This window comes from Allohahella marinimesophila (genome assembly GCF_039538005.1).
Classification (GTDB): domain Bacteria; phylum Pseudomonadota; class Gammaproteobacteria; order Pseudomonadales; family Oleiphilaceae; genus Allohahella; species Allohahella marinimesophila.
On record NZ_BAABBO010000021.1, the window covers coordinates 1 to 103,158 of the forward strand.

The window sequence follows — 103,158 nt, forward strand, 5'->3', positions numbered from 1 at the left end:
TCTACTGTATCGGGGGCTTGCCATCAAATAGCTGTTGTTACTCTTACTGTAACTATGACGCTCGCAAGGAAAATTAATAAATCGTCCCCACTGGATGATACCGCTCGTTTTCATCGGGCCAACTAGTCTTTTCCTGCACTCTGCCTGGGAAATGTGGCAGGTCCCTGTTATAAGGCCATGGCCCCAGCTGACCATGCCACCGCGATCCGGATCGGCACCCAGGCAACCTTTTGGGATGCCAATATTGTAGTCACTGCCTATCTCATAGCAGCGATACGCGTACGCTACATCGGCTGGATGCAAGCCCCATCATCGAAACCACTATTTTTTTGCCTGGCAGCCGGGCTGCTTATAACCGTCTTATTTGAAAATCTGGCGACCGAAGTATTACAGCGATGGACATACAACGAACAGATGCCAACGCTCCCACTGTTAGGCGCCGGGCTACTGCCATTGGCCCAGTGGGTCGTGGTGCCCGCGCTTAGCCTCTACGCAACCGGGCTGATGTATTTTGGCTTACTACCAATGCGAGGACATGCGCTTTCAGGGCAGCATAGCGCCTGAACCAGTTAGGCTAATTGTTATCTAAGCTTCGCGCTCGTCGGGCACCTTGTCGCTTCATGCTTCAGCAAGCCCATGACTTTTCCACAGGTAGTAACCCACTGGTATCAACAGCAGTGCCAGAATGACAGCAGAGATCATGCCGCCGACCATTGGCGCAGCAATGCGTCCCATGACTTCTGAGCCTGTGCCAGTGCCAATCATGATAGGCACCAGTCCCCCGATAATGGCGGCCGCCGTCATCATTACAGGCCGCACCCGCATTCCGGCACCCTGAAGCACCGCGCGGCGAAGAGTTTCCCGCCTGGGCGCCAGCCCCTTCTCTTCACAGGTCTGCAGCATCTGCTCATAGGATTGGTTGAGGTAAACCAGCATGATGACACCAATCTCCACGGCCACACCGGCCAGTGCAATGAAGCCGACACCTACAGCAACCGAAAAGTTGTAGCCCAGCAGATACATCAACCAGATGGCACCGATCATGGCGAACGGCAGTGTGCCCATAATAATCGCTACTTCCCCGAAGCGGCGGAAGTTCAGGAACAGCAGGATCACAATGATGGCCAGCGTCAACGGCACCACAAAGGTCAGCTTTTCCTTGGCACGCAGCATGTATTCATACTGGCCGGACCAGTTAAGCGAGTAGCCCGCCGGCAGATCCAGCTCCTCGCTCACGATGGCCATCGCCTGCTCCACGTAAGTGCCAACATCAACGCCCTCAATATCCACAAAGGTCCAGCCATTCAGGCGCGCATTTTCGCTCTTGATAGCCGGCGGGCCATCTTCCACCCGAATATCGGCTACATCCGTCAGGGCAATCCGCTGTCCTGATGCCGTCACGATGGGGAGTTGCTCCAGTTTTTCAGGGGAATCCCGGTAATCTTCCGGATAACGGAGATTGATCGGGTAACGCTCGAGCCCTTCAGTGGTTCTCGATACGTTGATGCCACCAATCGCCGAGGCCACCACCTGCTGCACATCCGCGATGTTGAGCCCATATCGAGCTGCACGTTCCCGATCGATATCCACTTTGATATACCGCCCCCCGGCGACGCGCTCGGCGTAGACGGATGCCGTTCCGGGTATGTCGACCATGACTTCCTCAAGACGCTTGCCGATCTTCTGGATAACGGCAAGATCAGGACCTGCCACCTTAATACCAACCGGGGTTTTTATACCCGTTGCCAGCATATCGATGCGCGTGATGATCGGCATCACCCAAGCATTGGTCACCCCTGGGAAGCGGATCAGGGCATCAAGCTCCTGTTTAAGCTTCTCGGTGGTCATGCCTTCTCGCCACTGATCCCTTGGCTTTAGCTGAATAAACGTCTCGATCATCGTCAATGGCGCGGGGTCGGTTGCGGTCTCCGCCCGCCCAACCTTGCCGAACACGGTTTTGACTTCGGGCACGGTAGCAATCAACTTGTCCGTCTGCTGCAGCAGTTGTCGGGCCTTACCGATGGAGATGCCCGGATAGGTAGTTGGCATATACATCAGATCGCCTTCATCCAGCGGAGGGATGAACTCACTCCCGATTTTTGTAGCTGGCCACAGGCCAACAACCAGTGTCAGCAGAGCGGCCAGAACTGTCGTTTTTGGGAATTGGAGCACCAGTTTCAGAGCGGGCATATAGGCACCGACCAGCAGTCGGTTCACGGGATTCTTGTGCTCCGGTAGCACCTTGCCGCGAATGAAATATCCCATTAGCACCGGCACCAGTGTTACCGCCAGGGCGGCACTGGCGGCCATGGCATAGGTCTTGGTAAACGCCAGAGGCGCGAACATGCGCCCTTCCTGCGCTTCCAGGGCAAACACCGGCAGAAAACTGACAGTGATGATCAAGAGCGAGAAAAATAGCGCCGGCCCGACTTCCGAGGCCGACCGGGCGACCACCTCCCATCGATTCTCCGGCGTAAGCGGCGTTCGCTCCATGTGCTTGTGCATGTTCTCGATCATCACGATGGCGCCATCGATCATGGCGCCGATTGCAATGGCAATACCCCCGAGCGACATGATGTTGGCGTTGAGGCCCTGCCAGTGCATGACGGTAAACGCGGTCAGGATGCCCACGGGCAGGCTGAGAATCGCCACCAGCGACGAGCGGACATGGAACAGGAAGACCATACACACCAGGCCCACCACCAGAAACTCTTCAAGCAGTTTGAATCCGAGGTTATTAACCGCCCGCTCGATCAGGCCGGACCGATCGTATACCGTGACCACTTCCACGCCTTCGGGCAGGCTAGACTTCAGCTTCTCCAGCTTGGCCTTCACGCCGTTAATGGTTTTTTGGGCATTTTCACCGAAGCGCATGACCACAATGCCGCCGACGACTTCCCCTTCACCGTTCAGTTCGGCGATACCCCGCCGCATCTGCGGCCCGACCTCAACACGGGCCACATCTTTCAGGAGGATGGGCGTCCCATTCACATCAAGACCCAGCGGAATCGATAACAGGTGGTCCTGGGACTGGATATAACCGGTAGTGCTGACCATGTATTCCGCTTCGGCCATCTCGATAACCGATGCGCCCACTTCCTGGTTTCCGCTCTTGATAGCGTTCTGGATGTGCGCTAGAGGAATACCCAGTGCGCGAATCTTTTCCGGATTAACCTTGACCTGATACTGCTTCACCATGCCGCCAAGCGCAGCCACCTCAGACACACCGGGCACCGTTTGCAGCTCGTATTTCAGGAACCAGTCCTGCAGGCTGCGCAACTGGCTAAGATCGTTGTTCCCGGTACGGTCAACCAGTGCGTACAGGTAAACCCAGCCAACCCCGGTGGCGTCCGGCCCCAGTTGAGGCCGGGCCGAGTCAGGCAGATTGGGCGCCACCTGGGACAGGTACTCCAGCACCCGGGAGCGGGCCCAGTACATATCGGTATCTTCATCAAAAATGACATAGACGAAGGAGTCACCGAAGAACGAGTAGCCCCTGACCGTTTTCGCACCGGGCACTGAGAGCATGGCCGTGGTCAGCGGATAGGTCACTTGGTCTTCCACCACCTGTGGCGCTTGACCCGGGAAGTTGGTTTTGATGATGACCTGTACATCGGAGAGGTCCGGCAGGGCATCCACCGGCGTTTTCTGCAGCGAGTATAACCCCAGGCCAGTAAGCAGCGCCGAGGCCAGCAACACCAGAAAACGATTACGGATGGACCAATTAATAATGGAGGCAATCATCACTGGTCTCCATCCTGGCTCATGTTACTGTGATCCATTGCCTCATGATTCATTGATTCTGGCGCGGCCATCCGTTGAAAATCCGAGGTCTTGCTGGATTCCGAATCGATCAGGAACTGGGCGGACGTCACCACCGTATCACCGGGCAAAATGCCGTCGAGAACTTCCGCATATTGGTCCCCGACGCGCCCCAAGGTCACGTTGACGGACTTGAATGCGCCCTCTTCCAGCGCCAGCACGACACGATCACTCTGGCCAGTGCGCACGACGGATTCCCGGGGCACCAGTATTCGCCGTTCGCCCTGGCCCGGCTGAATGTTCAGCCGGGTGAACATGCCCGGCAGCAAGGTGCGATCAGTATTGTCAAAACGCATCCTGATCTGCGCTGTTCGGGTTTTGGGGCTAACCTCGGGGTATACATAATTCACCTCCCCGGTCCACTGGCGGCCGGGCATGTAGTCCAGGGTCATCCCCACCGGGTTGCCTACTTCAAGTTCTGGAAACTGGCTCTCAAAGACCTCCCCAATCACCCAGACCTCGTCGAGCGCAGCGATCGACAAAATCCGGTCTCCAGGCTTAACGAACATACCCTCTCTCACCCCGAGGTTCGAGATCACTCCGGAGCCTGGCGCATAGACGGTCACCGTCCTCTGTACTTTGCGGGTCTTCCGCAGCTGAAGGATCAGATTGGCCGGAACCTTCAATGACACTAGCCTCTCCTCGGAGGCATCGATCAGGCGCCGATTTCCCCGGTTCAGGGCCAGTAGCAACTCCTCCTGAGCGTTCACCAGTGTGGGCGAGTACAGGGTATAGAGCGGCTTGCCTTGCTCGACAGGCTCGCCTTCTGCCTTGACATAGAGTGCCTCTATCCACCCTTCAACACGCGGGTGGACATGCACCATCTCGTCTTCGTTGTACTGAACGTAACCCACGGTGGCAATGTCGTTCGGCAGGCGTCCCTGAATCACCTTGTCCGTGCGGACGCCCAGGTTATTCACAATATTCGGCGAAATGCGGACTGTTCCGGGCGCAGCGTCTGCGGATCCGCCCTGCTCATAAACCGGAATCAGATCCATGCCCATCGGCGATTTGCCCGGCTTGTCACTTTTGAAATTGGGGTCCATCGGTGCCACCCAGTACAGCGGCTCCTTTGATTCGGTGCCGGCAATCTCGGTGACTGGTGCGGTTATGGATTCAGAGGTCAGCCACCAGGCTGCCCCCGCTCCGCCGATGCTGCCGAGCAACACAAAGCCGATCGGGCGAATGAAATTAGCCATAGGGGTCAATCCTGATAACGAGTTACTGGAACGGAAGATATGTCAGAGGCATCAGCGGTGAGGTAGCGGAAACTCGCCAGATTACGCGCCCGCTCGGCCATCATCTGTATCAGCTCAATATTGGCATTGAGTTCTGCGATCCGTGCGCGCACGGCCTCGGCGAAGTCGCCGTCGTCGTTGTTGTAGGCTGTCAGGGCTGCGCTGGCCTGCTCTTCCATTTGCGGCAGCAGAGTCTGCTGATAGAGCGCTATGCGGTCATCCAGCAGTACTATTCGGGCCGTGGCAGCACGGGCTTTGGCCTGTAGCGACCGAATCTGCAGAAAGCGCTCTGTCTTCGCTGCTTCCAACCGAGCGGCCGCCGCATTCAACTTTCGATCCTGCCGGTTACCGGTAAAGATCGGCAGATCAAAACCGATGCCCACGGAGAACAGATCGGCTCTGTTCTGCCCGTTCGGCGCCCGATCACGATACCCGTATTGTGCCGAGACCGACCACTCCGGCTTATAGGCCTGTCGAGCCAGGTCCACATCCACGGCCTGAGCATCAATCAACTGGTCGGTAACACGGACTAAAGGATGGTGGATCAACGCATCCGCAGTGGTTTCAATCCGGTCTGCCGGCAATGCTTTCAACAGTGCAGGGGGCAATTCTTCACTGACCGGAAGCTGAGCCCGGTTCGCACCGACCCATTCTCCGAGAGTCTCCTGACTGGATGCCAGCTGCAACTTCATGGCCGTCAACCGATCCTCCAGGCGTGTCAATTCCAGGGAAGCACGAATGACATCCTGCTGCCTTGAGCCCATGGTGGCGGAGGTATACCCCACCTCGGCGACGTCGACCAATTGCTCAAAAAGCCCTCGGTTGTCTTCAATCAGCCGGATGCTCTGCTGGGATCGCCACACATCAAGCCAGAGAAGGGTCACCGTTTCCGCCACTTGCGCGCGCCGATTCTCCCGACGAAAGGGCTGCACCTCGGCCATCTTGACTTTCTTGTCCCGCGATAACTGGAGACTGTTGCCACGCGGGAAACGCTGGGTAAGCCCAATGGTGGCCTGAGTCATCGCCTCCTGCCCGGTATCAAAGGTGTCCGTGGGCAGATTTGCCGCGCCAATGGACACACGGGGATCGGGAAGCGCCCCCTCGGCGATGGATTCCTCCAGCAAAGCGTCCTGCGTCAGGGCACTCTGGCGAAGCCAGGGATCGTTCTCGATGGCGGTATCAATCACGTTCGGTAATTCGAGCCTTGGCGCTGCCAAACCGGGCAGACTGATTAAAACCAGGACGGCTAACAAGGCCAGATTTATAACGCGAGGAAGGAAGGACAACTTGAAATCTCCACTGAAAGCATTTCAGAAAGCCCATCCTATGACCCTAAACTGAACCCGAGCTGAAATTAATTACAAGAAACGGATATTGGGATCTGACTCAGATATATTTTTAAATCTGATGACATCAAAATATTGGTCGGCAGCACTTCGAGCGCACTGGCAAATGCAGGCTCGGACAGCGCGGCGTGTCGACGCCAAGGAACAGCCAACATTAGCCTGAGTCAACGTAGGCACATCTTCGAATCTGCGTTATCAATCATTGGATTTCAGGCTGGAGCTACTGACAAACGCCCGCCATTGGTCTAAACGGGGGATAAACATGGGCACCTTTTGCTGATACTGCCGATAGGCTTCACCAAATTCATCCAGCACTTGCCGCTCTTCCTTTCTCGCCAGCATAACGTAGATGAATACAATCACGGGAAAGAGCCCCACGGAAAACAAGGTGGGCCAATGCACCACGCCCTCGCCAAACAACGCAATAAATAGTCCTGTGTACTGGGGATGTCTGACATAGCGGTAAAGGCCATCGGTCACCAGCGTATTTTGCTGGCGTGCGCGGTGCACCTGTCGCCAGCCCTGGAAAAAGATACCAATACCGAGGAGCACCGGTGCATAGCCCAGAATCATGGAAATTATCATTCCCGTCTCGCCCAATCCCAATAACGTGGACCAGAGGCTGGCATTGAGATCATACCGATCAAGACCAAAGAACCTGGAAAGGAGATAGATGGTCAAAGGAAACCCGTACATTTCAGCATATAAGGCGATGATAAACGCCTGCACTACTCCGGCACCGGTCCACTCATGCCAGGATTTGGGTGCGAGATAGCGATATAAAAACCAGGAAATCACCACGATCATGATGATCGCGAGTGCCCAGGCGCCTGAGTGTGCAATTGTTGGTTCCAATATTAATCTCCTGTTTGCTCGATATTGTCAGGCCTGGGCCAGGAGGGGAAAATCCGTACCGTTCAGAGATCGTCCATGCGATTCTCCGTGTATGACATGGCTCTCCCCAGTGACTTGGAAGCTCAGGGCTTCGGCCCAAGTTTGACCACCCTCAAACGCAACGCGTTCACAATCACGCTGACCGAGGACAGCGACATCGCGGCCGCCGCAAAGATTGGGGACAACAGTATGCCGAAAAACGGATACAAGACCCCTGCTGCAATGGGAATGCCAGCGGCGTTGTATATGAAGGCGAAAAACAGGTTCTGCCGGATATTGCGCATGGTCGCCAGAGACAATCGCCGCGCTTCCACAATACCCATCAGGTCGCCTCGCAGCAGAGTAATGCCGGCACTTTCAATGGCCACATCGGTCCCGGTACCCATGGCCACACCCACATCTGCAGTTGCCAGGGCAGGTGCATCGTTAACGCCGTCGCCAGCCATGACCACAATGCGGCCTTCGTCTTTCAGGCGTTGAATAATTCTGCCTTTGTCTTCCGGCAGGACTTCCGCTTCAACTTCATCAATATGCAATTTGCGGGCAACCGCCTCCGCAGACGTGCGATTATCTCCAGTCAGCATGACTACCCGGATGCCGTCTTTCTGCAGGGCTGAAATGGCGGCTTCAGTGGTTTCCTTTATCGGATCGGCGATGGCAAGCAGTCCGGCCACTTTGCCACCGACGGCTGCGAAAATCACGGTGGCGCCGTCCTTGCGGAGCTGGTCGGCTTCGTCGTCAAAGCCTGCCGTATCGACGCCTTCAGCTTCCATCAACAAGCGGTTACCCAGCAGCACCCGCTGGCCATCAATCGTGCCAGTCACGCCTTTGCCGTTGGGGGAGTCAAAGTCTTCAGCATCCGGTAGCTTCAGCTTCATGGCCTTGGCTTTGTCAAGAATGGCGTGGGCCAGTGGGTGCTCACTGCCTTTCTCCAGACCGCCAGCAAATCGCATCAGTGCTTCTTCACTGAACCCCTCTGCGGGAACGAGTTTGGTTACCTGGGGTTTGCCTTCGGTCAGTGTGCCGGTTTTATCGACCACCACAGTGTCCACCTTCTCCATACGCTCCAGGGCTTCGGCATCACGGATCAATACGCCGTTTTGGGCACCCCGACCGACACCGACCATAATCGACATGGGTGTTGCCAGACCCAGCGCACAAGGGCAGGCGATTATCAGCACACTCACGGCAGCGATCAGGCCGAATGCCATGGGCGGTGTCGGCCCGAAGAATGACCAGGCAATGAAGGCGATAATGGCGATTACGATCACGGCCGGCACAAAGTAACCCGCAACTTTGTCAGCCAGGCCCTGGATGGGTGCGCGGCTACGCTGGGCGCTGGCCACCATCTGCACAATCTGGGACAGCATGGTATCCCGGCCTACCTTATCGGCCCGCATGATAAAACTGCCTTGCTGGTTGATGCTGCCGCCGATCACCTGGTCGCCGATTTTCTTGCTGACTGCCAGAGGCTCACCGGTCACCATGGACTCATCGACATTGGATCTGCCCTCGAGAATCTCGCCGTCCAGCGGCACCTTGTCTCCCGGGCGTACCCGCAGGCGATCGCCGACCTTGACCTGATCCAGGGAGACATCGGCCTCACCACCCGCCTCGTCCAGCTTCCGCGCCGTCGCCGGAGCCAGATCCAGCAAGGCCTTGATGGCGCCGGAGGTTTTCTCTCGGGCTCGCAGTTCAAGCACCTGCCCGAGCAACACCAGTACCACAATGACCGCCGCTGCTTCGAAATACACCGCCACCGAGCCGTCATCCTGCCGGAAGGCTCCCGGGAAGATCTCAGGCGCGAATGTCGCAATCAGGCTGTAGATCAACGCCACACCGGTACCGATGGAGATCAGGGTGAACATATTCAGGTTACGGCTGAGCACGGATTTCCAGCCTCGAACAAAGAATGGCCAGCCACACCAGACCACCACTGGCGTTGCCAGTATCAGCTGAATCCAATTGGACACCTGCGGGGCCACGATGTGATCGAGCCCGGTCAGGTGCCCGCCCATTTCAAGCCCAAAGACGGGCAAGGTCAGAACCAGGCCGATCCAGAATCGGCGGGTCATATCCATGAGCTCTGCGGAGGGCTCGTCAGTCAGGCTCACCTCTTCCGGTTCCAGCGCCATACCGCAAATGGGGCAGTCCCCGGGGCCCTGCTGGCGAATCTCCGGATGCATGGGACAAGTGTACATGGTGCCCGCCGCTACAGGCTCTGCCCGCTTCTGCGCCTCACCGAGGTACTGTTCCGGGTTCTCGTCAAAGCGGGACTGGCAGCGTGACGAGCAGAAATACCAGGTTTTACCACCGTGTTGGCTGCGGTGCTCCGCCAAGTGCGGATCTACCGTCATGCCGCAGACCGGATCTTTGACGGTGGGCTCGCCAGAAACTTCATGGGTGTGATGATCGTGGTGATGATGCTCAGGCATTGTGATCTCCCGTCTTGTCTGCCGGCCAGTCCGCAAACGCAATGACATACAGTAGAATGAGGTTGACGAGTGGAAACAGTATCAGGACCCCCATCCACCCCGGGTACCCCGTACGCTGGCAAACACGCCAGGCCGGGATGACGACTGCGATGGCAATCACCAGCATCCACAGCCAGTGCCCTGCCCACATGGTGTTACCAAACATGTTATTTCCCATCATAGTATGAATCTCCGTTTGGATGGCTGGTCTCAGTGGTGTTGATGGGTCTGGGCGTGCGCCCCCTCGGGCGGCTCAATCCCGCCTGTTCTCTTCAGAAATATTTGCTCCACAATCGCGATCACAATCATGGTGACGACAGCGACGCCAATCACAAAGGGATCGGTGTTCAATTTGGCCCAGACAAAGCCTCCGAGGACGAGCAAATCCAGCAAGATGGCGGTGACTGGCACCCAGGCTTTTGCCTTTACGTCTTCGCGCAGGTAGCGAATTACACCCCAATGAATAGCAATATCCATAATCAGGTAAAACACAATGCCCAGTGCTGCAATCCGCGAAAGGTCGAAGAATGCTGTGAGGATAACGCCCAGGACCACCGTGTAAACCAACGTGTGCTTCTGGATGCTCCCTGACATGCCGAAGTGACTATGGGGGACCAGCTTCATTTCAGTCAGCATCGCCAGCATTCTGGAGACGGCAAAAATGCTGGCCAGAATGCCACCGGCGGTGGCCATCATGGCAATGGCGACCGTGAACCATAGGCCATATTCCCCCAGCGCCGGTCGCGCAGCCGCCGCCAGAGAGTAGTTCCTCGTCTCGATAATTTCAGCCAGTGACAGGTTGCTGGCAACGGCAAAACCGACCAGGGTATAGATTACAACGCAGGCCGCGATGGAAATCACGATGGCACGCCCCACATTGCGATGAGGGTCTTTCACTTCGGAGCCACTGTTGGTAATGGTTGTGAAGCCCTTGAAGGCCAGTATTCCCAATGCCGTTGCACCCAGGAAGTTACCAACGGTTCCAACTTCTCCCCGGTTTGAAAAGTCGACTGAAAGGCTGTCGGCGATCCACACGCCCGCAAGCCCAAAAATGAGAATGCCGCCGATTTTCAGAATACCGATAAAAGAGGCGATGCCCTGAATCAGGCGGTTGCTACGCAAATTGACCAGGAAGGCCGCCACAATGAGCGACACCCCGAGAATAGGCACCATAAGACCACTGTCATCACCACCGAAAAGCTGCATGGTGTACGAGCCGAAGGTGCGGGCCAGAAAACTTTGAGCGATCACCATGGAAAAGTACATCAGCAAGGCATTGAACGCCGTTGGTAAGCGGTTTCCATAAGCCTTGTGCAGGTACATGCCAATACCCCCGGCCGAGGGGTACGCGTTGGAGATTTTAACGTAGGAATAGGCGCTGAAACTGACAACTACGGCTGCGGCCAGGAACGCCAGTGGGAACAGTAGGCCTGTCATTTGCGCCATTTGCCCGGTCAGCGCAAAGATGCCAGCGCCAATCATGACACCAGTGCCCAGCATGACGGTTCCTGCCAAGGTGAGACTGCCTTCCTGATAGCGGGTGGTTCTATCTTGCTCCTTGCTCACTCAACCTCCTGTTACTTTTTCATGGACGGTCTGGTCCCTCGGGTGTGTCGAACCGAACACCGGGCTTACCTGAAGTTGACTTCGCCGTACATCCCCGCTTGATAGTGACCCGGCACGTTACAGGCAAATTCTATGTTGCCCTTCTCGGTAAACTTCCAGACTATCTCCTGGCTTTGGCCCGGTTCCAGCAATACGCTGTTGGGATCGTCATGCTTCATGGAATGACCGTTGCCCATATTCATTTTCATCATGTCGTGATTGAGCTTGCCGCCCTGGATAACACCATGCTCGACCATCATCATCATTTTCTTCTGATGACCCGTGTGCATGACAGGGGTGCCAATATTGAATTCGTGAACCAGGTCGCCCTTGTTCTTCACCACAAATCGCACCGTTTCTCCAAGCTTTACTTCAATGGCCTCTGGCTCGTAATAGTTGTCATGCATCTCAACAGTAATAGATCGAATACCCTCTGAAGTCTTACCAGGCTCGCCATTAGATGCGCCATTTCCGTGTCCGCCTCCATGGTTCCCCGCCGCAAAAGCTGTTGCAGATATCGATATCGCTGCAGCTACAACCAAAAATCTTGATGCATTCATCCCGTATTTTCCTGTGAAATAATGTGTGCGTAAACGGCAGTAGGTTCGCTCTGAAAATTGAGCAATACCAGGAATCTATTGCTACCATCGCGCACCAACCTGAATTCATTCTGAAAATGTTGGACTATTTTCCCTTCAGGCTGAATTCAGGTTGATCAGGGACACTGGTACGTTGTGTAAGCTCCGAAAAGGACAGATCAATGCGTTTACTGCTCGTTGAAGATGACCGTTTACTGGCTGACGGGCTGACTAGCCAGCTTGAGAAAGCAGGTTTCAGCATCGATACAGCCTATACCGCCAGAGAAGCGGTGATTTTGGGAGAGCAGGAAGACTATCGCGCAGTTGTTCTGGACCTGGGCTTACCCGATGGCAATGGTCTGGACGTGTTGAGGAAGTGGCGAATGAACAATGTCAGCTTTCCAGTATTGATTCTGACCGCAAGGGGTAACTGGCAGGATAAAGTGAATGGCCTGAAGGCCGGGGCAGACGATTACCTGGCCAAACCTTTTCAGACAGAAGAATTGATCGCCCGCCTCAACGCCATCGTGCGTCGAAGCGAAGGCAGGAACCATTCTCTGGTGAAGGCTGGCCGCTTTGAGTTGGACGAGAATCGCCAGAGCCTGAAACTGGATGATGGCACAGAACACACCCTGACCGGCACTGAGTTCCGTCTGCTGCGCTGCCTGATGAGTCGTCCCGGTCGTGTCTTTTCCAAGGAGCAGCTGATGGAGCAACTCTACAGCCTGAACGACAACCCAAGTGAAAACGTCATTGAGGCTTACATTCGCAGGCTACGGAAGCTGGTGGGCAGTGAAACTATCTCAACACGGCGCGGGCAGGGGTATCTGTTCAATGAGGTTGTTTAGACGGCCGACCTCAGTAAAGGGAACTTTGCTTGCCCTGTTACTGCCCGCAGGCATTGGCCTGATGGCCCTTGCGTGGCTGGCACATGGTTTGTTGCTGGACCGGATGGCACGGGAATTCGTCGAGGCCCGGCTTAAGGAAGAAGTCGCATTTCTTGAACACCAGATTCGCGATTCCGACGGTAAACTGGATACCCTGCAGACCGGTGACTACTTCCAGGAGGTCTTTCATCACGCTTTCGCCATACACTCACTTTCCCAAACAATCATTTCACCGGAGCCCTGGGCGCCCTTGTTGATGCCCTTGATTGAGTACGGCCAGGACGGCACCCTGCGGGTGCACAACTCAGAAACGCCGAATGCACCTTTGGAGATCCTCGCCTATCGAACATCGTTTCGGATAAACGAGATGCCTATCGTCGTTATCGTTTCCGAAGACCTCGGTGCATTGAAACAAAGCCAGGCCGAGTTGCATGCCTGGACGGCGATCGTTTCCATTTTATTGGTTACGCTTCTTGTAGTCGTGATCTGGTTTGGTATTAGCCTATCCCTGAGTCCCGTTGTAACCATCAAATCAGCTTTAAGGCGCTTGCAGGATGGCGAGATTTCACGCATTGAGGTACAGGCACCCGATGAATTTCGCCCGTTAGTCCAGCAGCTGAACCAGCTACTCAATGCTCTGGAGCAGCGGCTGGAACGCTCACGAATTGCCCTGGCAAATTTGTCCCATAGCGTCAAAAGCCCTATAGCCGCAGTGCGACAGATATTGGCGGACAGTGACCGCGAGCTCACCAGCGACCTCAGAAACCACATGAGAGCTCGGCTAGACGATATTGACAGACACCTTGAAGCAGAAATACGCCGAAGCCGGTTTGCCGGCCCACAGGTTGGGAAGAGCGCATATCCTGTTAAGCAGGCACGGGACCTGCTCTGGATGCTGGGACGCTTGTATCCGGAAAAATCTTTTGAACTGGCGAGCTCATTGCCCGATGAAAGTCGCTGGCTGGTTGAAGAGCATGATCTCAACGAAATCATGGGAAACCTGATCGATAACGCCGGAAAATGGTCGACGCAATGGGTTGAGCTGTCATTGGAGCAAGGCGGTGGTGTGATGCGAATAAGGGTGACCGATGATGGGCCTGGTGTTGACGAGCAAGAACTGGGGAATCTTGGTCAAAGGGGCTTGAGACTCGACGAACAAACGCCTGGTCACGGACTTGGTCTTGCGATCGTGAGGGATATGGTGGCTCGTTACGGGGGACGTACCAGCTTTTCAAAAGAGCCGAAGGGAGGGTTAAGAGTGACGGTCGAATTGCCCGAAAAGCTCAGCGGTTCCAGCGCTGACTCACAATAGAAATCAACTCTCTTAATGTCCCGTCAGTCAACCACGCCCCCAGTGGAGCGAGGCACCCGTGAAAACCTCAGCTCTTATTTTTTGCCTCGTCCCAATCTGCCGGACTCACGTAATTGCGGTCCTCTCCTTCTGAATTGCCATGAAAGCGCAGAAAGAGGCGCTCGAGAACGAAGATGGCAATGACACCCCCTGCAGCCCAATAGAGCACATAGATGTCCTGCTGCCATTTCAGCCAGATAAATGCGCCCAACACCACGAGATCGAGGATTATCGCGCTTATCATGACCCAGCCCTTGGCGTCGATATCGCTGCGCAAGTAGCGGAACACGCCCCAGTGCAAGGCGATATCCATGATGAGGTAAAAAATGGCGCCTAGTGACGCGATCCTGCTGAGATCAAAGAACACCGTCAGCAGTGCGGCTATGACACAGACATACACTAGCATATGGGTCTGAATGTGGCCGCTCATACCCAGATGCCGGTGCGGAATGATCTCCATCTTCGTAAGCATCGCCATCATTCGGGACACCGCGAAAATACTCGCCAGGATGCCTGAGGCTGTCGCAATGATGGCGACACCAACAGTGAACCAGACGCCGTACTTGCCAAAGGCAGGACGTGAAGCCTCAGCGAGGGCGTAATCCTTGGCTTGTACGATCTCAGGAATGGTGAGGGTGGAACCTACGGCCCACCCAACGAGCAGGTAAACGACAAGACAGAGTGTCAGGGAAATGATGATCGCCCGGCCGACATTTTTCTTCGGATCAGTCAACTCACCGCCACTGTTGGTGATAGTGGTGAAGCCCTTGTATGCAAGAATGCCCAGCGCTACAGCAGCTACAAAACCAAGCATTCCGCCAGCAGCCCCTTCGCTATTGGCAACACTGCTAGCTGGTTGGAAGGCAAATCCGGCCATGTAGAGCGTTGCTGCTGCAAATACGAGGATGCCGCCCACCTTGAGCGCAGCAGCCACCATAGAAATCCGGCTGATAAGCTTGTTATTGGCCACATTTACAGCAAACGCCGCTGCGATGAGGATAACGCCGAGGATAGGTACCCAGTTTGAATCTTTGTTACCACCAAAGACCTGCATGGTATAGGTGCCAAAGGTGCGGGCGACCAGGCTTTCGTTAATGATCATGGAGAAGACCATGAGCAGCGCACAGGCGCCTGTCATCACACTACGACCATAGGCCTTGTTGAGAAACATGCCGATGCCACCGGCAGACGGATAGGCATTCGCCATCTTGACGTAACTGTAAGCGCTAAAACCGCTGATGATAGCTGCAACCAGAAACGCTAGTGGAAAAAGCGGGCCGGCCATTTCGGCCACCTGCCCTGTCAAAGCAAAAATGCCAGCGCCAATCATGACGCCTGTGCCCATGGCGACAGCGCCGGCCAAAGACAGGCTACCGGATTGGTATGGGTCGCTCATGCGTAGTTCCCTGAGCAGAGAAGATCAGAAGAGACGGGTTAGTTTGACCCGTCTGGCGTGAAGTTTTACGCAGCCATCTTGCGGCATTCCTGGGCGCATCGTTTACAGGCTTCCGCACACTTCTGACAGTGCTCAGCGTCGTGGTGTTCGCATTCCGCGGCGCAGGCTTCGCAGATTTCGGCGCAAACCCGGCAGAGGTGACCGACATGCTCACTGCCCCGCGCCATTGCTGCCGCCGTCGTTGCACAGATGTCTGCGCAGTCGATGTCCGTCGCGATACACTTTGCCATCATCTTGACATCGTCTTCCTGCAGGCAGGCAGATGCGCAAAAATTGCAGGCCTCAAAGCAGTCGAGGCAGGCCTTGATACAGTCTTTGTATTTATCGGTGTGGGACATGATCTTTTCCTTGTTTGCTTCAGAGGAGGATCAGTTGCATGTAAGGTAGCAACCAATCAGCTTGAGAAAACTGCAGTTGCCTTTCCCTCGGTCGGTGGTACGGCAGGCCCACATTGCCAGATCTTCGGCATGCACTTGATGTGGATCAATAGATCCACCAGGGGGACACCATAAGATAAGGATGTACCTTGGAAAGGTGCCGTCTAAAGGAAGAAGCCACCATGAATGAAGCCGCCAGAATCAACGCGCCAGTCACCACTACCCTCATCGTCCCAGGCATGGGCTCTGACCACTGTGCGGGGCTCGTTTCCGAGTCCATCCGGCGCTTGCCGGGTGTGGACAGCGTACAAACGAATATTGCCGCGCACAGGGTTACCGTAGCATCTCAAAGCGTACCACCGGAGAGCATTCGAAGAGCCGTCGAGCGGGCGGGCTACGAAGTCGACTCGGTGGATACCGGCTCTACGTCTGACTCGGAGCTGCAGTCTGAGGAGCGATATTTTAAACAGGCAGAAAAGCGGCTATGGATTGCTGGTGTTCCAACCACGATCATCATGCTCATCATGGCGCCACACATGTTTTGGCAGCCCATCCCTGGTTATCTGGCCATAGTTGCCATTCTCGCCTTTCCGGTCGTCTTCTTATTTGGGGGCTGGGCCACGCACAAGTCAGCCTGGCGCTCGCTTACCAACCGTACGGCGAACATGGATGTCCTTATTTCCATTGGCAGTCTGCCGCCTTACTTTATCGGGCTGGTTGGCTTTATCTATCCGATGACCTCTTTTATCGAAATGGCTGCGACCATCATGACCTTCCACATGCTTGGCCGGTATCTGGAAACCAAAGCCAAAGGACGCGCTTCACAGGCCATCAAGCGACTGTTGAAGATGGGTGCAAAAACGGCCCGCGTGGAACGCGATGGTGAAGAGCTTGAAATCGCGGTCGCGGATCTCACCGTGGGGGACGTGATGATCGTACGTCCGGGTGACAAGATACCGACTGACGGCGAAGTCATTGAAGGCGTTAGCCACGTCGATGAATCCATTGCCACCGGTGAGTCTGTTCCTGTCGAAAAGACCGTCGGCGCGACCGTACTTGGCGCAACGGTTAACAAGGAAGGACGCCTCAAGGTGCGGGCGCAGCGTGTGGGATCTGACACCTTTCTGTCACAAGTCATACGCCTTGTGGAGCAGGCCCAGGGTTCCAAGGTACCCATACAGGAATTCGCCGATAGAGTAACGGGCCGATTTGTTCCAGCCGTTATTGTCATCGCCCTTGCCAGCTTTTTTTCCTGGCTGCTCCTGGGCGACGTTCTTCGTCCAATCCTGTTTTGGGGGGCAAGTTTCCTGCCTTGGGTAGATCCCACTGTATCAACACCAGTGGCCGCGATACTGGCTGGCGTGGCGGTACTGGTTATTGCCTGTCCTTGCGCTCTAGGCTTGGCTACACCGACAGCACTCATGGTTGGTTCTGGACTTGGCGCAGAACGTGGTGTGTTGATTCGGTCTGGTGAAGCCATTCAGACGCTGAAAGACATCAAGGTGGTTGTGCTGGACAAGACGGGAACAATTACGCGTGGCCAACCGATATTGACCGAAGTCGTCGCTGCGGCCGGCCAGGAGGAAGACTGGGTTCTGCAGCTGGCGGCAGCGGTTGAGAATGCATCAGAGCATCCACTGGCGAAAGCAGTCGTAGACGGTGCCAGAAATAAGGGATTGCCAGTTGCGGAGGTTACGGAATTTCGTTCTGTCACTGCGAGGGGCGTCGAGGGCATCGTAGACGGTCGCAAGATCCTGATCGGTAACCGGCGCTTACTGAGTGAATCCGGCATAGCCGTCGAAGCGCTGGATGAGGCTCTGGACCTGCTTGAAAGCAAAGGTCGAACGGCAGTGTTGATAGCCGAAGATGACAGGGCTATCGGCATTGTCGCGGTGGCAGATGCTGTCAAACCCGATTCGAAGTCAGCTATAGCAGCAATGCACTCGCTCGGCCTTCATGTGGTGATGATCACAGGCGACAACGAACGAGCCGCCAAAGCTGTAGCGGCTGAAGTCGGACTGGACCAGGTGATGGCCGGTATCCTACCTGAAGGTAAAGTGGATGCGGTGCGCGAGCTGCAGCGGATTTACGGGCAGCATGTCGCCATGGTCGGCGATGGCATCAATGATGCGCCGGCTCTGAAACAGGCAAACGTTGGTATCGCCATCGGTGCCGGTGCCGACGTCGCGATCGAAGCTGCCGAGGTCACGCTGGTCAGTGGAGAGCTGTCCAAAGTCGTCGAGGCGATCAACCTTTCTCGCGCCACGTTCCGAAAGATCGTGCAGAACCTGTTTTGGGCCTGGGCGTACAACCTGGCCGCGATCCCAGTGGCAGCGCTCGGCCTACTGCACCCGATGATCGGTGTAGTGGCGATGACCGCAAGTTCACTTTCAGTTATCGGCAACTCGATTCTCTTGAAGCGGGCAAAAATTGGCGAAGACCAGCGAGGCGCACAGTCATGAACACCAGGTTCTGGTTTTCAAAACAAGGTTTAGGCGCGGCAGCGCTCATCATCTTCACCAGCTACTTTCTATTGATGGAGCATAGAGCGCATCTGTTCCAGGCCCTCCCTTTCCTGATCATCTTGCTGTGCCCGTTAATGCACATGTTCATGCACTCGGGCCACGGCAATCACAGCCATACCACCGACAGCTCAGACGACGGCGAGCAAGCAGCGTTTCAGCGCGGACTGGACGCCGGGCGTCGCGAAGCTGGAGCGGTTGACAAGACAGGAGGCAATGATCATGCAAGGTGAATCGTCATATGGTCTCTGGACGCTGGTAATTCTGAATTCAGCTATTTTCATTTTTTTCGCCTTCAGTTTCGTGAAACCCAAAACGCGAACCGACTGGCGGAGCCTGGGTGCGTTCTCCGGCTTCATTATCGCGCTCTTTACTGAAATGTACGGCTTTCCGCTCACCATCTATTTTCTTTCCGGATGGCTGGCGGAGCAATATCCGGGCATCGATTTCCTTTCCCATGAAAGCGGGCATCTTCTGGATACCTTGCTTGGGCTCGAGGGCGATGCACATTTCAGTATTCTCCATATCGCGAGCAACGCACTCATCATAATGGGATTCTTTATCCTGTCATCCTCGTGGGCTGTTCTTCACAAAGCTCAGCAAGCTGGCGCCATGGCCAGCGACGGCTGGTACGCCCGATGCAGGCATCCACAGTACCTTGCGTTTATTATCATCATGTTCGGGTTTCTCTTGCAGTGGCCGACAATACCGACCCTTGTCATGTTCCCGATTCTGGTAGTCGTGTATGTCAGGCTGGCGCGAACTGAGGAGAAGAAAGCGCTGGCCGAGTTTGGCGAGCAGTACAGACAGTATCAGCGCAAAACGCCAGCGTTTATTCCCAGGCTCAGCCAACCTTCCATGCAGGCCGGATCGACGTGATAGGGGTCTTAAATTCAACTTCAGCGGGGTATAGCCAATGACTCGAAAAGAGCATCGCCTGGGCGTTTCAGAAGAAAACCTTGTGGGACGCCATTTAAAGCTCGAAAGCTGGGAGGAGGACGCGCTGAAACTGGCTATGGCAGAAATCGATGCCATGTTGGGCATCGATGCGATCTCTTTTGACCGTGATTCAGATACGCTCCACCTGGCTTACGACGCAGCGCGTCTCTGCCTGGAGAGCCTCGAAACCATCCTTGAAAAACATCAGTTGGTGGTGAGTCATGACTGGTGGACACAATTCAAAGAGGGTTACTACCGGTTCGTCGACGAGAACATTGCTGACAACGCCAAACACGCCCCTTGGAGCTGCCACCAGATACCGCCGCCCGTTCGCAAAAAGTAACGACGTACGACGGAGGTAAAATGCCGATCGAGACAAGCAAGCTTAGCAGCTCCATCGCAGCGCGTCATGCTACGCAACCAAGGATTGACAATGGATCGCCCCCACTGGTCAGTACCTCTCGCCCTTGTTTGGGTATCCAGTTTTTTTCTGCATTTTGCCTGGGAAATGTGGCAGGTCGTCTTCTATGAAGGCATGGCTACAGCTAGTCATGCCGCCGCAATCTGGATCTGCACCAAGGCCACTTTTGGTGATGCCAATATTGCGCTCGCCGCCTATCTAGCGGCAGCGTTGAGCGTATGCTCCATCGACTGGGTGAGGACGCCCACAGGAACGCCGCTGTTTTTCTACCTGGCGGCGGGACTGCTCATCACGGTCTTATTCGAATACCTGGCAACCGAAGTGTTAGGACGATGGGAATACAACGAACAGATGCCAACGCTGCCATTGTTAGGCACCGGGCTGCTACCGCTGGCTCAGTGGATAGTGGTGCCTCTGGTCAGCCTCTACGCAACGCGGCTGATGTATTTCGGTTTTCTGCCAATGCGTGAATACGCCGCCAACAAGCCAGCGTAGCATCTGAGTTAGGGGGGCAGCATGATGAGCGGTATGATGGAAAATAACTACATGTACAGAACGGGAGTTGGTATAACGCACGTACAAGGGGCATGAGGCCAGCCAACTTCTTTCGCAACGGCCCTTCATTTGGCGGGTATCACCCCCGCGAGCCGTCGGAGCTTTACCAAACGAAACATGACAGGAGACCTGCTTATAAACAAGCAGTTGTTACCACCTTACGATTACTCCGACCTCCGCGCAGTCTTTGTCAACACGACTTTAAAACCTTCGCCCGCCGATTCGCATACTCAGACATCGATGGACGTATCCCAGCACATTATGAATGGGTCAAGACGATCGTGAGGATCAGCCCAACAGCGAGGTATACCAACAGGGTCGACCAATGCCAAGATTTTGCGACCCAGAACCAGTCTTTAGCGCAGTACACGGCGAGCGCATAGGCGCCAAAGGCAATGTTGGCGTCGCCGATGGTCGCGCGTGTGCATAGCCACACCACATCCCAGTGGCTTGGGCTCAGATACCTGCGTTGTGATTAAGAGTGCTAGCCAATCCCAATCATGGTCCGCGACCAATCATCGCTGGCAATACAGGTAAACCAAGTCATGAATGATGCAATTAGCCACTCCGGAGCCTGGGGCCTCACACTGATCGTGATTGTTCTGATTTCCTGGTTCTTTTACCGCTATTTCGCGCCGAAGAACTGGCGTGAATGGGCCGACGCCGGCGTGGTTCAGGCTTTGATTATCGCGCTACTCGGTGAGGGCGTGGTGCATTGGCCAACGCTATTCTCGATCGGTCTTTTCCCTGTGATTGTGCTCGTGTACACATGGTTGGCTCGACGCGAGGAACAGCATATGCTCGAAGAGTTTGGCGATAACTACCTTGCCTACAAGCACCAGGTTCCGATGTTCATTCCCCGCTGGGGAAGCTGGCGTCAACTCGCCGCCGCCTCACGAGACAGTGGCGATAGCAACCCGGCGTAAAGCTATTACGCATACAACCCGCCCGGCGTTGAAATCGATAGACACGCTATTGCTTCGCTCACACTTGAGTCGCGTCACTGGTTTGCGAAACGTGACTGAGCACTTCGTCGAAAAGCGATATCTTCGTTTCAGAGCCGGCACAGTGGACGCACCAATCCAGGCTAATTTGTTGATCGTATCCCAGCTGTTCCGCAAGGGAGATTGCGACGGTTATTGGAAATGCAGTTGAAGGAGGCTTCGATGCCCATGGATACTCAGACTAAGAAGGCCGCTCTGTACCGGATGGTTATGCCCAAACATACCTGCCCTTATGGACTCAAGTCCAAGGACTTGCTGGAGCGAGAGGGTTTTGAGGTTGAGGATCACCACCTGGAGACCCGCGAGCAGACCGATGCCTTCATGCGCGAGCATGACGTCAAAACCACGCCGCAGACTTTCATTGGTGATGAGCGGATCGGTGGCTACGATGACCTTCAGGTCTACTTTGGCAAGAAGGACCCGGAGGCGGAAGACACAACCTATCAGCCGATTATCGCGCTTTTTTCGGTCGCGGCATTGCTTGCGCTCGCTTTCGCCTGGGTCGCGCTGCCATCGGTCTTCGCATGGCAGACACTAGGTTGGTTCATCTCGATCTCCATGGTCCTGCTGGGTTTACAGAAGTTGAAGGACATCGAGAGCTTCTCGACCATGTTCCTGAACTACGATCTGTTGGCGAAGCGCTGGGTGCGCTATGGCTATGTCTATCCGTTCGTAGAGACGGGCGCGGGCCTGCTGATGACGGCGATGGTCCTACCGTGGCTGTCGATCCCCGGTGCGTTTCTCATCGGTACGGTGGGCGCGGTGTCGGTTTTCAAAGCTGTTTATGTCGACAAGCGCGAGCTGAAGTGTGCTTGTGTCGGCGGCGACAGTAACGTTCCACTGGGCTTCGTCTCGTTGACTGAAAACCTCATGATGGTCGCCATGGCGGTGGTGATGGCCATCGTGATCTTCACTCAATGAGGCTTGTTCGACTGCGGCGCGGCCGTCCAAATCGGGGCAGGCAGTGATTGCAGCCATTGCGCTGTCGGCGATACTGATCGCCGTCGTCACTGCAATGCATATTGGCGCGCTGCGGTTTGCGTCACAGTTCGTGACGCCGTCCCGCCATCCAGGACAATGCGTTGCGGTCGCGGTCGCCGCAATCGTGCTTGCCCACACCGCCGAGGCGTTGCTCTATGCGGCCGGCTTCTGGCTTGCCGTGCATGACGTACAGATCGGCGACCTCGTGTCGCCTCCATCTGGCAACGGCAGACCCCTCACTTTTATGGACTACTTTTACTTCTTGCTGGTCAATTACACGACGCTTGGGCGGGGTGACCTCATGCCCGACGGCCACCTTCGATTCATGACCGCGATGGAGGCCTTTCACGGTTTCCTGCTGATCACGGCATCCGGAACCTTCATCTTACAGATCATGGGTGGCAAAAACCCTTCGCAAGCTAGGGGCTGTCGACGTTTGCATGTTCCCTGGCCTGTGCAGGACCATCATTGCCAATCAGAGCACAGCGGTCTCCCCAACGTTCCGCTGCGCGATTGCAGCCCTCCCAGGTATCGACAAAATTCCTGTCGCTGACGCTTTTCGCGACGATGCCATAAGTCAGGCCTTCAGCACGGCCTCCCTGAATTGTCAGGACCGTAGCCAGCAATACAAGCGTTAGCATGACTGCATGACTGCATGACTGCATACTTTTTCATATGACGGTGAATCCAGGTTCAGTGGCAGGAGAATTTTACATACTAGCCCCCGGCAGCAAGCAGAGCGATGTCTGTAGCCTTCAACTGAATAGCATCCGCCAAGCGCGCGGTGGCTAAATCGTTCAGGCGTATCATGACCCGCTCGTCTCATGCTCCCGTATCGATTGTGATCAGTTCTATTCAATCAGCAAGATACATCGCACCGATTCAAAACACTCAAAATGGACTTTGCCATGAAATTTCTGCCGCCAATCATATCACTTTAACTCGTACTGGCTGGCTGCAGTTCGACAGCGACCCAGCCTCAGCCCCTTTCCACTGAAGAAACGGCTACCATTGAAAAGGCATATCCCGAAGCGGATCCGGTATTAGGGGAAAAACTATATCCCAATGAGGCGCTTTTAGCCCATCAAACAGCAAACCTTACCGAAGATATAATACGCGATCGTTACACCAACGGGGATGCCCGGCGTGATGTTCACCCTAAAGCTCACGGCTGCTTGAAAGCAGAGTTCGAAATGTTGGACGATCTGCCGAAGTCATTGAGCCAGGGCGTGTTTCAATCGGGTAAATCCTATCCCGCGTGGGTGCGTTTCTCTAATGGCAACCCTGATCCTGGTCGCCCGGACATCAAGGGGGACGCCAGGGGTATGGCGATAAAGCTGCTGTCCTCGCCGGCTGAGGCCGATTGGCAAAGCGCAGCGCAAACGACAATGCAGGATTTTATCCTCATTAGTCACCCCGTCTTTTTCGCAAAGGCACCTGAAACTTATGTGGGTGTGCATCGACATCTATCGTCTGATGGATTCTGGACGATATTGGCCATTCCCTTCCATTTGGGGCTGAAAGGCTCGCTTATTGCGCTGGAGATGACCGATAAACAAATTGCCAACCCCTTATATACCCGATATTGGTCAGAAGTTCCTTTTCAACTTGGCAAGGGACAGAACCGGAAAGCGGTGAAATATTCAACCCGTCCTTGTACCGCCAGGGCGAATGAGCCTCCCGATGACTCTGAGCCGGGCGATGATTATCTTCGCGAGGCAATGAAGACCACCCTTGATCAAAGTGCGAGCTGCATGGAGTTTCTGGTCCAGCTTCGAGCAGGCGACGAAATGAGTGTCGAAAATTCAATGATCGAATGGAAAGAAGAGCAGGCCCCTTTTATTCCGGTGGCGCGCATACACTTTCCCAAACAAACCTTCGATACATTTGCTCAAAATACATTCTGCGAGAACGTCGCTTTCAACCCCTGGAACAGCTTGCCCGAACATGAGCCGCTAGGCGCCATGAACAGAATGCGCAAAGTGATCTACGAACGAACAAGCAAAGTCCGACGGGAAATGAACTCGGTGGTTCCGGCCCAATAGTGGGGCCGTACTTTTCAAGCGTGTCTGGCCGCTACAACTCTCGATGGGCCTTGGCATCCAGCTCAGAGCTGCGGTAGGCCAGGGGTACCGAGCAGGTGGCCTTCAACAGCTGCTCTGCATTTGCCCGCGTAACGTGCGTATACACCGGCTGGCCAGTTGCAGTACAGGTAGTGACCGCAATCTGGGGTATAGGCTGAGCCCGCCTCTCCGTCAGTCGAGAGGGGTGACGCGTCAAAGTAGGGATTTATCAGGAAACTGCTCTGATCGGTGCGAAAGCTGTCGATGATGAGCGCCCATGGGCTACGAGCAGTGACCATGAGCAGATCTTGAACACTTGGGCCCGGCACCTTGAGCGCCGGGGTAGCGTGGAAACGAATTGTGAAGCCGAGTACATCAGGCAGATGATTTTGCTCTGTTCTCCACAGGCCTGCAGACAGTCTGACCAAGGCCTTTCCAGACAGACGTCTTGCAAGGTTCTAATAATTCCTCACGCCTGGCGCAGGCTCCACACGCGCCGTAAAATAAATCCCTCGTGGGTGGAAAAATCCGTCCTGGCGAAGCAGGCTGCAAAGGCCAAACAGCGGGGAAACGAGCGCTCCTGTCCAGAAGCCTAGAAATTCTCCTATGCCGCGGGGTTCTGGGAAGGCAGTGTCACCGTGTCCTGTTGCTGCTTTTGGCTAGGGTGTCCGACGTACTGGAAGACGGTGTCGATGAGCAACCGCTAGCCACAGCGATTGTGCAGCAGACACAATATATCGCGATGATAGTTGGTGGCCGTTCTTGCATCCTTGCATCTTTTTACTATGGTGCACATTCGTCTCACTGTGGTGCACGCCATTATCGGTGGATCGCTAAAGTGATCCAGACAGCCTGTCACTGCACAGCTGACGGCATCGCAATCACCTGGGGCTAGCTCACTGCCGATCATTCATCCTCTAACCTGTCTTCACCATGCCCGTTTTCTATCTTGCCTAGCGGGTAGTGACGCGCCGGCGCGAAAATCTCAAGAGGGCGAGTGCACCTGCCAGCAGGCCTAGAGTTGCAGGCACGGGTACTTCGTTGGCGCCGCCGGGAATGGGCGGGTTAAAGTCGACACCGTACTCGGACTGAAGCTGGTCGCGCATTTTCAAGACGCCTTCGGTTTGCGCTTCGACAATGTTTGCGCAGTAGCTGAGCAAGTCACTGTGGACAGCGTGGTCGAGGCATTCCAACGAGCGACTGATTGCGCTGATGTGGTGTAAAGAGAAGCCCATGAGAAATTCGATGTCAAAGGGCGCGCCTGCTTCTGCCGCCTCCAGGGAATCAATGAGCACTTGCCCAGACGGTGGCACGTCGAGAGCCGCCGTGTAGCCATACCACTGGTCAAGAAACCCTTGGCCAATCACTATTTCCTCTCGTTGTGCAGCATTACTGGTCACAGCAATATCTGACACGACAGGATCAGTGGACTTGGCGGGAGTGGAGGGATAACTAGGCGGGTTGCCGGGATAAGGATCACTTTCAGTAGGCCCTACGGTATCGGTGCCAACGGCAAGTTCGGTGGGCCTTAAGCCAGAATAGTGGTGGTCGAGAATGAATTCTAGATAGTTCTTTTCGAATTCGCCTGCGGGGCCAGGAATAATAGCTGTCGCGTGTGAAAAGCTCGCCACGCTGGAGAGCGCCCCCACGGCAGCGATCTGTCCAACGGTAAAGCGCAAGCGCTGGGTGGCTGACAAAAGATTTCGATTAAACATATGAACTCCTTGGATGACTCGTTCAGAGGAAAATGACAGGAAACACAGCTAGGTGCAGTGACTATCAACCTAAGCTGTTGTTAACTACGGTTCAGTGTTTTCGAAGGCCCACTTCCGCGAAGATCTAACTAGTGCCCATCCAGAAACATGCATTTTCGGCTAGTTCAGCTTGTCTCTGGATATGGGGCACTTTGCTGAGTATTCTCAGAGCCTGTCGATACGCAGCTTATCCCGGGAAGCAGTACCGCCATCCACAAGGCTTTTTGTAAATACCTGATGCGCCTGCGCCAATGTTTCTGGCTTGATGCTGCGAATCGTCGACTGCAGCCAGGACCGGCTGGGCGACAGGTGAGCTGGCAAGCGGGCGAACGTTCGGTAGGTCACCGAGTCCGACAAATGGAAGGCCAGCTGTTCATAGCTCAAACGCAGTTGTTGCCTCAAGAGCAGGCAGCGCAAGACACTTTCTGCGCTGAGGCCGGTTCGTCCCACGGCGGCTACTGAGGTATCGATTAGATCTGCCGCTATCAGCTCCAGAATCTCCGGGTGCCTGTCCAGGATCTCCGATAGCTTCCGGAGTCTGACGCCATACTCGTGATTTGAGTACTGTTCAAATATACTGGTCTGAGCATTGCGGATCTTTCGCATGCTGGATCCTCCTGGTTGTTTGGTGGCTGTTTTTGGTTCGCACTTAAAACATACCAAATCCAAGAGGATTCTTTTATATTTTCTCAGAATATTCCATGAAAAATCAGCTGCTTATTGGTTTCTGGATGGGCACTAGCTAATCAACTGTTCTGTGGCGCAGTCTGGTGCCAGGCTCAAACCGCTGTAGCCGAGCCCTTATTCCTTACCCGCCGTCTGCTGACGATACTGTTGAGCATCAAGCTCAGGCAAAGTCTGCAAAAAGGCAACGAGGTCCCAAAGCTGATTGTCATCAAAAGTGAGACCAAGCGCAGGCATGCCTGACATTTTGATACCGTGCTTGATGATCCAGAACAGGTTGGCTGGGGCGTGATGCTCAATGTGCTCCTTCAGCCGCGGTGGCTGCGGTTTCATCCCGACGTGTATGGCAGTAGGGTCGACACCAGGCCCTAGATGACAGCCAGCGCAGATGCGGGCATACATCTGAGCTCCACGGTCTATCCTGGCGCTCGATTCGAGATTATCGGGCGCTACGATATCGTCATCACGAACGGCGATCGAGCGAGCCATTGTGGTATTAAGAAGCCAGCGCGTGACGCCGAAGTGCGGCTCGTCTGCGGCCACGTTGTAGAGGCCAGAGTAGGCGAAGCCGACGATACCGATCACAACGACTATGAGCAGTCCGAGAATTGCCTTGATTGCAGTCATTCGTTCCTCTGCTTCGAAACCGTATTGCCTCAGCAGATACGGCCTTCGCTCAATGGTGGATGAAGACGGCACATATACTTCAGAACCAGAAGCGCAGACCGGCAACAGCCGCCGTCTTGCTCGTATCCTCACCTGCTTTTTCGAGCATGTTTTTGGTAGAGCCAACGTTCTGCTCCCACTCGACGCCGATATAGGGCGCAAAACGCCGTATGATCTCATAGCCCATACGTAGGCCGAGTTCGAAGCCATTGACGCCTGAGCCAATGTTGTAAGCCTCTACGGTCTGCAAGGCGAGCGAAGTTTCGAATCGTGGCTGCAGATAGAGCCGCTGGGTCAGCCGCATGCTGTACTCCACTTCGACGATGGCAGATACATCGCCATCGTCGCTGATGTAGGCTGTGGCATCAACTTCGAACCAGTAAGGCGCAAGCCCCTGCACACCAAAGGCCAGAAAATCGCGATCAGCCTTGCTGGGAATGAAATCGTGTCGCAGGCCTGCCTGCAGATCCCAGAAACTGGCAATGTTGCGACCATAGAGGAGTTCCAGTTCAGCCTCCTCGACACCACCCTTCTCGGTATCGGCAGTGCCTTCGCTTTCGATATACAGCTTGTTGTAATCTTCACCGACCCAGCCGGTGAGATCCCAGAGCGCCATATCAGGCCCATCCTTAAAACGGTGCTCGAAGCGGTCGAAGACGAGCGTTGCGAAGATGCCATCGTCTTGGACCGGCAGGGTTCCGAAATTACCAGCCGCTTTGCCAGGCTCATCCACAGCCATCTTACGAATGGCCTTGCCCTCAGGCGGTGGCGCTGGTGTATCGTCATAGTCCTCCGGTAGCGGCGCCGTGATCGCCGCGTTGGGTACCTCTCCTGTTCGCTCGTCAGCCCACACGGCATGAGTGGCGAAGGTAGCCAAAGGGAGAACCGCGAAAATTGCAGCTGTCCAGTTTTTCATCATGATTCTCCTTTATGCCACACGCATGACCTGAAACATCCCTGCCTCCAGGTGATACAGAAGATGGCAGTGAAAGGCCCAGTCGCCCTTTTCGATCGGCGTTATCCTGACTGCCAGTTTCTCTCCGGGCTTTACCAACACAGTGTGCTTGAACGGAATCTCGTCATTGCTGCCGCCATTTTCAAGCTGCATCCACATACCGTGGAGGTGAATCGGGTGCTCCATCATGGTGTGATTCACCATCCATAGGCGCAATCGCTCGTTATGTTTGAAAAGATAGGGCCCATCGTGCTCGCTGAATTTCTTGCCATCAAAGGAGAACATGTAGCGTTCCATGTTCGCGGTAATATTGATGGTCATTTCACGATCTATCTCAGCCTTATAGGGCTGTGGGGCTGCTGATCTCAGATCCTTGTACGTCAGTACCTTCCAGCCATCGTCACCGAGACCGATGCCAGGCTCACCGAGGCGATCCTGTGGATTGGAGATGACCATAGCGACATTGGTATTGCTCTTGTCTGGCTTGAAAGGTGTGGGACCGTTTGGTCCTGGCACGGCGGTGTCACCCTCTTTCATACCTTTCATGCTGGGCATTTTCTTCATGCCACCTTTCTTCATCTCCTTTTTGCCATCCGGGCCGTCCCACTCATCCCCAGGCTGCATGTCATCCATCATGCCCATGCCAATATCAGCCAGATCCCGCACCGGCCTTGGCCGCAGCGCCGGAACCGCTGCCGTCATGTTGGCTTCCGGGGCCAGTGTACCGCGGGCGAAGCCACTACGATCGAGTGACTCAGCGAAGATGGTGAATGCCTGTTCGGCGGTTGGACGGACGAGCACATCGTAGGTCTCGGCCACACCAATTCTGAACTCATGAAACTCGACTGGCTTGACTGGCTTACCGTCGACCATGACCACAGTCATGTCGAGTCCCGGGATCCGCACATCAAAGGTGCTCATCGCGGAGGCGTTGATGAATCGGAGGCGAATTGTCTCTCCGGGCTCGAACAGACCAGTCCAGTTCATATCGGGCGAGTTGCCGTTCATGAGATAGGTGTAAGCATGACCCGTCACATCCGCCAGATCGACAGGCATCATGCGCATCTTGCCCCAGGCCGCGCGGTCTGCAATTGCGTCGCCCAGGCCTTTGCGGCTGACTTCGTCGAAGAAGTCGCCTACTGTACGGCGCTGAAAATTGTAGTAATCGCCAGCAAGATTGATGTTGCGGAAGATAGTTTCAGGATCCTCGAAAGCCCAGTCGGAGAGCACGACTACGTGGTCACGCTGATACTTGAACGGCTCCGGCTCTCTGGGCTCGATGATCAGAGGACCATACATGCCGGTCTGTTCCTGGAACCGGCTGTGGCTGTGATACCAATAGGTTCCTGCCTGCTTGAGACGGTACTTGTAGTGATAGGTATCCCCGGGAGGAATACCTTTGAAGTTGATGCCGGGCACCCCATCCATTGGGAAGGGCACGAGAATGCCATGCCAGTGAATCGAGCTGTCATCATCGAGCTCATTGGTCACATTGAGATTGATGAAGTCACCCTCCCGCAGTCTGATTAACGGCGCTGGCACAGTGCCGTTAATGGCAGTAGCCCTGGACTGCCGGCCGTCAATCGTGAGCGGCGCATAGCCCACCGTGAGATCATACCTATCCTTGATCTCATGTGTGGCCAGCCCCTGCGCAGCAGTGGCAGCCCAGGCAGGCAAAGGCAGAACGCTGTTGATGCCGGTGAGAAAAAAACCAGCCCCCGCCATTCTGAGCAGCTCCCGGCGATGAGGGTCTGCGAGCGATGATCGTCGATTCACTGTTGGTACCCTCCTATCCTCAGTTTGCTGCTTTGATTTCAGTTACCGTCATCTTGCCGCTCTTGTCGACGACCTTGAACTCCACCTTGTCGCCAGCTTCCAGCTCGCTCAGATCGACACTGTCTTCAGTCTGAAAAACCATGGTCATCGGCGGCATACCCAGGTTCTTGATAGGGCCGTGCTTGATGGTGAGGGTTCGAGCTTCGGTATCCACCTTACGGAGGGTTCCCTTGGTCATGGCGTCGGCATGCTTGTCTTTCATCATGCCGTCCATTTTGCCCATGTCGCCTTCCATCATCTTGCCGTCTTCCATCATCATACCGCCATCCTTCTTCATGGCTTTGTCATGGCCGTGACCTGAATCGGCGACTGCGAAAGTGTTTGCCAGTGAAACTGTCAGAAGTGCGCTTGCCAATACAAAATGCTTGATAGTCATTGCTGATGTCCTTTCGTTGAATCGATCTGAATGATTTATTTTACTTCGACGGTGACTGTACCGACCATGCCGGCCTGATAATGGCCTGCGATCAAACAGGCGAAATCGAATTCGCCAGGCTTGTTGAAGGTCCAGTTTACCTCTCGAGTTTCTCCCGGGGGTACGTGAGCCATATAGGGTTCGCTGTGCTCCATGCCTGGAAATTTCACCATCAACGCAGCATGCTCCTCGAGAGTCTCTTTGGTGCCGAGCACGAATTCGTGCATGATGGCGCCGTCGTTCTTGAGTTTGAAAGTCACTGTATCTCCTTCCTGGACGGTGACCGTGGATGGCGAGAAACGCATGTTATCGGACAGCGCCATCGTGATCGTCTTGTCGCTCTTGCCCGGATCAGCAGCCATACCCCAGATCTGTTGGGTCTTGTCGACAGGTCCACTGGCTTCAGCCTTGTGCTTGTCGCCGTGGGCCGCTACCAATGAGCTTCCTAACACCAAATAAAGCGGCGCCGCATACTTCAACTGACCAATCATACTTTTAAACATGACTTACTCCCTTTTCACTACATTGGTTTACTTTTAGTGTTCATGGCTACTTGAAGCGGCACCCGGTTTTCGTGCCTTAACCTCAATGTCTTTTGACGGTTTGTGGACTGGGCTCATCGCAGATGCACCTGCGTCGTTTGACCGACTAGCCACAGGCACCTCCCCCTCAAACTCATAGGCCACCGTACCCTTGGGATGATCGTAAAAGCCTGGATCGCTGTAATCCCCTCTCGCCTGATTCTTGCGAACCTTGACCATGCTGAACATGCCGCCCATCTCCACAGAGCCGAACTGCCCTTCCCCGGTCATCATTCGCGCAGTATTTTCTGGAATCGGCATATCCATCTCAGCCATATCCGCCATGCCGCGCTCACCCATGACCATATAATCCGGAATCAGCTGGGTAATCTTTTTCGTCAGGCCGGTGTGATCGACACCAATAAGCGTAGGCACATCGTGACCCATGGCGTTCATGGTGTGATGGCTCTTGTGGCAGTGAAACGCCCAATCGCCTTCCTCATCGGCCAGGAATTCGATCTGCCGCATCTGCCCGACGGCTACGTCGGCGGTGACTTCTGGCCAGCGCGAGCCCTTCGGTGTTGGCCCGCCATCGGTGCCAGTGACCTCGAATTCATGACCGTGCAGATGCATTGGGTGATTGGTCATGGTGAGGTTACCGACGCGGATGCGCACCCGGTCGTTATGACGCACGTTGAGTGAATCGATGCCTGGAAAGATTCGGCTGTTCCACGACCACAGATTGAAGTCGAGCATGGTCATGATCTTCGGCGTATAACTGCCAGGATCGATGTCATAGGCATTGAGCATGATGCAGAAGTCTCGATCGACCGGATCGATGAGCGGATGATTGCCCTTTGGATGGGTTACCCAGAAGCCCATCATGCCCATGGCCATCTGTGTCATTTCGTCGGCGTGTGGGTGGTACATGAAGGTACCAGGCCGTCTGGCCATGAATTCATAGACAAAGGTCTTGCCGGCGGGAATGGCTGGCTGCGTCAGCCCTGTCACCCCATCCATACCGTTTGGCAGGCGCTGGCCGTGCCAATGCACACTGGTATGCTCCGGCAGACGATTCGTCACGAATATGCGCACCCGGTCGCCTTCAACTACTTCGATGGTTGGACCTGGCGACTGGCCGTTGTACCCCCAGAGATGCGCCTTGAAACCGGGCGTCATTTCACGTACCACGGGCTCGGCGACGAGGTGAAATTCCTTCACGCCGTTCTTCATGCGCCAGGGCAGTGTCCAGCTATTGAGCGTGACGACCGGATTGTAAGGCCGTCCTGTTTCAGGAACGAGCGGTGGCATGGTATCGGTACTGGTCTGAATCACAGGCTCAGGCAATGCCGACATGGCGACCCTGCTGACGCCTGCGGCAGCGACCATACCGCCAGTCATGCTGGCAAATTTCAGAAAGTCTCGTCGTTGTGCCGCTGCGGCGGCCAGTTGACGCTGATCAGTGACCTTCATCGTCACCTCCGGAAGCATTGGGTTGATCGGAAAGAGATGAAGCGGCACCCATTGATACGCCAGCGCGCGCCGACTTCAGGCCCGCCTCGGCCATCCAGAAGGCCTGATTCGCGTTGATTGCCGAAACCACCGCGGCGACGTGACTTCGGTAATCTGCCAATAATTCGAAGACACCGATAATCATGCCGTTATAGCGCAGTACTGATTCATCCATGATTTTCTGTCGCAGCGGAATCACATTGGTGCGGTAGTGCAGCGCAATATCGTAGGCGCTACGATAGGTCGAATACTGCTCTCGAAGTTCGGAGCTGACCGTACGCAGCGTGAGCTCGAGATTATTTGCCGCAGCCAGAGTCCTGGCATTCATGGCTTCCCTGGCCATCCCGCCCCAGTTGAACAGCGGCAGGGTCAATTCGAACTCGTAGCCCCAGGCGGACTCGCGCCCTTCGTCTCCGAAGGCAGTCTCACGAATGGCACCCACCTCGATGTCGGTAAAGCTGGTCAATAGTGTGAAGCCCTGAGCTTCTGCGGCGGCTTCAAACTCCGCTTTAGCCATTTGCACATCGAGCCGTTCTTCGACCGCCATGGTGCCTATGGCCTCGGCATTGACCGGCGCGTCAGGTATTTTCGGTAGCCTGTCTGGTAATTTCAGAGCGCCATACTGCTTTTCTGTAAGACCCAGGACTTGCACCAGTGATTCGCGGGCACGCAGTGCCTCATGCCGGGCGTTTGCCAGCGACGTCGCAGCATCAGAATAAAACACCTGCTGACGGGCTCGCGCTAGTTCACTGAAGTTACCGGCGGCTTTCATACGCTGGGCCAGTTCGGCACTTGCCTCACCGCTTTGATACACCTGCTCGGCATACCCGAGACGCTCACGCGCACCCACGGCCTGTACCCATGCCTGACGAACAGCAGTGACTTCTCCGATGACTGTCGAAGTCAATCCAAGCTGAGCGGCTGCCAGGGCCTGTTGGGCACGGTCGTAGCGTTGTGGATAAGTGAGGATATCGATCAGTCCAATCGACAATGCGCGGGTGATTTCGAGTTCATCTCCGACCTCGATGCGCTCAAAGGCAAAAACAGGGTTCGGTATGCGGCCTTCATCGGCAATGGCTGCAGCGTTTGCCCAGTACCGGGCAACGAGCAACTGCATACGCGGACTGTTCAACAGGGCGACTCGAACTGCCTCAGCTTCGCCAAGGGGCTGCTTCAGCAGTTCAGTTGCAGCGGCCTGCATGTCTGATCGCTGTTCGTCTGTCGTGCCAAGTTGCAGCTCACCACCAGTGAAAGCGCTTGCGCGCTCATTGGTCTGCTTGACTGATTCAGAAATATCGACCGAGGCGCAACCGCTGGCAATGACTATGGCCAGTAGCAGCGCAGGACGGAGTGGGCTGAGCGTATTCATTGGTGATTACCTCCGTGTGAAGGCATCTCTTCAGAAGACATCTCTTCAGAAGACATCTCTTCATCGTCTTCATAGGGCTCCATCGCGTAAACGCGCCAGCCCCCAATTTCTCCGACGCGCTCGTTGAGTCGCTCCCAAGACAACACTGGCTGTTCATTGAACGCTTCGTAGTCAGCGAAGACGGGCTTCCAGTCATTGATGACTGCTACGCCCTTGTGTGCAGATACGCCCTCGTGTGCAGAACTTTCGCAGACACAGCTGTCCTTCGAATCGACGGGAGACTCTTCGGCATGGGCTGTCCAGGCGGCGCCAAGGCCAAGCAAACAGAGACCGTAAACAATACGGGTATGAAATTTGAAAGACATGAGGTCCTCACATTACTTCGTCTTCAGATATCGGCAGGACAATCAAAATCCAGCCGAGGATCTACGTTTGACTAGACTCAGGAAATGGAGGTAGTTCGAGGGGGGCGATCAAGCGCAGGGAGTAATGAATACACGTAAAGCGAAGCTAAACCCGAGCCGACGTGAACCGCTCTGGCTTCGAAAAGATCTGATCCGGAATCGAGCATCAGAATGGAACCCGCGCAGCATGGAGAGCAGTGCGTGCACTTGGCCTGCTTCTGAACACTCTTCTCATGTGCCCCTTGGGCATGTGAGTCGTCGGCTAGCTCAGCAGAATCGATATTGGAAAGGTGATCTGCCGACCCAGTATGCGCATGCGATGAAGCAGCAATGTTCGATGACTGCTGCGTACCGGTATGACACCGAATTCCGGCCGCAAAGACCTGCATCGGCATCAGAAATACCAATGTAAGGACCAACCAGACTTTTACTGCGCGACGATTCATCAGCATTTTTTAGCAGACTCCCGCCCACAGTGCAAAGCAAATTCGCTTAAATTCCGGAAAGCCGGAGTGATTTCATTTATCTGTAACAGCGCGTAAAGTCAGGTAATTCAGTTTCGTTTAAGCTTGGTGAGGCATTCTGCTCAGCTAGCGCAACACCGTCCACTTTCTCAATCTGACTGGCCAACCTTAATGAGATTACTACTGGTCGAAGATGACATGATGCTGGCACAAGCTACCTGTAGAAATCTTATGGCTGGTGGCTTCGTAGTCGATCAGGTGGCTTCGGCGCAGAGCGCCCTCCAGCTTGGCCTCCAGGAAGATTACAAAGTCGCCGTGGTTGACATAGGCCTGCCGGATGGCAATGGCCTCGATGTTCTTCGCCGATGGCGCGAGGCTGGCAAGCGGTTGCCTGTTCTGCTTCTCACTGCCCGAGGTGACTGGCAGGACAAGGTCAATGGTCTGAAAGCAGGCGCAGACGACTATCTGGCGAAGCCTTTTCATATGGAAGAACTGCTGGCCAGACTTCACGCCCTCGTTCGCCGTAGTGAGGGTCGCGCGGAGAACCGACTCAGTGCTGGCAACTTTGTTCTCGACGGTGACAGACAGCAGGTCCAGACGACCGACGGTTGGCAAGTCCTCACCGCAACAGAGTTTCGTCTGCTGAGGGCCCTCTTGAGTCGGCCAGGCTGGATCATTTCCAAGCAGGAGCTTCTGGAACAGCTCTATGATCTTGATACGGAAGCAAGTGCGAATACCATCGAAGCCTATATTCATCGGCTCCGCTCCATAGTCGGCAAGTCCTCGATTCTGACCATGCGCGGCCAGGGCTACTGCTTCAAACCTGATGACTAGGGCCCGCCGTTCGATCAGAAGTACACTGCTGCTCTGGTTGCTCCCATTCGCTACCGTATTAATGCTGATCGCCTGGGTCGTTCATGGCGCACTTATGGATGCCATGCTCAGGAACTTTCTCAGCGATCGGCTACAGCAGGAGGCCGACTATATTGTGAGCAGGATCGAGGAAGAGTATCCCGATCTGGACAGTTGGTTCGAGAACGATACGTTTTTTGCAGAAGCCTTCCACCATATGGTGGCGATCAGGATAGGCTTGCAGAGCTGGTCAAATCCGCAGGATCTCGCTGCAGCCCTGGAGCCCCTTGAGTTGCCCACCACGTCTGAGAAACTGTTCATCGTCGTCGACCAGAGGCGCCTCTACGCGGTTCAACAACCGTTCCGTATTGAAGGCCAGCCGGGTGTGGTCATTGTTGCAGAGGACCTCGAACAGCTCGAAAGTGATGAGGCCAGACTTCACCTCTGGGTTGGTGTGGTCTCCGTTGTCCTGCTGTGCATGCTCGTTGTGCTCATTATTGCGGCGATTCATCTTTCACTGCGTCCATTGAAGGCGCTTCGCCACAGTCTGGCTGACCTGCAGGCCGGGCGGATCAGTCGTTTCGACCAGGCTACGCCGGTTGAGTTTCTTGGCCTCGTCAGGCAGCTCAACAGTTTGCTCGATACGCTCGACAAACAAATACAGAAGTCCAGAGAGGCGCTGGGCAATCTTTCGCATAGCATCAAGACCCCGGTGACAGCCCTGACGCAGATCCTCGAGGACCCGACTGTTGAAATCGATCAGGCGCTGCGTCAGCAGATGACTGATCGGCTGCGAACGCTGCATCGCCAATTGGACGCCGAGCTGCGCCGAAATCGCCTGTCAGGTCCACAGGCCGGTAAGACGGCCAGTTTATCGAGCCAGGCTCGCAATTTGCTCTGGATGCTTGGGCGCCTGTACCCGCAGAAGCGTTTTGAGTTGGAGAGTGGTTTCGGCCCTAGTGACCGCTGGCCTATCGAAGAGCAGGATTTCAATGAGCTTTTGGGAAACCTGGTGGACAATGCCGGGAAGTGGGCGAGTTCTGTCGTTGTTGTCACCCTGGAAGGCTCTCAACGCCAGTTCTGCATTCAGGTGGAGGATGACGGACCAGGCGTACCTGAAGATCAACGTTCACTTTTGGGTAATCGTGGCTTCCGTATCGATGATCAGCGCGAAGGCCACGGGCTTGGGCTCGCTATCGTAAGAGAGCTTGTCAGTGGCTATGGGGGTGTGATGGACATTTCAGCATCGGCCAGACTTGGCGGCCTGTGTGTTAAGGTCGAGCTCACTATGGCTGAGAGGACTGCAACGACGGCCATCCGTGGCCATTAGGGTATACATGCACAGTCCTGTTCGACTAGCGAACAGCGTGCAACTCGAGCTCTCTGTGAAGTTGCTCATGCAACTCGTCTCGCTTTGCCTTATCCACCGAATTTGGATCGATCTTGTGAATTTCCTTCACCAACTGAACAACCTTGCGGTGTGATTCACTGGAGAAGAAAGTATCGCCGGCTGTCTTGAAAGGATAAGTCCGTGCTTCATTGATTCGATCAGCCAGTCCGGTATCTGCTGAAGCCACCCCCGCTGCAGTTAACGTTAAAGTAATCGCGAGTGTCTTGATGATCATGTTCATGGTTGAGTCCTCTGGGTTTTTCTTGCTTACGAACTCATTTAAACAGGCCAAGCTGAAACAGAACTGAACGCCGCTTAACTTTTCTGTTATTCAGCTCACTCCGGAGTGGGAGCGAACTTTGGCACCGGGCGAAGTGCGGCGGCGGCCTCACCCTCTGCCAGGCCGTTCTTTTCGATGTCATTGATCAACCATTCCATTGCCTTGATTTCTTTACGCTGGGCGTCAATGATTTCATCGGCCAACTTGCGCACGCGAGGATCGGTTATCTTGGCGCGCTCACTGGTCAGTATCGCTATCGAGTGGTGCGGTATCATGCCTTGCATGTAGTCTACGCCGTCAACGATGATCTGGCTGCGCACCAGCCAGACGCCCAGTAGGATCAGCAGCCCCCCACTACAGAACACGGCGACGTTCGCTTTACTACTCCGATACATCCCCAGCATGAAGGCCAGCATGACGATGATCATGCCACCCCCCATTATAAGCGTCATGAAAACGCGAGTCTCACTGAACCAGGCATGATCGATTATCTGATAGGAATTCAGATACATCAGACAAAACATCACAACCATTGAGGTCGCAATCATGGCGAAAAATTTCAGGTAGCTACCTGACATCGATTTGTTATTTTCCATCAAAATTTACCCCTTACGGTTTGTTAGACATCACTTCAATACCATCCATAGCGCCATAAGCACCATCATGACGTTTTCGGTCAGGGAGACAAAACCCAAAGGCACTTTACTGCTACCCCCAACACACGCACATTTGATATCGCGCTTGTCGATATAGACTGCCTTGAAGACGGAGACGGCACCAACGCTGCCAATGAACAGCGCAATTGGTGCTGAGAGCCAGGTCAGCGCTCCGGCTGCCATCAGAATGCCGGCGAAAGCTTCACCGAATGGGTAGATATAGCCGTAGCGAACGAAGCGCTGCGCCAGCAGATCGTAGCCGAGGAACATGGTGGAGAAACTCTCCAGATCCTGCAGCTTCTGTATTGCCAGGATACACATTGAAAACGAGATGAACCACTCGCCCGCACGGACGTTAAAGATGGTGCCGAAAGTCGCCCATGACACGGCCAGCGCCATGAGTGCAGCCACGGCAAAAATCGCGATGACGGGCTGGTAGGATGTGGCATTCTTATCCTTCACTGCCTGCCCGAAATATTTGCGCAAGGCGTCATAACCGCCGATTCGCTCTTTATCTATAAAGGCTTGAGGTGTGGTCTTGACACCATGTTCCTCCATGAACGCATCAGTTTCGGCGCGTGTAGTCAGATGATGATCTTCCACCTCGAAGCCCTTGCGCTCGAGCAGGTCCTTTGCCTTGAGACCATAGGGGCAAAGATGCTTTTCCATGACCATCCGGTAGAGGCGTGCTGTCTTCGTTACTGAAGCGTCCTGATCTGAATCCGACATCCGTTTTCTCCTTGTTCAGCAAAGTGCTAATGAAAGTCTGCGTCTATCCTGTCCGCCTTATGAGCTGACCGCACCTCATACAAGCTTCTCTTTCGATAGATAGACGCCTGACTCTATTTGGGGGTACAAGTCCTGGTAACAGCAATTTTCATCGTTGATACGCTTGTAAATGAAGGTTCGATTGAGCTGCTCCAACTCTGTACAACCCGCTGCTGCGAAGAGCTGGAGAAACTCCTTGACGGTTTCCTGCTGATAATCGTGACCCGCTTCCGTTTCTCTTCCACCACCAAGCCTCTTCTGAGTCTCGGATCCTTGGTGGTCACGCCCGTGGGGCAGGTATTCTCATGACACTGAAGGGACTGAATACAGCCCAGGGCCCGCATCATGCCCCTGGCGGTACTGCAGATATCAGCACCGATACACAGTGCATTGAAAATATCAAAGGCCGTGAAGATCTCGCTGGCCGTCAACACTCGCACATCCTTTTTCAGGTCATAGCCCCTGAGTGTATTAACCACAAATATGAGCGTTTTCTCCCACGGCATGCCGACGTATTTCGAAAAGTCGATCGGCGCCGCACCGGTGCCACCTTCGGCGGCGTCGACAGTGATGAAATTCGGTTTGAGTCCAGTGGCACGCATTTGTCCGCAGATATCGATGAACTCGTCAGTGCTGTCAATGCAGAGCGTTAAGCCGACCGATTTGCCGCCACTCAAGTCCCGTAGTTGCTACACGAACCCCCACAGGCCCTGGCGTCACTGAACGCACTATGACCTGGCGGCGACATCACTTCGGGATGGGACTCCACTTCTCTCACTTCTGCGATTTCATCATTATTCTTCGAGGCCGGCAGAACACCACCATGCCCGGGCTTGGCACCCTGCGAGATCTTGATCTCGATCATCTTCATTCCTGAAAAATATCGAACACACCAACCGCGAAGAGCAGAACTGCAGCGGAGACTAACCCATAAAACGGCCAGATAATCGCAGCGCCGATTCCAATATGCGGAGCTCATCAATTTTGGAGGGGGCATCGCGTTCGACAGCCAGGTCTGTAGTCGTCTAGCATACGTCACCGTAGTCATGAACCACCTGATCTACGGTCAGACCAAGGTCTAGCAATTGCTTGCCATGCATTGCTGCAGACGTGCTGAGCTCAGATTTCGCAGCCCTACTGCCAGTCAGGCCCGAGACCCGGCGGCTGTCAAGTGGTGATTAAGTCTGTTCGATCTGGAGAGTGCAGATGAGTGATCCAGAAACAGCGGTATGCCTTCGTCGAGCTGTTTTTCTGTCGCCGAGCGACCGACACGCTCGCCGACTTTGACGCGACATCGCTGGGCGAATTCTTTGCGGTTGCTGGATAAGTCGTGCATCATAAGAAATCTCCCGGCCCGATCCGGCTACGGCGAAACTCGCAGATGTGCGAAGCAATCTTGACGCTCAGTGAGGCTAACACTAAGCATATTGATTTGGTTCTAATCTATAAATGCGTTCTGCACGTCGATGCACCCATCAGTTCGACAGACGAAGTTGCAGATCGCATTTTGGGCCACTAGAAAAGCTGAGGCTTCGTGCAGTTACGGATGCTCTACTCTTTGTCAACTTCGCAGGATTGAAGACCAGTCGCGGTTCTCTTGTTGGAATCGCACTCTCCGCCAGCTTCGCCATGGACAACGGCCTTGAGCTTCCTGGTGAAGTGGCAGTCTTAATCAAACCCTTCCATGCGTTTGATTGTGGTCTGGCGCTCTATGTCTTCCTTTTGTTCTTAGCGTACGTTTCCGTACCGTTGGACTTCACACCCCTTAATCAGCCGTTTATCCTGTTAGCGCCTCCCGCTCTTGAGCGAGCCTCTTGGGCAGTGTCAATCGGCGGGGTGTCTGCAGCACCAGCTTTTAAATATTCATAAAACCATCTTGAGCTTGTAGGCTATGCCAGTCTTGCTCTGACTGCCGAGAGCCAGCAGTAACAAGAGGATGGGAGGCTCCGACGAGTAATCGGTTGCTTAAAGTAATGACCGTTGTCAATGGCCATCTATTTTGACCCACTTCTGGCCAATAATATTGACCCACCGTTTGTCGTTTAACTCTTCGTTTTCTGCTTCAGTCGATAGCTCTCACCGCCCAGCATGAAGATATGCGAGTGGTGTATGATCCGGTCTATGATCGGCACCGCCACGTTGTCGTCGTGGAAGAACTCGCCCCAGTTGGTAAAGTCCTTGTTCGTGGTCAGGATGATCGAGCGGTATTCATAAAGGCTGTTGATCAGCTGGAACAGATTGAACCGAGCTTGCCGGGTCATGGGCAGGTAGCCCAGCTCGTCGATGATCAGCAGGTCATGCTTGGCCAGCTGGTTCACTCGCTTCTTCAGCTCACCTTTCATCTCCGCCAGCTCAAGCTCTTCGACCAAGTCCAGCGCGTTGCGGAACAGGACGCGGTAGCCGGCCTCGACCGCTTTGTGGCCAATGCCGATGGCCAGGTGGGTCTTGCCCACGCCCGGCGGACCGATAAACACCAGGTTATTGCGCTCGTCGATAAAGCCAAAGTCCAGGAGCGCGTTCACCTGACGCTTGCTGATGGTGCTCTGGTGACGATAGTCGAAGCCTTCCAGCCGCTTCTCTGACGGGAAGGCAGCCAGTTTCAGGTTTCGGGTCAGTCGCTTGTGCTGGCGCTGTACCATCTCGTACTCGGCCAGCTGATCAGCAAAGCTCAGGTACGAGGCCTCATTGGCCTCGGCCTGCGCAAGCAGACTAACGAGCTCATCTGCGGCTGCACTCATGCGCAGACTGCGATAACGTGACTGAGTCTGTTCAAGCTGACTCATGGGTCACCTCCTGGCCACTGGAGTGGCCAATACGGGCATACACGCTCAGGTCCAGCCCCTCGCTTACGAGCGGTAGCGGTTCTGGCAGGCGCTCACGCTTGATGGCCGCCTGCGAGGCTTCAAGATAGGCGCGCAGGCGTGTGGCTGTGAGGCCCGGCCGCTGGGCGAGCTGATCGATCAGCTCACGATCCACCGGAGCATACCGCCGCAGCAAGTCGCGCGCCGCCAGAAGCTGATCCTTGTAGATCTTTGGCTCAGAGCGCTTCAGCTGCTGGCACAGCGCAGCGCCAGCGGCCTCGTCAAGCTCAGTCGTGATCGCGGCTTCGAGATCGGCGGTACGCTGAGCATGGTCGCGGTAATGATTGGTGTTCTTGATCACGCGGCCCTTGTCGTCGCAGAGGGCATGGCAGGCGATCACTTCGCCGCTCTCGAGATCACTGACCAGCAGCTCGGCATCAACCTCGGTCACCCCGACTCGAGCCTGTTGCCAGCGCAGCGGCACGGAGTACTTGTTGGCCTTCCAGCTGATCAGACCGGTCTTGTCCACCTGGCGGGTCGCACCGGGAGCCAGTGATCTGGAGACACAGGCCGGTGTCAGGTACGGCTTCAGATGCCCTCGCTCCAGCGCTTCGAAGCGCGCGACGGGCTGCTCCCCGGTCGTGCCGTGAAGCCGTACATTGGCGACCGTCTTCAGCCAGTTCAGCACGTGACTGCGCAGGTCTTCGCGATCAGCGAAGGTCTCGCCGTACAGACAGTCCTGCTTGACATACTTGACGCCGGCTTCGACCTTGCCCTTGCTCTCAGGGTCATAGCCTTCACAGGCATGGATGCGGTAGCCGGCTGCAGTGGCGTACTCGTGGAAGCGCTCGTTGATCGTCAGCTCCCGATACTGCTCACTGATAACGACCAGCTTGGTCTGATCGTAGACACACTCATCGGGGACGCCACCGAAATAGCGGAAAGCTTCGTCATGCAGCTGGATGAAGGTCTGTGTGTCCAACGGCTTGAACGAGACGCCGACGTACATCAATCTGGAAAACGCGAGCACGAACACGACGAAGTGCAAAGTGGCTTCTTCCCCACCGATCATAACGCCTCGAAGTTCACCCGGATCAACCTGGCACTGCACGCCAGGCAGGTCATCGACCACGGGCTCGTAGTAGCGCAACTGAGCGGTAGCGACCTCAGCCTTCACCGCCTGGACATACCGCCGGATACTGCGGTTGGAGGCAGGCAGCTCGCCGACCTTCTCGCGAAGCTTACGGGCAACCTTGACCGCACTGAGCTTGGGAAACCGCTTGAGCAGGTAGACGATGGCGTCGCGGTGCTCGTCGAGGCGCTTCGTCCTGGCGGTGTCGCCAAGCTGAATCGCGATCGCCTGCTCGTCCATCCGCAGATACTTGCGGACGGTATTGCGGGACAAGCCCAACTCCTGACCGATTGCCCGGATAGAGAGGCCCTTGCCGCCGTCGTGTAATGCCTTGATCTTGTGTATCACAACCCACTCCTTCACTGACGCGCCCCGGCTGAAAAAAGCCATGCACGCTATCTCGTTCTATGGCCTCATGGCCACCTCGGGGTGGGTCAAAAGTAATGGCCATTAGTGGGTCATTTTAAATGGCCATTAACAATTGATTTTAGAGGAAGGCAGAGCCTCGATGGTCAAAGGGGAAAAATCTTCGAGGCGCGCGGTGTTGATCCAGTCGGCAAAGAGTGGAGCAGTCCTAACTGCCAATGTGACTAATGCGATTTCTGCTCATCCTTGGCATTTCTGGCCACGTGCATGCGTTTAGCACCATCATATCTACACCAAGTCCGGAATATCATCAGTTGCTGAGCCTTTTCCAAGGAGCTCCCAGCGTGACCATTTTGTTGTGTAAGCCAAAACCTACAGCTTCTTCCGAAGTTGCTCACATTCCAACCTGCATGAATAACGTACAATTCGCTCGTGCCGTAGACATCTTTGTCGAGCGCATGGTTACATCGCATTGGATGCAGGGTAGCCGCGACACCTGCCGAAAGTGGTGTGACAGACGCGAGAGAGCGTTATCTTTGTTTCGGCCGGGCCTTGTTTCGCTTTAGAGCCTAATTTCTTACGATTGTGAGACTGAGCAGGTTGGATCTTCTTCAGACGAACGCAGCCTATTTTCTATCCACCACTGCGACCCGCGTGGAGCTTCGCTCGACCTACCAAGGCAAATTCTTTAATCAGTCAATACTCTCGCCTGTGTCGCCGTGTCGCCGTGTCGCCTGAGTCGTCGTGTAGTCGTGTAGTCGTGTAGTCGTGTAGTCGTGTAGTCGTGTAGTCGTGTAGTCGTGTAGTCGTGTAGTCGTGTAGTCGTGTAGTCGTGTAGTCGTGTAGTCGTGTAGTCGTGTAGTCGTGTAGTCGTGTAGTCGTGTAGTCGTGTAGTCGTGTAGTCGTGTAGTCGTGTAGTCGTGTAGTCGTGTAGTCGTGTAGTCGTGTAGTCGTGTAGTCGTGTAGTCGTGTAGTCGTGTAGTCGTGTAGTCGTGTAGTCGTGTAGTCGTGTAGTCGTGTAGTCGTGTAGTCGTGTAGTCGTGTAGTCGTGTAGTCGTGTAGTCGTGTAGTCGTGTAGTCGTGTAGTCGTGTAGTCGTGTAGTCGTGTAGTCGTGTAGTCGTGTAGTCGTGTAGTCGTGTAGTCGTGTAGTCGTGTAGCCTGAAATTTTCTTGATGAAGTCTGTCTAAATCTACACAGCAGGATTCGACAATCGCAGGGCAGCCGGCCGCAACGCTGGCCGCCAGAGGCTCTCAGTTTGGGACCACATGTCGGCGAAGCGGAACTGAGGGTTGCAACACGCCCTAACTTTCAGGTCAGACGTACCACGGGTGGCCTCTTATTCACTTTCTCATCCGCGAAAATGCTTTTGCTGACTGCGTCAGCTTGATTTCAAGCTGCTGCCAAACCTCAAGCAGTACCGCCTCATCGTTGCCCCTAGACTGGCCCTTTACCCACCCCACCGGCAGCGCAGCCGCCATATCAAGCAGCACAGCTACTGAACAAGGGGAAGAGCGTTCGAGCTCATCAGCGCCTACACTTAAAGTAATCACCGCGAAACTTTTGGGAAAAAACCCATTTGCGCAATCACACAAAGGCTGCGGTCACCCCAGCAGCCATGTTTGCGGCAAATATCCTGAGACCTCCCACCCTCGAAACTCGACGGCTCTCGATTTGAATGCCCACGATTTGTACCGCATCCACCAAAGCCTTTTCGAAGACCGTGCACGTTCCTACGGGCTGTAGGTCATTCCCTGGCTGTGCGGGATAGGCAAGCGCCACCAGGTTGCATCCAGTGGCCTTGGAGAAGGCTAGGGCTTCGTAGATGTCGGCTTCACTGATACGAAGCTGCCCCTTCTCCACGTGCCCCTTGTACTTGGCATCCAGCAGCATCCTGGGCCTTGTTCCATAGGGCTCAATCACGCAATCTGGGTACACTGAAAGCTTGTTCGCGGCACCGGTACTTGTTCTGATCTTGGTGCCCAAAGGATAGCCCTGTTGGGGCACTGCGGCACTGCGGCCAAAGCCCAACCGTGCAGCCACCGTTAACAGGTCTTCCCATACGCGCCAGGTCTTCACTAAGTAACCAGGTGCATGGGCCTGCCCCTGCTTGTAGTTTAGCCCCAGGCCTCCGAGCACATCGATAGACAGCTCATGCAGCGGCTTCCACGCTCGGTGTCGTGCAGGAATGGGTTTTCGACGATTAGCAGTAACGTTTTGGGGCGAAAGATCTTCAATTAAACGCACCAGCGGACTTGCAGCCGATGGGTCACTGACTTCAGGGAGTAACTCCTTGGCCGCAGCCACGATGTCCCCATTCCAACCGTTCTTGCGATCAAAACGAATGAGCTCTTGTTCAAAGCCATCAGGTGAAGGAAAGATGAGCTCCACAGGATCAGGATCCCCATCGATAAAGAAGTCTGCTTCACGCACCCTACGATAGCTGCGCAATGGCCGACGCTTACGAGCCTCGTACATGCTCGTGATGGAACGAGCTATTAGTGTGGACAAGTCCCTTGAGGTACCACCTGATGCAGATAAACGCTCAGAAGCCAAGAGCCGTCCATGGCGTGAAAGCGTGGAGAGGAAAAAGAAATCCTCGCGCCAGGAAGCATCGGTGTCGTCGAGCCCCAAAAACTTGGGAGCAACTTCCAATTCCAGTGAAGGAGCCAGGCGAATGAGGCCCGCAAAATCGATGGCACGTGTGCCCTTGGCACCCACACTGATAGGGTTGTAGGTGAGCCTCAGGCTTGACGCAGCACGGTTCCCAGCCTCCAATAATAGGCCGTGGGCCTTCGTGCGATCCACCCCAATGGAATCAGCAATCGCACGGCTCAGGTCAACGGGCGCACCGTATTCAACAAGGGACAGCCGTGTTCGGGGGTTCACCACGTGCTACCCCCTAGGATTAGCGAATGCCCTGAGAGCCGTGTAGATATTGTCCTCCTCGAAATTCGTAGGCCCTTCAAGACGAAAGCGCAAATCATCCGCAAAGGTAGTCTCAGTGAGCTTAAACGGATTGAACGCTGGCCCATCGAGCGCATTAAGAACGGCGGCGATGCCTCGGGTGTCCCCAAAGAAAACCTCTTCCACATGAGCACGCACCTTGGCCCACCCTACACACAGCGTGCCTAAAGCATCATTAAGGCCCAATACTTGTGGCTTCACATCCGACATCAGCACGCCATGTCCGATCTGAAACTCGGGGCCTCGACCCAGTGCAATTTGCGCGTTTACAGCAACCCAGGCACTAACCGAAGCCTCCAAGGCATCGTTCACGCTGGCAGGCACATTAGGCAGCGCATTGGTACTGGAACCCAGACCGTAAAACGCCCGTAAAGCCGCTTCGTCGGGCTCCAAACGCAGAGGCTCCCAACGACGCAAGAATGCGACATCCAAGGGCTCAACAGACGCATCGGCCTGATTCATCGCTGCCAGGATGTAGAGGTCATGAGGCAATGCGTATTCGATAACATCACCAGACATGGGATCGAGCATTTCAAAAAACTGCGTTTCGGCACGTCTGGCCCCATTAGAGGCCAAGCGTTTGTCGGCCTCAATTGCCACAATGGCACCACCGAACGCCTGCACCGCAGGGCCTCGGTTGATCTCATCAATGATCAAGAGTGCGGCACCACTTGCGCCCTTCGCATGCTCACTGGCACGATATAAAGTTCCCTTCACGATGGTGAAGTCAGGGGCTCCTGCTTGCTTGTTAACTGCCGGAGTAATGCCCGAGACAAAGTCACGGTACTTGGAGTTTTGGTGAAAGACCGTCCGAAAGACTTTGCGATCCGTCTTGCTGGCGCCAGGGAACTGCTGGCTCAAAGAATCGGGGACTTTCTTGGCCGGCGGAATAGGAATGAGATTGTTGGGGTCATGCTTCGGCACCGCATTCGACTGTTGCCCAGGTGGACTCAAGAATGCGAGTGCAACCTCTGCCAACAGTTTTGACTTGCCTGCACCTGGCGGTCCCGAAACTAATACGTTCCTGGATCGCGCCAGAAGCCTCAATGCTTGCTTGCAAGCGTCAGATACATTGTTTGCCATTGCAAAATCTCTTGTAATTTGAAAGGTCGATAAAACCCATGGCAGCAACCTTCTTGGCACGCTTGGCATCCAGGCATTCAAGAAGCGGCTTACTGACAGACTCATCCCAAGCGTCCGGGGTACGCAAAGACGCCTCCTCGACAAAATGCGGCCAAACAGATCCGTCGTACCGCTGGATCAGGAGCAGCAGAACCCGATTGCCTGCACTAGCTTTCGGGATAGGGCGGACCTGAAAACATGCATACTTATGGACTTGGGCAATCCGAAACTCGCTGCGTTTCAAGTAGGGGGGCTTCAACAAGGCGGTCTCCTGCTGATGCCTACCGCTCTGGTCAATCCAGTTGAAGAGGCCCTTGAACTGCGCGTTTCCAGCCTTGTTTTTCGTCTGCTCAGTCTCAGGAAAGAGCTGCTTCAACGTGTCCTTTACTTGATCAACTGATCCGAAGCGAAGATCCCTTGCGCCCCCACCCGCTTTGGCATCAGCATTCGATTTAGCTAGGAATTTTTTGCGATCCCCATCCAGGATTTCTTTGAATACAAGCCTTGCGACTTGTTGGCTTGCAGCCTCAGCTTCAGCCATAGTTTTTATCCCCCACACCTTCTTCGATTTCTTCGCCTCCAAGGGCGAGTTCTGAGGGCACGTAAGCCATAGCCCCCAATGCACGTGCCTCCATCGCACGGTGCGACCAAACTTTAGCCTGGCTTCCAGTGCGCTTTGCCATTGCAGCCAAAGCACTATCTCTGGTAATTGTGGACTTGGCCTCACCAGGCAATCCCACCTGACCCCGATCCAAGAGCGGGAAGTCTTGGAGCACCAACTCCATGTCCTTTAAATCGAGCCCATACGCCACGGCCACTTCCGCATCAATCTCCCCACGAAGCTGCGCCATGCGCTCGTAGGTTTCACGAGTAGCGCCCGCACTGTCGAGTGTGCGCAGTTCACGTGCAGCACTCGCCATCCTCTTCCATGGCAAGCCGTCTTTGGTGAGTTTCGGCATGGGAACACTTTGCAGCAGGAAGTAATTCACCGTCGTTGTGAGCACGCGCCGAAGCATCCAGTCAAAGGCAAAACTGTTTGCGATGGATACCCACACCAGCAGACGTTCTTCCGATGGGTCCTCAGGGAAAAGAATAGTGGGCACCTTATTGCCACAGACTATCCCAGCAGGAATTAGCGAGGCCATGAGCGAGCGCTCATTGGTCTGACCCGCAATGTCGCAAAAGCCCACACGTAGTAAGTCCGCACGGTGCCGGTTAGCACTGGGCATGTCGGAGGCCCGAATCCAAAATTGGGGGGCAAGGCGTGAGCCTCCGACGGCATAGGCCTCCCACAACGCACTGCGACCAGTGCCAGAGACGTGCCCTTTTACACCAAAGCGATGTGCCTGCACCATTCGACCTTCTGCCAGTGGCAGAGCACCAGGCGTGGCACGACCCAGAAACTTAGGTCGCTCCTTAGTCATATCAACTTCACGACAAAACTTCGGGGTCCAGCCATTACCAGGCTCTACCCACGAAACACCTGCTTCTCCAATCTTGGAGAAAAGCTTCCACTCAGACACGCTACGAACCTCGGGCAGGCTCAAGTCGCCCCGTACACCCGCAAGTGCTGCACGCTCAATGGTGGCAGTTCCCGTAATCTCCAAGCCCGTAGGGGTGCCCCGCTCATGCATAAGGGTGATGGGCTCGTGCTTGCTCTTTTTAGAGCCAGCCTTCGTGAGAGCCACGGCCAGGAACTTAAAGCGTGTGTCGATGGCAAAGAACCGTGCACGGTTATCGATGATGGATATAGACACGCTCTGGCTCGCATCAAAAATTTTCTGCCGCATAGCGCGGGTACCTTGCGAGCGAATGAGCCCACCAGGGTTTAGTGCAGCCACCACACCCTGCTCTTTACAGAGCTCCAAGAAAAGGTCAGTGAAAGCGATGTAGAGGTCTGGCTCTCCCTTGCCCAAATCGGGATAGCGAGCCAACAGGCGCCGAGAGTAGTTTGCTACCTCATCGCGCTGCTGGGCAAACCGAACCTCATCAAGCCCATTAATTTGGGCCCCGTAGTGGCGCTTGGTGCCTGAGGACTTCAAGAATTCATGCCGTGAGAGCTTGACCTTTTCCCATGGTGGGTTGCCAATTACCCCATCAAAGCCCTCAGGAGCCATGGTAGCCCAAACCTTACGGTCTGCCATCAAGCTATCGCCACAGTACCAACGTGCACGCATAGCTTTAAGAGTTGATACATCATCAGTGAACGAAGCAAGTGCAAGCAGTGCCGCACGCAAGGAGTTGCCAGAAAGATCCGCTGCATATACACCGTGAGCCAACCAATACGCGGTCTTGGCCCGATTCATCCCACAGACTGCGTGAGTCAGCGCTGCTAGCAAAATTCCTGCGCCGCAGGCTGGATCAATCACCTTACTCCTGTATGAAAGCTTGGGGGCGGCGAGCTTCGCCAGTCGTGTGGCCAAGCGAAAGTCCGTATGGTAGGCGCCCGTGCTTTTTCGATCCTGCTCATGCAACGCCTCACGCGCCAGGACACTCAGCGCCAAAGCGGGCTGAATCGGTGAACGCTCGATGGCACGTGCCACAGGTGCCGCAAATTCCAAAAGCTCTGCTGTCGGGCTCTTGCTTCTGACCCCAAAAGTCTCGTGAAACGCCGCCAGGTCAAACCCACCGAAAAGCGCTGACACTGCCTCCAAAACTTGAAGCCGAAGCTCAAAGCAGGCAGGACCACGACCTCTACCAATAGCCTTTGTGAGAGCTACTTCTGCTGCGGCCAGATACTCGGCTTCAACGGGGCGAGGTGCGCTCATACATAGCTCTCCACAGGGAGGGGCTTATTGTTTTGAACAGCCTTGGGCTGAGCTTTGCACAACCGTACCGTAGGCCGCTCCACCACCACCAAAAACTCGCTCACGTCAGACGCAGTATTACTAGCCACCTTATTGGGCCGGTACCGGCCAATGGCTCCTAAAGGATGCATCGTGGACGTGCCGATCTTCGAGAGCTCAGACTTAATATCTTGCATGCAGATGTGCCCTTCACTGCTGTACGAGAGCAACACCTTTTGGGCCTTCAAACCATGCACTAGGCGTGAGAGCGTTTGCAGAGCACGGGTCTTGTAGCAAAAATCTGAAGCCAAGTTTTTCCAAGGACGAAGCCCTGCAACCCCCTTCACCTCGGGCTCATCACCCAGAGCTACCGTTTCAAGGATGTGGTAATAGCTCGCGTACTGGCGCTTAGTGTATGGTGGGTCCAAATACACCAAGTCATGCGCCGCATTAGGCACGTCGAACACATCACCCACAGTGGCTTCAACATGCACGCCTCTCTTTTTGAGATCACGGCAGCGCATAGCGATTTTGTCTTGCGATTGGCTTGTCCACTTGGAGAGGAAGCAGCCAAAAGTACCCGCGATGTTGGCCACTCTATTTAAAGCGCCAAAGAGGTCTGCGATGAGCAAGCGCTCTTCTATCTCATCAATAGTGCCAGCCCCCGCCCATTCGCCAATCATCTCCCGCATAGCATCGATTCGTGCTGCATTGTCTTGGGTGAAGTAGCGTCGCTCAAGGCCACAAGTGTCCACCGATGCAGGGCTGTACTCACGCCACATAAAGCCATGCTTGGGCTTGGCAGCATTGAGCGTGGCGATGGCATTGGTGTAGCCACCCAGCCTCCTAAAAGCCGCTTGATCAGCACTGATTAACCGTGCCCCTGCGGAAATCACCGCAGAGTGCAGACTGTCGTTGATACGCACGTTCCATCCCAAGTCAGCAGCACCCTCAGCCACCACCCCCGTGCCACAGAAAGCGTCCACGAAGAAGGCGCCCTGTCGAGGGCGCCCCATGTAGGTTGTTATCTGATTGATGAGCCTAGACTTCGAACCAATGTAGCGAAAGGTCATGCTGCTCCCACGTGCATCTTACGGTTTGAACGCGCCCGCTTGAAAGGCGGGGAATTATTTTTTTGGCCCTCAGGGGCGATTCCATTACGTTCGTAGCACTCACAAAGCAGCACTTCAAGCATCTTAACCGTATTGCGCTGATCGTGATCTTCGACCTCCTTTAAGACCTTCTTGAAGGTTGGAAGGATTCGCAGGTTCAAAGTGTCACTTTTCGCATCAGTGAATCGCATGTGATTGTGCCCCTCAAGTGTTTGTGCAACTGCATTGTACATACATCCAGCAGTTTTTCCTCGTCGCGATTCAGAAAAATGCCAACATCCTCATTCCTGAGCTCCGTAATGTAGATTAACTGGAAATCTCATCGAATTCATGACTCTAATTCCGGGGGAAGTCAGCAAAAATACCATTAATATCATTTACATATAACTTCATACCACTGTGCAGTCCGTAACCTATAGAATAAACTATATAAATTAATGTCTGCCAGATTGGTCGGGCAGCCCTCTAGAAGACTTGAAGAAGCCACCACCATTACCAAAGCTTGCGCCCGTGAGACCGCAACATTCAGCCGATTCCTCTTTAGCAGGAATCGGACACCTTTTGAACTCTCTGCGGCCACACTCGCTGCCATTGAGACGATAACAACTGGCGCCTCCTGTCCCTGGAACTTGTCGACAGTGCCAATACGTGCAGAGGGACCGAGCGCCTTTTTCAACTCGTTCACCTGATAGTTGAACGGTGCGACGATCAGGATATCCTCTACTTTAAGCGGGTGGATCTGACCCTGCTTGTCGCGCCACTGGCTTGATAGCAGTTGCGGCACAAGCTCCGTGATCATACTGACTTCTTCGAAACTTGCCTGCTTGTTACCTGAGTGGTCTAGGCTAATGTACTGGATACCAGTCCGACGCTGGAGTAGCCCTCCTTTACCAGCTTCAAACAAGATTTCTTGGCGATCACAGGCAGGATCATTGTTGAGACGGGATTCGTAAATAGCTTCACTAATGAAGGCATTTACACCCGCGTGCATTCGATAGGTGCGATTGAGAAAGACCCCCATTTCGGGTGGTATGGTGGCGTGATCCTTCAGAATGTAGTCGAGTATCGACAACCCGCTATCACCGGGGTGGGTTCCTTCAACTGGCTGGGGCAACTGCATTTGATCGCCCAGACACACAATGTTCTTGGCCTGAGCGCTCATGGCCACGAAATTTGCTATTGAAACTTGGCCAGCCTCGTCGATAAACAGATAATCCACCCGCGCGCCTTGTCGGGCAAATCCCCACGCAGTGGCCCCAACCACGCGGCCTGGACCGACCGCTTCGTCGATATCTGAACTCGCCTCCAAGCAGATGACGTTGGTGCCCTCAAACTGGGGCTCTGGATCTCGTCTGATCTTACAGAGTGTAAAGCGATCGGACTGTTCCTCCATAAGCGACAGCACGCCGAGCAGTAAGTTGTTGATCGCCTCGTGGCTATTGGACGTGATACCAATAGAATGGCCGCGACGCAAAAGTTCAAGAATGATGTGCTTGGCCGTGTAGGTCTTACCAGTTCCGGGTGGCCCCTGAATGGAAATGTAGCTATTGTTGAGTGCAGCTATGGTTGAAACGATTTTTTCGAGCTTTGCCTGACCGTCCAGTTCATCAATTGCCAGAAGCTCTTCGCTCGAGACATCCGGTTGTAGGCGAAGCAAGAACTCACGTAATGGCTTCGGTAGCTTACTGTGGTTCAAGAAAGCGTCAGCGATTGCCTTGATCGCGTCCTCCAAGGGCTTCGCCGAGACATACTCGTCCGCTATCAAGTCGCAGTTAGCCGGGGGTGAAAATTTGCTTTTGAGAAGAAGTGTTCCGTGTCTAGTATCAAGGTCACAGACCGCTACCGATTTAGGAATGGTCGATAGTACCTTGGCGCTAGTAAAGCGACGATTGCGAAACTCCTGCGCAGTATCGTAGCTGTATTCGTAACAGAGATTGCGATCTCTTGGCTTTTGGATAAAGGGGGCTCTGTTTGTGCGCTGGCAACCGGCGAGGCAGTCTGGATCATCATAGAGCTCCGCAAAATCCATCCCCAGTCGCTCGAAATACCGCCACCACATAGGCTTGTTCGCGCGTTTGTGAAACTTGACGAGCCATGCCAGCTGCCCCGCAATGACTCGGTCATCAGCGCTACGCGAATTATCGCTGGCCAGGTCTCGCAACGCATTTTCAAGCAGGTCCTCTTCGGTAAACTCATAGAGCGCAGGTGCTTCAAACTCGGCACCTTGGCTTGCATAGGTAATCCCGTGAGTTCGCTGCTGATCGCGGAGCCAGTCGACGAGTTCCTGCGTTGAATTGCAGTCGTCGATATTGTAATCACGGATATCGCTTAATGTTGAAGAGGTTTCCCAATCGTCGCCATCGGGATTGTCTCGCCACCGGGCATACACGGCAACTGAGTCACCCCCACTTGAAACCTCGGTATCCCTTCCCCCACGGTACAGATGTTCGACGTTCTTGATGGAATACTTCGGCTCCCCGATCAATAGACCTTGACGAACGATCTTGTAGAGGTCGACGAAGACCCCATTTCTAAGTAGCTCATCGATCTCGTTCTCGCCCGCTCCATAGCGACCCATGAGACGTTGGCAGACAGTGACTTCGTAGTGACCATAGTGATAGATATGCATGCCTGGATTTGCGAGCCAGCGCTGATAGGCAAACTTGATGAAGTCTCGGAATGCTGCCTCTTCCTGCTCGTGATCATGGGCCCAGCGCTCCCAGAACAGGCGCTCTCTGCGCTCATCGAAGTAGGCACAACCCCAGAGATACTCCAGTCCTCCTTCAACCAGCGGAAATCCTTCCAGGTCCCAGAAGAGATCGGCATCGTGATGCAGTGGCAACAGCGCTAGGCCGGTGGGGCTTTCGGCATCTACCGCTATCACTTCAAAGCAGGTACTGCCTTTCTCCCGACTTTGTAGCTGTATTCGAGCCTGCTGCTTGAGCTTGTCGAATATTCTGGGATTGAGCTTTGGAATGCTCGACAAGGCAGTCAGCGACAGCGCTTCAAGACTTCCAATACCCGCCGCCTCAAGCTTTTTTATTTGAAGTCTGCTGATGTTAGCTACGAGTGACAGATGATCCTGAGTGTGTCGCAAAGCTTCGACGTAGTTACTCCAATTCCCGTGATCAGCAAAATCGAATGGATCTGGTTGCTGATCGGCATCGAAGGCGGCCTGCTGCTCAAGCAACTCATCCTTTTTGGCGCGGTAGTAGTCCAGGTAGTCACTAACGCGAAACTTGTGCTTCGTCTGGTCACCCAGCACGACGGCCATCGAATTCGGTAAAACGCCCTGTAGTTCTTCGAGCAGCTCTGCGTAGCAGGCCAGCTGGACCACAAAGTAAGGCTTAATGGAGCGCGAGAGCTTTGTGTCCCAGGGTTCGTAGAGATAGTCACCGAAGCGTAATTGGCCCGGCACTCTCACGAGAAAGTCTGCGTAGCCCCGAAAATTGTCACGCATAAGGCAGGCCTGGAATATTAGTTCAGCGCCCGACTCCATGGCATGCAGTGTGTCGGCAAGGCGCGCCTCATCACTCTGCTTTGTGTTTATCTCTACTACAGATTCGTAGTGTAATCGCAACTCATCCAGAAAAGCGGACTCATGCGCCAGCCCTTTATCAGCGAGATAGTCGAGCAGAGCGTCTTGTGGGTCTTCTTCTGGACAAAGTTCGGGTTGCTCAAGCGCCAGTCGGTTCATCCAAGTGATGAAAGGCGAATGCAGGAAGGCCACCACATCGGAGGGACTATATAGGATATGGTTGTTCTGCTTTCTCACTGCAACCTCGGAAAAAATCGAAAGCGCGGATTCCAAAGATCACTTACTCTGGTGGGCGATGCAAGCTGCTACTTGCGAACTACTAGCGGTTCCTAGCAAAAACTCCATCGCCCGCGACCAACGAGACTCGCGTAGCTCAGCTGATGGAGAGAGCGAACCGAGATGCGGAACGTCAATGTCCTGCGTGGGATGCCGCGTTACTTATTCGTGATACCAGGAAAGATCTCAAGGCGGGGCGCAAATTCTGAGGTTGCTCTGACTTTCCGAAGTATCGGGTCATCCAGGAAATCGGCTGAAAGAGACGCCTCTGTGGCTGCTCCAGCGTTCCAAGGACTCGTATCACTTAGGACCTTGGGAAGCTAGAAAAGTGCCACCTGATCGGCGATACTCCTGGCTCACGTGCAGCAGAGTCTCTCATGCCAGATCCGTATAACCAGAAAGCGCAGCAATACTCCGAACAGTATCAACAGCTCAGCTTTGTCTCGGCGCATGCTGCCTGGACGCATCTATTGCCTTCGAGCACTAAGGATAGTCGAGCAATCGACATCGGTGCCGGCAGCGGCCGAGATGCCGCAGGCTTGGCGGCTCTCGGCTGGCACGTACTCGCCATTGAACCCTCAGATGGGCTGAGACGCCTTGGAGAGACTGCAACAGCCAACTTGAATGTCGACTGGCTCAGCGACAAACTCCCGCATTTACCAGTGCTGCACGAATTACACGGTGGCAACTCAGCCAGCCTAATCCTCGTCTCCGCAGTCTGGATGCACCTTACACCAGACGAGCAGACCACTGCTTTACCAGTTTTGACTCAACTCATCGAGCCCAGCGGCCTCCTGGTCATCACCCTACGCCACGGCCCCAGCCCTGACGAACGCGTCTTCTACGAAACCAACAGCGCAGCTCTCCAAGCCCACGGCGAAAGACTCGGCCTCGAAACCGTCCTCCTCACCTCAGACGATGACAAGCTGCAGCGCAATGCCGTATCTTGGGAGACGATCGTTTTTCGCAAGAAGGGGTAGCGTGAGCCGCTAGTTGAGAAGTTCGGGCTGAGTCGGCGCAGCTTGTGAAGAGCGAGCCAAAGCCGGACGAGTACACTGGCAGCTCATCACGGGCCGCCGACAGATCACATTCTCTCCTGGCTTTGCGACGCCATCAATCGCGCCGTTAGAGTCGACATGGCTGTGGCATTTATTCAGCGCGCTGGTCTGGAACTCCTTCGGGACGATCTTCGAAGCGCCCTCACCCGCGACAATGTCAAAGTCCGCATTCTCACCAGAGACTAGTTCGGGATCACCGACCCTCAGGCGCTTCGCGAACTGATGCTTCTGCAGCAATCCGGTGCTGAGGTCAAGGTCTACGAGTGCGCCCTGATACGAGCTTTCACCTGAAGACCTACCTCTTCCTTTATCAGCTCGGGCAAGGCGGCAGCAATGCTGGCTTAACTGATGGATTGCTCGGCGAGGTCTTTGTTGGCTCCAGCGATATCAGCCGGCAAGCGCTCAAAGATGGGCTGGAGTGGAACTCGTATCTGCTATCCCGGGGATGATGGCTTGCTGGCGACTCAGCATCAGTTCAATCAGCTCTTCGCGCATCCTCGTGCCGTATCCCTCACGCATCGCTGGATTGATGAGTATGAACAGCGTAGGCGACCACCCGCCACGTCTGTCGCGCCAGGTAGTCATGAGGTATTGCAGCCGCCAACGCCGACATCGGTATAAGTGGAGGCATTGGCGGCGCTCGATGAGTCACGCCTCCATGGCTATCGTCGAGGTCTGGTCGTATTGGCAACGGGTTTGGGTAAGACCTGGCTGGCGGCCTTCGATGTGAAAGCCTCTCCGACCAAACGCGTGCTGTTCGTCGCGCACCGAGAAGATATCCTGTATCAGGCGGCGACCTTTGTGCGCATTGGTGAAGGCCTGCGGGTTGGCTTCTATAAGGGACAGCAACGGGATGTTGACGTCGATGTGCTGTGTGCGTCCATACAAACCATTGGTCGCTCGGCGCACCTCGAACAGTTCGCGACGACGCACTTCGACTACATCGTGGTGGATGAGTTTCACCATGCGGCCGCACCGAGCTAGCACCAACCCAGCACCGTCTGCTGAATCACTTCACACCGCGCTTCCTGCTGGGGCTGACGGCGATACCCGACTGGACGGATCAGTCCGACATCCTGTCGCTGTGTGATGACAACCTGGTCTTCGAGTGCAATCTGTTTCGCGGCATTCACGAGAACTTGCTCGCGCCGTTTTGCTACCACGACATTTATGACGAGAGCATCGACTACACAGAGTTCCCCTGGCGCTCTTGCAAGTTCGACCCCCGTAAACCCTCCGAAAAAAGCCGTAGTCAAAACTAGAATTTCCCGTGGGATAAGCGAAAGGAGATTCTGCATGAATAAACCCGTTTTCCCGAAAGCCACTTCTGTCAATCCTTAAGCAGGTCAACACAAGGCCGCTGTCTGTCGGGATTTCGGAGCGCGCAGACACCAAGATATGTTGCCAGCACATCAAGTTTTCTTTGTTTTCCTTGTGGCATATTTAATAGAATTTCTTATAGATCGTTGTTTTAACGCTTTTTTAAGAAGTTGGCTCAATTTCTGCTTTTGGCATCATGAACCAAAAAAGGAGAAATACGAATGCCCCTCAAACGTCTAACGTCTTGTGTACTCTTTTCAACGGCCTTCTTGTCTGCAGGCCTTTCCCAAGCCTCATTGATTGGATCTACAGTTCAGCTCGAAGCTGCCATACAGTCATACTCTTCACCTCTAATCGAACGGTATGCGCTGAGCCTCAACCCTACAGTCAGTGCAAGTCAGATTGAGTTCACGAGCACCAGTGTGGGTGACTTCGAAACGCCGAAGGCCAACCTGAACCCACCAAACATGGTTGTGGATATCGGTGCAGACTTCGTCCACTTCGACTTCAGCAATGCTATTGCTGACACTTTTAGCAGTGGTAAGTTTGTCGGATTTATCTTCACATTCGGCAGTCCGGAGCTGATCAAACTGAATGGAGCAAAACTGGTGGCGGCAGAACGCCTTCGTTTGCGGCAATCGGACATCTCAATTTTCGAGAACCAACTTCTGGTGAATTTCAACGACCTGCCTTTCAGCAATCAGTCCCGCGCGAGACTGCAATTAAGCTCTGAGGTGCTCACGCCCCCAACCCTGCCGACCGAAGTTCCTGCGCCGGCATCGCTCCCTCTTCTGCTAATTGGCGCTCTGAGCATGATTGCCTTACGAAGAAGGCGAGCCGTTACAGCTGCAACGGCTTAATCACCTACGCTGCTGCCAGCATTTGGCTGGCAGCAACATATCGGAGCCACATATGAAGTTGAAAATAAGCGCAGTACTCGGTTTCGTTTTCCTCCCTGGCTTCGCCCAGTCAGATGGCGGTAGCAGTGATTGTGACACCAGCGACGTTAGTGCTCTCTGGCTTTCGACAATGGCAGTTGCAGCAGAGGATGCGGTGCGCTTGCACAGGAGCTATTGCGATCCCGAGGCCGCCAGCTCGCTAAACCCAAAATCAATCAACTCTTTCAATGTGACAGCTCAAGGCGTAGCGCTCGCGGCAGCCGCTGAATCTGAAAGCCAGCAAACGAGCGACAGCTCGAAGAAACTAACCCAATGTCTGCATCAGATGCAGACTCCGCGATAACGACGTCGTCCACCATCCGCTGCCACCAATTCCTTTTTCACGTTTGGAAATTATAGGAAGACACGCATGATCAAGAGAGCCGCAGATGAACTGGACGGAATGTTAATCGCGCTCATCGTCGTAGCCACCGTACTGTTTTTTGCTGTAGCAGCTATGTTCATGACAGACCCCGAAGTCAAACTCATCCAGGAACTTCGGCTGCTCAACGCTCCCGGGGCTCATGTGGAGTGGGCATATGTCGAAAGCTACAACAAGAGACTTGTAGAGGTTCTAATTATCGATATGGACAGCGCTGCTTTCGAAAGCTTTCCCCCCTTTTCGCGCTACTATCCGGCTGCGCTACTGACATACCCGACGGCAGGCATCAACTTGGAGGACTTCAACCAGGCCGTTCGCTATGACATCAATACAGCATTGAGTGGCAGTAACCATACGTCTGGTTACCTTGCAAGAGGAGAAATAGCGGAGGCGTTATTAGCAGAGCGCCAGGAGAAAGGAAGCGGAACCCTTCTGAACAATCGTCTGATGGTAATCGTTTTGCCGTGGCTGACGTATCTGCTTCTCGTTTGTCTTGCGGTTTACTTTGCACGCAAGCTGGTGCTAAACCCGCACTCATCAGCGAAGCTCTTCCTGTGTTACCTGCCGATATACTATGCGCTCATCACGCTACTTCAGAGCATGATTACCGCTCCACAAGAGTCACTGCAGCCTTTACTGGACTCATGGCTCAACCATTGAAGCATAGCCTTATAGCATTCGTTAGTCTGCCGCCATACAGCACGGTGCATGATCTACGTCTTACTGCCGAGGTGCCCAATCAGACTGGTAGCAATCCATGTTTAACCGACCAAACTTGCTTGGTCGCGAAGGACAATATGCAAATGCGAAACAACGAGATGGAGGTGTTACAAGGTGAACGATTTTTCTCCTAGACCTAAGCTGGCAGCTGAGTTTGCTAATCTGATCCTGCATCAAAATTGTTCGCGATCAGGGGCTTTAATAATCACTGCGCCGCGCAGAACCGGATTGACTACTTTCCTACTGCGGGACCTGAAGCCGATCCTTCTCAACGAGTCATTGGCAGCCTACGTGGACATTGGTGGGGGCGAAGCAGATATACTCGCGCCTCTGTTTCACTCTGAACACGACCGAAGGTCGGGCGCTCAGTTAGTAACCACGATCCTGCCTGAGCTCGGCTCGAGCAGCCAGCCGAGAGTAGTCATCATAGACGCGTGGGGTCCAACCTTCAGCGACCACAACGGTGCAGCCCTTGTGCGGGAGATTGAGTCCGCCCGACACCGTTTTGGGTACGATCTGCGGCTAGTCATTGCGGGAAGCGATCCTGAGCAGTTCAAGCCTCTGGACACTGGCAGCGAAGCGATCTTTAGCGATCTGCAGAATATAAAAATGCCTCCTCTAGGAATCGAGTTTCTAAAGGACGTCGCAGCACGAATTGCCGCCTCTCCCGCGAATGTTTCTGTCGATCTCTATGCATTGGCGGCCGCCTTTGAACTTGTCGAATATCGTCCGCAGCTTCTATACAGATGTATTGAGACTGCGCTGAACTCACTGACGGGGCAAGAGGAGTTGTTCGACGCGCAACTCCTTGCCGAGGCTCGCGCTTGTCGAGAGAGCAGGATCAACTCCCACTGAAATTAGGTGGTAGTGTCAAATGAGCTGAGTCCCGAGCAGTTCGGTGCTCCGGTAACAGCGCGCAGTGCCCCGGCGAGTGAAAGCGAGATAATAGAATTAGGCGCTATCGTGCTCCACTCCCGGCAGCTGCAAACTATCGAAGAGTTTCAAACCTTGGTTAAAGAGCGCTGAAGCCAGACAAGACATTTTCAGCATAGCGAACTATCTTCAGTAGTAGACCTCAGCACAGCGCCAGCCTGATCGAGAACGCTTGCGGGATCACTGCCTACTCCCAAGTCCTACACGTACTGGGTAAGATTCGGTGAAAACCGCAGCAAAAGGCTGTTCAATCTGCGGGGATACACCCTGCTTCGCCTTAAACCCAACCGGAAGTGATTCAGTGGCCTATCCGATCGAACAGAAGCTGGTTATAGCAATTGCCTCAAGTGCCCTCTTCAACTTAGCGGAGTCGGACGGCGTATTTCAGAAAGAAGGACCAATCGGCTATCGGGAATACCAGGAAGAACACCTGGATGAGCCGCTCGATAAAGGCGTCGCTTTCCCATTTGTCCGACGTTTTCTTGAAATAAATAAGCGGTTCCCCGACAAGCGACCGGTTGAAGTGATCCTCATCTCCCGCAACTCCGCTATTACCGGAAAGCGCGTATTTCGCTCAATTGCCCATCATGGTTTGGATATTTCGCGCGCAGCTTTTCTCGAAGGCAAATCTCCGTATCCATATATTCCAGCATTCAACGCCTCTCTGTTTCTCTCATCTAACGAGAAAGATGTAACTACTGCGATAGGCTACGGATATCCGGCAGGCACAGTTTTGCCAAGTCGGGTCGTGGATGACGACACTGACACGGAGCTGCGTATTGCTTTTGACTTTGATGGCGTCATTGCTGACGACGCTGCAGAGAAGGTGTTCCAGCAGGGCGAGTTGGCAGCCTTCCATGAACACGAAACCTCCAGGCTTGATATCCCGCACAGCCCGGGGCCACTTGCAGACTTGTTCAGGAAGTTGTCGCTCCTGCAGCGATTGGAAGATGAGGCTAGAAGGATTGATGCGTCCTATCAACCGATCCTGAGAACTGCCATCGTCACCGCTCGCAATGCCCCTTCTCATGAGCGGGTTATCAAAACTCTTGAACACTGGGGCGTTGAAGCCAACGAAATGTTCTTTCTGGGCGGGATGAAAAAGGAGCGGATCCTGACGGTACTTAAACCACATATTTTCTTTGATGACCAGACGACTCATCTGGAGTCAGAGGCCGGCAATATACCAATGGTTCATATTCCTTTCGGGGTTGCCAATCTCAAGGCTGACGATGCTTCGACCACCTCTACTCCCAAAGTATGAGTTTTTGAATGTATAGGGCAGTCGTGGAGGCGAATCTCGTCGAGGCCTCTCGAAGGTCTCTGAAAATTTTTGCCTTTAGTTTGTTATTGATGGGTGGGTCATTTCGCGAATTACAGCATCTGCACACGGTATCACGCTTACACGTTCAAGCCCCCTCAAAAAACCGACAGTAGTTAGAAGATGAAGATTTGGTAGTTTGTGAGAGAACCACATGAAAGGCGTGTCCGAGTCCTCCCAAAGAACGACCACAGGCTCTTTGGATGATATATATTTACCCAGACCGTCCTCAGCCGACATGAAGTCCGCGATAGCAATTTCACAAGCATTTCTTAGAGGTCTCTCCCCCTTCCTTGTGCGCTCTTTCTCGGCCCGCCCGATACGGGTTGGTTCAATCACAAAAGGAGGCTGATTGCTTTGTATGAAATTTTTTATCGCTTTGTCTTTTGGCCAATTATCTGGATCACGGGTCAACTCAGCGTAGATCGCATCGATGACAACTATTCTCATGTCCAGCTTCAGCAGCAATGAAAGCTGATCAGCAACCCAGAGGCTTATTAATGGACCCGCATCAGGGATGATTACCGTACACCTTTTCACCGCATCAGCCAAAGTTGCTCAAAAATTTCAACCTGTTGATCCAGATTGTCAGATGGTCGTTTCGGAAGAGGCAAATCTGACTCCCCCATGAGTACAAGGAGTTGGGCGTAATCTCTCAATCCGAGCGCTTCAATAGCCTTTTCTTTCGACAGCTTTCCAAGGGAGAAGAAAAGCAAGGCGTCCTGCTCTGCTTCAACAATGTTAACTAAATGTTCGCGAATTAACGCCGTAATTGTCGTCCCCTGCTTTTCGGCATATTTCTGGGCGCGAAGTAGCAGACCATTTGGTAGCTTTAGAGTTGTTTCAACAATCATCTTGGAATCTAACGATGTCATATTCGGGCTCACTTGCAGGTGGCGGGGGTAATAACTACGACCCTGGCATCAACATTAATCGCCTGCCCCGCCCCTAGGCTGATGAGAAACGGCCACTCCCAATGTGCGTGACCGAAAACGGTAAGTCCTCTGTACCTGTCTTCAAGCGCCTTCCGAACTAGTGCTTCACCGCGACGCCCCGTGCTCGGATCATCTGGACCCTGATGCAATAAAAGGATATCAGGCCGCTTGGCGATAACCGCTTCGACGCAGCATAAAAAGTCACCTTCCGACTTCCGCTGCAGTCGCTTGGGGTCTCCGATAATCCCGCTGACACCCCCGATGGTGAACGATCCAATCTTACGAACGGCAGAGTCCAGAAGGGTCCCATTTTTCGGCAGGCGCTGGGACTTCTCAAGAATGTCGTGGTTGCCGAGCACACCAGCAACCGTCGGAAAGGATCGACAAAAAGATTCCCATACGGGCAACACCTCACCACTACCACCACGTTTGTGGCAGTCTTCATAGTCAAACATGTCGCCCGCAAGCAACACTTGCTCAACAGCCGGTATTTGCCGGCTCCGAACCATTCGAATCAGTTCGTCGGCAACAACTTCCCCTAGCAGTCTGTTTCTCGGACCGAGCTCCCTGCCCTGAAGGTCCGATACGCAGACAATTGCGCTACAGGTATCTGGAAGCGTAGCCGAATTCGCCATATGGAAAGGTAGCAAACATCGGACAGCTTTACCCTTCGGACCTGACGTTCGGTAAGCCAACTGATGGAATGGCTCCGCGTTTACATGACTAATTATCATTTGGGGTCTAGTCCTGCCTTCACCATTCGATTGTTAAGTGTCGTTGAACTTCCCAGGCCAAGCAGCCGTGCTGCCTTGGCTTTATTGCCTCCCGTTTTCTCCAACGCTGCTTCGAAATACTGAATCGACACTTCGTTGAGGATCGAATCGAGTTCAACGGGCTTCTCAAGATCAAGGGGGTGCGTATGGCCAAATTGAGCACCGGGCATTTCCAGGATTGAATCACGCATCGTTTCTTCATCTATTTCCGGAGATGCTGTCCAGAGGGATGCGCGTCGTAGGGCGCCCTGAAGCTCCCGAATGTTGCCCGGCCAGGCGTGGTGATAAATAACATTCTCTGCACCCGGCGAAAGCTTGCGGTATTCATTGCTTTCTTCGAGCTCTCCATTAATTTTCTCTAGCTCAAAGTTAGCAATCAGCTTCATGTCGCCCCCTCGTTCTCGGAGTGGCGGCAGCTTCAGTATCCCTACTGCCACTCGGTGAAAGAGATCAGCACGAAAGCGCCCCGCCACGACTTCTGCGGTCAGGTCTCGATTCGTTGCGGCGATCACCCGAACGTTAGTATGTTGTGACTCCGCCGAACCAACCCGATTAAACTCCCCATTCTGCAAAACCCGCAGCAGTTGTACCTGCGCCTTCAGCGGTAGCTCGCCAAATTCATCAAGGAATATGGTGCTTCCACTGGCTTCTTCAAAAAATCCTATCTTCTGCGCAATCGCACCCGTAAAAGCACCTTTCTCATGACCAAATAATTCACTCTCGATCAAGCTTTCTGAAATCGCGCCACAATTCACCGTCACAAGCTTATTTCCCGCCCTCTTGCTTGCATTGTGGATAGCCTTCGCAAAGAGCTCTTTTCCCGTTCCTGTCTCGCCAAGAATCAGGGTTGCACAATCGGAACGGGCAAGCTTGCGCGACTTGTCCATTATCCTCATCATCTCGGGGTTCTTCGTACGAATGTCTCCGAAGGCAGCGTCCAAGGGAGCATCTTGTGCAAGGAGATTTACTGCTGATCTCGCCCGAGAGGGCTTATATTCTGCGGATATATCGAAGGGTATATCGACTATCTCGAACTTTTTAAAATAGGTCTGAATGAATGTTGCCCGAAACTTTGTTTTGCCCACCAGCATGGAGACTGCGGCCATCTGGGGTGTGCCCGGCGAGAGATGCATGTAGAGATCAAGATGGGTTTTTTCCGACTCAAACTGCTTCATGGCGTGGGTGAGGGCGCGATAGATCTCCGAGTGATCAGCTGGAAATGCTAGCCCGGTATCTATGAATTTCAACTTCAGGTCTTTTCGCCCAGGAAAATCGGCAAGCCAGTCCTCGAGAAAAGTTTGGTAAGCTGGCTGCCTTTTATACAGTTCGACATCGAAAAGGATGTATACCTCATGAAACCTGATATTTCGGATAGCCTCTGCAATTGGGCCGCAACCTTTTATTTCCCGCGCCTCCGGATCCTGCGCCTCTGCGATGTTGCAATCGGCACGCCCCAACCAGGTCACTAGCACCTTCTTCTTTCGAACACTCAATATTTTTTCCCCTAGTGGTCTGTCGATGGTCTAAAGCGCAACGATAAAGACGAGCTGGATTTACCCGTGTATTCTTTCTAGCACCTTGCGCTCGCGAGTGGTCATCCGGCCAGCCGGCGATTAGAAATATCTTTCATTTCTGCGCATGCTGCCTTCACTTCTTTTTTGGCCACAGACAACTCGTGACTACCCCACCATCGCACCAACTCTCGCTGTTGAAAATCAACGGCAGTCCGAGCCATCAGGTCTGCAAATTTTACGCCTGGTTGCCCGGAGTTTTTAGGTGCCCTTCTCACCTCCACATATGGCGACAATCTACTGAATAAGTAGTAGCAAGAAGCAGCGAGATCGCGACTGGAGTTTTCGGCACAGGTATTGCCGAGATAAGTCGCATTGAGCTGTCGAGGTATCTGCTTCAGAGCATAGTCGAAGGCATAGCTTGCCTCTGCAACAATCATTACTTTTTTTGAGCGGGCAATCACCTTCTCAGCAAGTTTCAAGGCCTCCCGAAACGCGAGCAACTCTGAACGCGGGGCGGTACTGTTGTCCTGATACCTGCCAAACCAAACTTCTTCAGGGACACCGTACTCATAAAGCGTCAGCGCAATTCCTGCCGCCCCTGGGTTAGGCCTGCAGGAAAAATCGAAGCTAATGATCGTGTCGAAGTCCTGATAGTTCAGATTTGCTTCTTCCATCGCAGCAGCCTTAAGCGCTTTTTTCTCTTCTATCTCCTCGGGAGTCAAAGATCTGGATTCCGGCCCGTCAGTCGTCTGGTAAGCCAGCTGGGCTTCGTCAAAGCTATCAAAAGCTTTTACTTTTTTGCCCCTGGCCAATCTTGCCTCGTCCCAGGATGGGTACAAACCTGGGAAATCTCCGCCCCATACCGCATAAGTTCGCATTTCTTTTCTCCATCTCAAGCTAGTCGATTCACATCCGAAAATCTGCGGGAACTTAGTTTTCCAACGCCCATACCGACAGGAAAAGCATGAATCGCGCCAAGAAACAGTCATAGTAAGAAGCGAAGCAAGAAAGAAGCAGAAAAAATTCTGCTATTCAAGAACTTGAAGGTAAATTATCGCAGACGAACCAACAGCTAAATTTGGAGGCAAACCTGGAACCCGCCTCCAGAATCAAAAAATATTGAGCAGCCCAAATTTTTCTTGATGCCAAAATCAAGCTTCGCAAATGGGCCGGTTGCTACCACTCCCCTACAAACTCACCCATTAGCAGCGCATTCCGCGAAGCTCATACACCCATAAGAAACTTCCGTTTTATCAAGAAAACTTGCCGCTTCACGCCAAAATTGACACTCGGTGCCCCGTAAGTGCTTGTAGACAAAGCCCCTTCTCGAGTTGGCACGACTTTAGCTTACGATAGAGGGCCCGCTGAATGGCTCAAGAAAAAGATCGATTCCCCACTTGTAACAGGCGAAAATAATGGAAGACCGTGGTCATAAAGAAGCAGTTCATGCCTCCATGCTGGAGAACTTTCACTACGCTCGCCCAGCTTTAGCTAACAAGTACCTTGACGACTTCGTCAGATACTTCTGCAAACGTCTAGCGATTTATTCGGCGCCTGGTACTGGTAAGACGCAATTCCTTATAAACGATTTTTTGCCCGCAGCAGCCAAGCGCGGCGTGACCACTATTTATGTGAACCTATGCAGCCCCAACACCAGCCCGTGGAAACTCATCAGCGATGCCATAATTAGACATGCTGCAACGAACATAAGAGCGGCGATAAAAGCGCCCACATCACCGGATAGAGAGAGCGAAATCGACGAACTCCGTACAGCATTCCAACTACTCGATGTTGCGTCGCGAGGCGGCCACGGGGATGGCGAAGACAAGATCGTGATCCTAGTGCTAGATGGCATTCACGCTTTGGCACCATATGCAGCAAGCAGCCTAATCTACTCTCTGAAGAGTCGCCTGGAGCGACGTTCGCGCTGGCTCATCACTCTCATGACAAGCAGTGATGCTTTGGCAACCAGAATACTGACCGTGCCGTATCGGGCTGCATTTTATAATCAAATCATTTTCGACGAATTCCCATTGCTCGACACGAACTATGTTCGTGAACTACTGGCGTACGCCCAAAAGAAAGGAGAATACGCTGTAGATCCCGAGTCTGCATTTAGGTCTTTTGAGGCCGTCAGAGCCAGCCCTCTGGCTTTCGAAGCCATACTGGCAGAGGCTCTAGCGGCTGGAGAGCGTTCCACCGCTAACGCCTGTAAAAACTATTTCCTCCAGAAAACCGGCAACACAGTTGCTGCAGAGATGCTTTCCAGTATGGACAGCATCAGTCAGTTAATCTGCCTGACAGTGAGCGCTGTCCCTAACCTAAATATTCGCAGTGACCGAACACTGCAGATGATTTCCTCCGCGCTAGGCAGAGAATTTAACGGCGTTGGTGAAATTGAAGTTAGCAACCGCATATGCTCACTGGTGCGAGCTGGCATCTTCATTGTGAAGGGGAAGGATTCTCTGACAATCGCAGACGCCGATTTGAAAGAAGCTTTTTCTCGCCTGATGTCGACAGACGCGGCCCTCTCTGCAGCGATAAAAACCGTAATACCCATTTCATTTGGTGTAAATATCGAGTAGGACGCGGCAAGTGGACACATTCAAAATCTGAGGGGTTTTCTCTGCTACACGTCGCCTCGGGCAGCATAAAGATTTCTAGGCCAACCTCAGCTTTTCTTTCGATCATCCAAGGCACATTGCTGAGCGAGAGATCTGGAAAATCTTCCGAACGCAACTTCTCACCAAAAATTCAGCAACTTACAAACGAACTTCTGGTCCAATAATTAATTCTAGTGTAGTGGCACGGAGGTTGCTCGGTCTTCGTTTCACGCATCCTTCGCCATACATCCGCCTGGAGATGAAAGTGCCGCCATTCAGACTCAAATGGATTTACATTTTGGTGTTCGGCTATTTGGGTCTGGAACTCCTCTTCGTGACAGCGTTTATCAATACCTACGCGATGTCATCCAGCGTAGAGAGTCTGGAGCTTATGGAGAATACTGGCCGTTTCATTACCGGGCTGGGGTGCGGCATAGCCTACCTCGTCGCTAAGGCGCGGGCTCGTATCCTCGAAAGAGATGAGCCGCTAGCAGGATACGTGATCGGAATCTCTTTTGTCGTGGGGCTGATAGGGTTCTTCAGCGTGGAACGAATTCTGAACCTGCTAGAGTCGATGGCGACGCCTGAGCAGGTAGCCTGTGCAGCACTCGGCAATATGGCCAAAGCCACCCTCGTAAGCGCTGATCCTATAGCGATGCCGCTGCTTTCGGACACCGACGTTTTGGTCGATCCCGAAGTATACAAGATCGCCGTGGCATTGACCCCACTGGCAGTCTGTATGAATGACACACTCAGGACAGAGCTGACTTACGCCAAGGCTCTTAAGCGTTATCTGCAGATAACAATACTTGGCTCCGACGAACTGAAAAGGGCCCAGGAGTCTTACGAAGCTCTAGGTGCCAGCAGTCGGAGCCTATACATGCGCTTCGTTCGGGCTGCGGGTAGCCATAAACGGGAGAGAACTGAGCAAAAGTTTCTTCATGCGCTCCTCAGCTCAAACAACAGGCACTACTACCCAACCTTTCGCCTCTTGTTCTCCGAGATTTCGATAGACCAGGCCAGAGGCATGACAGAGGCCGAGTTCTTTCCAAAACTTGTACGCACATTTCTGGCGATTAATTACCCGGAGCTTCCGCTGCCTGATGTGAGGCACGGAGAATCATCTGCCAGCGTAGTGAAAAAAATTGGGCGACTGCAAATTTCAGAGACAATCCGCAAGTTCGATGTGCAGAGCCACCCGGAGCTTCAGGAACAGGTTCGGCGTCAATGGCTTCATCACTATCGCCTCATGATTATCCCCGCCTTTATTCTGACCTGCTCAGCGACACTTGGATTTTTGACGTTAGCAGCAGTCGTTAGACTTTGGCTGTTAAACATGAGCCTCCGTCGCGGGCTGCGTGCTATTAGCTACGGAGCCACATTAGTTCTTCCTGTTGTAAGGCCGGCGCTGATGTTTGCCTTAGTTTTAGCCGGCGCCACGTTGATGACGAACTCAGTAATTGAAAAAGCCCTGTTCGGAGATGAAGAGAATGGCGACCATGCAGGCAGTCGCTGGATCCAATACCTGATAGCGCCGGGAATTAAGCTCCAAATCGCGCTCTTTCCAGAAGTAGTCCGGGCTTTCGACCGCCTGGGTTGGAGCCCCCGTTTCCCGATTACACAGGATCAGAAAATCCAGACTGACATGATCCGGCTCGCAAGGCAGTCCGCATCGAAGCAGAGATATCTTACACCAGTGGCTGGCTCCGTCGTATGGGCCGCCACCGTGCTTTCCTATCAAACGAGGCCTCCACAGGAAGTATCCCAGGCGCTTGATAAAGCCGAAGCGCTGTACGCGAGTAGCGAACAGATTGATTTCAGGGAGAAGGCGCTTGTGCTCGAGGACTGGAGAAAGCGCTATTGAATTTCGACCAAATATCTTTTCGACCGCTTTATGGCAATATCCTGTGGATCGACACTGGCCTCTATGCCACAGAAGTATTTACGATCGTAGAGGCAGCTAAAGTGATGGACAGCTTGCACAACAATATATCCACCCCATAAGCCGACTGATGCCTATGAAGATTCAACTCTATAGCGACCTGCATATCGAATTTGCAGAATTTGAGGCCACGACAACTGATGCTGATGTCTTGGTCCTAGCGGGCGATATTGAAATCGGCGCCAAGGGCCTTGAGTGGCTAAAACGCCTTGGGAGCAGTAAGCCGGTGATTTATGTCCTAGGGAACCACGAGTACTACGGCAAGACCTATCCTAAACTTGTGCCCAGCCTCAAGGCGCTCATTTCCGAACCAAATATACACGTGCTTGAAAATGAAAGTGTCATGGTAGACGGGGTGACCTTTCATGGCTGCACACTCTGGACGGACTATGAGCTGTTTGGCGACCCAAGGTCGGCAGGCTTTGAATGCCAACAGGTCATGACTGACTTCAGGAAGATCAGGCGACTGCCGAACTACTCCCGGATTCGAGCCATGGATATCGCTGCGATACATCGGGAGTCGCTCACCTGGCTGGGCAACAGTCTAGCTGCCTCTCAAACGCCGAGAAATGTGGTGGTAACTCACCATGCGCCAAGTATCAGATCGATCGCAGAGGAATTGAGAGAGGATATTGTGTCTGCCGCTTATGCCTCGAATCTCGAGGATTTCATTGAGCAGCATGCACCGGATGTTTGGCTCCACGGGCATCTTCACAACAGCTCCGACTATCACATCGGGGAATGCAGGGTCATGTGCAACCCTCGCGGATATAAAGGCGAGTTCAATCCGCGGTTCGACCTAAGTAAGCTCATCGACGTTGAGTAGCCGCAGTGGATAACCTGATTTGCCTGGACCTTGAGGGGACGTTAATCAGCAATGCAGTAAGCCAGATACCACGACCTGGCTTGCACAAGTTTCTGGATCAATTGTCCATGATAGGAGAGATCGTGCTTTTCACGAGTGTTTCACCCCAGCGCACTCAGGTCATAAAAGAACTCCTCGTAAAAGAGGGCTGTGCACCGGGGTGGTTTCTGAATGTACCGAGTGTTCATCCTAAGGCGACGACGAAGTTCAAAAGAAATGTGCCCAACTTTTTAAACTACCAAAGAGTGCTGCTTGTTGATGATCAAGCAGCCGTAATAGCTGAAACTGAAACCGACTGGTGGGTGGCTGCCTCAGAATATCTGCCGCCATACCCCCCAGATGATCGCGAACTTGAAGCTGTACTTCACCGAATTCGCGAGCGTGTTAGAAGGAGCTGAAGCTATCCGACCGAAAGCAAGAAGCCGGTTAGCGTTGCCCTTCTATCCGAGTGCATTGCAATCAACGTTTATCGGCCAGAGCAATTTTTTGAACCCACCATATTTGGAGCAGAACTAACGTGAAGAATTCCGATCAGAACTACGAAGAACAGCAAATCCAACCGTCAGAATTTAGAGATCTGTCGTTCACGCATTTGATGATCGTCGACCTTGAGGCAACTTGTTGCGAAGAAGGTACGATACCTAGACACGCTAACGAAATAATCGAGATCGGTGCCGTCATGCTCGATGCCGAGTCACTCGAAATTATCGATCAATATGAAGCATTCGTGCGTCCTGTCAGATACCCGGTCCTGACACAATTTTGTACGGAGCTAACCAGTATTACCCAGCCTCAGGTGGATTCAGCGCCTGAATACAAAGAGGCTGTAAAGCCGTTTCAGAAATGGATGAACGGCTATAGTGATATCCTGTTCTGTTCTTGGGGTGACTATGACCGTAACCAGTTTATCCGCGACAGCGTTGCCACCAATCTACCTTATCCGATTGAAGCGCCGCATCTGAACATTAAAAAACTCTTCTCGTTTTCCCAGCAGCGCGAACGCTGGGTCGGTATGTCGATAGCACTAGAGCTTTGCGGACTGGAGCTCGAAGGCACACACCATAGAGGAATTGATGACGCCCGCAATATGGCGAGGATGATGCCTTACATACTGGGCAGGAAAAAGATTCCGCATGCGGGTGCGGATACCCGGACGCTTTGACACAGCTACAACGCGTAATTGACATGGCCTGAGAGAGACGACGTGACCACCCATCAGACAATCAAGGCACCGGGACGCTGCTTCTTCGTGGGCGATATTCACGGACATATAGATGAGTTAACGGCGACGCTCGATGCACAAGCCTTCAACCCAGCTGACGGCGACATCCTGATTGCCGTCGGCGATCTCATTGATAGGGGACCTCATAGTATTGCCGTACTCGAATTGTTGTCGGAACCGTGGTTCTTTTCGGTGCTAGGCAATCATGAACAAATGGCGCTGGATGCCCTCCCTCATGTCCTTGCTCGCCCGGCAGACCTGACGATAGACGCAGCCACTGCACTGAAGATGTGGCTCTACCACGGGGGTGCGTGGATTGATGATGAGCTGGACAAGTTCGATGCAGCCGCTGACCCAAGTGCTGGAAAGATCGGTCTCGTTGATAGCATCCGCAACAGGCTTCGGCAGCTTCCATGGACAATTACTGTCGAATATCAGAACAAGTTCAGAATTGGGGTCGTCCATGCAGACTGTCCCGTGCAGGGGTGGGAGGCCCTGCCGGAAAGAATGCGAGATAAAAAGGTCATGACCTCGGCGCTTTATGGACGAACCAAGGTCGACGCCGTCGTCCGTGATGGTGCCTCTCCAGGGACCACTATCGGAGGCATCGATGCCGTCGTCTGTGGTCACACGGTGACGCCGGATGGCCCGGTTAGTCATGGCAACATGATCTGGATTGAGACAGGTGTCTTCTGTACCGGCGTCCTGACTGTTCTGGAAGCGTCGGAGGTGATGCGGCTGGTCGGTTATGGCCAATCGCGTTAATCTTCGCATCGCTCTAAACGTAGCGACGGACGCCGATAAGGTCAGGAGCGATCCTTGCGCTTTACTTAGCCTTACCGATAATCTGAAGATAATGCAGCAACAATGCAGGGCACTGTTGCTGCAGAGCTATACGGGCTTCAATTTCATCGACGTTACCCCTGCGTGCCTGCAGCAGATTTTGCATTGCCTTAAAGGTTGTAGACTGCGGCATCAGCTTTGGATCGTTTTCACTTAGACAATGAAACAGGCCAGGGCGTTTCAGTAAAATCCAGCCCGAAAAGTGCTCGATGCCGGGCTCTTCATCAAGGGATAAAAATTGCTGCCATAACTCTTGGACGGCGGGGAATTTAGCCTCACTGATAAGCTGTTCAGCCTTGCAGGCATGGCGTTCAAACAAAACACACCAGATCAACAAGGCTTGTTCCGGTAACTGTTGGTGGTGCAGCGCTACTGCAAGTCTGAGCAGCAGCTCGGGCTGCCCAAGCAGTCCAGAATCCGTGCGCAAGCAGTCAATCACACCTTGCCAGTCCGAAATTTTGGCCAGCACGTAACTGGCGTGATAGTCAGGCTGTTGTGGGTCGAAGGCTATTATGCCATGCAGGCCTTTGGCCAAACGCTGCCAGGCGGGAGACAGGTAGTCTCTGGCGTGTGCGTGTGCACGCAGGGTCATATTTGCCAACGGTTCAATGTCCTGAGCCGCCGTCATCTCTTTTTCCAGATCGACTGGGAGAATGTCAGGATGAGCATCGATATGGCAGCCATACTGTATCAGAGAGTCGTAACTCGCCAGGGCCATATTACTCGGCGCCTTTTCCAGTAACTCCGCATAAGCACGCGCCGCAATGGCCCAATCTCGGCTTGCCAGCGCCGCCAGCAGGTCGTTCTCGGCCTCGACTGCACCGCTATCAGAAAACAGTTCCGTTTGCTGTTGCAACATATTTGATCCAGCCAGTTTTTCACGGCATTCCAGCGATCGACATCGTCGGCTCATTTGTAGGCGTTACTAAGCGCGCTGCGCTCAGAATGGCCGGCAGTCGTTATTGTTATGTTAAAGCGTTTTTGAGTTCATAAACGTATTTCACGTCACTATTTTCAACGATCGGTACCCTAGCCAAGCGAACGCTGGAAATGGACCCCGCCAACTGGACAGCCCATTAAGTATCTTCCCGGGTCATGCAGCCAGCTGAGCTGCGTACGAAAAATGAACATCATCTGGCGTTCGGATTTCAAGAGCCTGATGCTTCCGTTCGCTGTTGTAGAACTCGAAGTGGTTGCATAGCGAGCGGCGCGCTGCAGCCACGTCTTCGTAAGCGTTCAGCTAAACTTCTTCATATTTAACGCTGCGCCAGAGACGCTCCACGAACGCGTTGTCGATCCATCGGCCTTTGCCGTCGATGCTGATGCTGATGCTGATGCTGATGCTGATATTGTTGCTCTTCAGCACACCGCTGAAACCATTGCTGATAAACTGGCTGCCCTAGGCAGTGTTGAAGATCTCGTGGCGGCCGTGCTGCTCGATAGCCTCCTCAAGTGCGTCGACGCAGAACGAGGCGTCCAGCATATTCGACAGCCGCCAGGACAGTACCCGGCGTGAGTACAAGTCGATAACGGCGACTAAGTAGACAAAGCCTCGCGCCATCGGAATATACGTTAGGTCTGCCGACCAAACGAGGTTTGGTTGATCAATGGTTAAGCCTCTGAGCAAAAGGGTAAATCTTGTGTGCCTGAGCGGCCTTGCTAGTGTTGCGTTTGGAGTAGATCGCGGTGAGGCCCATCATGCGTATCAGGCGCTGGATGCGCTTGCGATTCACGATTCTGCCTTGATCCTCGAGCCAGCCACGAATCCGGCGCGCCCCGTAAAACGGCCGCTTCAGATGGCATTTATCAATCAGCCGCATCAGCTGAAGTTCCTCGTCGGCCCCGGGCGCTGAGACGTGGTAAAACGCGGAGCGTGGCAGATCCAAGGAGTTCGCACTGCCGTACGATGGACAGGGGTTCAGAGCGGCTCACCAGTTCTTTCCTCTGGGCCCGTGAATCCGCTCGAGCACTCGTTCTAAAAAATCGTTTTCCATCGTCAGCTCACCAGTCTTCGCATGCAGCTTGGCGACGTCCTCCTCGCTCTGCTGCTAACGTTTCTCGCCCTTGCCAAAAACATCGCCAGCGCCAGAAAGCAGTTGTTTCTTCCATTCGGTAATCTGATTAGCTGCCACATCGAACTTGCTCGCCAGCTGCGCAAGCGTCAGAGCGCCCTTCAGTGCCGCCAGAGCAACTTTTGCCTTGAACTCAGGCGAGTGGGTACGTCTCGGTCATTTCATTGCTTCTCTCCAATGAGCCATGCTCAGTTTGAAGGAAAACACTTAAGAACGTCCAGTTACTGTTCAACGAATGAGGTCCATCTCTATATTTCATGTCACCTTAAACCAGAATGGAGCGACAACTACCTTGACGGATAGGGGACTTCAAATATATGACCTAAAAATCATGCATTTACAAATTCTATTTATTAGTACTATCCATAATCGCCTTCATAAAAAAACCCTTCTTCAAACCCGCCATTTTCTTTCTTCTTAATTTCAGCTATTTCAAATAATTCATCTATATTACAACCATTATACCTTGCAATACTCAAAATAACTTCTAACATATCAGCTAATTCGTGAACTGACTTCGTTGAATTGGATTCGGATATAAACTCTTCATGTTCTTCGATTAATTTTTCCTTGAGAGCATTTAATAAATCTATGCCCTTGAGTCTTTTGATTATCGGATTCCTGCCGTCCCTTCTGATGAAATCAGGTATATTATCTCTAATAAGCTTCTTCGTTCGCCGAAAATCAGTATTATCAGTAGCACGCTTTGCTCGATTACATTTGCTACAAAGAGCCTGCAAGTTTTCTTCCGAATGAACATCAATCCACTTTCCATCTTTCTTTACTTGGCCATTCTTATTCTTGGTAGATTCTGGCTCAATATGATCAACATCGATTGGCCTTAGGGAAGACGGAATCCCACAGAGTTCACATTTGCCATGTGCAAGCTTCAATATTTTGTATCTAAGAGATTCGTTTGCCCGAGGAGACTTTTCTTTATTCTTCTTTTTATCTATCCATTCCTCAATTTTATTACTACATATTTCAACTTCAACACCGATATTGTTGGCGTCATAGATTTCTGAATTCAGTTTGAATATCTCACCTTCCTTCTGGTAACTTATAATATCATGCTTAGCTAATGTTATCTTAGGCCAACGCATTACTATTTTTTTATAGTAATCGAGGATAGACAAGTCATATCTCGCAAGAACAGCTGCAAGATCAGTCTTAGTGCATTGTCCATTACAGCGCAGCAATTCTCTTATAATTACTGGCTGATATACTTCTGTCATTGACATATTGTTAGACAGGAATTTACTTAGTGTAGATGTCATGTCAGTATCTCAGCTCTATAGCAGCTTCAGTAAAAACCAATTTAGGCGATACCGAAATATCCTACATAGACACGGTGCTATAAATTTATTAATTATTTAGCGATTGTATAATACAGTAAAACCCACTTTAATCATATGTCACTTCGATACTCCCACACCGAATCAATCATTACATTTTTAAGGTCACTGACTTCCTTCTTCAAATGCCTGATTAGAGACACCTGTACGTCATCAGGAAAGCTGCATTCAACCGACAACTGCAACACTTACCCAGTGGATCCAGTTAGGCTTTTCACCGAAAAGTGCCTCTGCTGGTGTTCGGTAGTTTAAGCTTTTTCTGGGTCGGTGGTTCAGTGTGTTTTGTACCTTTCGGATCTCGGCTTCATCGATCGCTTTGAAGTCCGTTCCCTTCGGAAAGAAGCGTCTGACTTGGCCGTTGATGTTCTCGTTCGAGCCTCGTTGCCAGGCAGAATGTGGATCAGCGAAGAACCGTCGCATTCTGCCCTTAGGCTAGTTATACATCTAGGATAGAGGTTTGACCCAGCAGTTGCTTCACAAGGCTTGAGACCATCGAGAATAGTTTTACCTTTTCAAGCTCTGACCTTGTCATGAATGCATCTGAGTTACGCTAACTTTTACGGCGGTATTGTATGAACACTTATATGCTAAAAACTTACCTTCATGTATTTACGCTTGCAATTGGAGCAAATTTTGTACTCCTGGTGGCACTCTCTGCTCCCGTCTACTTTCTCTGGAATTACCTGATGCCAAATATTTTTGGGCTTCCGGAAATATCATATCTTGAAGCGTTTGTAGTGGCATAGTAAATCAGGCCACCTGATTTTGAGTGTATGATCACTCATAGAGAAAGTCAGGTGGATAGGATGACGAAGAAAAGAAATTTCAGCCCGGAGTTTCGTTTGGAAGCGGCTCAACTTGTGGTGGACCAGGGCTACACGGTAAGAGCGGCCTGCGATGCCATGGGTATCGGCAAGTCCACCATGGAGTATTGGGTGCGCAGGCTTCGAGCTGAGAGATCAGGTAAGCCCCCCGAAAAAGGTGAGGCACTGACACCGGAACAGCGTGAGATTCAGGAGCTAAAACGCAAGCTGCGGCGGGCGGAGGAAGAGAAGGAAATATTAAAAAAGACTACCGCTCTCTTGATGTCGGACTCCCTGAGCAATTCTCGATAATCGAGCGACTTGAAGAGAGCTATGCGGTGCAGCACCTGTGTCAGGTGTTTGGGGTGCATCGCAGCAGCTACCGCGGCTGGCGTGACCGGGATAAATTGCCAAGCGAGACAGAGCAGAAGCTGCTGGATCAGGTTGTTGAGGCGCATGCAGCCAGTAACGGCTCTGCCGGTGCTCGCAGCATTGCAAAAATGATCACGCAGGCTGGAACACCACTGAGTCGTTACCGAGCAGGCAGGCGAATGAAGCAGGTGGGGCTGGCGAGTACGCAGCCGCCAAGCCATGCCTACAAGAAGGCTGATCAGCCGCACCTGGATATCCCGAATCGTCTTGATCGGGCGTTCGATGTAAAGGCGCCCAACCGGGTTTGGACTGGCGACATTACCTATATCTGGACAGGGGCACGCTGGGCCTATCTGGCGGTCGTGATTGATTTGTACTCCCGTAAACCCGTGGGTTGGGCATTGTCCTTGTCTGCAAACACGGAACTGGCGAAAAAGGCACTGACTATTGCTTATGAATCGCGCGGCGAGCCACCAGAGCTGCTGTTTCACTCGGATCAGGGGAGCCAATACACCAGTCTTGGCTTCCGGCAACTGCTCTGGCGGTATCAAATGAAGCAGAGCCTCAGTCGTCGAGGAAACTGCTGGGATAATGCGCCGACAGAGCGCTTCTTCCGAAGCTTGAAAACTGAATGGGTGCCGGAAACGGGGTATCGCTGCTTTGCCTCGGCGAAGCAGTCAATAACGGACTATATGATCGGCTATTACAGCGCGCTCCGGCCGCATATGCACAACGACGGACTGCCGCCGAATGTGGCAGAGCAGGCCTATTGGGAAACTCAAAAGACGGTGGCCTAAATCACTTGACCACTACAGTTAGGATTACTGGTTCTGTCGACGCTTCTGCTCAAAGGTAATGGCGTGCAGGTCCCGACTAGTAGATAGGCTTACTCTTAAACGCTACCGATAAGATCCGTCCCGCCTTGCCCGGTGCGTATCACGGAAGGTGGGGAAGAACATCCTTTGGCAAAACTAGCTTGCCTTCGGGCAAGTGCCCTGTAAATTGCGTCGCTCTCGAAAGAGTCACGGATCGAAGCGCCTTCGCAACCAAACCATGCAGCCTGCTACTAATCGCTGGACTACATTTCTATGATGAAGTCCGCGCGCCATTTATCAGATATTTTGGCTACTATCGGTCTTGAGAAGGCCTAAGTTAGGCAAACTTTTAGCCTCTGAATATTCGCAAAATGCGTCAACTAGAGAGGGCCATGCTTCCGAACGTTCCGAAGAGTACTTCCCTTGCTACAATTTCGAGCACCATCACAGCGGCTCGACCGGCTATTAACACCCGAGCAGATACTGACCGACGGGTATGTTCAGTTAACAGAACAGAAGCAATAAGCATCCGATGCCAAATACAATTAGCATCTCGAACCCTCCTTGTGAGGCTGCCGGAAGTTTGTCATGCCGCCGAAACAGGACGATATCAATCTGATCAGCAGTGCAAAAAAATAATTCAGCGGGATTGCCGGGTGATTCTTTCGACGCTACTGGTGCGGGTTTCACGGCAACAAAATGAACTAACTCCGAACTACCCGTCCATATCAGATTGACACTTTCCGGAAGCATAGGTTTACTATAGCATTCCTCCCTACAAGGTTCAAAGTAAGATGATAGAGATATGCATACTCGACTTCGATAGCAGAGCGGCGGTTACTTTAGCGAAGGAGCTCGCGAGGCTTAAATATCAAGCTGAAGTCGATCATGCTTTGTATTTAAGTCTTGTAAACAGGGCGGTCAATGCCTTCAGGAAAGAAGTCAGCATTTACGATTTAGAGAAGGATTTAATTAATATAAGATCTATTAATAAGCAACGAAAGTTTATACTTCTTACAGTTATACCGATTTATGAGCTGATCGAGCTCGACATACACGTTTATTCACAATTTGTATGGGACAATATATTAGTCTACGACTACAAGTTAAGAAAAGGTCTACAACGGCGAAAAGATATTGAAGCTACATATCGGTTCATTGCAGAAATTGTCGCTAAGTACAACGTCCAAGCTTCAGGCAGAGTTGCAGTATTAGGAGAGGACTTAGAGGACATTGCAGTTGGGTATACTGCTGGAGCCTACGTTATTCTCAATGCTATTCGATGGACACAGTGGAGCTATCAGACCAGTGCCACCGCTGTTGGAATGACACCTGATCTTGTTCTGACCTCAATAGATCAGCTGGCAGGGTTTCTGGAAAATCCGAAGAATTATTTCCCAGCATTGGAATATTTGGTAGCTAATGTAAGGGGACCAACTGTTGACATTTGCGGGTTAAGATATGAGCAAATCCCCTCTGAAGGACCGGTAATATACTCTGCGGGTCGGTTCTTTCCCAGAGACATGTCCTTCCAGGCGAGGAGGGACAGTCACCTATTGACGCGGTGTATTATTAGCTCTCGTACCGACGAACACTATAAAAAGGCGGTACTGCAAACAGTTGTTGGCTTCCTGAATCTTAATTACCCTAAACTGAATAAGCGAGATCGGCAGCTCATTATTGCTCCGATATTGCCACGTCTTGTTGAAGGGTTATCCAATTCCCGATTTATTGAGCAGGTTAAAGAGTTCGATAACAGTGCTGACCAAGGATTTAAAATAGCAAATAATTTTAGAGTTGAATCCGACACTATTTTCTCGAGTTCATCGACTAATTTCCCTGAGGACTACCCTGACGTAGACGAAAGCGATCTTGAAGCCTATTACAATAATTTTGACGTTGATGAGCAAAATGTTGAAGGTAATACTTTAATTATTGTCGTTGAACTGATCACATCTCCAAGAATATTGGTCAGCCTAGACAGGAAGCTCAAAAAAGCTGGTGCGAAAGGGGTGAAATGGTTAGCGCTTGCAACAACTGTGAACTATCCCCACTCGGAGCTTGCGCGAAATCGCCATCTCAATAGCGAACAGGAGCTATGACCTGCTCAACTGAAAAGTCTTATTCTCACTTCCACTAACTGTCCGCAACTTTGTCCATAGGCAGTTCTACTTTTGTATACTTCGCAGCGAAGGTGACCGCACCCATTCCAGTGGAAGACGGCGCTGAGCATGCCGGAGTTATCCAAGGCCTGATTTCCACCTGCCGACCACATGACTTCAATCCGACAACGTATCTCACCGACGTGCCGCAGCGCGCCAGCCACCATCCCACCAGAAAAGTCATTGAACTGACGTCACGTGTGTAGAAGACGAAGTTTGCAAGCAATCAAATCTGATCGGATCTTTACTGGGCGGGCACTACCGGCCCCCGGGGTTAGCATGGTTGCACGAGGCATCTCTGATAGGCCGGTCTGCCGTTTCGCAGACTCAGCTCAGGTCGTACAAGTGCTGAGCTTGTGCTTTGGCTCGACTCTTGAGCTCGTTCGTAATTCTGACTATTCGTTTCTTTTCGACTCTTGCGTCTTCCAGTGGTCCAGAACCCCAAGACTTCAAAGTTGTGTTGGACTCAGCCAACCCCAACTTGGCGAGTCTGTCAGCCGTTTCTGAGTCGGGTACAAGTTTCTTGGGAGCACAGCGAATACTGATGCGGCCCTGTAATGTCACCCATGCCTCCCATACAATAGATGGAATTCTATTGTCTGCAATAAATCTCCTGAACAGGTGCCCAGGACCGTGTCTGTAGTCCTGATACACTTCTTCTAGCCGCTTGAAAAGCCAGGTAGAGTCCGTCACTAACAAGGTGCGTCTGCCCGCTTTAGCAGATTCCACCGCAAGCTGGACCGCTTGGATAAAAGCGCTCACTTCAGCGTTGTAGGTGGAGAGGCCCTCCTCTTTGAACATGCCATACCACATGCTGGCAAGGGCCCCGTTCTCGTATTTCACAAGACCCACTGCTTGCCTCAGGGGAGCGAGACTAACAGCACCATCAAAGAAAATAATGTCATCAAAATCGGCATAGTCGAGATCAGCTGCTTCAAGAAGACGTTCATTTTTAGCAGCACGTAGAGCTTTTTGTTCTACCGAGAAGACTCCATTTGTAAACATTAGCGCATGCTCCGCATCCTCCCAGCTTCCATACTTTTTACAACTTGCGCCTTTGACACCGCAAACTGCTTTTTCTGCATCTGGCCAACTGGTAAAAAGGCCAGACGGGGATCCATTCCAAACTACGTATACCGGTGAAATTGTCCCAAGCTGATTCATTCCAGTCATATGATTCGTCCTCTATTGATACCGCTGCGTCGATGGCTCGCTCAACTAAGTAACGACTATATGTCTAATGTGCGACAATACGCGTCGCAACTCCGATCAAAAGGAAGATAGCGTGGCAGTCTGGTTTTCGGTCATAGTTGGTCTTGGTGCTTACTGAGAGGCTTTATGAAAATCGTTGTGTGCGCAGCCGCGATACTACTCAGATTGCATGAGTTGCAGCTATATCGGTGGTGCGCGAAGGCAGAAGTCAACGATCAGCAAAGCTGAGGTCGTGCAGGGGCTGGCTCCTGAGAACCCCAGACTTTTACGCCAGCTTGCCCACCACCGTAGAGCGCTTGCCATCATACAAAAGCGATCGCGTACTCAGCCAGACGCGTTAAGTTGGGTATGCGTTCATGCAAACTCACGTTGATCAGTTCGCAGTCCAACTCACCCTCATTGGCCCCGGGACAGGGACACGGTCCTGAAAAGGCATAAGGGCTCCACGCTGGTGACGTTGCTTGAGCGCCTGAGACTGGGGGCAACACAGCGAAAGCGATAGTCAGGCTTCTTTCGCCGATCAGGGGCGCAATCGAGGCGATTACTTTTGACAATAGATCTGGGGTTGCTGCACAAGCAGGGAAGCCGAGCACTGAACGCGAAAACGTCCTTCTTCGCTCTATACATGTCGTGCAAGCGTTGCACAAGCGAGAAAATGAATGGGCTGACCAGGGAGTATTTCCAAAGTGCCCTGACATCTCTCAACTGCGGAAATCAGACATCAGCAAAGTGGAAAGTGCATTGAACCGCTGGCCAAGAGTGCGGCTCTGATTTCGTACACTAGCGGAGTTGCGGGGAGCACTCTTTAGCGTTATACATGTAGTGCCGTACTTGCCGCTTGAAACCAAGACTAAAGATTGCTTGGCACATGAAGGGGGCAGGAATTGCGAAGCTGGAATGTATACCTTGAAAAACTTCGCCCCCCGATTACTCAAAGCTTCGTCGCTAGCTCCGGTGGAGAAGCCTTCCTTTATTCGGCGTGAAGTTCGAAAAGGGCAGCTGCTGATTTCCAGCACAAGTCAACCTGATATAGTCGTCTTATCAAAGCTTCCATGGACTAACCTAGTCGCCCTCTAGTCCAGAACACTTGCAGGCTGAACTCCCTTGACCTCTTTACCAAACGACTGCAACCACTGCTTTAAATTGAGAGATTTCATTACAGTGGCTCTCACTTCGAGCCAATCGTCACACTCTGTCACTGTCTGATCGGCGGCAAGTTTCGATTCCAATAAGTGCCTCCCAGCGGTCTTTGTAATCATGAATTTGAGAGGAACCTGCTCTCCGTAACCGAATCCAAACCCGCCTTCCTCTGAAAATGTCTTTAGACAGAAATCAGACGGTCTTTCGAAGGTCAACGTGGACGCTACAGCAGCCTTTACTCTATGTATCGCGAATGTCAGATTTTTAGTACGCCCTCGATATCGGCAGACGAGATAGAGTCGAGAGCCTACCTGGCCAAGCCCAAGAGGAGTCACTTCATATTCCTTGATTTCCGAGTCTTTCGAGTACTGAAGCGTCAGGTGGTAGTTGTGATAAAGCGCTTTCATTACCACTTCGAGCACTCCTGGCTCAATCTCTGGTGGTAGTAGCGCAACGGTCTCGCTGACAATCTGGATCTTATCTAACCACTCCTTGCCCGCTGATTTGGAGTTCTTGAGAATGTCCTCGGCCTGCTGAAAGAAAGGCTCGAGCGATTGGAGAACACTGTTCGGCAGCAAGTATTGCAAATGTTTGCTAGCCAACGTTAACAGGAGAGCATCCTGCTCGTTCAACTTGGCTAAAGTGAAACCCTTGATGTCCTTGAGGTATGAGTATTCATAAGGCTTCTTTGAATCATCACAGAAGATCCCGAAATGCCCTTCCAGCTTCGAGAGAGTATTCTGGATGCTCCTGATATCGCGCTTGAAACTTTCATCAGCAGCATGAAGTTCAGCTTGTAACTTGGAGGCGGTAGTGTGACTGGGGTGGCGAGGAATACGGTTCAGCAATTCGACTATAAGTTGTATGGTTTTCAGATTACTCGGACGAGCCGTCATTTCACTGTCACCTAAAGTCATCGAGCAATTCTACCTGTCCTACGGCTTCACCCAGGAATTCGGCATTTTATAGATGCCCGTCGGGACGTTCACCAAATTCCATAATAAGACGATTCAGTGCCGGCTTCCAATCCTTCACGTAACCCACATGCAGCAATTCTTCAGCATAGCTTGTGCAAACTGTGGGCATTCACTCTACTCTGGGCACCGCCTCAGTTAGAGCTTGCGCTCTCCTGATCTCTTATGCCTCGCACTCGGCTTATACTCTTTTTTCAAGCGGAACGAGAGACTCCAGCCCTCAGGTTAAGAGCCGAAATTTCACCCTTTCTTCTCCTCCTAAAACTTCTCTTCAGACTCAGGTCGCAGAAGTGGGATCCGCACTACCTCCTGGTTATACTGCTTCTCCAGCGCCAGCAAACATCGACAAATCAAAATCCAACTTTTGAGTGGCATAAATGACGCCCCACTGCGTCCTCCTAGACAAGCTACTGTTTCCGAAATATCACCATCAACATAACGCATAGTGGAGAGTCTGAAGCGCTCGTCTAAGACAATTTCTGCTTCCATCGTCATGTTACCCGACAAGACCCATTCTGAAGGGTCCTCTTTTTTCCGCAGAGCAGTCTCCTTCGCTATTGTTTCCTCAGCAATTGCGATTGCTCTGCAGATAGGCAAAGCCACTTCCCATCCCATCACCGAAGTTGATCTTATTTTAAGCTCAAGGACTTGACTTGAAAGTGGCGTCTTGAGCTTACCGATGAAGCCGGATACGCTGAGACAGAAATCTCTATCGTTCATCAGTGTCATCGGCCCGATTTTTACGCTGCCGGCGTGCTCAAATATTTTACTGATCAACTGGGCTTTGTTCTGCTCGAAGCTTTCTTTGAGAGCCGGCTCTTCCGAGTATGGTGAGGGCGCACCACGCAATGCGAATGGATTCGCAGTGCTTCGGTTGTCTTCGGTATAGCTAACGTAGAATCTAGGATCGGGTAGCCCGGCAAAATAACGGCTCATGTACGGCGCACCGGAAACAGCGGTGGCGCGAAATTTTGCAACGAAATTGCAACTTTGATGCCTTATGAGACCCCTGCCAAGAATAAAGGCCTCTCCAGCCTGGAGATCGCTGCGTACCACGGAGCTTATCTGCATTGCATCCACGGTGGCCACTCGCCCTCGGAGCAAGTCATCAGTGGATGGATCGGACGAGGAAAACACAATGACCGTTCCGATATTCTGTAGTAGACAATCCAGCGCCTCAGACCTCTCCCCATAGGGAACCTTTGCTCTGAGCGCTGACACGCTCTGCGTAGCCACAATGTTGATATGCCCAAACCCCCGACAGCGATCAAAGAATGTGGTGTCGTCGTAAAGTCCACCGGAAGCCGACTTTTGGTCAATGTTGATCATATCCTGGTATTCGTCAGCAGCGAGAAATGTGTAGAAGGACTCACCGCAGCCAAGCTCAGAGTGCCTACGAAAGCCTGTAATTGCACTGATCAGCCGAATTCGCAGTAGCTTGCCGATTATATTGGCAGTGTTTCCAAAGCGGCTGACTGGAATATCGAGAAGAAGTACCTTTCGATCCTGATACAGCAGTTTTTCGAGAGAAATGCAGCTCTCTGACGCATTTCCATCGCTGATGTCCGGTGAGAACTTTCTTCTAAGCAAGTTATCGGTACTGAAAGGAGCGAGAGCCTTGATAATGCCAGAGGTTTGCCAAGTATACTGTTTGCGAATATCATCCTCCGGTACAGCCTTTCCATTTAGAAGTGCAGAGCCGCCCATTGCGAGTACGCTAAATTGGTTCGACAGAACACTTCGAAGCAACTCGTGGTATTCAGAAGGCAGTGTCTTCATCCATCTCGCAAAGCGATCGAAAGTTCTGACAAAAATGTTCGGACTAGCCAAAGCGTCCCTGATCTGAGCTAGCGTCGGTTCAATATTCATAAGTTGATAAGTGCGCCGCACGAAAAAGGCGTCCTGCAAGCCCATGCTCCCCCAATACCGATCGCTATGACTGGGACAGATATCATTCAAAAAAGCTTCGAATTGCCCGTCTGACATCCCCGCAATCAAGTTGAACGGCCGTGCATGGTCATCAGCGCCAACCACCATGACTCTTTCGGGATATTGCTCGGCAAGATGCCGGTACTCGCCCTTCACATCGATGATCAGTCCGGCGCAGCCTGTTTCTATCAGCCGCACAATTGCAGGGGCCTGCACCGTAGAAGTCTTTCTGCTACCAGTGCTGCCTAAAGTAATAATATGCCGTGTTGCATCTTCGAATGTCACGACAATTGGCCGTTGGAGGGCGTCATGAATCGATGCCATACCACTTTGGCCAGGCGAGCCTTCAGCATAGCGTCCGTGCAGCGGTTCTTTTTCCAATCCCTTGAATATCAGTAACGGCTCGCTTCTCAAACTCATTGACTTACTCCTAAAGAATAACTGGCGAAGACGCCGGCTCTGCTGGACGCCTTGACAACTCAGCAATCAACTTAAAAAAATGCGTTTGCATAGCGAGGAATGACCAGCGACAGTTCCAAGCGCGAGTGTTTCACTTGCTTGCGGTGCCGGTCCTTCGACCATCGCTTCGGCCCACGTGACTAGACCCCCAAGCACATTATTTTCTAATTGCAGCGTGAGACTGCGTGCTAGAGCTCTGAAGCTCCGATGACGGTGAGTTTTCCAGTACAAAACACACCTGTCTCGATCCAGGCCATGTTGCCTTGAATCACTGGTGTTTGAATCGCCGTGTGCCCACAGACCACTGCGTCAATGCCAGCAATCGTGGTGTTGGCTGCATATCCCCTGCTGACCACGTGATCAACCTTAGTTCTCGAGTAAAGGGCCTGAATCCGATGGTTCCTGGATTTGAGCTTTTTAGGCAAATTGGTCCATCTTTGTCTGTAATCTCGGTTGCTCATTGACACTTTGCCAGATACGGTAGCCACTCATCAGTCTCCTTAAATTTTAGACTTGGTCAGATCAATAACCGCCCGCCCCCTCCGATGCTCGGACTGAAACGGGGACCGATGTCGCTTGAGATAGAGCTTACGATTACCATGCGACATTTTGTGACGCATGTGTCAATTTGACTGATTCTCAAAAGCCGCGGCAGGTTCATTGCTTCTGCGATTCGCGCAACTGTTGCCAGAAATAGACCAGCTCCCGCGTTTAGCTTCGCGTCATTTATTGGTGGTCGAGCATGCAACTAACGGGGCCTTTGTTTGCTGTACTGGTGAGCTTGAGAGCCGAACTTTGGCCACCTAGACCACGATCTTGAGCGGCTTGATGGCCTACGAGATTCTTTGCGCTTGCTGAGAACATCGAGTATGGCGGCGGCAATACAGTACTAATCCATAGCTCCGAAATCTGCGAAAGACCATAAAAAGCGCTCCGGTCAATCCATGCTAGGATGATGGCTTCGAAAGGCGGGCATCGAAGATACGGGAGGAATGTATGAGACCCCTAAATGGAATATTATTCTGGCTGATACTCGTGGCGGGTCCGGTCTCGGCAGAGCAGAATGACGATAGGAACTTTACAACCATCGAAAAGACGTTTGCGGAGATGATAGCCGGAGTCGCCGAACAAGCTCTCGATAGTCACTGCCCTGTGGTGGCTGACGGCGCCAGGAATAACGACTCCCCTTTGTGCGAAGATATGCTGAGGTCGCTCTCGGAGGTGTGGGATGATGTGACACAAGATTGCAGACGAAGTATTGATAGCAATGAGGTGTGCAATATTGTAGAGCGTACTCAGGCCAAAATCAGGGCTCGCCGGATTCAGCGCGAGTTGGCGGACAACTTGGCCAAGAGCATTTAAATGGCCTGAGCTATCCCCAAATGCAGCCAGCTTCTATAGTTAGAAAAGCCCTTTGCTGTAGTCCACCCGCTTCTTGACTGAGTTCAGAGTAAGCGGCAGGCTATCATGGTCAGTTTCTGTCGAGGGGTAACGCGCCCTAGCTCCAGCAGATTTCGTCAGCTTGTCTTTAACTTTCTTTGGTATTCGCAGGAAATCTCTCACTGCGCCTTCCATTGTCCTTTTTGATGCCTCACTAGCGCTGTCGAAACTGTGGATTTCCGTAACTTCATTAAGGCAGTAGAGCCGCCACGTCGCTCTTTGCGGTGTCAGCCATTCCTCGCGAGTCTTCGCAGTCGCGCCGAATGTGGCTATCCAGCATATTCAAGTAATCAAGGTTCTTGAGTGCGTAATTTCGGGCAGCCAGCCATCCTGAAACAGCAGGCATTTCAAATCGCACAGCATGCCTGTCAATAATCGGTGCTAGCGGGTCAACCCAAAAAATCGGCTTCCTCGGGCTATCTCCAGGTAGTACCGTAGCCACATATCTGTTGACGGGAAGCCCGGGCGCTGACCGGCTTAGACTGATTTCCACAGCCATCCTCCGTTCGTTGATCGGGTTCATAGCCTCGTTGACAAGCGTGAATAATACGGCAGAGCGCGGGGGCCGCGCAGCGCTAGTAGGTGAGCTTTGTCGCTCGGCCTGAATCTGTTCTACGTAGTCGAATCCACAGGTGCCATCGGCCGAAACTTCAGCCTCAGCAACATACTTCATATTTATCGCTAGCGCGCCGGCCACCAAGCTATCGTAGCTGTATATCGGCGCCCTAAGGGTGTAAGTGCGCTTGCCGCCGGTCCTGATCGAGCGCTCTATCGAGACGTCACCAAGATCATATCCAACCTCGGTCAGTGCCTGGTGCCGTTGTTTGGCGTTTTTTACACCCTTTCCAAGTTCAGGTCCATCGATCAGAATAAGGTAATTCGTTTTGCCTGATTGCAGGAAGCCGTACGCAAGGCTGGGGTGCAGCTCCCCTTCAATGCGTTGCGAGCAGACTTTCGGCATTATCGCATATCTGAATCCAGTGGCCAGCGCCGCCCTTAGGCGATCTGCCGCATCAGAAAATGGTCTCTGGAAATCAACGACGCCATCGAAATAGTTTAGTGCATCGATCGGCAGCAGCTCGCCGGCCTCATGCACTACGGCCTGTGTACTGCAGATGACAGACAGGTAACTGTTCAGAGCGATAGCATCACCCTCTATGCCATAGCCGTGGGTGTGCAGCCCTAGCTGGTACGTATTTTTGCCGGCGTGGGACGCCACCACCAGCTTTACCTTCTCTATAGTGCTCAGTTCGCGCAATTCATTCTCGCCTCTGCCTAATGGCTCCTTCGCATTCGCCCCACTGAGAGCCATGCCTAGCGCCATTGAAACCACAGTTAAAGAACCCTGAAATCGCTTAGTACCGCTGAAATGAGACATAAAACCCTCTGAGTGTTCGACTGCTATATAAAAGAGCGTCTGGCATCACGAATTTCATCGATTCCGAACGGCGGGATGACCTTCTAGATACGGCCTGTCCACCCACATAAAACCCTCCGGGCGTAAACTCGACTCACCGTTAAATCGATACGCACAAAGCTTCCCTCCGTGCTCGCCCGCGACACTGTAGCCCAGACAGGCAATATGCTCATTCAACGGCACAGGCTCGCCCATCATCCAGTAATGCCCCACAAACACAGGCTTTTCACCGTCGTAACCTGGCAGCAGGTGCGCTTCAACTGGAATGTGGGGAATTTTTTCGATTTCCTCGCCAGGCACCATGGCGAGATCGCGATAGGTCAGGGCTTCGGTTAGCCACCACTTTGTTCTCATGTCATGGTGCGGGTGATTAGCTTTATCAAGGAAGAAATGCGGATCGGGCAATCTTATTTCCAGGCCTTTGAGGAGAGTTTCGATCGCGTCATAGGCTTCACTACCCTCCCGGCTGGCTTTCGCCCACGAGTCCGGCAGCAAACAGTTGTTTTCATCGAGATAACTACTGGCTTGCTCCAGATGCCTGGGAGACCAGCAGGCGTGAACAACCCTGAACTTTGGCTTGTCTAGAAATAAGGGCAGTGTTTTAAACCACTCGAGGAAACTCAAGTGAAGTTCGCTGCCCTCGCCTACCTGCTCCAGAAACTGCTGATGTTGATTGAGGTTTTTGTCATTGTGGCGGCGCAGGTATTCGTTTGAGTTTTCGGGATCCGGGGTCGCCCAGGCCACAGCGTTGTATTCATGATTGCCCATCACAGCCAAGGCACTGCCTCGCTCAACCATGGCTTTGGCAATCTGGACTGTTTCGACCTGCTCCGGCCCACGGTCTACGAAATCGCCCAGGAAGATAATCTGGCGCTCAGGGTGCCGCCACACGCCATCGACTTCCCTATAATCCATTTTTGCGAGCAGTGCTTTGAGTTCACTGGCGTAGCCGTGAATATCGCCAATGAGGTCATACATAGTAATTTCTCCATGAGATGTGCACTGTTAAATAACGGAATTGGCGACTGAAATGGACTCAAATACCCTGCTAAAGGCCTGATCAGCTTCCGGGCCCTCGTGCTCACCAGTCACGTCACCTACTGGAGACAGAATGAGCGCTCTGTGGGGACTCATGGAAAAGCCAGTACGCCTGAATCCTACCCCACATAACCAATGTGCCCTCTGTCTCTGCCATGTGCTGGCGAGCCAAAGCTTTGGCTTTGTGCAGTTGCACTTCCAGTGCTAGCTGCCAGAATCCTTTCGGAAATGGCAGATGGCGGTGGGGTTCGCACGCGGCCAGCGCAAAAATGGGCTGACTTTTGCGTTCGAAGTGGCTCTCTACCCAGATATAGGGCTTGAAGGCCTGTTCCTCATCAGAGAGGTACTGCTGGATGGCTTCGATGCGTCGCCGAGATTTTTCTATGTCCAGGCCTGCAGCCTTGCTCAGCGCGAGCAAAAATTCGGGTGCACTGTATTTGAGATCGAAGCTGCCGCTATTTAGCCCTAACCAGTCATCGTCCAGTGCACTTTTAAGGCGGTCGAGATTCTTCGGATTGGGATTCCGGTAGCTCATAGCCTTGAGGATTGCAGCGGCCGGCCTGTCCTCTAGCCCCAGAATCAGATCAGCTTTAAACTCATTGAACATGCGGAATTCTCCTGCTACAGCCACTTAAGCGTCGGTTCGACTACTGAATCGCCCAGCGACAGTTTTTCACGCTCCTAGAGCAACTCACTGATGACTCGGGCCAGGGTGGCTTTTGATTTTTAAGTTCACTATAGAGTCTTGATGCGACACAGTGTGTCGCAGAACTCTTTTAATCTTCAGGTATATCAATAATACCAAAGGGTCGATTATGAACCGTGCCGAAAAAGAAATGGCTAAAAAACATGCCGAGGAGCGGAAAGGTCTCTCCGAAGCGGAGTACCGACAGTTGGACCTGGCCGAAGCACTTGGGAGGAAAGTCCACTACGAAATGTTTCCGGAAGAGTACGACTTTAAGATGGACTCGATTTCAGATGCCAAGGACCGCCGCCGCGGCAAAAATCCCATGTCATCAGAATATACCGATAAGGTAAATGCCCGACGAAAAGAACTGGGCGTATCTCCGCTTGGCACAAACGGAATGCCCACCGACAACTCCAGCGAGGAAGCTGCCCGACAGGAAGCGCTTCGCCGGCTAGGGTAACCCAAGCGACCGAAGGGGGAAGGTCCGGACCTCCGAGCTTAGCGTTCGGCAGTGAATCTCTGCTCAAGATTCCCAGCACGGGCCTCGTATGAGTCGAATTCGATGACTTTCATCAACTGCATATCAGCGAGATCTCCTTCATCGAGCATGCCTGCGAAAGCGCTCTCATCGATAATGACGAAGAATCGCCCGTCGCAGTCAGCGGTATGCACCGAACCGCCTTCCAAGCTGCGGTAGAGTGTCCAGGGGCGATGTTCTTCAGGGGTCATACCGCTTTCCTTTGGGAGTGAGATTGCTGGTAAGAGCGTATAATTCGAACAGCGACACAGAGCATCCGCCTTCCTCAGCCATCGAGCAGAACTTTGATGATCTGGTTACCGAGCTGACGCGTGTTGTATGGATTGCCGTTGCTGTTTAGCGGCTGAATGCCTAGTTGCCTCGCACGGACTTGCAGGACCCGCCTGGTGGGACTGAGGAGCTGGCCCATTCGCTCCACTTCGATGGTGCCATTTTTCAACTCCCGGACGACTGCCCCTCATAGCCCACCTCCCGAATACTCTTGAGCTCGCTTCTAGGCCGGTCCTTCCCATACAAGCTTGCTGAACGGCAGGCTGCACCTGCCTTTTCCATCCACAGGCGTAAAAAGCGGTTCGGCCTCAGCGACTGAAGCATACAACAACATCTCTATCTGCATTTCATCGGTATTGATACGAAGGATAACAATGCGATCAGCGAGGTTGAGCGTATTTGGATTGAAGGATACATATCCGCCCGCCCCCATCGTCTCCGTGGTCTTGACGGAGATCCGATCACCTTCGCTACTGACCACCTCATAGCCATACCGATTCACTTCAGTAGCCATCTGGCCAATGGTGATCAACGCCGTGTAGAGTTCTCCGATCCGGCCGCAAAGATGTCGCAAGTCGGTTGACGGCACACCGTCACATGCTCAGCGACAAGCTTATAGCTTTAAGTGATCGAGCCAGAAGCTCCGCAATGCTCGCGAGCGTGCGATTAGCCCTTCATTTAAAATCTGCGGAAAAGCTACCATTTGTTATAAGCGCACTGTGTTAGGTGTATCGGTCTACACGGACCGCAGCACCCATCGCTAGCAGATCCAGCCAATTTGCCTGGCCGACGACAGGCGTAATATTATTATATTATTTAATTAAACGACTAAATAAATAATGAGCTAACAACTGTCATAAATATATTTACTATAATATGTATCGTTATTTATTACTTGATCTTCTTCTGTCTTTCATCCTAGAATCCACTGCAACTAAAATGGCAACAGGATGAAATAAATGCAAATGGATCTGCTGACACCGCAAACACCCGAAACGGCCCAGAATAAATTCGAGACGCCCCCTGCAGTGGCTGTCGGTATCACGGCTGAAGCTGTCGAAGAACTGGCATTTGAAATGATCAACAAGCAAGCCGGAGATATTGGGCTGGCGCTTGAGCAAAAATTGAAAGAGGGGAGCCCTGCCCACAAGCTTGTGACACCACAGGACGAGAGCATTTCACTTACACGTTTCTTAATTCCCAGCGTTGGAGAGTTACCAGTCTATCAATATCCAAAAATCGTCAAGAACTCGCGCTTAGCGCTTAGAAAACGCTCGGACTATTACCTGTACATTTTGTTTAAACCCGGAGTAGATGGAGGCTCACCCACCCCTTTTTATGTCGGGATCGGCCAGAATCGGCGTTTTGCTTATCATTATAGCGAGGCTGATAATCCGTCTTATCTAGAGGCCTGCTGTAACCTTTACAAATATAATACGATACAGAAGATCGGTAGAGATCGAGTTCTGATTCAACTTTTCAATCTCGACAAGGAAAAGGCCAAAGAGCTGGAAAAGCGCTTGATCAAGCACTGGGGGCGCAGAGCTTTCGACCCAGAACGAGGGCTGCTTACAAACCTCACGAGCGGTGGCGAAGGCGTTTCTGGTATCCCCATGCCGCCTCACGTTCTGAAAAAGCTATCAGAAGCGGCGCGAACGCGGATAAAGTTCAATGGCAAAATTTACGATGCCATCAAATCGGCTTTTGAGGCCCACTCAGCTGATGAACTGGCAGCCATTTTCTCACAGGCTTTGGGGCGTGTATTGTCTTCATCACAGACCCGGTGTTCGAGCTACGCCGGTGTCAAGCAGCTCTTTCACTCTTGGAAAAAATTTGGAGCGTTTCCGGAAGGCTTCAATTACGTAGACGAAGACGGCGCTGATCTGTACCAGGAGGCAACTGTCGAGGTTTTAAATCGCATAAAACGTTCGAATATTGAGGCTGGAACCCGTCAAGCATGGAAAACGAAATACCCCTTTGACAAATATCGCACCCCCTGGGGGAATTATCCGACGCTTCGTGCAGCTGCCGAAGACAGCAATATTTCGACAGAAAATTTAGTTCGAAAATTTAACCTGATGGATGAAAGGGATCATTTTGATCCCGGTTTCAATAAATTGGATGAAGCCGGTGCACCACTCTTTAAAGAGCAGATTGCTACTCTTCAAGAGGACGGACGGCTTCGCTCCGCCAAATGGTTGGTCAAGACAGTCAGTAAGCCTATGCTAGTCGATGGACAGTTGGTCGGCTCGAGGCGGGAAGCATGGCATCTTTACCCATACTTATCTTGCAGTTACGAAAGTTTTTGCCAGTATATTGAACGTTACAAAACCAAAGGTCTGTTCCCTGAGGGGTTGAACGTTTCCGAAGCGGAAGGCGGACCGTATCCAGAATTTGATCGAACGTTCTTGGCCTCCCCTTTATCACACACTTATGTCAAAGTTTGCGGGAGACTATACCCATCCCTGCAGGCCGCCAGTGTGAGCTTGGGTATGCCTAATCAAAATTCGCTATGGACGATATTCAAGGCTTTCAAAGAGCGATACGAAGCAGGAATACCCTTTCCGAAAGGTTTTAACAGCTATCAAACTATCGGTGACAAGCCCCATTATGAGGAACAGAACCGGGTCTGCAAATACACCCCAAAGTCCGGCATATTGTACGAACACCGGTTCTATAAAACGTCGGCAGAGGCCTCTAGAGCCTCAGGGAAACGAAGTAAAACAGTGGCAACTTATATCAACAAGCGAAGGCGGCTATTTTTTGAAAAAGGCATCGCTATGGATGCAGGGATGAACGTTTGTGGTCTGGACGGCAAGCTGTTGTACCCAATAGAAGTAGGTGTTTTGGCGACTTCAATATTGACCACGACCGGACGGCCAATTCTCAGCAATGCTGCAAAAACGATATACGTCAGTTGCAATGGTCGCTGGAAAGCATTCACCCCCATTGCCCAGGCCTGGCGTGAAGTGCAGTGGATTGCAGATCAGTACAAGTCTCCGGATTCTTTCCGCAGTTCCATTCGTTCGCAGCTTCTCGATGGCAAGCTCGATCCACGTGTTCGTTTTGATATGGAGCAGACTCGAAAATTGGCAGGTAGCAAAGAATTATTGTGCAGGTAACTCAGTCTCCTCCGTCTCTGATAAAAGGAAATTCTAAACGAGAAAAACTGGAACAAGAGCCATGGCGGAAGACACGAGCACAGGAGAAATTGAGATCGGCGATGATTGGGATATCACTCTCCCAGATGGTCTTGTCGAAGTGCTGGGCGTTGAGGGCGGCGATAAGATCGAGTGGACGCTCAACGAGCTCTTGCAAGTCAGCATACGCCCGGCACGATGCCCTATTCGCCTGCATCTCGACCCGCACGTCGTCGGGATTCTGGTTGAGCAAGCTGCTGAGAAGTATCCAGAACATAGGTTGGATTGCGCTGTGGCTCGCCTGATTGAAGACAAGTGCAAGTTTAATTTCTAACCAGAGAGGCACGACGCATGAGCATGAAGGTGTCAATTACGTCAGGTGATGACTTTCACTTTTACCATGAAGAACTTTTCGATCCGCAGCCTAAATCTGTGTTCATCGAGCTGAGGAATCCGGCTTCTCTCAAGGTTGACCGAGACACGTATAACGGCGTGGTAACTGAGTATGTGTGGGTCGAGATGCCAGCCGAGGTCATGGATCAGATCGCGAAGGATTGGCTTCAAATGAGAGGGCTTGGTTAGCGTCCGCTTCAAGCTCAGCAATGAATGACTCGTAACCGGAGTCGGATTTTCCGCTCTGCTCGCCCTCGGCAAGCATGATCTTGAGCAGCTCAATCCCGGTTAGGTTGTCCATTTGCTTTATCTCCAGCCACCATGATTATAATATTTTGAAGCTGGTTCAGGCGGCCGTCAATTTTGATGATTTGGCTTCAAACTTTTGGCTTCCTAAATCGTCATGGTAGCCTGCCCTCAGTCCCCTGGAACATAGGACACCTCAGGTCTTCTTTCATTGTCTTCAGTTTTTCAAATGATCTAACCTGACAGAAGAAGAGAGCAGAATGGATAGAATTACTGCACAGCACGAATCTGAAGTCATCATCAAAGCCATTATCAAGCTCTCTGAAAAGTGGTCTCTCAGCGACGAAGAAGCAGCTGGTCTTCTCAACGTCACTTCTGAAAGCTTGGCTCTGATGCGAACTGGGGAATTCGAGGGCATGCTTAATGAAGAGCAGACCGCAAGAGCAAGTCTGCTGATCGGCATCTATGAGAGGTTGCGCCTTTTGTTTAGTGGCCCCCTCACCTATGGTTGGCCCAAAATGGCCAATGCAGGTGCGGGGTATCATGGACAGAGCCCGGTAGCCATTATGCTGGGAGGTGGTATCCCGGCGATCATGCGAATAAGTGACCATATCGAGGCCATGCGCCATGGCCATTAAAAATCATTACCGTCACGATTAAACTGATCGTGGTGGTGACCCAGACAAACATCGGCATACGGGGCCGTTCGATCACACACGCTTCACTGATCAATTGAATTTCGGACTGTATTTCCCTGCAATGTACTCTTCGAACTCTTTGCGCCCAATCTTGAGCGCCTTAGCGCAAATCTGCAGTTCAAGCATCTTGTTGTGAACAAGCTCTTCAATGTGCGACAGGTGTTTTAACTTTGCAGAAGCCTTCTCATACGTCTCTATATGAGAGACGCATGAGTTTCTCCGACTCCCTGCTTTTTAAGCATGGGCTGTACGATAAACTGAAAGATATTGCCGTCTGGATTCGAAGTGGAGAGCTCTAGCCGAGCTCTGTCGGTTGCGCGGTGGATGCCATTTACACTTACAAGGATACGATAAATGCGTCGGCAAGATGGCCAAGCTTTGCTCTCGATCGATGTCGGTCAGTAGCTTCAGCCTGGCTGCACCCTGAAAATATGACCCGATCGGATCGATCCGGCGAGTAAGCAGTGAGTACGCATGAACCACCATAATCTACCAAGCCCGCGGCGATCGTTTGAGTATTGGCCATTCAACAGCGGATACTGTATCGAGCACCTCGACATAGCCAGCGATGGGCGCTCGCTGGAGTATATCCAGGAGTGGGTTGCACCCGGTGTAGAGACCTTTGCTGTTGACTATCATAATGGCATTAGTACGACTAGAAATAGGACGCTGCCATCGAAAATAGCCACGTCATTGAGCGCCGTTCCTGAAAGAGTTCTCCGTAGAAACGCATCAAACAGCGGCGTACGAGATTTGATCGTCGACGTGTCGAGAGCCCATCTCTGCCTACCGCAATCGCAGGTGGATTTACCGCCCGCCAGTTGCTTGTACTCACTATTGCCAAAGGAACTGTCGGCTGATTCGTTCGATGTGCATGTGATGTATCAGATTAGCTTCGGGCTCACAAACAGATTGGCCAATTGGCGGCGGGATTTCTATGCACTACAGGCGCAAAACGCCCTGACTGCGGTCAACAGGTTTCAGCTTGATCATGGCTTTGCGCTTGTTTCCAATTCCGATGAGCAGGCTTCAATCGGCCGGCAGTTGGAGGCCGCACTACTCGATCATGAGCGGGTTCGTCAGCGTGGCAGAGCGAGATGCGCCGGAGATGGTCTCAAGTGGCTGTCTCTACATTCGGCAGTTGGCGCTGTCGACCGCCAGACACTTCGGTTGTAGCCTGCTGACAATGTCTAGTTGTGCTTACCGCGAGGTCATGTAATGTACTTAGGGCTCCATTTCTTTGCCTCTTACTCGATATCGAGGGTATTTAGTCATACTGTCCTTGAATATTAAAACGAGGAGATTGTCGATGTTTCGCTACGGGAATAAATTAGAGCTGTTCGGACGGCTGAATAATCAGCCCAAACTCTCAGATAGAAATGGCACCCCCATCATAGAGCTATCAATAATCACTGTAGAACGGCGTAAAACGAGCGCCGGATTGCAGCATGTTGAAGAAGTCACGCGCGTAAGAGCCCACGGCCACAAAGCAGAAGAACTTGCCAAGGACGAGTTGCGCGAAGGTGATTTTATTCATGTATACGGACCCAAACTTACCAAGGCACTTGAAGGTCAGGATATAGAGGCAGCCAAACCGTACATGCGGCTTGAAGGGTATACCTTATTGGTAGGACCGAGAGACTGATGCAATCGCGTATAACATCTGTCGCGGATCAGCTGTTGTAACGCACATGCGGAAGATCACATGCGTTCACCATGCTCAAAATCGCCAAAGATACTGTACTGCCCTAAGGTCGAATGCGCCGCCCGCTTGAGCAACCCGCCAGCAATTGATGCTTCAGTAACATGGGACGCCACGTTAACGACACAAACGCAGTTTTTTGAATCGAAGAAAACTGAATCAATGAGGGCTGAGACTCCAGCGATTCTGGCTGCCTCGACGAAATTTTCCATTTCGTTCAACTCTGATGCTACACCGTAGCGACTCTCGATGTAGACCTGCTCATCGTCATCCGGGCGGGATCTGTACTCTTAAAGGTTCGGTATATTCGGATTCATGTGAGTCTTTCACGACAATCCCTCTATTCGTCTCTTTTTTCGCTGTCGGTTTCTCCTTTGCCATCTTTTCCCGGAGTTCCTTTCTTATTTTCTTCAACTCGACCTTGTCATCTTCCAGAGCGCCTTCTCTACCCTCTAACGGAATGATCTGTTCCTCGACAGCCATTTTGCCGAGGATGTCGGCTAGCTTACGGCCTGTAATATTAGCCTTGGTAGGGGCCTTTCGGAGTTCTGCTGTATCGCTCAAATTCCGCCATCTTGCCCATGCTTCATCGGTCATTCCGTAGTACTCGTTCATATAATCGGACCACGGTCTTTGTGCTGTCATTGCTATATTTTCAAACGCCCACGGAGAGTCTGTGACCAGCATTGTCCGCATCCCTTCCCGCAGATAAACTTCTGCAAGCTCAACGGCAGTTTTGAAAGCTTTGATAATGCCGTGATTTACACACGTACCTCCAATCTCGAACCAACCATATTTTAAATGAGTCAGAGATCCATATTCGTAGATGGCAAGTCCCACACCGTTCCTGCTAGGGTTCGCCTGGTGACTTCCATCAAAATAAATAACAGCGTCAAAATCTTCATAGTTGAGATTTGCCTTCTCGATTTGCATGTCTGCATGTAACTTACGCTGTTCTCTTCGCTCGGGAGACCACCATTTTCCATCCATGGTCTCAAAAGCGTGAAGTGCTTCTTCATACGAGTCGAAACGTTTACAGCTAGCGCCTTTGACACTGCGGACTGCTTTCTCAGCCTCTTCCCAAATATCATACAACCCTGAAGGGTTGCCGTTCCAGACGACGTAGGTCACGTATGCATCTCCACTACAAGTTTTGAAGTATTGGTCATCAAAATGTTTATCGTTGTAGCGAGATGGCCTCGAATCGCCAATTCCGGGTTCGGTGGATCTGGCCAGTATGGAGAAAGAGCCATCGTCCACTGGAACGATCTCAGTAAGTGCACGGTCCTGCAATAGCTCCCACTTTGCGGCGAAAGCCTTCAATCTCAGGCCGCGAGCTTTTGCTGCACGAATGAGAGTGGTGCTGTCACATGGACTTTTAAATATGCCAACTGATATGGCAATTGGTCTAAATCAGCGGCTATTTTGTAACAACGAGCTAGCAAACAAGGGTAAACAACTCCGGAATCTATTACCTTGTCTCTCTGGCAATCCAAGAGCGCACCCCCGACGACAAACTAAGTGGCTACAGCCGAAGGGCAGGCGTAGCATCCGATTAATCTCCAGCAAGGTATATCGAACTAGACGTCTTGCCAAGATTGCACGGAGGAAATTTGACATTCTATTACAATCGCCAGAACCAAATCCTCTCAACCAATAAGCGCAAGTGACAAACGGGGTCAAGTTTCCGAACTGCTTCGAGTTTCGAGTTTCGAGTTTCGAGTTTCGAGTTTCGAGTTTCGAGAAACGCTAATCTGCCTGTTAGATCTTACTGACGGGAGATAGCAGCGGGTTCTACCCGTTACTACCGAAAATGCCCTTTTCTGATTGGAGTAGGGAGGGAAGCAGGAAACCGCCGCTTCGTGCGCAGTGTACTGCCAATTAAAACAGTCACTGCTTGACGAGGCTGAACGACCGATGATTCAGTAGGCGCACGACGCAGGTGCTGAAGCTGAAATGTGAAGATCTGGAGCGCTGCGCGCGGATATTGGTTCTCACAGAAACCGGATGATGTGCTTGATTGTTTCGATATCTTGACCCACTTCCAGTCGCTCTACCGGTGACCATTTTCTCCCGTCCTCATCTTCGAGCTCGCTGTTAGGCGTCGTAAAGAAGTCGTGCACTGCAAGCGGATGGAGAGCCCTGTTCAGAAACGGAAGTACTTCATCGATATGACGCACAAGTCTGCATTCATGAAACTGCCAAGCCGGGAATCGGTGGCGCTGCTTGAGCTTTATTGAATACAATGTTTTGTCGAGACTACGCTGTCTGATTCGCGAGATCGACAGGCCAAGCATCTTCGCGACCTGATCGCTCGACAGGGCACACTCAACCATTACCGCATATTCGACGGCCATTTCACGGTGCATCTTCTCAAGCCCACGGGGATCGATGCCATCCACGCCATGTGCGCCTACACTGCGAAAGAAAATCTTATCGTCCTCGCTAAGTCCAACCCTCTTGTTGCCATTCTGGCTCTCCCGAACATCCCTCAGATATTCTGCTGCAGATGAAACAAGGCGCTCAACGCTCAAGCCGTACTTACTGAGTAATTTGATGTCCTCGTTTCTTGCAACCATGCTGACGACCTCTGTTGATCAAAGCTCTAGTTTACAAGAGCGCGTTCAATGCGGCATCCATCCAGCGAAAATCCTGCAGAGGTGAGGAGCCAGCATGCGCCAAAATGCTCCAGATTAAGTTCTATGGGCGACAAACCAAACTCTATCGTTCTGGAGACTTGGTTGATCTGCCGCTTTGATAAGAACGGCTCTGCGAATATCTTGAACATCTGACAGCACAGCAAATTTACCGTACACAAAAGGCCGATACGAACTAATAGCTGGCTCTGATTTCGGGATGGTTACAGCTGGACTAGCCGTCAAAGATGTCTGCCGTGAATGACCTACCCCTACTTTAGTGCCACGCCTTCGAATCAGCCTTAGATCCATTACCCGTGATAAACCGATGTGAGAGTCAGCTGCGTCAGCCCTACCTTTGTATCGAAAAAGGTCCTGACACCGTTTACAGCGATGCAAGCGGTCAGTCACCAAAGATTACCGAACGGGGGTGCGGAATAATAGTGGGTCGGTTTATCGGCGCTTACCATCAATGCACGGCCTGCATCCTGCAGTAGCACTTTTTGAAAGAGTGAAGGATGCCTTGCCGCAAGTGCCTGCCACTCATGTTGAAGAAAATTCTTCAGACTGCCGCGATGAATCTGGGGGTACGAACTGAAGGAGCGTTGGTTTTACGGACGCGCATCAGGTTGAAAAACGAGAGGCATATCAGCGATCTTTCGTCACCGATTGCGCTGGTTCTGCCAACTTGCTAGGTCTCGAGAACAATTCGGATTTATCAGACGTTCTCTACCCCAGGTCCGTCTCAAGCATAGTGAGAGGTTCAGGAATACCGAACCATAAGACCATTAAAACTAGCCAGAAGGGTCATTGTATACAGGGCGGCAGTTACACCACCGAAGCCGACCATTGTCAGCACAGCACGCTCCAGTTGGGCGGTACGGGATGACACGCTGGAGAGATGACTCGCGAATGGGGTAATCACAAAGCCAAGTGCTCGGCGAACTAATTTCGAAGACTTCGTTGGATCGAACAGGACTCTGGATACCACAAATGCAGCGACTATGGATATAAGCCACGTTATGTTCGGATCAAGGGAGGTGCCTGCGACCATGCCTACCAGATAGGCTACTGGATAGAGCATGACTGCATAGGCGAGGATCTGAAGGAGGAGTACGGAAATTTTTTCTTCAAATTGTTCGACGCTGGCTGAAGCTTCTGCGCTCGGCGAAATAGTGTTCATCCTTGATACCTGCCTGAAGTTCCAGTCAGTGGAAATGTGATGATAACTATTCTGCGTATTCAATGCTGCGACGTGCAGCCCAGGAAATTGCTTCGCAACGCAAAAATCTCTGAAACTACTGGATGCCAGGTTGCCGCTGGCTTGGGCCCTCGCTTGCAAGAAACGAGGCGCTGGGCCTGCTCTCGAATCCCCTTCTTCCATTGGCTGACCTGAACCGGATGCACTTCGCACTCCTGCGCAATCTCGTTGATCGTCTTCACCCGTCGAAGGGCCTTAAGGCCGACCTTCGCTTTCAGTTCCGGGCTGTGTGCTCGGCGCGATTTCGTTCCACTCATGGATATTCTCCTGCTCCGCGCCCTGGCTTAAGCCATCTCACCAGTAACTTGAGACTCAGTCTCACTGAGCGCTGGGACTTACACTTCTCTGTGATTTTGCGATACCATAGTGTTTCACTATCGCCGCATACCAAAACATTAGTTTTTACCATATTAAAAAGGCGATGATATGACCCTAGGCGTCTATAAGTTCGAGATTAAGCAGCTGTCATTGCAGCTCGACCCAGCTGACGAGCCAATTAACTGTGTAGCATCCTGCATTGCTCGACCAGACAACGTTGACTTTCAAGAGGTTTGGATGAAGATCTGGCATGAGACGGACGAGCACTGCGAGGAAAGGCGAAGGGTTGCGGCCGTGTCTGGACAAACTCTCATCGTCGATCTACCCCTAGACGAAGATTTAATTTCTGAACTGATAGATGCAGCTGACAAGATCAAGTCCGGACAAGTACACGCAGAGCTAAAGCTGTTAGTTGAGTCTGATAGTTCAGTCTTCGACCAGTTTTCGACTATCGAGACTCTCTAAAACTCTTTATCTAGAGCGCCCATGATCGCGCGCACTTTCTCTTCGGTGACGACTTTGACTTCGCCCGAATGCTCGACTTGCACCGCCATGCTCGCCGGTGACCTCTCGCGTGTGAGCCTCTTGCCAACCGGCCTAAGTCTTGAGATGAAGCATTATTGCGGTGCGATCACCGGCATGTATCAGAGCTGAAAGGCTTCCTAACTATGTCTACGTCTGAAAAGATAGCAAGCAGGCTGAAGCGCATGAAACGCGGCGCACCGATCTTGATCGAGCAGTTCCGCGACTTGGGCTCACTCACCTCAGTGCAAAAAGCCCTAAGCCGACTAGCCCAAGAAGGTGTTGTCGAACGGGTCTACCGGGGGATCTATGCCCGCCCAGCGTTTGTGGCCGGCATGTCGTCGATCAAGGTCGCTGCAAGTGCTCAGCAGATAGCGAAAAAGTGGGCGCAGAGGTATGGCTACACGATCGTGAGCCAAGGTGCCGAGTCAGCTTACAGGCTTGGATTTCAGACCCAGGCGCCAATGAAAATCGTGCTGTGGAGTGACGGCGCTGACAAGACATTCGCTGTGGGCAATCAAGTCGTCGAAGTAAGAAATGTTGCTGAGTCCCAGCTGAGGTGGAAATCACGACCCGCAGGTAAGTTCTATCGAGCCATCAGTGTCACTCCTGCAAACTCGGTAAAGCTCAACGCACTCAAAGATGCCCTGCTCTCTAGGCTGAACCTGGACGAAACGCAGAGCCTTGACGTCATCAGGAAGCTCAAGTCGGTCCCGCTCCCCGAAGGCTGGCACGCGAAGCTAGAGCGGTTGGAAAGCGATTTAAGGAGAGCTGTCTAACAAATCCTCATCGCTAATCTGGTCATCGATCTTCATCCCCTTGAGAAGTCCCTTAGCTGCATCTTTTCGCTTAGCGACGATTGATATAACGCCCCGCCTACTCACGAAGCTCTCGTACTCGTCTCCCGGCCGAATACCAGCTATTGCGCACTGATCAACCGGCAGTGTCACTTGTCTTTTTTTGCTCACAATTGGCATACAGCCACCCTCACCTATCCAAACTCGTAGCTTACGCCAAGCCAGCTCGTCGGGCTATTTTGTGAGCAATGAAAA

General features: G+C 52.7%; 92 protein-coding genes and 3 pseudogenes. 35 read left to right on the forward strand and 60 right to left on the reverse strand.

The annotated features are described in order from the left end of the window. Positions 1-618: 618 nt before the first annotated feature. The 8 genes from ABD735_RS18445 to ABD735_RS18480 all read right to left on the reverse strand — a co-directional run bounded on the left by ABD735_RS18445 (position 619) and on the right by ABD735_RS18480 (position 11,939). Entirely contained in the window at positions 619-3,744 is a 3,126-nt protein-coding gene (locus ABD735_RS18445; RefSeq protein WP_344809242.1) for an efflux RND transporter permease subunit, read from the reverse strand. Then, positions 3,744-5,021, reverse strand: coding sequence for an efflux RND transporter periplasmic adaptor subunit (locus tag ABD735_RS18450; protein WP_344809244.1), 1,278 nt, complete (start codon positions 5,019-5,021; stop codon positions 3,744-3,746). The genes ABD735_RS18445 and ABD735_RS18450 overlap by 1 nt, the downstream gene beginning before the upstream one ends. A 5-nt stretch (positions 5,022-5,026) precedes the next feature. Then, on the reverse strand, positions 5,027-6,247 hold the full coding sequence (locus tag ABD735_RS18455) for a TolC family protein (RefSeq protein WP_344809246.1): 1,221 nt from the start codon (positions 6,245-6,247) through the stop codon (positions 5,027-5,029). 354 nt (positions 6,248-6,601) lie between these two features. Next, complete coding sequence (locus ABD735_RS18460; protein WP_344809248.1) at positions 6,602-7,261, reverse strand: methyltransferase family protein; 660 nt, start codon at positions 7,259-7,261, stop codon at positions 6,602-6,604. A 122-nt stretch (positions 7,262-7,383) separates the two neighbouring features. Further along, positions 7,384-9,735, reverse strand: coding sequence for a heavy metal translocating P-type ATPase (locus ABD735_RS18465; RefSeq protein WP_344809250.1), 2,352 nt, complete (start codon positions 9,733-9,735; stop codon positions 7,384-7,386). Next, positions 9,728-9,955, reverse strand: coding sequence for a hypothetical protein (locus ABD735_RS18470; RefSeq protein ID WP_344809252.1), 228 nt, complete (start codon positions 9,953-9,955; stop codon positions 9,728-9,730). The genes ABD735_RS18465 and ABD735_RS18470 overlap by 8 nt, the downstream gene beginning before the upstream one ends. Before the next feature lie 29 nt (positions 9,956-9,984). Continuing rightward, positions 9,985-11,340 carry an APC family permease gene (locus ABD735_RS18475; protein WP_344809254.1) on the reverse strand — a complete coding sequence of 452 codons (1,356 nt, stop codon included), beginning with the start codon at positions 11,338-11,340 and terminating at the stop codon, positions 9,985-9,987. A gap of 65 nt (positions 11,341-11,405) precedes the next feature. Further along, the gene (locus ABD735_RS18480) at positions 11,406-11,939 is read right to left on the reverse strand and encodes a cupredoxin domain-containing protein (protein ID WP_344809256.1); all 534 of its coding nucleotides are present in this window, start codon (positions 11,937-11,939) and stop codon (positions 11,406-11,408) included. Between the two features lie 200 nt (positions 11,940-12,139). Between ABD735_RS18480 and ABD735_RS18485 the strand changes: the two genes are divergently transcribed. Both ABD735_RS18485 and ABD735_RS18490 read left to right on the forward strand, forming a co-directional pair. Then, positions 12,140-12,805 carry a response regulator gene (locus ABD735_RS18485; RefSeq protein WP_344809258.1) on the forward strand — a complete coding sequence of 222 codons (666 nt, stop codon included), beginning with the start codon at positions 12,140-12,142 and terminating at the stop codon, positions 12,803-12,805. A 61-nt stretch (positions 12,806-12,866) separates the two neighbouring features. After that, on the forward strand, positions 12,867-14,156 hold the full coding sequence (locus ABD735_RS18490; RefSeq protein ID WP_344809260.1) for an ATP-binding protein: 1,290 nt from the start codon (positions 12,867-12,869) through the stop codon (positions 14,154-14,156). 67 nt (positions 14,157-14,223) lie between these two features. Here ABD735_RS18490 and ABD735_RS18495 read toward each other — a convergent pair whose 3' ends face one another. Then, positions 14,224-15,591, reverse strand: a complete 1,368-nt coding sequence (locus tag ABD735_RS18495; RefSeq protein WP_344809262.1) for an APC family permease — start codon at positions 15,589-15,591, stop codon at positions 14,224-14,226. Between the two features lie 65 nt (positions 15,592-15,656). Continuing rightward, on the reverse strand, positions 15,657-15,989 hold the full coding sequence (locus tag ABD735_RS18500; protein ID WP_344809264.1) for a four-helix bundle copper-binding protein: 333 nt from the start codon (positions 15,987-15,989) through the stop codon (positions 15,657-15,659). Between the two features lie 221 nt (positions 15,990-16,210). Between ABD735_RS18500 and ABD735_RS18505 the strand changes: the two genes are divergently transcribed. The 9 genes from ABD735_RS18505 (at position 16,211) to ABD735_RS18545 (ending at position 24,495) form a co-directional block, all read left to right on the forward strand. Continuing rightward, positions 16,211-18,490 carry a heavy metal translocating P-type ATPase gene (locus ABD735_RS18505; protein ID WP_344809266.1) on the forward strand — a complete coding sequence of 760 codons (2,280 nt, stop codon included), beginning with the start codon at positions 16,211-16,213 and terminating at the stop codon, positions 18,488-18,490. Beyond that, positions 18,487-18,783: a DUF2933 domain-containing protein gene (locus ABD735_RS18510; RefSeq protein WP_344809268.1), complete on the forward strand. Its 297-nt coding sequence runs from the start codon at positions 18,487-18,489 to the stop codon at positions 18,781-18,783. The genes ABD735_RS18505 and ABD735_RS18510 overlap by 4 nt, the downstream gene beginning before the upstream one ends. Continuing rightward, complete coding sequence (locus ABD735_RS18515) at positions 18,773-19,429, forward strand: methyltransferase family protein (protein WP_344809270.1); 657 nt, start codon at positions 18,773-18,775, stop codon at positions 19,427-19,429. Before ABD735_RS18510 ends, ABD735_RS18515 begins: the two co-directional genes overlap by 11 nt. 37 nt (positions 19,430-19,466) lie before the next feature. Further along, positions 19,467-19,832 (forward strand): cation transporter, encoded by a 366-nt coding sequence (locus tag ABD735_RS18520; RefSeq protein WP_344809272.1) that lies wholly within the window; start codon positions 19,467-19,469, stop codon positions 19,830-19,832. Positions 19,833-19,922: 90 nt separating this feature from the next. Beyond that, the gene (locus tag ABD735_RS18525; RefSeq protein WP_344809274.1) at positions 19,923-20,405 is read left to right on the forward strand and encodes a hypothetical protein; all 483 of its coding nucleotides are present in this window, start codon (positions 19,923-19,925) and stop codon (positions 20,403-20,405) included. A 605-nt stretch (positions 20,406-21,010) separates the two neighbouring features. Further along, a complete protein-coding gene (locus ABD735_RS18530) occupies positions 21,011-21,391 on the forward strand; it encodes a methyltransferase family protein (RefSeq protein ID WP_344809276.1) in 381 nt (126 codons plus the stop codon). A 240-nt stretch (positions 21,392-21,631) separates the two neighbouring features. Then, the gene (locus tag ABD735_RS18535) at positions 21,632-22,390 is read left to right on the forward strand and encodes a MauE/DoxX family redox-associated membrane protein (protein ID WP_425548632.1); all 759 of its coding nucleotides are present in this window, start codon (positions 21,632-21,634) and stop codon (positions 22,388-22,390) included. Positions 22,391-22,433: 43 nt separating this feature from the next. Further along, positions 22,434-23,003, forward strand: a complete 570-nt coding sequence (locus ABD735_RS18540) for an ion channel (protein WP_344809278.1) — start codon at positions 22,434-22,436, stop codon at positions 23,001-23,003. 559 nt (positions 23,004-23,562) lie between these two features. Beyond that, the gene (locus tag ABD735_RS18545) at positions 23,563-24,495 is read left to right on the forward strand and encodes a catalase family protein (RefSeq protein ID WP_344809423.1); all 933 of its coding nucleotides are present in this window, start codon (positions 23,563-23,565) and stop codon (positions 24,493-24,495) included. Positions 24,496-24,557: 62 nt separating this feature from the next. On the opposite strand, the gene ABD735_RS18550 is transcribed toward ABD735_RS18545, so the two are convergent. The 11 genes and pseudogenes from ABD735_RS18550 to ABD735_RS18600 all read right to left on the reverse strand — a co-directional run bounded on the left by ABD735_RS18550 (position 24,558) and on the right by ABD735_RS18600 (position 34,590). Then, positions 24,558-24,941 carry a hypothetical protein gene (locus ABD735_RS18550; RefSeq protein ID WP_344809280.1) on the reverse strand — a complete coding sequence of 128 codons (384 nt, stop codon included), beginning with the start codon at positions 24,939-24,941 and terminating at the stop codon, positions 24,558-24,560. A gap of 525 nt (positions 24,942-25,466) precedes the next feature. Continuing rightward, positions 25,467-26,228 (reverse strand): DUF305 domain-containing protein, encoded by a 762-nt coding sequence (locus tag ABD735_RS18555; RefSeq protein WP_344809282.1) that lies wholly within the window; start codon positions 26,226-26,228, stop codon positions 25,467-25,469. 213 nt (positions 26,229-26,441) lie between these two features. Next, positions 26,442-26,873: pseudogene (locus tag ABD735_RS18560) on the reverse strand (transposase); the annotation flags it as partial. Positions 26,874-27,068: 195 nt separating this feature from the next. Continuing rightward, positions 27,069-27,578 (reverse strand): c-type cytochrome, encoded by a 510-nt coding sequence (locus ABD735_RS18565; RefSeq protein ID WP_344809284.1) that lies wholly within the window; start codon positions 27,576-27,578, stop codon positions 27,069-27,071. Positions 27,579-27,657: 79 nt separating this feature from the next. Beyond that, positions 27,658-28,536 (reverse strand): copper resistance protein B, encoded by an 879-nt coding sequence (locus ABD735_RS18570; protein ID WP_344809286.1) that lies wholly within the window; start codon positions 28,534-28,536, stop codon positions 27,658-27,660. A gap of 9 nt (positions 28,537-28,545) precedes the next feature. Further along, positions 28,546-30,348: a copper resistance system multicopper oxidase gene (locus ABD735_RS18575; protein ID WP_344809288.1), complete on the reverse strand. Its 1,803-nt coding sequence runs from the start codon at positions 30,346-30,348 to the stop codon at positions 28,546-28,548. 19 nt (positions 30,349-30,367) lie between these two features. After that, positions 30,368-30,784 (reverse strand): copper-binding protein, encoded by a 417-nt coding sequence (locus ABD735_RS18580; protein ID WP_344809290.1) that lies wholly within the window; start codon positions 30,782-30,784, stop codon positions 30,368-30,370. 35 nt (positions 30,785-30,819) lie between these two features. After that, positions 30,820-31,326 carry a cupredoxin domain-containing protein gene (locus ABD735_RS18585; protein WP_344809292.1) on the reverse strand — a complete coding sequence of 169 codons (507 nt, stop codon included), beginning with the start codon at positions 31,324-31,326 and terminating at the stop codon, positions 30,820-30,822. Positions 31,327-31,359: 33 nt separating this feature from the next. After that, positions 31,360-32,817 (reverse strand): multicopper oxidase family protein, encoded by a 1,458-nt coding sequence (locus ABD735_RS18590; RefSeq protein ID WP_344809294.1) that lies wholly within the window; start codon positions 32,815-32,817, stop codon positions 31,360-31,362. Beyond that, positions 32,804-34,225 (reverse strand): TolC family protein, encoded by a 1,422-nt coding sequence (locus ABD735_RS18595; RefSeq protein WP_344809296.1) that lies wholly within the window; start codon positions 34,223-34,225, stop codon positions 32,804-32,806. Before ABD735_RS18595 ends, ABD735_RS18590 begins: the two co-directional genes overlap by 14 nt. Further along, positions 34,222-34,590, reverse strand: a complete 369-nt coding sequence (locus ABD735_RS18600) for a hypothetical protein (protein WP_344809298.1) — start codon at positions 34,588-34,590, stop codon at positions 34,222-34,224. The genes ABD735_RS18595 and ABD735_RS18600 overlap by 4 nt, the downstream gene beginning before the upstream one ends. Positions 34,591-35,264: 674 nt before the next feature. Here ABD735_RS18600 and ABD735_RS18605 point away from each other — a divergent pair. Next, entirely contained in the window at positions 35,265-35,927 is a 663-nt protein-coding gene (locus tag ABD735_RS18605; RefSeq protein ID WP_344809300.1) for a response regulator transcription factor, read from the forward strand. Then, entirely contained in the window at positions 35,920-37,275 is a 1,356-nt protein-coding gene (locus ABD735_RS18610; protein WP_344809302.1) for a sensor histidine kinase, read from the forward strand. The genes ABD735_RS18605 and ABD735_RS18610 overlap by 8 nt, the downstream gene beginning before the upstream one ends. Before the next feature lie 25 nt (positions 37,276-37,300). Here the strand turns inward: ABD735_RS18610 and ABD735_RS18615 are convergent, their stop codons facing one another. From ABD735_RS18615 to ABD735_RS18675, 13 genes are all read right to left on the reverse strand, one after another. Further along, positions 37,301-37,576, reverse strand: a complete 276-nt coding sequence (locus ABD735_RS18615) for a hypothetical protein (protein WP_344809304.1) — start codon at positions 37,574-37,576, stop codon at positions 37,301-37,303. A gap of 95 nt (positions 37,577-37,671) precedes the next feature. Beyond that, positions 37,672-38,211 carry a DUF305 domain-containing protein gene (locus tag ABD735_RS18620; RefSeq protein ID WP_344809306.1) on the reverse strand — a complete coding sequence of 180 codons (540 nt, stop codon included), beginning with the start codon at positions 38,209-38,211 and terminating at the stop codon, positions 37,672-37,674. Between the two features lie 30 nt (positions 38,212-38,241). Beyond that, positions 38,242-39,000, reverse strand: coding sequence for a MauE/DoxX family redox-associated membrane protein (locus ABD735_RS18625; RefSeq protein WP_344809308.1), 759 nt, complete (start codon positions 38,998-39,000; stop codon positions 38,242-38,244). A 113-nt stretch (positions 39,001-39,113) separates the two neighbouring features. After that, positions 39,114-39,716: a glutamate synthase-related protein gene (locus ABD735_RS20205; RefSeq protein WP_425548633.1), complete on the reverse strand. Its 603-nt coding sequence runs from the start codon at positions 39,714-39,716 to the stop codon at positions 39,114-39,116. After that, entirely contained in the window at positions 39,713-40,087 is a 375-nt protein-coding gene (locus ABD735_RS18635) for a glutamate synthase-related protein (RefSeq protein ID WP_344809312.1), read from the reverse strand. The genes ABD735_RS20205 and ABD735_RS18635 overlap by 4 nt, the downstream gene beginning before the upstream one ends. Positions 40,088-41,081: 994 nt before the next feature. After that, positions 41,082-41,822 (reverse strand): IS21-like element helper ATPase IstB, encoded by a 741-nt coding sequence (gene istB, locus ABD735_RS18640; protein ID WP_344809314.1) that lies wholly within the window; start codon positions 41,820-41,822, stop codon positions 41,082-41,084. After that, a complete protein-coding gene (istA, locus tag ABD735_RS18645; RefSeq protein WP_344809316.1) occupies positions 41,809-43,320 on the reverse strand; it encodes an IS21 family transposase in 1,512 nt (503 codons plus the stop codon). The genes istB and istA overlap by 14 nt, the downstream gene beginning before the upstream one ends. Positions 43,321-44,923: 1,603 nt before the next feature. Beyond that, positions 44,924-46,228: a 5-methylcytosine restriction system specificity protein McrC gene (locus ABD735_RS18650; protein WP_344809318.1), complete on the reverse strand. Its 1,305-nt coding sequence runs from the start codon at positions 46,226-46,228 to the stop codon at positions 44,924-44,926. 3 nt (positions 46,229-46,231) lie between these two features. Next, positions 46,232-47,386 carry an AAA family ATPase gene (locus tag ABD735_RS18655; RefSeq protein ID WP_344809320.1) on the reverse strand — a complete coding sequence of 385 codons (1,155 nt, stop codon included), beginning with the start codon at positions 47,384-47,386 and terminating at the stop codon, positions 46,232-46,234. Beyond that, positions 47,367-47,966 (reverse strand): hypothetical protein, encoded by a 600-nt coding sequence (locus ABD735_RS18660; protein WP_344809322.1) that lies wholly within the window; start codon positions 47,964-47,966, stop codon positions 47,367-47,369. Before ABD735_RS18660 ends, ABD735_RS18655 begins: the two co-directional genes overlap by 20 nt. Further along, a complete protein-coding gene (locus ABD735_RS18665) occupies positions 47,959-50,193 on the reverse strand; it encodes an Eco57I restriction-modification methylase domain-containing protein (RefSeq protein ID WP_344809324.1) in 2,235 nt (744 codons plus the stop codon). The genes ABD735_RS18660 and ABD735_RS18665 overlap by 8 nt, the downstream gene beginning before the upstream one ends. Next, a complete protein-coding gene (locus ABD735_RS18670; RefSeq protein ID WP_344809326.1) occupies positions 50,190-51,284 on the reverse strand; it encodes a DNA adenine methylase in 1,095 nt (364 codons plus the stop codon). Before ABD735_RS18670 ends, ABD735_RS18665 begins: the two co-directional genes overlap by 4 nt. 412 nt (positions 51,285-51,696) lie before the next feature. Then, complete coding sequence (locus tag ABD735_RS18675; RefSeq protein ID WP_344809327.1) at positions 51,697-55,098, reverse strand: TM0106 family RecB-like putative nuclease; 3,402 nt, start codon at positions 55,096-55,098, stop codon at positions 51,697-51,699. Between the two features lie 416 nt (positions 55,099-55,514). On the opposite strand from ABD735_RS18675, the gene ABD735_RS18680 reads away from it, so the two are divergent. Continuing rightward, positions 55,515-56,117, forward strand: coding sequence for a class I SAM-dependent methyltransferase (locus tag ABD735_RS18680; protein ID WP_344809329.1), 603 nt, complete (start codon positions 55,515-55,517; stop codon positions 56,115-56,117). 480 nt (positions 56,118-56,597) lie between these two features. Here the strand turns inward: ABD735_RS18680 and ABD735_RS18685 are convergent, their stop codons facing one another. After that, positions 56,598-56,780: a hypothetical protein gene (locus ABD735_RS18685; protein ID WP_344809331.1), complete on the reverse strand. Its 183-nt coding sequence runs from the start codon at positions 56,778-56,780 to the stop codon at positions 56,598-56,600. 36 nt (positions 56,781-56,816) lie between these two features. Here ABD735_RS18685 and ABD735_RS18690 point away from each other — a divergent pair, with 36 nt between their 5' ends. Continuing rightward, positions 56,817-57,179 carry a DEAD/DEAH box helicase family protein gene (locus ABD735_RS18690; RefSeq protein WP_344809333.1) on the forward strand — a complete coding sequence of 121 codons (363 nt, stop codon included), beginning with the start codon at positions 56,817-56,819 and terminating at the stop codon, positions 57,177-57,179. Here the strand turns inward: ABD735_RS18690 and ABD735_RS18695 are convergent. Continuing rightward, positions 57,176-57,451 carry a hypothetical protein gene (locus ABD735_RS18695; RefSeq protein ID WP_344809335.1) on the reverse strand — a complete coding sequence of 92 codons (276 nt, stop codon included), beginning with the start codon at positions 57,449-57,451 and terminating at the stop codon, positions 57,176-57,178. The two genes, ABD735_RS18690 and ABD735_RS18695, sit on opposite strands and share 4 nt — an antisense overlap. Before the next feature lie 285 nt (positions 57,452-57,736). Between ABD735_RS18695 and ABD735_RS18700 the strand changes: the two genes are divergently transcribed. The 4 genes from ABD735_RS18700 (at position 57,737) to ABD735_RS18715 (ending at position 61,752) form a co-directional block, all read left to right on the forward strand. Continuing rightward, positions 57,737-58,375, forward strand: a complete 639-nt coding sequence (locus tag ABD735_RS18700; RefSeq protein ID WP_344809337.1) for a PEP-CTERM sorting domain-containing protein — start codon at positions 57,737-57,739, stop codon at positions 58,373-58,375. Between the two features lie 448 nt (positions 58,376-58,823). Continuing rightward, the gene (locus ABD735_RS18705) at positions 58,824-59,495 is read left to right on the forward strand and encodes a hypothetical protein (protein WP_344809339.1); all 672 of its coding nucleotides are present in this window, start codon (positions 58,824-58,826) and stop codon (positions 59,493-59,495) included. Between the two features lie 174 nt (positions 59,496-59,669). Further along, a complete protein-coding gene (locus tag ABD735_RS18710) occupies positions 59,670-60,410 on the forward strand; it encodes a hypothetical protein (protein WP_344809341.1) in 741 nt (246 codons plus the stop codon). A gap of 379 nt (positions 60,411-60,789) precedes the next feature. Continuing rightward, on the forward strand, positions 60,790-61,752 hold the full coding sequence (locus ABD735_RS18715; protein WP_344809343.1) for a 5'-nucleotidase: 963 nt from the start codon (positions 60,790-60,792) through the stop codon (positions 61,750-61,752). Between the two features lie 75 nt (positions 61,753-61,827). Here ABD735_RS18715 and ABD735_RS18720 read toward each other — a convergent pair whose 3' ends face one another. The 5 genes from ABD735_RS18720 to ABD735_RS18740 all read right to left on the reverse strand — a co-directional run bounded on the left by ABD735_RS18720 (position 61,828) and on the right by ABD735_RS18740 (position 65,909). Further along, positions 61,828-62,361: a PIN domain-containing protein gene (locus ABD735_RS18720; protein ID WP_344809345.1), complete on the reverse strand. Its 534-nt coding sequence runs from the start codon at positions 62,359-62,361 to the stop codon at positions 61,828-61,830. After that, the gene (locus ABD735_RS18725; protein WP_344809347.1) at positions 62,346-62,684 is read right to left on the reverse strand and encodes a hypothetical protein; all 339 of its coding nucleotides are present in this window, start codon (positions 62,682-62,684) and stop codon (positions 62,346-62,348) included. Before ABD735_RS18725 ends, ABD735_RS18720 begins: the two co-directional genes overlap by 16 nt. Positions 62,685-62,692: 8 nt before the next feature. After that, a complete protein-coding gene (locus ABD735_RS18730; protein ID WP_344809349.1) occupies positions 62,693-63,478 on the reverse strand; it encodes a metallophosphoesterase family protein in 786 nt (261 codons plus the stop codon). Beyond that, positions 63,475-65,010, reverse strand: a complete 1,536-nt coding sequence (locus tag ABD735_RS18735; protein ID WP_344809351.1) for a sigma-54 interaction domain-containing protein — start codon at positions 65,008-65,010, stop codon at positions 63,475-63,477. Before ABD735_RS18735 ends, ABD735_RS18730 begins: the two co-directional genes overlap by 4 nt. A 101-nt stretch (positions 65,011-65,111) precedes the next feature. After that, entirely contained in the window at positions 65,112-65,909 is a 798-nt protein-coding gene (locus ABD735_RS18740) for a ribonuclease H1 domain-containing protein (protein ID WP_344809353.1), read from the reverse strand. Between the two features lie 537 nt (positions 65,910-66,446). Here ABD735_RS18740 and ABD735_RS18745 point away from each other — a divergent pair. From ABD735_RS18745 to ABD735_RS18770, 6 genes are all read left to right on the forward strand, one after another. Beyond that, a complete protein-coding gene (locus tag ABD735_RS18745; protein WP_344809355.1) occupies positions 66,447-67,616 on the forward strand; it encodes a Cdc6/Cdc18 family protein in 1,170 nt (389 codons plus the stop codon). 283 nt (positions 67,617-67,899) lie between these two features. Further along, positions 67,900-69,498: a hypothetical protein gene (locus tag ABD735_RS18750; RefSeq protein ID WP_344809357.1), complete on the forward strand. Its 1,599-nt coding sequence runs from the start codon at positions 67,900-67,902 to the stop codon at positions 69,496-69,498. A 154-nt stretch (positions 69,499-69,652) separates the two neighbouring features. Next, positions 69,653-70,402 carry a metallophosphoesterase gene (locus tag ABD735_RS18755; RefSeq protein WP_344809359.1) on the forward strand — a complete coding sequence of 250 codons (750 nt, stop codon included), beginning with the start codon at positions 69,653-69,655 and terminating at the stop codon, positions 70,400-70,402. Between the two features lie 5 nt (positions 70,403-70,407). Continuing rightward, positions 70,408-70,839: an NIF family HAD-type phosphatase gene (locus ABD735_RS18760; protein WP_344809361.1), complete on the forward strand. Its 432-nt coding sequence runs from the start codon at positions 70,408-70,410 to the stop codon at positions 70,837-70,839. 119 nt (positions 70,840-70,958) lie between these two features. Next, entirely contained in the window at positions 70,959-71,603 is a 645-nt protein-coding gene (locus ABD735_RS18765; RefSeq protein ID WP_344809363.1) for a 3'-5' exonuclease, read from the forward strand. Between the two features lie 42 nt (positions 71,604-71,645). Continuing rightward, complete coding sequence (locus tag ABD735_RS18770) at positions 71,646-72,428, forward strand: metallophosphoesterase (protein ID WP_344809365.1); 783 nt, start codon at positions 71,646-71,648, stop codon at positions 72,426-72,428. A 61-nt stretch (positions 72,429-72,489) separates the two neighbouring features. Here the strand turns inward: ABD735_RS18770 and ABD735_RS18775 are convergent, their stop codons facing one another. The 4 genes and pseudogenes from ABD735_RS18775 to ABD735_RS20210 form a co-directional block, all read right to left on the reverse strand. Beyond that, a complete protein-coding gene (locus ABD735_RS18775; protein ID WP_344809367.1) occupies positions 72,490-73,365 on the reverse strand; it encodes a hypothetical protein in 876 nt (291 codons plus the stop codon). Between the two features lie 234 nt (positions 73,366-73,599). Then, positions 73,600-74,692, reverse strand: a pseudogene (locus tag ABD735_RS18780) (IS3 family transposase). A gap of 245 nt (positions 74,693-74,937) precedes the next feature. Next, positions 74,938-75,855 carry an HNH endonuclease gene (locus ABD735_RS18785; RefSeq protein ID WP_344809371.1) on the reverse strand — a complete coding sequence of 306 codons (918 nt, stop codon included), beginning with the start codon at positions 75,853-75,855 and terminating at the stop codon, positions 74,938-74,940. A gap of 246 nt (positions 75,856-76,101) precedes the next feature. Continuing rightward, a pseudogene (locus ABD735_RS20210) lies at positions 76,102-76,344 on the reverse strand (IS30 family transposase); the annotation flags it as partial. Positions 76,345-76,739: 395 nt separating this feature from the next. Here ABD735_RS20210 and ABD735_RS18790 point away from each other — a divergent pair. Together ABD735_RS18790 and ABD735_RS18795 are read left to right on the forward strand one after the other, a co-directional pair. Next, a protein-coding gene (locus tag ABD735_RS18790) for an IS3 family transposase (RefSeq protein WP_344809373.1) occupies positions 76,740-77,905 on the forward strand; the annotation gives its coding sequence in 2 pieces (ribosomal slippage) (positions 76,740-77,004 and positions 77,004-77,905; 1,167 coding nt in all). Positions 77,906-78,717: 812 nt separating this feature from the next. Next, positions 78,718-80,025: a hypothetical protein gene (locus ABD735_RS18795; protein ID WP_344809375.1), complete on the forward strand. Its 1,308-nt coding sequence runs from the start codon at positions 78,718-78,720 to the stop codon at positions 80,023-80,025. Between the two features lie 387 nt (positions 80,026-80,412). Here the strand turns inward: ABD735_RS18795 and ABD735_RS18805 are convergent, their stop codons facing one another. From ABD735_RS18805 to ABD735_RS18830, 6 genes are all read right to left on the reverse strand, one after another. After that, a complete protein-coding gene (locus tag ABD735_RS18805) occupies positions 80,413-81,258 on the reverse strand; it encodes a ribonuclease H1 domain-containing protein (protein ID WP_344809377.1) in 846 nt (281 codons plus the stop codon). Positions 81,259-82,370: 1,112 nt separating this feature from the next. Further along, complete coding sequence (locus ABD735_RS18810) at positions 82,371-83,333, reverse strand: helix-turn-helix transcriptional regulator (protein ID WP_344809379.1); 963 nt, start codon at positions 83,331-83,333, stop codon at positions 82,371-82,373. A gap of 336 nt (positions 83,334-83,669) precedes the next feature. Further along, positions 83,670-85,760, reverse strand: a complete 2,091-nt coding sequence (locus tag ABD735_RS18815) for a helicase HerA domain-containing protein (RefSeq protein ID WP_344809381.1) — start codon at positions 85,758-85,760, stop codon at positions 83,670-83,672. Positions 85,761-87,429: 1,669 nt separating this feature from the next. Continuing rightward, positions 87,430-88,617: a hypothetical protein gene (locus tag ABD735_RS18820; RefSeq protein ID WP_344809383.1), complete on the reverse strand. Its 1,188-nt coding sequence runs from the start codon at positions 88,615-88,617 to the stop codon at positions 87,430-87,432. A gap of 54 nt (positions 88,618-88,671) precedes the next feature. Then, positions 88,672-89,634, reverse strand: coding sequence for a metallophosphoesterase (locus tag ABD735_RS18825; protein WP_344809385.1), 963 nt, complete (start codon positions 89,632-89,634; stop codon positions 88,672-88,674). A 115-nt stretch (positions 89,635-89,749) separates the two neighbouring features. After that, positions 89,750-90,301, reverse strand: a complete 552-nt coding sequence (locus ABD735_RS18830; protein ID WP_344809387.1) for a hypothetical protein — start codon at positions 90,299-90,301, stop codon at positions 89,750-89,752. Between the two features lie 208 nt (positions 90,302-90,509). Here ABD735_RS18830 and ABD735_RS18835 point away from each other — a divergent pair, with 208 nt between their 5' ends. Next, the gene (locus ABD735_RS18835) at positions 90,510-90,842 is read left to right on the forward strand and encodes a hypothetical protein (RefSeq protein WP_344809389.1); all 333 of its coding nucleotides are present in this window, start codon (positions 90,510-90,512) and stop codon (positions 90,840-90,842) included. A gap of 38 nt (positions 90,843-90,880) precedes the next feature. On the opposite strand, the gene ABD735_RS18840 is transcribed toward ABD735_RS18835, so the two are convergent. From ABD735_RS18840 to ABD735_RS18850, 3 genes are all read right to left on the reverse strand, one after another. After that, on the reverse strand, positions 90,881-91,111 hold the full coding sequence (locus ABD735_RS18840) for a hypothetical protein (protein WP_344809391.1): 231 nt from the start codon (positions 91,109-91,111) through the stop codon (positions 90,881-90,883). Between the two features lie 74 nt (positions 91,112-91,185). Continuing rightward, on the reverse strand, positions 91,186-91,329 hold the full coding sequence (locus tag ABD735_RS18845; protein ID WP_344809393.1) for a hypothetical protein: 144 nt from the start codon (positions 91,327-91,329) through the stop codon (positions 91,186-91,188). Between the two features lie 84 nt (positions 91,330-91,413). Next, positions 91,414-91,779 carry a DUF6998 domain-containing protein gene (locus ABD735_RS18850; protein WP_344809395.1) on the reverse strand — a complete coding sequence of 122 codons (366 nt, stop codon included), beginning with the start codon at positions 91,777-91,779 and terminating at the stop codon, positions 91,414-91,416. Between the two features lie 370 nt (positions 91,780-92,149). Here ABD735_RS18850 and ABD735_RS18855 point away from each other — a divergent pair, with 370 nt between their 5' ends. Further along, positions 92,150-94,312 carry a GIY-YIG nuclease family protein gene (locus tag ABD735_RS18855; RefSeq protein WP_344809397.1) on the forward strand — a complete coding sequence of 721 codons (2,163 nt, stop codon included), beginning with the start codon at positions 92,150-92,152 and terminating at the stop codon, positions 94,310-94,312. A gap of 61 nt (positions 94,313-94,373) precedes the next feature. After that, a complete protein-coding gene (locus ABD735_RS18860; protein ID WP_344809399.1) occupies positions 94,374-94,664 on the forward strand; it encodes a hypothetical protein in 291 nt (96 codons plus the stop codon). 198 nt (positions 94,665-94,862) lie between these two features. Here the strand turns inward: ABD735_RS18860 and ABD735_RS18865 are convergent, their stop codons facing one another. After that, positions 94,863-95,024 carry a hypothetical protein gene (locus ABD735_RS18865; protein WP_344809401.1) on the reverse strand — a complete coding sequence of 54 codons (162 nt, stop codon included), beginning with the start codon at positions 95,022-95,024 and terminating at the stop codon, positions 94,863-94,865. Between the two features lie 205 nt (positions 95,025-95,229). On the opposite strand from ABD735_RS18865, the gene ABD735_RS18870 reads away from it, so the two are divergent. The 3 genes from ABD735_RS18870 (at position 95,230) to ABD735_RS18880 (ending at position 97,312) form a co-directional block, all read left to right on the forward strand. Continuing rightward, entirely contained in the window at positions 95,230-95,607 is a 378-nt protein-coding gene (locus ABD735_RS18870) for a hypothetical protein (protein ID WP_344809403.1), read from the forward strand. Positions 95,608-96,546: 939 nt separating this feature from the next. Continuing rightward, entirely contained in the window at positions 96,547-96,843 is a 297-nt protein-coding gene (locus ABD735_RS18875; RefSeq protein WP_344809405.1) for a hypothetical protein, read from the forward strand. 133 nt (positions 96,844-96,976) lie between these two features. Beyond that, entirely contained in the window at positions 96,977-97,312 is a 336-nt protein-coding gene (locus ABD735_RS18880; protein ID WP_344809407.1) for a single-stranded DNA-binding protein, read from the forward strand. 56 nt (positions 97,313-97,368) lie between these two features. Here the strand turns inward: ABD735_RS18880 and ABD735_RS18885 are convergent, their stop codons facing one another. The 5 genes from ABD735_RS18885 to ABD735_RS20215 all read right to left on the reverse strand — a co-directional run bounded on the left by ABD735_RS18885 (position 97,369) and on the right by ABD735_RS20215 (position 101,523). Beyond that, a complete protein-coding gene (locus tag ABD735_RS18885) occupies positions 97,369-97,581 on the reverse strand; it encodes a hypothetical protein (protein WP_344809409.1) in 213 nt (70 codons plus the stop codon). Positions 97,582-97,636: 55 nt separating this feature from the next. Further along, on the reverse strand, positions 97,637-98,692 hold the full coding sequence (locus ABD735_RS18890) for a ribonuclease H1 domain-containing protein (RefSeq protein WP_344809411.1): 1,056 nt from the start codon (positions 98,690-98,692) through the stop codon (positions 97,637-97,639). Between the two features lie 671 nt (positions 98,693-99,363). Continuing rightward, entirely contained in the window at positions 99,364-99,948 is a 585-nt protein-coding gene (locus ABD735_RS18895; protein WP_344809413.1) for a hypothetical protein, read from the reverse strand. Positions 99,949-100,768: 820 nt separating this feature from the next. After that, positions 100,769-101,188 carry a hypothetical protein gene (locus ABD735_RS18900; protein WP_344809415.1) on the reverse strand — a complete coding sequence of 140 codons (420 nt, stop codon included), beginning with the start codon at positions 101,186-101,188 and terminating at the stop codon, positions 100,769-100,771. A gap of 59 nt (positions 101,189-101,247) precedes the next feature. Next, positions 101,248-101,523, reverse strand: a complete 276-nt coding sequence (locus ABD735_RS20215) for a transposase (RefSeq protein ID WP_425548634.1) — start codon at positions 101,521-101,523, stop codon at positions 101,248-101,250. A gap of 169 nt (positions 101,524-101,692) precedes the next feature. Here ABD735_RS20215 and ABD735_RS18910 point away from each other — a divergent pair, with 169 nt between their 5' ends. Together ABD735_RS18910 and ABD735_RS18915 are read left to right on the forward strand one after the other, a co-directional pair. Continuing rightward, on the forward strand, positions 101,693-102,049 hold the full coding sequence (locus ABD735_RS18910; protein WP_344809417.1) for a hypothetical protein: 357 nt from the start codon (positions 101,693-101,695) through the stop codon (positions 102,047-102,049). 203 nt (positions 102,050-102,252) lie between these two features. Next, a complete protein-coding gene (locus tag ABD735_RS18915; RefSeq protein ID WP_344809419.1) occupies positions 102,253-102,885 on the forward strand; it encodes a DUF6088 family protein in 633 nt (210 codons plus the stop codon). Positions 102,886-103,158 lie beyond the last annotated feature (273 nt).

Coding starts and splice junctions, on each gene's coding strand:
- ABD735_RS18445 (WP_344809242.1), bottom strand. CDS start 3,744: ATGATTGCCTCCATTATTAATTGGTCCATCCGTAATCGTTTTCTGGTG.
- ABD735_RS18450 (WP_344809244.1), bottom strand. CDS start 5,021: ATGGCTAATTTCATTCGCCCGATCGGCTTTGTGTTGCTCGGCAGCATC.
- ABD735_RS18465 (WP_344809250.1), bottom strand. CDS start 9,735: ATGCCTGAGCATCATCACCACGATCATCACACCCATGAAGTTTCTGGC.
- ABD735_RS18470 (WP_344809252.1), bottom strand. CDS start 9,955: ATGATGGGAAATAACATGTTTGGTAACACCATGTGGGCAGGGCACTGG.
- ABD735_RS18480 (WP_344809256.1), bottom strand. CDS start 11,939: ATGAATGCATCAAGATTTTTGGTTGTAGCTGCAGCGATATCGATATCT.
- ABD735_RS18485 (WP_344809258.1), top strand. CDS start 12,140: ATGCGTTTACTGCTCGTTGAAGATGACCGTTTACTGGCTGACGGGCTG.
- ABD735_RS18490 (WP_344809260.1), top strand. CDS start 12,867: ATGGCCCTTGCGTGGCTGGCACATGGTTTGTTGCTGGACCGGATGGCA.
- ABD735_RS18495 (WP_344809262.1), bottom strand. CDS start 15,591: ATGAGCGACCCATACCAATCCGGTAGCCTGTCTTTGGCCGGCGCTGTC.
- ABD735_RS18500 (WP_344809264.1), bottom strand. CDS start 15,989: ATGTCCCACACCGATAAATACAAAGACTGTATCAAGGCCTGCCTCGAC.
- ABD735_RS18505 (WP_344809266.1), top strand. CDS start 16,211: ATGAATGAAGCCGCCAGAATCAACGCGCCAGTCACCACTACCCTCATC.
- ABD735_RS18510 (WP_344809268.1), top strand. CDS start 18,487: ATGAACACCAGGTTCTGGTTTTCAAAACAAGGTTTAGGCGCGGCAGCG.
- ABD735_RS18515 (WP_344809270.1), top strand. CDS start 18,773: ATGCAAGGTGAATCGTCATATGGTCTCTGGACGCTGGTAATTCTGAAT.
- ABD735_RS18520 (WP_344809272.1), top strand. CDS start 19,467: ATGACTCGAAAAGAGCATCGCCTGGGCGTTTCAGAAGAAAACCTTGTG.
- ABD735_RS18525 (WP_344809274.1), top strand. CDS start 19,923: ATGGATCGCCCCCACTGGTCAGTACCTCTCGCCCTTGTTTGGGTATCC.
- ABD735_RS18530 (WP_344809276.1), top strand. CDS start 21,011: ATGAATGATGCAATTAGCCACTCCGGAGCCTGGGGCCTCACACTGATC.
- ABD735_RS18535 (WP_425548632.1), top strand. CDS start 21,632: ATGCCCATGGATACTCAGACTAAGAAGGCCGCTCTGTACCGGATGGTT.
- ABD735_RS18555 (WP_344809282.1), bottom strand. CDS start 26,228: ATGTTTAATCGAAATCTTTTGTCAGCCACCCAGCGCTTGCGCTTTACC.
- ABD735_RS18565 (WP_344809284.1), bottom strand. CDS start 27,578: ATGACTGCAATCAAGGCAATTCTCGGACTGCTCATAGTCGTTGTGATC.
- ABD735_RS18570 (WP_344809286.1), bottom strand. CDS start 28,536: ATGATGAAAAACTGGACAGCTGCAATTTTCGCGGTTCTCCCTTTGGCT.
- ABD735_RS18580 (WP_344809290.1), bottom strand. CDS start 30,784: ATGACTATCAAGCATTTTGTATTGGCAAGCGCACTTCTGACAGTTTCA.
- ABD735_RS18585 (WP_344809292.1), bottom strand. CDS start 31,326: ATGTTTAAAAGTATGATTGGTCAGTTGAAGTATGCGGCGCCGCTTTAT.
- ABD735_RS18590 (WP_344809294.1), bottom strand. CDS start 32,817: ATGAAGGTCACTGATCAGCGTCAACTGGCCGCCGCAGCGGCACAACGA.
- ABD735_RS18595 (WP_344809296.1), bottom strand. CDS start 34,225: ATGAATACGCTCAGCCCACTCCGTCCTGCGCTGCTACTGGCCATAGTC.
- ABD735_RS18600 (WP_344809298.1), bottom strand. CDS start 34,590: ATGTCTTTCAAATTTCATACCCGTATTGTTTACGGTCTCTGTTTGCTT.
- ABD735_RS18605 (WP_344809300.1), top strand. CDS start 35,265: ATGAGATTACTACTGGTCGAAGATGACATGATGCTGGCACAAGCTACC.
- ABD735_RS18610 (WP_344809302.1), top strand. CDS start 35,920: ATGACTAGGGCCCGCCGTTCGATCAGAAGTACACTGCTGCTCTGGTTG.
- ABD735_RS18615 (WP_344809304.1), bottom strand. CDS start 37,576: ATGAACATGATCATCAAGACACTCGCGATTACTTTAACGTTAACTGCA.
- ABD735_RS18620 (WP_344809306.1), bottom strand. CDS start 38,211: ATGGAAAATAACAAATCGATGTCAGGTAGCTACCTGAAATTTTTCGCC.
- ABD735_RS18625 (WP_344809308.1), bottom strand. CDS start 39,000: ATGTCGGATTCAGATCAGGACGCTTCAGTAACGAAGACAGCACGCCTC.
- ABD735_RS18635 (WP_344809312.1), bottom strand. CDS start 40,087: ATGACTACGGTGACGTATGCTAGACGACTACAGACCTGGCTGTCGAAC.
- istB (WP_344809314.1), bottom strand. CDS start 41,822: ATGAGTCAGCTTGAACAGACTCAGTCACGTTATCGCAGTCTGCGCATG.
- ABD735_RS18655 (WP_344809320.1), bottom strand. CDS start 47,386: ATGGCAAACAATGTATCTGACGCTTGCAAGCAAGCATTGAGGCTTCTG.
- ABD735_RS18660 (WP_344809322.1), bottom strand. CDS start 47,966: ATGGCTGAAGCTGAGGCTGCAAGCCAACAAGTCGCAAGGCTTGTATTC.
- ABD735_RS18665 (WP_344809324.1), bottom strand. CDS start 50,193: ATGAGCGCACCTCGCCCCGTTGAAGCCGAGTATCTGGCCGCAGCAGAA.
- ABD735_RS18670 (WP_344809326.1), bottom strand. CDS start 51,284: ATGACCTTTCGCTACATTGGTTCGAAGTCTAGGCTCATCAATCAGATA.
- ABD735_RS18680 (WP_344809329.1), top strand. CDS start 55,515: ATGCCAGATCCGTATAACCAGAAAGCGCAGCAATACTCCGAACAGTAT.
- ABD735_RS18685 (WP_344809331.1), bottom strand. CDS start 56,780: ATGACTACCTGGCGCGACAGACGTGGCGGGTGGTCGCCTACGCTGTTC.
- ABD735_RS18700 (WP_344809337.1), top strand. CDS start 57,737: ATGCCCCTCAAACGTCTAACGTCTTGTGTACTCTTTTCAACGGCCTTC.
- ABD735_RS18705 (WP_344809339.1), top strand. CDS start 58,824: ATGATCAAGAGAGCCGCAGATGAACTGGACGGAATGTTAATCGCGCTC.
- ABD735_RS18725 (WP_344809347.1), bottom strand. CDS start 62,684: ATGACATCGTTAGATTCCAAGATGATTGTTGAAACAACTCTAAAGCTA.
- ABD735_RS18730 (WP_344809349.1), bottom strand. CDS start 63,478: ATGATAATTAGTCATGTAAACGCGGAGCCATTCCATCAGTTGGCTTAC.
- ABD735_RS18740 (WP_344809353.1), bottom strand. CDS start 65,909: ATGCGAACTTATGCGGTATGGGGCGGAGATTTCCCAGGTTTGTACCCA.
- ABD735_RS18745 (WP_344809355.1), top strand. CDS start 66,447: ATGGAAGACCGTGGTCATAAAGAAGCAGTTCATGCCTCCATGCTGGAG.
- ABD735_RS18755 (WP_344809359.1), top strand. CDS start 69,653: ATGAAGATTCAACTCTATAGCGACCTGCATATCGAATTTGCAGAATTT.
- ABD735_RS18775 (WP_344809367.1), bottom strand. CDS start 73,365: ATGTTGCAACAGCAAACGGAACTGTTTTCTGATAGCGGTGCAGTCGAG.
- ABD735_RS18785 (WP_344809371.1), bottom strand. CDS start 75,855: ATGACATCTACACTAAGTAAATTCCTGTCTAACAATATGTCAATGACA.
- ABD735_RS18795 (WP_344809375.1), top strand. CDS start 78,718: ATGATAGAGATATGCATACTCGACTTCGATAGCAGAGCGGCGGTTACT.
- ABD735_RS18805 (WP_344809377.1), bottom strand. CDS start 81,258: ATGACTGGAATGAATCAGCTTGGGACAATTTCACCGGTATACGTAGTT.
- ABD735_RS18810 (WP_344809379.1), bottom strand. CDS start 83,333: ATGACGGCTCGTCCGAGTAATCTGAAAACCATACAACTTATAGTCGAA.
- ABD735_RS18815 (WP_344809381.1), bottom strand. CDS start 85,760: ATGAGTTTGAGAAGCGAGCCGTTACTGATATTCAAGGGATTGGAAAAA.
- ABD735_RS18820 (WP_344809383.1), bottom strand. CDS start 88,617: ATGTCTCATTTCAGCGGTACTAAGCGATTTCAGGGTTCTTTAACTGTG.
- ABD735_RS18825 (WP_344809385.1), bottom strand. CDS start 89,634: ATGTATGACCTCATTGGCGATATTCACGGCTACGCCAGTGAACTCAAA.
- ABD735_RS18830 (WP_344809387.1), bottom strand. CDS start 90,301: ATGTTCAATGAGTTTAAAGCTGATCTGATTCTGGGGCTAGAGGACAGG.
- ABD735_RS18835 (WP_344809389.1), top strand. CDS start 90,510: ATGAACCGTGCCGAAAAAGAAATGGCTAAAAAACATGCCGAGGAGCGG.
- ABD735_RS18840 (WP_344809391.1), bottom strand. CDS start 91,111: ATGACCCCTGAAGAACATCGCCCCTGGACACTCTACCGCAGCTTGGAA.
- ABD735_RS18845 (WP_344809393.1), bottom strand. CDS start 91,329: ATGGGCCAGCTCCTCAGTCCCACCAGGCGGGTCCTGCAAGTCCGTGCG.
- ABD735_RS18855 (WP_344809397.1), top strand. CDS start 92,150: ATGCAAATGGATCTGCTGACACCGCAAACACCCGAAACGGCCCAGAAT.
- ABD735_RS18860 (WP_344809399.1), top strand. CDS start 94,374: ATGGCGGAAGACACGAGCACAGGAGAAATTGAGATCGGCGATGATTGG.
- ABD735_RS18865 (WP_344809401.1), bottom strand. CDS start 95,024: ATGGACAACCTAACCGGGATTGAGCTGCTCAAGATCATGCTTGCCGAG.
- ABD735_RS18870 (WP_344809403.1), top strand. CDS start 95,230: ATGGATAGAATTACTGCACAGCACGAATCTGAAGTCATCATCAAAGCC.
- ABD735_RS18875 (WP_344809405.1), top strand. CDS start 96,547: ATGTATCAGATTAGCTTCGGGCTCACAAACAGATTGGCCAATTGGCGG.
- ABD735_RS18880 (WP_344809407.1), top strand. CDS start 96,977: ATGTTTCGCTACGGGAATAAATTAGAGCTGTTCGGACGGCTGAATAAT.
- ABD735_RS18885 (WP_344809409.1), bottom strand. CDS start 97,581: ATGGAAAATTTCGTCGAGGCAGCCAGAATCGCTGGAGTCTCAGCCCTC.
- ABD735_RS18895 (WP_344809413.1), bottom strand. CDS start 99,948: ATGGTTGCAAGAAACGAGGACATCAAATTACTCAGTAAGTACGGCTTG.
- ABD735_RS18900 (WP_344809415.1), bottom strand. CDS start 101,188: ATGAACACTATTTCGCCGAGCGCAGAAGCTTCAGCCAGCGTCGAACAA.
- ABD735_RS20215 (WP_425548634.1), bottom strand. CDS start 101,523: ATGAGTGGAACGAAATCGCGCCGAGCACACAGCCCGGAACTGAAAGCG.
- ABD735_RS18910 (WP_344809417.1), top strand. CDS start 101,693: ATGACCCTAGGCGTCTATAAGTTCGAGATTAAGCAGCTGTCATTGCAG.
- ABD735_RS18915 (WP_344809419.1), top strand. CDS start 102,253: ATGTCTACGTCTGAAAAGATAGCAAGCAGGCTGAAGCGCATGAAACGC.